This is a genomic window from Treponema denticola (genome assembly GCF_024400535.1).
In the GTDB taxonomy this organism is placed as follows: Bacteria; Spirochaetota; Spirochaetia; order Treponematales; family Treponemataceae; genus Treponema_B; species Treponema_B denticola_C.
The window spans coordinates 1,384,114-1,499,456 of sequence record NZ_CP038800.1 but is presented as its reverse complement, the minus strand read 5'-3'; the positions used below and the strand labels follow the sequence as shown (position 1 = coordinate 1,499,456).

At 37.7% G+C, this 115,343-nt stretch carries 107 protein-coding genes, 5 tRNA genes and 2 pseudogenes (2 of these 114 only partly in view); 41 read left to right on the top strand and 73 right to left on the bottom strand.

Annotated features, from left to right (window positions below):
• The 4 genes and pseudogenes from E4N78_RS07030 to E4N78_RS07020 form a co-directional block, all read right to left on the bottom strand.
• Positions 1-565: the 5' portion of a Gfo/Idh/MocA family protein gene (locus E4N78_RS07030; RefSeq protein WP_255809860.1), read on the bottom strand. 527 nt of this gene lie to the left of the window's left edge; the window shows 565 of its 1,092 coding nt (coding positions 1-565); its start codon is at positions 563-565; its stop codon lies off the left edge, out of view.
• Positions 562-852 (bottom strand): annotated as a pseudogene (locus tag E4N78_RS13825) (VanZ family protein); the annotation flags it as partial. The gene E4N78_RS07030 and the pseudogene E4N78_RS13825, both read right to left, overlap by 4 nt.
• 335 nt (positions 853-1,187) lie before the next feature.
• The gene (locus tag E4N78_RS07025; protein WP_304665928.1) at positions 1,188-1,688 is read right to left on the bottom strand and encodes an acyltransferase; all 501 of its coding nucleotides are present in this window, start codon (positions 1,686-1,688) and stop codon (positions 1,188-1,190) included.
• Between the two features lie 264 nt (positions 1,689-1,952).
• A complete protein-coding gene (locus tag E4N78_RS07020) occupies positions 1,953-3,677 on the bottom strand; it encodes a cation:proton antiporter domain-containing protein (protein WP_255809859.1) in 1,725 nt (574 codons plus the stop codon).
• A gap of 97 nt (positions 3,678-3,774) precedes the next feature.
• Between E4N78_RS07020 and E4N78_RS07015 the strand changes: the two genes are divergently transcribed.
• Both E4N78_RS07015 and E4N78_RS07010 read left to right on the top strand, forming a co-directional pair.
• Positions 3,775-4,014, top strand: coding sequence for a hypothetical protein (locus E4N78_RS07015; protein ID WP_255809858.1), 240 nt, complete (start codon positions 3,775-3,777; stop codon positions 4,012-4,014).
• Positions 4,015-4,037: 23 nt separating this feature from the next.
• Positions 4,038-4,712: a DUF8091 domain-containing protein gene (locus tag E4N78_RS07010; protein ID WP_255809857.1), complete on the top strand. Its 675-nt coding sequence runs from the start codon at positions 4,038-4,040 to the stop codon at positions 4,710-4,712.
• A gap of 75 nt (positions 4,713-4,787) precedes the next feature.
• Here the strand turns inward: E4N78_RS07010 and E4N78_RS07005 are convergent, their stop codons facing one another.
• The gene (locus E4N78_RS07005; protein WP_255809856.1) at positions 4,788-5,534 is read right to left on the bottom strand and encodes a flagellar filament outer layer protein FlaA; all 747 of its coding nucleotides are present in this window, start codon (positions 5,532-5,534) and stop codon (positions 4,788-4,790) included.
• A 15-nt stretch (positions 5,535-5,549) separates the two neighbouring features.
• Entirely contained in the window at positions 5,550-6,269 is a 720-nt protein-coding gene (locus E4N78_RS07000) for a flagellar filament outer layer protein FlaA (protein WP_255809855.1), read from the bottom strand.
• A 202-nt stretch (positions 6,270-6,471) separates the two neighbouring features.
• Here E4N78_RS07000 and E4N78_RS06995 point away from each other — a divergent pair, with 202 nt between their 5' ends.
• The 5 genes from E4N78_RS06995 (at position 6,472) to E4N78_RS06975 (ending at position 12,662) form a co-directional block, all read left to right on the top strand.
• Positions 6,472-7,710: an HD domain-containing protein gene (locus E4N78_RS06995; protein WP_255809854.1), complete on the top strand. Its 1,239-nt coding sequence runs from the start codon at positions 6,472-6,474 to the stop codon at positions 7,708-7,710.
• Between the two features lie 67 nt (positions 7,711-7,777).
• Complete coding sequence (locus E4N78_RS06990; protein WP_255809853.1) at positions 7,778-8,479, top strand: late competence development ComFB family protein; 702 nt, start codon at positions 7,778-7,780, stop codon at positions 8,477-8,479.
• The gene (purQ, locus tag E4N78_RS06985) at positions 8,479-9,294 is read left to right on the top strand and encodes a phosphoribosylformylglycinamidine synthase I (protein ID WP_255809852.1); all 816 of its coding nucleotides are present in this window, start codon (positions 8,479-8,481) and stop codon (positions 9,292-9,294) included. The genes E4N78_RS06990 and purQ overlap by 1 nt, the downstream gene beginning before the upstream one ends.
• A 34-nt stretch (positions 9,295-9,328) precedes the next feature.
• Entirely contained in the window at positions 9,329-10,648 is a 1,320-nt protein-coding gene (locus tag E4N78_RS06980; RefSeq protein WP_255809851.1) for an SH3 domain-containing protein, read from the top strand.
• 4 nt (positions 10,649-10,652) lie between these two features.
• Entirely contained in the window at positions 10,653-12,662 is a 2,010-nt protein-coding gene (locus E4N78_RS06975) for an ABC-F family ATP-binding cassette domain-containing protein (RefSeq protein ID WP_255809850.1), read from the top strand.
• 16 nt (positions 12,663-12,678) lie between these two features.
• Here E4N78_RS06975 and E4N78_RS13820 read toward each other — a convergent pair.
• From E4N78_RS13820 to E4N78_RS06910, 13 genes and pseudogenes are all read right to left on the bottom strand, one after another.
• Positions 12,679-13,299: pseudogene (locus E4N78_RS13820) on the bottom strand (DedA family protein); the annotation flags it as partial.
• Positions 13,300-13,309: 10 nt separating this feature from the next.
• Positions 13,310-15,262 (bottom strand): NAD(+) synthase, encoded by a 1,953-nt coding sequence (locus E4N78_RS06965; protein WP_255809849.1) that lies wholly within the window; start codon positions 15,260-15,262, stop codon positions 13,310-13,312.
• Entirely contained in the window at positions 15,263-16,255 is a 993-nt protein-coding gene (lgt, locus tag E4N78_RS06960) for a prolipoprotein diacylglyceryl transferase (RefSeq protein WP_255809848.1), read from the bottom strand.
• Positions 16,256-16,268: 13 nt separating this feature from the next.
• Positions 16,269-18,458 (bottom strand): FapA family protein, encoded by a 2,190-nt coding sequence (locus tag E4N78_RS06955; protein ID WP_255809847.1) that lies wholly within the window; start codon positions 18,456-18,458, stop codon positions 16,269-16,271.
• 11 nt (positions 18,459-18,469) lie between these two features.
• The gene (locus tag E4N78_RS06950; RefSeq protein WP_255812331.1) at positions 18,470-19,612 is read right to left on the bottom strand and encodes a nucleotide-binding protein; all 1,143 of its coding nucleotides are present in this window, start codon (positions 19,610-19,612) and stop codon (positions 18,470-18,472) included.
• A 436-nt stretch (positions 19,613-20,048) separates the two neighbouring features.
• Positions 20,049-21,932 (bottom strand): alpha-amylase/4-alpha-glucanotransferase domain-containing protein, encoded by a 1,884-nt coding sequence (locus E4N78_RS06945; protein ID WP_255809845.1) that lies wholly within the window; start codon positions 21,930-21,932, stop codon positions 20,049-20,051.
• A 48-nt stretch (positions 21,933-21,980) separates the two neighbouring features.
• Positions 21,981-22,544, bottom strand: a complete 564-nt coding sequence (locus tag E4N78_RS06940) for a hypothetical protein (protein ID WP_255809844.1) — start codon at positions 22,542-22,544, stop codon at positions 21,981-21,983.
• Positions 22,544-23,134 carry a hypothetical protein gene (locus tag E4N78_RS06935; protein WP_255809843.1) on the bottom strand — a complete coding sequence of 197 codons (591 nt, stop codon included), beginning with the start codon at positions 23,132-23,134 and terminating at the stop codon, positions 22,544-22,546. Before E4N78_RS06935 ends, E4N78_RS06940 begins: the two co-directional genes overlap by 1 nt.
• A gap of 4 nt (positions 23,135-23,138) precedes the next feature.
• Positions 23,139-23,642, bottom strand: coding sequence for a hypothetical protein (locus E4N78_RS06930; RefSeq protein ID WP_255809842.1), 504 nt, complete (start codon positions 23,640-23,642; stop codon positions 23,139-23,141).
• The gene (locus E4N78_RS06925; protein ID WP_255809841.1) at positions 23,635-24,669 is read right to left on the bottom strand and encodes an RnfABCDGE type electron transport complex subunit D; all 1,035 of its coding nucleotides are present in this window, start codon (positions 24,667-24,669) and stop codon (positions 23,635-23,637) included. The genes E4N78_RS06930 and E4N78_RS06925 overlap by 8 nt, the downstream gene beginning before the upstream one ends.
• Positions 24,669-25,970, bottom strand: a complete 1,302-nt coding sequence (locus E4N78_RS06920; protein WP_255809840.1) for an SLBB domain-containing protein — start codon at positions 25,968-25,970, stop codon at positions 24,669-24,671. The genes E4N78_RS06925 and E4N78_RS06920 overlap by 1 nt, the downstream gene beginning before the upstream one ends.
• Positions 25,967-27,424, bottom strand: a complete 1,458-nt coding sequence (locus E4N78_RS06915; protein WP_255809839.1) for a hypothetical protein — start codon at positions 27,422-27,424, stop codon at positions 25,967-25,969. Before E4N78_RS06915 ends, E4N78_RS06920 begins: the two co-directional genes overlap by 4 nt.
• A gap of 5 nt (positions 27,425-27,429) precedes the next feature.
• Positions 27,430-27,918 (bottom strand): divergent PAP2 family protein, encoded by a 489-nt coding sequence (locus tag E4N78_RS06910; RefSeq protein ID WP_255809837.1) that lies wholly within the window; start codon positions 27,916-27,918, stop codon positions 27,430-27,432.
• Positions 27,919-27,979: 61 nt separating this feature from the next.
• Between E4N78_RS06910 and E4N78_RS06905 the strand changes: the two genes are divergently transcribed.
• The gene (locus tag E4N78_RS06905) at positions 27,980-28,927 is read left to right on the top strand and encodes a pseudouridine synthase (RefSeq protein ID WP_255809836.1); all 948 of its coding nucleotides are present in this window, start codon (positions 27,980-27,982) and stop codon (positions 28,925-28,927) included.
• A 94-nt stretch (positions 28,928-29,021) separates the two neighbouring features.
• Here the strand turns inward: E4N78_RS06905 and E4N78_RS06900 are convergent, their stop codons facing one another.
• The gene (locus E4N78_RS06900; RefSeq protein ID WP_255809835.1) at positions 29,022-30,326 is read right to left on the bottom strand and encodes an NCS2 family permease; all 1,305 of its coding nucleotides are present in this window, start codon (positions 30,324-30,326) and stop codon (positions 29,022-29,024) included.
• Positions 30,327-30,441: 115 nt separating this feature from the next.
• On the opposite strand from E4N78_RS06900, the gene E4N78_RS06895 reads away from it, so the two are divergent.
• Positions 30,442-31,857 (top strand): hypothetical protein, encoded by a 1,416-nt coding sequence (locus E4N78_RS06895; RefSeq protein ID WP_255809834.1) that lies wholly within the window; start codon positions 30,442-30,444, stop codon positions 31,855-31,857.
• On the opposite strand, the gene E4N78_RS06890 is transcribed toward E4N78_RS06895, so the two are convergent.
• Positions 31,854-32,909 carry an aldose epimerase family protein gene (locus E4N78_RS06890; RefSeq protein ID WP_255809833.1) on the bottom strand — a complete coding sequence of 352 codons (1,056 nt, stop codon included), beginning with the start codon at positions 32,907-32,909 and terminating at the stop codon, positions 31,854-31,856. The two genes, E4N78_RS06895 and E4N78_RS06890, sit on opposite strands and share 4 nt — an antisense overlap.
• A 75-nt stretch (positions 32,910-32,984) precedes the next feature.
• On the opposite strand from E4N78_RS06890, the gene E4N78_RS06885 reads away from it, so the two are divergent.
• Positions 32,985-33,980 (top strand): phosphate/phosphite/phosphonate ABC transporter substrate-binding protein, encoded by a 996-nt coding sequence (locus E4N78_RS06885; protein ID WP_255809832.1) that lies wholly within the window; start codon positions 32,985-32,987, stop codon positions 33,978-33,980.
• Between the two features lie 65 nt (positions 33,981-34,045).
• Positions 34,046-34,118 (top strand) — tRNA-Met (locus E4N78_RS06880).
• A 118-nt stretch (positions 34,119-34,236) separates the two neighbouring features.
• On the opposite strand, the gene E4N78_RS06875 is transcribed toward E4N78_RS06880, so the two are convergent.
• Genes E4N78_RS06875 through dxs form a run of 4 tightly spaced genes read right to left on the bottom strand, consistent with a single transcriptional unit; the run spans position 34,237 to position 38,379 of the window.
• Positions 34,237-34,608, bottom strand: coding sequence for a holo-ACP synthase (locus tag E4N78_RS06875; protein WP_255809831.1), 372 nt, complete (start codon positions 34,606-34,608; stop codon positions 34,237-34,239).
• Positions 34,609-34,613: 5 nt separating this feature from the next.
• Positions 34,614-35,573, bottom strand: coding sequence for a CdaR family protein (locus E4N78_RS06870; protein ID WP_255809830.1), 960 nt, complete (start codon positions 35,571-35,573; stop codon positions 34,614-34,616).
• Positions 35,563-36,387, bottom strand: coding sequence for a diadenylate cyclase CdaA (gene cdaA / locus E4N78_RS06865; RefSeq protein ID WP_255809829.1), 825 nt, complete (start codon positions 36,385-36,387; stop codon positions 35,563-35,565). The genes E4N78_RS06870 and cdaA overlap by 11 nt, the downstream gene beginning before the upstream one ends.
• A 3-nt stretch (positions 36,388-36,390) precedes the next feature.
• Entirely contained in the window at positions 36,391-38,379 is a 1,989-nt protein-coding gene (gene dxs / locus E4N78_RS06860) for a 1-deoxy-D-xylulose-5-phosphate synthase (RefSeq protein WP_255809828.1), read from the bottom strand.
• Between the two features lie 369 nt (positions 38,380-38,748).
• On the opposite strand from dxs, the gene E4N78_RS06855 reads away from it, so the two are divergent.
• The gene (locus E4N78_RS06855) at positions 38,749-39,381 is read left to right on the top strand and encodes a redox-sensing transcriptional repressor Rex (protein ID WP_255812294.1); all 633 of its coding nucleotides are present in this window, start codon (positions 38,749-38,751) and stop codon (positions 39,379-39,381) included.
• A gap of 1 nt (position 39,382) precedes the next feature.
• Complete coding sequence (locus tag E4N78_RS06850) at positions 39,383-40,387, top strand: class I SAM-dependent methyltransferase (RefSeq protein WP_255812293.1); 1,005 nt, start codon at positions 39,383-39,385, stop codon at positions 40,385-40,387.
• Between the two features lie 70 nt (positions 40,388-40,457).
• Here the strand turns inward: E4N78_RS06850 and ruvB are convergent, their stop codons facing one another.
• From ruvB to E4N78_RS06810, 8 genes are read right to left on the bottom strand one after another with little or no spacing between them, the layout of a single operon-like run.
• Positions 40,458-41,489: a Holliday junction branch migration DNA helicase RuvB gene (gene ruvB / locus E4N78_RS06845; protein WP_255812292.1), complete on the bottom strand. Its 1,032-nt coding sequence runs from the start codon at positions 41,487-41,489 to the stop codon at positions 40,458-40,460.
• 7 nt (positions 41,490-41,496) lie between these two features.
• Positions 41,497-42,672, bottom strand: coding sequence for an iron-containing alcohol dehydrogenase (locus E4N78_RS06840; RefSeq protein ID WP_255812291.1), 1,176 nt, complete (start codon positions 42,670-42,672; stop codon positions 41,497-41,499).
• A 3-nt stretch (positions 42,673-42,675) separates the two neighbouring features.
• Positions 42,676-44,166 (bottom strand): glycerol kinase GlpK, encoded by a 1,491-nt coding sequence (gene glpK, locus E4N78_RS06835; protein ID WP_255812290.1) that lies wholly within the window; start codon positions 44,164-44,166, stop codon positions 42,676-42,678.
• The gene (locus E4N78_RS06830) at positions 44,163-46,793 is read right to left on the bottom strand and encodes a bifunctional glycosyltransferase/class I SAM-dependent methyltransferase (RefSeq protein WP_255812289.1); all 2,631 of its coding nucleotides are present in this window, start codon (positions 46,791-46,793) and stop codon (positions 44,163-44,165) included. The genes glpK and E4N78_RS06830 overlap by 4 nt, the downstream gene beginning before the upstream one ends.
• On the bottom strand, positions 46,790-47,743 hold the full coding sequence (locus E4N78_RS06825; protein ID WP_255812287.1) for a glycosyltransferase family protein: 954 nt from the start codon (positions 47,741-47,743) through the stop codon (positions 46,790-46,792). Before E4N78_RS06825 ends, E4N78_RS06830 begins: the two co-directional genes overlap by 4 nt.
• Entirely contained in the window at positions 47,718-49,289 is a 1,572-nt protein-coding gene (locus E4N78_RS06820; protein ID WP_255812286.1) for a spiro-SPASM protein, read from the bottom strand. Before E4N78_RS06820 ends, E4N78_RS06825 begins: the two co-directional genes overlap by 26 nt.
• A 27-nt stretch (positions 49,290-49,316) precedes the next feature.
• Positions 49,317-49,685 carry a hypothetical protein gene (locus tag E4N78_RS06815; RefSeq protein ID WP_255812284.1) on the bottom strand — a complete coding sequence of 123 codons (369 nt, stop codon included), beginning with the start codon at positions 49,683-49,685 and terminating at the stop codon, positions 49,317-49,319.
• 25 nt (positions 49,686-49,710) lie between these two features.
• Positions 49,711-50,124, bottom strand: a complete 414-nt coding sequence (locus E4N78_RS06810) for a hypothetical protein (RefSeq protein ID WP_255812283.1) — start codon at positions 50,122-50,124, stop codon at positions 49,711-49,713.
• A gap of 162 nt (positions 50,125-50,286) precedes the next feature.
• Here E4N78_RS06810 and E4N78_RS06805 point away from each other — a divergent pair, with 162 nt between their 5' ends.
• The 3 genes from E4N78_RS06805 (at position 50,287) to E4N78_RS06795 (ending at position 52,078) form a co-directional block, all read left to right on the top strand.
• Positions 50,287-50,826: an FKBP-type peptidyl-prolyl cis-trans isomerase gene (locus E4N78_RS06805; RefSeq protein ID WP_255812282.1), complete on the top strand. Its 540-nt coding sequence runs from the start codon at positions 50,287-50,289 to the stop codon at positions 50,824-50,826.
• 71 nt (positions 50,827-50,897) lie between these two features.
• The gene (locus E4N78_RS06800) at positions 50,898-51,884 is read left to right on the top strand and encodes a Gx transporter family protein (RefSeq protein WP_370645029.1); all 987 of its coding nucleotides are present in this window, start codon (positions 50,898-50,900) and stop codon (positions 51,882-51,884) included.
• 122 nt (positions 51,885-52,006) lie between these two features.
• A tRNA-Gly gene (locus E4N78_RS06795) sits at positions 52,007-52,078 on the top strand.
• A 26-nt stretch (positions 52,079-52,104) separates the two neighbouring features.
• On the opposite strand, the gene E4N78_RS06790 is transcribed toward E4N78_RS06795, so the two are convergent.
• Both E4N78_RS06790 and ettA read right to left on the bottom strand, forming a co-directional pair.
• A complete protein-coding gene (locus tag E4N78_RS06790; protein WP_255812279.1) occupies positions 52,105-52,833 on the bottom strand; it encodes an HAD family hydrolase in 729 nt (242 codons plus the stop codon).
• Positions 52,834-52,845: 12 nt separating this feature from the next.
• Positions 52,846-54,594 (bottom strand): energy-dependent translational throttle protein EttA, encoded by a 1,749-nt coding sequence (ettA, locus tag E4N78_RS06785; RefSeq protein ID WP_255812278.1) that lies wholly within the window; start codon positions 54,592-54,594, stop codon positions 52,846-52,848.
• 143 nt (positions 54,595-54,737) lie between these two features.
• Between ettA and E4N78_RS06780 the strand changes: the two genes are divergently transcribed.
• The 14 genes from E4N78_RS06780 (at position 54,738) to E4N78_RS06715 (ending at position 67,754) form a co-directional block, all read left to right on the top strand.
• Positions 54,738-55,181, top strand: coding sequence for a hypothetical protein (locus tag E4N78_RS06780; protein ID WP_255812277.1), 444 nt, complete (start codon positions 54,738-54,740; stop codon positions 55,179-55,181).
• A 22-nt stretch (positions 55,182-55,203) separates the two neighbouring features.
• A complete protein-coding gene (gene rsmD / locus E4N78_RS06775; protein WP_253684083.1) occupies positions 55,204-55,749 on the top strand; it encodes a 16S rRNA (guanine(966)-N(2))-methyltransferase RsmD in 546 nt (181 codons plus the stop codon).
• Positions 55,750-55,862: 113 nt separating this feature from the next.
• Positions 55,863-57,146: a glycoside hydrolase family 1 protein gene (locus E4N78_RS06770; RefSeq protein WP_255812276.1), complete on the top strand. Its 1,284-nt coding sequence runs from the start codon at positions 55,863-55,865 to the stop codon at positions 57,144-57,146.
• Between the two features lie 146 nt (positions 57,147-57,292).
• Positions 57,293-58,978 carry a DNA repair protein RecN gene (gene recN, locus E4N78_RS06765; protein WP_255812275.1) on the top strand — a complete coding sequence of 562 codons (1,686 nt, stop codon included), beginning with the start codon at positions 57,293-57,295 and terminating at the stop codon, positions 58,976-58,978.
• A gap of 14 nt (positions 58,979-58,992) precedes the next feature.
• The gene (locus E4N78_RS06760) at positions 58,993-59,802 is read left to right on the top strand and encodes a hypothetical protein (protein WP_255812274.1); all 810 of its coding nucleotides are present in this window, start codon (positions 58,993-58,995) and stop codon (positions 59,800-59,802) included.
• The gene (locus E4N78_RS06755; RefSeq protein WP_255812273.1) at positions 59,799-60,995 is read left to right on the top strand and encodes an HD domain-containing protein; all 1,197 of its coding nucleotides are present in this window, start codon (positions 59,799-59,801) and stop codon (positions 60,993-60,995) included. The genes E4N78_RS06760 and E4N78_RS06755 overlap by 4 nt, the downstream gene beginning before the upstream one ends.
• A gap of 12 nt (positions 60,996-61,007) precedes the next feature.
• Complete coding sequence (locus tag E4N78_RS06750; RefSeq protein ID WP_255812272.1) at positions 61,008-61,544, top strand: cyclic nucleotide-binding domain-containing protein; 537 nt, start codon at positions 61,008-61,010, stop codon at positions 61,542-61,544.
• Positions 61,545-61,570: 26 nt separating this feature from the next.
• On the top strand, positions 61,571-62,470 hold the full coding sequence (locus tag E4N78_RS06745; RefSeq protein ID WP_255812271.1) for a LysM peptidoglycan-binding domain-containing protein: 900 nt from the start codon (positions 61,571-61,573) through the stop codon (positions 62,468-62,470).
• Positions 62,471-62,592: 122 nt separating this feature from the next.
• Complete coding sequence (locus tag E4N78_RS06740) at positions 62,593-62,883, top strand: HPF/RaiA family ribosome-associated protein (protein ID WP_002671537.1); 291 nt, start codon at positions 62,593-62,595, stop codon at positions 62,881-62,883.
• Between the two features lie 140 nt (positions 62,884-63,023).
• Positions 63,024-64,013: an HPr(Ser) kinase/phosphatase gene (gene hprK, locus E4N78_RS06735; RefSeq protein WP_255812269.1), complete on the top strand. Its 990-nt coding sequence runs from the start codon at positions 63,024-63,026 to the stop codon at positions 64,011-64,013.
• A 60-nt stretch (positions 64,014-64,073) separates the two neighbouring features.
• Positions 64,074-64,340, top strand: coding sequence for an HPr family phosphocarrier protein (locus E4N78_RS06730; RefSeq protein WP_255812268.1), 267 nt, complete (start codon positions 64,074-64,076; stop codon positions 64,338-64,340).
• Between the two features lie 51 nt (positions 64,341-64,391).
• Complete coding sequence (locus E4N78_RS06725; protein WP_255812267.1) at positions 64,392-65,774, top strand: TldD/PmbA family protein; 1,383 nt, start codon at positions 64,392-64,394, stop codon at positions 65,772-65,774.
• Positions 65,774-67,081, top strand: coding sequence for a TldD/PmbA family protein (locus tag E4N78_RS06720; protein ID WP_255812266.1), 1,308 nt, complete (start codon positions 65,774-65,776; stop codon positions 67,079-67,081). The genes E4N78_RS06725 and E4N78_RS06720 overlap by 1 nt, the downstream gene beginning before the upstream one ends.
• A 97-nt stretch (positions 67,082-67,178) precedes the next feature.
• Positions 67,179-67,754: an HDOD domain-containing protein gene (locus E4N78_RS06715; protein WP_255812265.1), complete on the top strand. Its 576-nt coding sequence runs from the start codon at positions 67,179-67,181 to the stop codon at positions 67,752-67,754.
• Positions 67,755-67,803: 49 nt separating this feature from the next.
• Here the strand turns inward: E4N78_RS06715 and E4N78_RS06710 are convergent, their stop codons facing one another.
• From E4N78_RS06710 to E4N78_RS06675, 8 genes are all read right to left on the bottom strand, one after another.
• Positions 67,804-68,667 carry a CPBP family intramembrane glutamic endopeptidase gene (locus E4N78_RS06710; protein ID WP_255812263.1) on the bottom strand — a complete coding sequence of 288 codons (864 nt, stop codon included), beginning with the start codon at positions 68,665-68,667 and terminating at the stop codon, positions 67,804-67,806.
• A gap of 46 nt (positions 68,668-68,713) precedes the next feature.
• The gene (locus E4N78_RS06705) at positions 68,714-69,556 is read right to left on the bottom strand and encodes a CPBP family intramembrane glutamic endopeptidase (RefSeq protein WP_255812262.1); all 843 of its coding nucleotides are present in this window, start codon (positions 69,554-69,556) and stop codon (positions 68,714-68,716) included.
• Positions 69,557-69,719: 163 nt separating this feature from the next.
• A complete protein-coding gene (gene mfd, locus E4N78_RS06700; protein WP_255812261.1) occupies positions 69,720-73,187 on the bottom strand; it encodes a transcription-repair coupling factor in 3,468 nt (1,155 codons plus the stop codon).
• Positions 73,188-73,868, bottom strand: coding sequence for a tetratricopeptide repeat protein (locus E4N78_RS06695; RefSeq protein ID WP_255812260.1), 681 nt, complete (start codon positions 73,866-73,868; stop codon positions 73,188-73,190). It lies immediately after the preceding gene.
• Between the two features lie 83 nt (positions 73,869-73,951).
• The gene (locus E4N78_RS06690) at positions 73,952-74,233 is read right to left on the bottom strand and encodes a DUF4160 domain-containing protein (protein ID WP_255812259.1); all 282 of its coding nucleotides are present in this window, start codon (positions 74,231-74,233) and stop codon (positions 73,952-73,954) included.
• 1 nt (position 74,234) lies between these two features.
• Positions 74,235-74,456 (bottom strand): DUF7723 family protein, encoded by a 222-nt coding sequence (locus tag E4N78_RS06685; RefSeq protein ID WP_010699228.1) that lies wholly within the window; start codon positions 74,454-74,456, stop codon positions 74,235-74,237.
• Entirely contained in the window at positions 74,449-74,727 is a 279-nt protein-coding gene (locus E4N78_RS06680; RefSeq protein ID WP_255812258.1) for a DUF7724 family protein, read from the bottom strand. The genes E4N78_RS06685 and E4N78_RS06680 overlap by 8 nt, the downstream gene beginning before the upstream one ends.
• 54 nt (positions 74,728-74,781) lie before the next feature.
• Positions 74,782-75,849, bottom strand: coding sequence for a flagellar motor switch protein FliG (locus tag E4N78_RS06675; RefSeq protein WP_255812256.1), 1,068 nt, complete (start codon positions 75,847-75,849; stop codon positions 74,782-74,784).
• Positions 75,850-76,047: 198 nt separating this feature from the next.
• On the opposite strand from E4N78_RS06675, the gene E4N78_RS06670 reads away from it, so the two are divergent.
• The 8 genes from E4N78_RS06670 to E4N78_RS06635 all read left to right on the top strand — a co-directional run bounded on the left by E4N78_RS06670 (position 76,048) and on the right by E4N78_RS06635 (position 82,689).
• The gene (locus tag E4N78_RS06670; protein ID WP_255812255.1) at positions 76,048-76,278 is read left to right on the top strand and encodes a hypothetical protein; all 231 of its coding nucleotides are present in this window, start codon (positions 76,048-76,050) and stop codon (positions 76,276-76,278) included.
• A gap of 319 nt (positions 76,279-76,597) precedes the next feature.
• The gene (guaA, locus tag E4N78_RS06665) at positions 76,598-78,133 is read left to right on the top strand and encodes a glutamine-hydrolyzing GMP synthase (RefSeq protein WP_255812254.1); all 1,536 of its coding nucleotides are present in this window, start codon (positions 76,598-76,600) and stop codon (positions 78,131-78,133) included.
• 297 nt (positions 78,134-78,430) lie between these two features.
• Positions 78,431-78,868: a radical SAM mobile pair system MarR family transcriptional regulator gene (locus tag E4N78_RS06660; protein ID WP_255812253.1), complete on the top strand. Its 438-nt coding sequence runs from the start codon at positions 78,431-78,433 to the stop codon at positions 78,866-78,868.
• Entirely contained in the window at positions 78,865-79,554 is a 690-nt protein-coding gene (locus E4N78_RS06655) for a radical SAM mobile pair protein A (RefSeq protein ID WP_255812252.1), read from the top strand. Before E4N78_RS06660 ends, E4N78_RS06655 begins: the two co-directional genes overlap by 4 nt.
• Positions 79,542-80,450, top strand: coding sequence for a radical SAM mobile pair protein B (locus E4N78_RS06650; RefSeq protein WP_255812251.1), 909 nt, complete (start codon positions 79,542-79,544; stop codon positions 80,448-80,450). Before E4N78_RS06655 ends, E4N78_RS06650 begins: the two co-directional genes overlap by 13 nt.
• Positions 80,451-80,631: 181 nt before the next feature.
• Positions 80,632-80,838 (top strand): cyclophilin-like fold protein, encoded by a 207-nt coding sequence (locus tag E4N78_RS06645; RefSeq protein WP_255812250.1) that lies wholly within the window; start codon positions 80,632-80,634, stop codon positions 80,836-80,838.
• Positions 80,839-81,034: 196 nt separating this feature from the next.
• A complete protein-coding gene (locus E4N78_RS06640; RefSeq protein ID WP_255812249.1) occupies positions 81,035-82,099 on the top strand; it encodes a family 20 glycosylhydrolase in 1,065 nt (354 codons plus the stop codon).
• A gap of 95 nt (positions 82,100-82,194) precedes the next feature.
• Positions 82,195-82,689: a hypothetical protein gene (locus E4N78_RS06635; RefSeq protein WP_255812247.1), complete on the top strand. Its 495-nt coding sequence runs from the start codon at positions 82,195-82,197 to the stop codon at positions 82,687-82,689.
• 51 nt (positions 82,690-82,740) lie between these two features.
• Here E4N78_RS06635 and E4N78_RS06630 read toward each other — a convergent pair whose 3' ends face one another.
• Complete coding sequence (locus E4N78_RS06630; protein ID WP_255812245.1) at positions 82,741-83,772, bottom strand: hypothetical protein; 1,032 nt, start codon at positions 83,770-83,772, stop codon at positions 82,741-82,743.
• Between the two features lie 171 nt (positions 83,773-83,943).
• On the opposite strand from E4N78_RS06630, the gene pcnB reads away from it, so the two are divergent.
• Entirely contained in the window at positions 83,944-85,086 is a 1,143-nt protein-coding gene (gene pcnB / locus E4N78_RS06625; RefSeq protein WP_255812243.1) for a polynucleotide adenylyltransferase PcnB, read from the top strand.
• Between the two features lie 46 nt (positions 85,087-85,132).
• Here the strand turns inward: pcnB and E4N78_RS06620 are convergent, their stop codons facing one another.
• From E4N78_RS06620 to E4N78_RS06575, 10 genes are all read right to left on the bottom strand, one after another.
• Positions 85,133-85,549 carry an OsmC family protein gene (locus tag E4N78_RS06620; protein WP_002690193.1) on the bottom strand — a complete coding sequence of 139 codons (417 nt, stop codon included), beginning with the start codon at positions 85,547-85,549 and terminating at the stop codon, positions 85,133-85,135.
• 8 nt (positions 85,550-85,557) lie between these two features.
• Positions 85,558-85,716, bottom strand: coding sequence for a hypothetical protein (locus tag E4N78_RS06615; protein WP_255812242.1), 159 nt, complete (start codon positions 85,714-85,716; stop codon positions 85,558-85,560).
• 22 nt (positions 85,717-85,738) lie between these two features.
• On the bottom strand, positions 85,739-87,760 hold the full coding sequence (locus E4N78_RS06610) for a S1 family peptidase (protein ID WP_255812241.1): 2,022 nt from the start codon (positions 87,758-87,760) through the stop codon (positions 85,739-85,741).
• 112 nt (positions 87,761-87,872) lie between these two features.
• On the bottom strand, positions 87,873-88,799 hold the full coding sequence (locus tag E4N78_RS06605; protein ID WP_255812240.1) for a DUF5692 family protein: 927 nt from the start codon (positions 88,797-88,799) through the stop codon (positions 87,873-87,875).
• 22 nt (positions 88,800-88,821) lie between these two features.
• Complete coding sequence (locus E4N78_RS06600; RefSeq protein ID WP_010697480.1) at positions 88,822-89,985, bottom strand: iron-sulfur cluster-binding domain-containing protein; 1,164 nt, start codon at positions 89,983-89,985, stop codon at positions 88,822-88,824.
• A complete protein-coding gene (locus tag E4N78_RS06595) occupies positions 89,978-91,519 on the bottom strand; it encodes a phytoene desaturase family protein (protein ID WP_002669427.1) in 1,542 nt (513 codons plus the stop codon). The genes E4N78_RS06600 and E4N78_RS06595 overlap by 8 nt, the downstream gene beginning before the upstream one ends.
• Before the next feature lie 6 nt (positions 91,520-91,525).
• A complete protein-coding gene (locus E4N78_RS06590) occupies positions 91,526-92,359 on the bottom strand; it encodes a DUF5692 family protein (protein WP_255812239.1) in 834 nt (277 codons plus the stop codon).
• A gap of 94 nt (positions 92,360-92,453) precedes the next feature.
• Positions 92,454-92,921, bottom strand: coding sequence for a glutathione peroxidase (locus E4N78_RS06585; RefSeq protein WP_255812238.1), 468 nt, complete (start codon positions 92,919-92,921; stop codon positions 92,454-92,456).
• Positions 92,908-94,710: a glycoside hydrolase family 2 protein gene (locus tag E4N78_RS06580; RefSeq protein ID WP_255812237.1), complete on the bottom strand. Its 1,803-nt coding sequence runs from the start codon at positions 94,708-94,710 to the stop codon at positions 92,908-92,910. Before E4N78_RS06580 ends, E4N78_RS06585 begins: the two co-directional genes overlap by 14 nt.
• Positions 94,697-96,100 (bottom strand): MFS transporter, encoded by a 1,404-nt coding sequence (locus E4N78_RS06575; RefSeq protein WP_255812236.1) that lies wholly within the window; start codon positions 96,098-96,100, stop codon positions 94,697-94,699. The genes E4N78_RS06580 and E4N78_RS06575 overlap by 14 nt, the downstream gene beginning before the upstream one ends.
• A 116-nt stretch (positions 96,101-96,216) precedes the next feature.
• On the opposite strand from E4N78_RS06575, the gene E4N78_RS06570 reads away from it, so the two are divergent.
• Positions 96,217-96,290, top strand: a tRNA-Pro gene (locus E4N78_RS06570).
• A 50-nt stretch (positions 96,291-96,340) separates the two neighbouring features.
• Here E4N78_RS06570 and E4N78_RS06565 read toward each other — a convergent pair.
• The gene (locus E4N78_RS06565; RefSeq protein WP_255812235.1) at positions 96,341-97,792 is read right to left on the bottom strand and encodes a hypothetical protein; all 1,452 of its coding nucleotides are present in this window, start codon (positions 97,790-97,792) and stop codon (positions 96,341-96,343) included.
• A 5-nt stretch (positions 97,793-97,797) separates the two neighbouring features.
• The gene (locus E4N78_RS06560; RefSeq protein WP_255812234.1) at positions 97,798-100,332 is read right to left on the bottom strand and encodes a hypothetical protein; all 2,535 of its coding nucleotides are present in this window, start codon (positions 100,330-100,332) and stop codon (positions 97,798-97,800) included.
• A 149-nt stretch (positions 100,333-100,481) separates the two neighbouring features.
• Here E4N78_RS06560 and E4N78_RS06555 point away from each other — a divergent pair, with 149 nt between their 5' ends.
• Entirely contained in the window at positions 100,482-102,407 is a 1,926-nt protein-coding gene (locus E4N78_RS06555; RefSeq protein ID WP_255812233.1) for an AMP-dependent synthetase/ligase, read from the top strand.
• Positions 102,408-102,547: 140 nt separating this feature from the next.
• On the opposite strand, the gene E4N78_RS06550 is transcribed toward E4N78_RS06555, so the two are convergent.
• The 17 genes from E4N78_RS06550 to obgE form a co-directional block, all read right to left on the bottom strand.
• Positions 102,548-102,630: transfer RNA gene (locus E4N78_RS06550), tRNA-Leu, on the bottom strand.
• Positions 102,631-102,695: 65 nt separating this feature from the next.
• The gene (locus E4N78_RS06545; protein ID WP_255812232.1) at positions 102,696-105,260 is read right to left on the bottom strand and encodes a penicillin-binding protein 1A; all 2,565 of its coding nucleotides are present in this window, start codon (positions 105,258-105,260) and stop codon (positions 102,696-102,698) included.
• A gap of 214 nt (positions 105,261-105,474) precedes the next feature.
• Positions 105,475-106,539 (bottom strand): lipid II:glycine glycyltransferase FemX, encoded by a 1,065-nt coding sequence (locus tag E4N78_RS06540; RefSeq protein ID WP_255812231.1) that lies wholly within the window; start codon positions 106,537-106,539, stop codon positions 105,475-105,477.
• Between the two features lie 16 nt (positions 106,540-106,555).
• Complete coding sequence (locus E4N78_RS06535; protein WP_370645014.1) at positions 106,556-107,464, bottom strand: M23 family metallopeptidase; 909 nt, start codon at positions 107,462-107,464, stop codon at positions 106,556-106,558.
• Positions 107,451-107,867: a hypothetical protein gene (locus tag E4N78_RS06530; protein WP_255812228.1), complete on the bottom strand. Its 417-nt coding sequence runs from the start codon at positions 107,865-107,867 to the stop codon at positions 107,451-107,453. Before E4N78_RS06530 ends, E4N78_RS06535 begins: the two co-directional genes overlap by 14 nt.
• A 55-nt stretch (positions 107,868-107,922) precedes the next feature.
• Positions 107,923-108,093 (bottom strand): DUF362 domain-containing protein, encoded by a 171-nt coding sequence (locus E4N78_RS06525; RefSeq protein WP_002670897.1) that lies wholly within the window; start codon positions 108,091-108,093, stop codon positions 107,923-107,925.
• Between the two features lie 350 nt (positions 108,094-108,443).
• Positions 108,444-108,516: transfer RNA gene (locus E4N78_RS06520), tRNA-Phe, on the bottom strand.
• A gap of 117 nt (positions 108,517-108,633) precedes the next feature.
• Complete coding sequence (locus E4N78_RS06515; protein WP_255812227.1) at positions 108,634-109,404, bottom strand: exodeoxyribonuclease III; 771 nt, start codon at positions 109,402-109,404, stop codon at positions 108,634-108,636.
• 13 nt (positions 109,405-109,417) lie between these two features.
• Positions 109,418-110,164 (bottom strand): type I methionyl aminopeptidase, encoded by a 747-nt coding sequence (gene map / locus E4N78_RS06510; RefSeq protein WP_255812226.1) that lies wholly within the window; start codon positions 110,162-110,164, stop codon positions 109,418-109,420.
• The gene (locus E4N78_RS06505; RefSeq protein WP_255812225.1) at positions 110,151-110,987 is read right to left on the bottom strand and encodes a DnaJ domain-containing protein; all 837 of its coding nucleotides are present in this window, start codon (positions 110,985-110,987) and stop codon (positions 110,151-110,153) included. The genes map and E4N78_RS06505 overlap by 14 nt, the downstream gene beginning before the upstream one ends.
• Positions 110,988-111,044: 57 nt before the next feature.
• Positions 111,045-111,608 (bottom strand): chromate transporter, encoded by a 564-nt coding sequence (locus tag E4N78_RS06500; RefSeq protein WP_255812224.1) that lies wholly within the window; start codon positions 111,606-111,608, stop codon positions 111,045-111,047.
• Positions 111,608-112,195, bottom strand: a complete 588-nt coding sequence (locus E4N78_RS06495) for a chromate transporter (protein ID WP_255812223.1) — start codon at positions 112,193-112,195, stop codon at positions 111,608-111,610. The genes E4N78_RS06500 and E4N78_RS06495 overlap by 1 nt, the downstream gene beginning before the upstream one ends.
• A 23-nt stretch (positions 112,196-112,218) precedes the next feature.
• Positions 112,219-112,578: a ribosome silencing factor gene (gene rsfS, locus E4N78_RS06490; protein ID WP_255812222.1), complete on the bottom strand. Its 360-nt coding sequence runs from the start codon at positions 112,576-112,578 to the stop codon at positions 112,219-112,221.
• A complete protein-coding gene (locus E4N78_RS06485; RefSeq protein ID WP_255812221.1) occupies positions 112,578-113,819 on the bottom strand; it encodes an LCP family protein in 1,242 nt (413 codons plus the stop codon). The genes rsfS and E4N78_RS06485 overlap by 1 nt, the downstream gene beginning before the upstream one ends.
• Entirely contained in the window at positions 113,816-114,412 is a 597-nt protein-coding gene (gene yqeK / locus E4N78_RS06480; protein ID WP_255812220.1) for a bis(5'-nucleosyl)-tetraphosphatase (symmetrical) YqeK, read from the bottom strand. Before yqeK ends, E4N78_RS06485 begins: the two co-directional genes overlap by 4 nt.
• Before the next feature lie 3 nt (positions 114,413-114,415).
• The gene (gene nadD / locus E4N78_RS06475; RefSeq protein WP_255812219.1) at positions 114,416-115,024 is read right to left on the bottom strand and encodes a nicotinate (nicotinamide) nucleotide adenylyltransferase; all 609 of its coding nucleotides are present in this window, start codon (positions 115,022-115,024) and stop codon (positions 114,416-114,418) included.
• A protein-coding gene (gene obgE / locus E4N78_RS06470) for a GTPase ObgE (protein ID WP_255812218.1) crosses the window boundary here: on the bottom strand, positions 115,021-115,343 show its 3' portion. Its footprint extends 826 nt past the window's final position; only the last 323 of its 1,149 coding nucleotides appear in the window; the start codon falls outside the window, past its right edge; its stop codon occupies positions 115,021-115,023. The genes nadD and obgE overlap by 4 nt, the downstream gene beginning before the upstream one ends.

Below are 115,343 nucleotides of genomic sequence, written 5' to 3'. Positions count from 1 at the left end.
CATGAGTACACTGATTCATCAGGGTACCGCCGTCCTGCTCCCAAGTTCCGCGCCAAGGGGCTTGAGCATAATAACCTTCATTCCTGTTCCAACGTACCTGAATCATACCGTGAAGCATCTTACCGAAGCGTCCCTTCTCCAAGGCTTCCCGTGTTTTTACTACAGGAGCATTAAAGCGGTTTTGAAAGCAAACGGCTAATTTTTTATTGTTTTGCTTAGCTGTATCTATCATCGTTTGAGCATCCGAAGTAGAAAGAGCCATAGGCTTTTCGCAGATAACATGGGCTCCGTTTTTAAGACAATGTACGGCTATATCCTTATGCTTACCCGACTCGGTTGCAATTGTTACTACATCGGGTTTACATTCTTTAAGCATTTCCTTGTAGTCTGCAAAAATTTTTACATCTGCATTAGGAAGAGATTTTTTATATTCAAGCCGCTTTTCCTCAGCACGCTCTAAAATAGGATCGCAGGCAGCAACGAATTGTACCCTACCTTTCATAAAAACAAAGGCTTCAATGTGTTTAAAACTAATTCGTCCGCAGCCGATTAAGGCAATTTTCATACATTCTTCCTCTTTAAGTAAAAATTATTTATCAATAGAAGTCTTAAGCCCACAGCTAAAAAAGCTCCAAGAGCATCAGCTAACAAGTCGTAAACAGAAGAACTTCGATTAGGAACAAAATACTGGTGTATTTCATCACTTAAACCGTATAAGACGGTAATACAGATCACAAGTAAAACATATTTTTGTGCCTTACTTATCCATTTTTCAGTTTTAAACCAAAAAGTCAGTGTAAAGGCAAAGGCGCCGAAAGCTATTACTATGAAAAATCTTATCCAACCCGAAAAAGGGTTTAGGCGGAGAAGGTAGTTTTGACTGTGAAGATAAAAAAAATATTAAAAACGCGCAAATTATAAAAGACATACGCATAAAAACACCCATCTTCTTCATTTTCGTTAAAAAGAGCATAAAACCCCGCATTTTTTTTATCATTTTTATAAAAAAAGCTCACATAAAAAGCATAACCATACCCCGCCCTCATCATCGCCGAAACAGATTTACTCGAGCAAAAAGCACTTAAACTGACCCATACTATCAAAAAAAGTAAAAATAATCAATAAGTAACGAAAACTCTTATGTTAAAAGATAAACTGTAAAACAAGCCTGTCAGACTTCACAGCTTTTATTCTACTTTTTTCTCCCCTTCTTTATTTACCTTTCCATGTATACGAGCAGGATTACCATAAACTAAGGCATATGGAGGAACATCTTTTGTTACCACAGAACCGGCCCCTATAAGGGCATATTCACCAACAGTAACACCACAGACAATCGTCGCATTTGCTCCTATGGAAACACCCTTCTTTATTAAAGTTTTTTTATACTCATGTTTCCTTTCGATAAAAGCTCTGGGATTTATAACATTTGTAAAAACACAAGAAGGCCCGCAAAAAACATCATCTTCTATGATAACATCATCATAAACGGAAACATTGTTTTGTATCTTAACTCCGTCCCCTATAACAGCCCGGCTGCCTATATTTACATTTTGACCTATTGAACATTTTTTTCCAATATTAGCGCCGCTCATTATGTGTGAAAAATGCCAAACCTTAGTTCCCTCACCTATTTCTGCACCTTCATCTACATAACTTGACTCATGCACAAAGTAATTTTTTTCCATAATTATTAGACCTTATAAAAAGTATTTTACTTTCACAGTCAGCTTGAAAAGGTTTTGTACATAAAAAAAGCTCTTTTTTTTAAAAGAGCATAAAAAACCTTTGCTTTTTTATATTTTTTATAAAAAAGCTCATCTTAAAACAAATGACCAGCTGCCTGCAAAAGATCGCCGAAACAGATTCCAATGCCGGAAAACTTCAATACATCGTGATAATACAACAAAAAACAAAGACTTTCAATAGGTTACACAAAAAAATATGAAGCCTTATTCTGCATCATAAGCAGTCGTATGCAATTCTATTATTTTTCGATGTAAAAAATGATCTACAGTATCTTTTTCAACCATTCCAAGAAGTTTTCCATTTTCTCCAATTATAGGAAGTGCATATAAGTCTTTTTCGATGTACAATTCATATAAATCTTTAAGGCCGGTTTTATCCGAACAAACAATAGCGGCAGGCTGCATAATATCCATAGCAAATACACAATCATAAATAGCTGTCATCGTTAATGTTTCTTTTAAATGATCAAGACTTATGATGCCTGAAATATTTCCATCACTATCTTTAACGGCATAATTTAAATTGGGACTACGGCTAAATGAATCTATGATAGCACTCAATGGAAAATTTTCGGGAATAATTGCAGGTGAATTTGGAGAGCAAATAGGTTTCCCATTTAAGACAACATCTTCTACCGATAATGTTCCCATCAAATCTTCTTCGGTAACATCGAGCCCGCATTCTCCCGATTTTTTCACTCCGTATTTTACACAAATAGGGCCGAGCAGCTGTACTATAAAAGTTGTGGCTGTAACTATAAGAAGGATAGTCGGGCCTATGGTATCCGAAAAATCATGACCTGCCGAAATAGAAAGACCTATAGCAACCCCTGCCTGACTTAAAAGACAAAACGGTAAGTATTTCTTTACGGTTTCAGGAGCCTTTGTAAGCCATGAACCGAAAATAGAACCTATGGTTTTTCCTAATGTACGTAAAAAAACATATAAAAGAGCTAAAATAGCAACAAAGGGAGTAACATTCCAAATATTTAACTTAGCACCGACCAAAACGAAAAAAAGCACATAGATAGGAGGCGTAAAATTTTCAACTAAGGTAAATGTGGAGCGGGTTTTTGCAGGAGCAAAATTTACCATAAAAAAGCCTAAAGCCATTGCGGCTAAGATAGTATCAAGATCAAGAAGATAAGCAATACCTGTAGAAAGGAGAAGACTTCCTAAAGAAAAACCTAAAATACGGCCTGAATCCGTCATCATATTTCTGATAATCAGACTTAAAAAAAATCCTATTATACTTCCTAAACAGATAGAGCCGAAAATATTATAAATAAGCAAAAGAATCTGTTTTCCAAAACTTGCCGTCTGAGCTCCCAAAAGAGACGCTGCAATCGAAGAAGCAAGAGCATATAACACAAGGGCTACAGCATCATCCATAGCAACAATACCTAAAACCGTAGTCGTTAAGGGGCCTCGGGTTCTATTTTCGCGCAATACATCGGTAGTTGCGGCAGGAGCCGTTGCAGAGGATATTGAACCTAAAATTAAACCTAAAGAAATAGAAGCTGCAAAATCTTTTGTAACAAAATATGAAACAAGAGAAACAAAAATAGATACCGTGATAAAGGGAACTATTGACTCAAAAATCAATATGCCTACAAACTGGGTTCCGTATTTTTTTATTACCTTAGTCTTCAACTCTCCTCCAATCAAAAAACCTATAAGAGAAAGAGCTATACTGGACAAAGGATCTAAAGCAGTAATTATTTGAGCCGATAAAACCTGGAAACCGGACTGCCCTATTATAATACCGATAACAATATAACCTACAACCTGAGGAATTCTTAGTCTTTTAAACAAAGTCCCGCCAAGGGCTCCTAAAAGCAAAATTATCCCTAATAGTAAAATAAGATTTGTATTTTCAATCCGTGAAAAGTGCATAAAAGCGGGAAGGAATTCAGCCAATTTATTCATAACGTAAATAATATCTCATTCAAAAAAAAATGTAAAGACTATAAATGTCTAATTCACTAAATTGACAAGTTCTTTAAAAGAGTATAGACTTAAGACCATGACATTATATGAATACTATATTATTTATCCAGATGGAGAAAAACAGGAAATAGACGGCCCTGTATCTGCAGGAAGCTTTTTAGATATAAACGGAAGAATTCTTCCTCATCAATTACCTACAAATAAGATGATTGTTTATCAAGTTCAAGGAAAGCGTACTATCGAAGATAGGGGAATCATTCAAACCATATACATCCTCGAACAGCTTAGTGCAGAAGAACTTTTAGACTATGTTTAAACAATTAAGGCCTGCTAAAGCTGATGATAAATACCTATAACGAAAGCGACTTACACAAAAGCCTTAAAGAATACTTTTGCCCTAAAAACGGAAAAACCGAGCAGCCTCTTTTAGGAAGCATTTGTGATATTCTGTGCAATGACGGTAAAATCATAGAAATTCAAACCTCAAATCTAAGTGCTTTAAGACTAAAACTTGAAAAATTTTTATCAGAGCACAAAGTAGAGATTATTTATCCCATAGCTCAAAATTCTTATATTTCCGTTCTAAATAAAGACGGAACAATCAAATACAGGAGAAAAAGCCCAAAACATGGTATCTTTTTCCAAATTTTTAAGGAACTTTCAGGACTTTATCATTTAATCGATAATAAAAACTTAAGTTTTAAACTGGTGTACATAAGCTCTGAGATTATAAAAACCGATACAGGGCCGAAAAAAAGAAAAGCTCACCGGCCCGGAGTTATAAATAAAAAACTAATCGAAATACATAGTACTGAAGAGTATAAAAATATGAGGACTATATGCAAAAAAGTCTTAGACCTTCTTCCCGAAGAATTCACAAACCAAGATCTAAAAACATTGGGAGCAAAAAAATACGCTTCTTATACAAGCTGGTTTTTAAAAAAAGCAGGCATTATAAAGGCTGCCGGAAAAAGAGACAGGTTTACACTGTACAAAAAAATTAAAAATCTATAAAAAAAGGGTTAAAAACATCTTTAAGAAATTTTCAACCCTTTTTATAATAAAATTAAATTTTATAAGATATTTTTTTTACCAGTTATCCGACATATCATCCTTGTCGTGCATATCAACTTCGTATAAGTCGCTTACGACGCGAAGATCATCAAAATAAATGTAGTAATGACCATAAGCTTCTTCAGGATCACATTCAACTCGGAATCCTACAATCTTAAGCCCCATGCTTGTTCCATAGTGGTAATCCTTTTGGATAATACCTGTTTTTCCTGCAGAATTCTGCGGCGGAATAGCAACAGTCATAAGCTTCCAGCCTGAATGATTTAGTTTTCCTACATAAAGCTCAAATTTCTTTCCCCAAAAATCTTCTACGATGAGTTTCATTGTATGGGGATAGCTTCGGCCTACAACCCAAACACTTGCTGTTTTTGCAATTCCCTCTACAGGGAGAGCCTTTGTTGCATGAACTTCAAAGGAGTTATATCCGCGTCGATAAAAAGAAACTTTTACCCCGAGAACCTTATCATCTGTAAGCTCAAGGCCTTCTTCTGCAGGAATAGGTTTCTTATTCAAGGGATTGCCGTTAAAGAGTCTGGAGCTTACTACTCCTTCATCAGCTGACATCTTTGCGTACCATGTACCTTCGTTTTCAAATTTGTCAATAGAAACTTCTTTAATTCTCTGCTCTGCAGAATCAACGCCGATCTTAGTAGGATCTGCGGCATCTACATTAGAAAAATCATTTTCTGCTGAATTTTGCTGAGCAAAAGAAAACGTAACCAAACCTATTAAAAACAAAATTATAGCTATACTCTTTTTCATACTTTAACCTCCGTTCTATTCAGTCTGTTTTTCAAAATCGATTTCACCCAATTCATAGCCGTCAAATGAGTCCACAAATACATCAGTTAAAGCCTTAAATTGATCAAAATAAATTTTAAAGTCATCTACTCTTTCGCTGGGTGATGTCCTAATTCTAAAAGCTACAAAAGCCAATTTATTTTTATTTCCAAGATATCTGGAGGCTTGAGGAATATTGGTCGGTACTGTAACATGCATATTCTGCCAGCCTTTAAAGTTAACATAACCTAAAGGCAATGCATGTATTCTTCCTTCACAGTCACGTACGAGGATTTCTATATAGTAATAATATCCTGCCCCCCAAACCCACATATCCAATCGATGAATGCGTCCTTTAAAAGGGATTTCATAGGCTTCTACACCTTTATCTCCTTTTTTTGTCGGAATAATATCGACCCAATTATCGCCTTTACGGTTAAATTTCACTTGCATTCCAAGAAATTTAGCCTTTTCGGGATCTTCCTGCATTACTCTAACCGAATGAGGCATTCCGTCAATATACTTTAAAACAGGATATCCTTCAGTAACAAATTTACTGCCGACTGCATGATATGCCCAATCTTGACCGTCAGGATCATCAAATGTATCGACCATATAAGTTTGATAATTAATCGAACTACTCTGCGCCGTTAAAGGTGCAAATGCGAGCAAGAGTGCTAAAGCAATACCCGCAAAAACTAAACCGCCATGTTTCATGTATAACTCCTTTTGTTTCGTTTCAAACTCTGTGTTGTATTATATTGGAAAAAGCATTATTTGTCAAACCAAAAACAATATTTTCCTCAAAATAAATCCACATAGTAAGTATCGGCAAATTCAACCGGTTTCTACAGTTTTTTAAATATAAAATTCTGTTATCGACATTATATCAAATTTATGTTAGAATATCAATTGCCTTATGATTGAATTAAATAATTTTTCAAAAGCGGTACGCGATCCGATATGGAAACATATATGGATGAACGATGATCTGTATACAATAACAAAACAAGAACCTTTTATACGCCTATATAAGATAAAACAGCTAGGACCTGCAGAGCTTGTATACCCGGGAGCGAGCCATACAAGAGCTTCTCATAGTATAGGAGTCTATAATACAGCCTTAAAAATGCTTGATATTCTTTTAAAAAAAGGAGCTGATGCTTGGGTTTCAACACAGGGGGCTATGTCATTTTTAGCGGCAGCCCTCCTCCATGATTTAGGCCATTTTCCTTTTACTCATTCTTTAAAAGAATTAGACCTAAGAGAACATGAAGATCTAACCGGCGAGCTCATTTTAAAAGAGCCTTTTAGCTCAATAGTTGCAAAAACCGGAGCTGCCCCTGAGCAAGTATCTGCAATTATTACAAAAAAAGACGGACAAGATACTGAAACGCTTTTTTTTCAAAAACTTCTTTCAGGTGTCCTTGATCCTGATAAATTAGACTACCTAAACAGAGATGCTTTTTATTGCGGAGTACCTTACGGTATTCAAGATACCGATTTTATCCTTTCCCAGTTGATTCCCGATAAAAAAAACGGGATAAAAATAGAATCTAAGGCCATTATAAGCGTTGAAAGCATCCTATTTTCAAAATATTTAATGTATAAGTCAGTCTATTGGCATAAAGATGTGCGCATAGCTACAGCAATGATGAAAAAAGCAATCTTTATGGGTATGGAAAAAAAAGAAGTTTTTGCCGACGATTTATACAATTTAAACGATGATGATATTTTCCGCCTTTTGGAGAAGAAAAACTATCCTGAAAAAAAACTTTCCGAAGACTTAAGGCTTGGAAAAATTTATAAAATAGTATTTGAAGAAGCTTTTCAAGACAAAAATCCAAGACATAAAGACTTAGAAAACTTAAATAAGCGTTTAAAAGCAGAAAAAACCTTAGCAGAGCATTTTTCAAGCAAAACGGGCCTAAAAATAGGCCATGAGGATATTATTATAGATATACCGGAGAAAATTTCTTTTGAATCGGATCTATTTATTTGTGATGAAAAAAGAATCTTTAGCGGAAGCTCTACAGTCTTTTCAAACGAATTTATACAAAACCTTGTTCCGTCCCTTAGAAAAATAAGAATTGCAGTCCACGAGAAAATTTATAAAAAAGTTATAAATCTTAAGCAAACAATCTTGCCGATTTTTTAAATATAGGGTAAAATGGGTTAGCTGTTTTGACAAAGCGATGAGCTAATTGATCTTAAGGAGAGTATTTATGATCATTCATAATGTTATGGAAGACTTGGTATATGATGAAGTCAACAAATTATTTGACGAAGCCGAAGAAAAAAAAGAAGACTGGCTTACATGCAGCTGTATGCAATGCAGAGTTGACACCATGTGCTATGTACTCAACCGGCTTAAACCACGATATATAAAATCGGGAAGAGGTCTTGCTCACTTTTTAAAATTTGAAAAAACAGAAAAAATTCAGATTATGGCCGATATTACAAGTTTGGTAATTGAAGGTATGCACAAGGTTCTTTCTACAAAAAGGCCTCATGACCATGAACCTGTATTGGAAACCGAAAACACACCTGTTTTTAATTTCCCGGCAATAACCGGAAATATTTTAAACGGAAGCAATTTTAGACCTATGGAAAATGTTACAATAAGCCTGAAAATGAATGGGGAGCTTGTACCTCAGATGAGTATTCTTTGGGACAATCCTTATACAATATCGGACAAAACCCCGGGAGCTTATACATTTTGTCCAAAATCGATTCCCGCAAAAAACGCAGGAGATACGGAAAAGTTTATTTTTGTCCTAAAAGCTGAAAAAGAAGACTTTGATCCTACTAATTTTTCATTTGATATTGAATTAGAGGCAGACGATAGAACAAAATCTCCTTTGGACACTTCAAATTTTTATCAAATTAAAAATTTATTTTTATGCAAACACGGTGAGGAAGAATAATGATAAAACCTAGAGCCTTAGTATTACATGCAACAGGAACCAATAGAGACGGAGATGCGGCAAGAGCCTTAGAACTTGCAGGAGCAGAGCCTGAGATAGTCCATATAAATAAGCTTAAAGCAAAAGAAAAAAATTGGAAAGACTATGAGATTCTTGTAATTCCGGGCGGTTTTTCTTATGCGGATGCTCTTGGAGCCGGAAAACTCTTTGCCCTCGATTTAAGCAATTACTTTTTTGATGAGGTAAGCGAATTTGTATCGGCAGGAAAGCCGGTTATAGGCATTTGTAACGGTTTTCAGATTTTGGTAAAATCAGGCATCCTCCCCGGAAAAGAAAAAGAAGGAAAGGTAATTTTAGATAAAGACGGCTATAAAAACAGGCAGGCCACCCTAACCTACAATAAACAAGGCAGATTTGAGTGCCGGTTTACAACTATGATTCCCCAAAAATCAAACTGTATCTGGACAAAGAACCTAAAAGGCAATATACACTGTCCCATAGCCCACGGCGAAGGCCGCTTTTTGACTGACTCTCAAAAAACTCTCGATGACTTGTTTAAAAAAGGACAGGTTGCTCTAGTTTACGGAGGAAGGGAAGCCGATAAGGGAATCCCGGCAAATGGAGAGTACCCTTTTAATCCTAACGGATCGCTTGCAGATATAGCCGGCATATGCAATTCCCAAGGAAATGTTCTCGGTCTCATGCCTCATCCCGAAAATAATGTAGTTATAAGAGAAAGGGATTCGGAAGAAGAAAAAGAACGCACAAGGCTCTGCCTCGATATGTGGAAGGCCGGAGTCAATTACGTTCTATAAAAAAATATTTTAAGAAATATTTTGAGGTATTTGCATGAATAATTTTTCTCAAAAATGGAAACTGATTCTTTTTATAGCAGTGTTAGTTACAGCATCAGCTCTTTTTTTTAGCTCCTGTTCAAAAAAGCTGGGGTACGGTGTAGTAAACTGGTCAATTCCCGAATATAACCTCACTGCAGGAGATATAATTCCGGTTTATGTAAAATCAAATATCGAAAAGGTTTATATTGTAGGTCTAAACGAAAAAACTGCGGTAAGATTTGAAATTCCTCTTTGGCAGCTGACTTTTTTTGAATCAAAAAAAGATGCAGCTAAATTTCAAGCAAGATTGGGTGAGCATAAACACGCTTATGCAAGGGTTAAATTAGACGGTCTTCCAATGCGTTCAAATCCTGACAACACCTCAAATCAGGTTTACCGCCTAAAATTAGGACAACTTGTCAAAATTCTATGGTCAGGAGAAGGAGTTCCGGTTTTAAAGGGCGGAAAACCTATGGATGGGCAGTGGTACGAAGTTCTAACTGAGGACGGCATACAGGGCTGGTGCTTTTCATATAATCTTAATATCTATGATGAAAGAAAAAGCGAATCCTCCGAAAACACGAATTTAACCCAAGAAAAAGATGCAGAGCTTGAGGCTGTTTTAAACGAATTTTGGTATCCAGAGCATTACCGAAAAATGATAAACAACAGGCAGGTTGATCTCGATAAAATGAGCCTTACTTGGGGCTTTTTTCCGGGTTTACGGTCAGGTATTGCAAGAGTAGAGCTTCAAAATACAAGGCTTTCCTTTCCATACACGCGGATTATAAAATCAGGAAACAAATATCTCTTCGAGGGCTCTAATCTTTCAATGCAGATAAGGGGTAAGGATATCATAACTCTCGAATTTTCCGATATGAACGGAAAACTCAGGCAGGAAAATTTTATTACCCTAAATGCAGCACCTGAAAATATTATCAATAACGAAATAAAAAGAAGAGAAGCTGTCATACAAAGGATAGCTAAAACTTCATCCGAATTTACATCGGAAAATTTCGGCTCTTTAAAGATACTGCCTGACGGGCAATTTATTTGGAGCGGATATAGCCTTATATCCCCTTCAATTATACCTTCCGGAGCAGGTTCTTCCGGAAAAGTAAGCTTAAAATATTTTTTAGATAAAAAACTTTCAGCCGACTATGATGGTGTTTTAAGTTTTAAATTTGAAAAAACGGCCGAACCGGTTGTATTTATGTACAGTATTTCCTCCAAGGGACTCCGCCTTGAAGCGGTAGAATCTTCGGGAATAAAGGATAATATCGTGATGCGCCGAAGTTTGAATCCTGTAATTTTATTCTTTGCAGCAAAATAAGACTATGCCTTTTATACAGCTTTCAAAGATTTCCCTCGCCTTCGGTGACAGGGACATTTTAAAAGATATAACCCTCATTTTAACGGCCGGAACAAAGGCAGCCCTTACCGGTGCGAACGGCTGCGGCAAGTCTACCTTAATGAAGATTGTTGCAGGCCAAATAAAGGCGGATTCAGGGGAGATAGCCTCAGAAAAAGATACATCAATAGCCTACCTACCTCAATCCGGCATTGTCCACAAGGGCAAGACCTTGGCTGAAGAGGCCGAAACAGCCTTTGCCTACGGCTACGATATTATCAAGGCCATGGACGAGGTCGGCGAAAAGATGAAAACCGAAAAAGATGAGCAAAAACTCCTCGCCTTGGCAAACGATTATCATGCCTTGCAGACAAGGCTTGAAAATTCCGGCTGGAATTCAAAAAAAGGCCTTATTGACGAAACCTTAAGGGGCTTGGGCTTTTCTTCAGCGGATTTTAATAAGAACACGGAAGAATTTTCAGGGGGCTGGCAAATGCGTATAGCCCTTGCAAAGGTTCTTTTACAAAATGCCGACATAATTGTTCTTGATGAGCCCACAAACTACCTCGATATCGAAGCCCGATCTTGGCTTGAGCTTTGGCTTAAAAAATTTAAGGGAGGCTTTTTGCTTGTAAGCCATGACCGCTACTTTTTGGATCAAACTGTAACCGAAACTTACGAGCTTTTTAAGGGAACTCTAAAAAAATATAAGGGAACCTACAGCGATTATGAGCGGATAAGAACCATCGAAGTTGAAGGCCTTATAAAGGCCTATGAGCAGCAGCAGGAAGAAATAGCCAAAACCGAAGACTTTATCCGTAAATTCAGGTATACCGAAAGCCGTGCAGCCTTGGTGCAGGACAGAATAAGACGGCTCGAAAAAATGGAAAGAATAGAACTTCCCGAACACCTAAAAAAAATCCGCTTTAGCTTTCCTCCGGCGCCTCATTCGGGAAAAATAGTCCTACAGGCAGAAGGAATAAGCAAGGCGTATAGCATGGCCTCTGGCCCGGCTGTAAGCCCATCCCTTGGCCAAACCGGCGGCCTTCACAGGGTAATCGAAAATTTGGATTTAACCGTCGAAAAGGGCGAACGCCTTGTTTTGGCAGGAAAAAACGGAGCAGGAAAATCAACCCTTTTGCGCATCCTTGCAGGAGAGGATAAAAACTTTACAGGGAGCTTAAAAGAAGGTGCCGGAGTTAAAATGGGCTATTTTTCTCAAGATGAATCCGAGACCATTACAGGGAGCGAAAGCATAATAGACCTTCTCGAACGCTCGGCTCCTACCGATCTTGTTCCTAAGCTTTACGATATGCTTGCAGCCTTTTTATTCCGAGGAGATGATATTTATAAAAGCCTTTCGGTTCTATCGGGAGGTGAAAAATCGAGGCTTGCCCTCCTCCTTCTCCTTTTAAAGCCCTTGAACCTTTTAATCTTGGATGAGCCCACAAACCATTTGGATTTACATTCAAAAGATGTTCTCTTAGATGCCTTAAAACGATTTGACGGAACTATAGTTTTTGTATCTCACGATAAGGGGTTTATACAAGACCTTGCTACAAGGGTGTTGGAACTCAAGGCTGATGAAGAAGGCTTAAATCCCTCAAGGATCAGGAATTTTCCGGGAACATACGATTATTATCTTTATCGAATCGCACAAGAAGAGGCCGAAGATAAAAACGGGGCTGTAAGAAAAACCGATAACAACAATCCTTCAAAGACTTCAGCCAACCTATCCTACGAGGAACAAAAACGCCTCCGCTCGGAAAGAAGAAAATTAGAAAAAGAAGAAGAAAGGCTTTTAAACGAAATAGAAAAATGCGAAACGGAAATAGCGGAAAATGAAGCCCTCCTAGCAGAGCCCGAAGTATACTCCAACGGCGAAAAAAGCAAGGCCGTCCAGAAAAAAATAGAAGAGCTAAGGGCAAGGGCTGAAGAGCTTTCGGAAAACTGGGCAGAGGCTGCTTCCAAATTGGAAGCGGGAATTCAAATCTGAATAATTTTAATTTTTTCTCTTTCTCTTGGTCGAGTTTTTTGTCAGCAAATTGGAAGAGCTTTCCGGAAGTTACAAGATAGGCACCGGCAGCCAAAAAAAGGACAAACATTACTATTCCGAATATCTTCATAAAATCGCCTCCTCTCCTGCCGAAACAGTAAACAAGGCTGTATAATACGGTAATATTACATATTGCAGCGATTGAATCATAAATAAAAAATTTATAAAAGGGATATTTTACGAATCCGCTAGTCATCGATACCGCATTGCGGACTCCGAAGGGTATAAAGCGGCAAACGATGTAGGTAAAAATCCCATGTTTTTGCAGGGCCTTTAAAAGGCGGTAGGTATTTTCTTTTGTGATAATCTTAGAAAAAAGCCGGATAGATATAGTTCCCTTTGCAATAAGTCTTCCCCAAAAGTAAACCATACAATCACTTATTATCGCCCCTGCATAAAGGGCCGATAAAAAATGAGGGATGGAAGCTTTTTTGCCGTGAGAAAGAAAAGCAGACATCGCAACAAGTACATCTTCAGAAATAGGTAGATTAAAGCCGCCTAAGATTAGACCTATAAAAGCCACAAGTGGGAAATAAGTTATATAGTTACCTATCCAGTTCAAAAACGCCATCAACATGTTGTTTATGTTACATAATTTTAACTAAAAATTCAAGCTCTCTTTGCCATATTTTTACCGATATTTCGGAAGGCATAAGCCATTCACCCCGGGGAGAAAGCGAAAAACCGGTAACCGAAGCTCCTTCTGGACTGCAGGATCTTTTAAACTGCTGGGAGAAAAAGCGCTTATAAAAAAGATTCAGCCATTTTAAAATTTCGGCCTTGGAATAAGAGGAATCCCTAAAGGCTTCACAAGCAAGAAAATAAACCTTTTTAGGCGAAAAACCGTTTCCTATTGCATGATAAATAAAGAAATCGTGAAGTTCATAGGGACCGATTATATCTTCGGTTTTTTGAGAAATTTTTCCATTTTTAGGCGGAAGAAGTTCCGGACTTACAGGCGTATTTATTATATTTGATAGAAGCTCTAAAAATGCGGTGTTTTTCTTTTCATCTTCAAAAAAAATCTTATTTTCGGCAAAAGCAAGTATACAATCTTTTAGAAGAGTCTTTGGAATTGAAGAGTTAATCTCGTACATCGACATCTGATCCCCTCCGTAGGTCATCCATCCCAAGGCCGACTCAGAGAGGTCACCTGAGCCCACCATTATACCGCCGATTTGGTTTGCCTTATCCATCAAAATCTGAGTCCTCTCACGGGCTTGGGCATTTTCATAAGCAATATCATGATTATCGATATCCTGACCTATGTCGGAAAAGTGCTGCATCATAGCCTTTTCAATAGGGATTTCCAAAAGCGTACAGCCCAAGGTCTTTGCAAGAGCCGAGGCATTGTTCTTTGTTTTTTCGGTTGTGCCGAAACCGGGCATGGTAACGGCATAAAGATTTTTAAAATCAATATTTAAAAGTTTAAGGGCATAGGCACTTGCAAGGAGGGCCAAAGAAGAATCCAAGCCTCCGGAAATACCTACAAGGCATTTTGAACAGCCTATAAACTGAAGCCGCCTTGAAAGAGCAGAGCTTTGGAAAAAAATAAGTTCCGAAAAGAAATTCTTATAGATAAACTTTTTATGAAGTTCATCGCAATCAGGTAAAAAAGGATTTTTTTGTACATGATAGTTTAAGGTCTTCTTGGTATTGGAGCGTTCTTTTTCGATTACAATTTCCCAATCGGAATCAGTAGTTTTCGAAAATCTTGAGCCTAATTTTTGTATATTTAAAAATTCCGTATCAATGTCGGAAGCTATGTAAAAATCTTTTGCAAATGATGTAAACTCAAGTTCTTTTCCGTTTTCAAAAATACCGCATTCGCCTGCAAAAACATAATCCGAAACCGACTCCCCCATTCCGCAGTTTGCAAAAGCAATGACCGATTTTTTTGCGGCTGAAAGAGCCTTATACCCTTGCCGCATAGCAGAAGATCCAAGAGGCTTTGAAGGCTCTGCAAGAGGATTTAAAATAAGATCGGCACAAGAAGAAGAATCAAAAGAAAATGAAAAGCCTGTGTTAAAACCGCAAGAATTCTTATAGCTTACAATAAATTTAAATTCCTTTCCAAAGGGAATATTTTCTCCGCAGAATGGAATCAGACATGGATCATTTTCAAAATCGGAAAAAATAGAACATAAAAACTTTGAAGGCAGATGAGGTACAAGGGCTATGAGCTTTCCGCTGCTTATTACTACCGAGCAGATATAAAGATTTTGCCTATATAAAAAAGGAAGGCCGATAACAGACACAATAGAAAACTGCTTAGTTTTTTCGGCTAAGATCTTTACCGCATCAAGGGCTTTTTCGATTAAAAGAGACTGTTTAAAAACGGAACCTAAGGAAGCCCCCGTAATTGAAAGCCGAGGAAAAAGGATTAGATTCACACCGTCTTTTTCCGCTCTTTTTATCTCTTGAAGATGAAGACTTACATTTTCTTCTATACCTGCAAGAGAAATTTTAGGCGATGAAACGGCAATACGGTAAAAGCCCAGTTCTTCAATACAAAAATTAAATCCTTTTTTTTTATCCATCTATTTTCCTTTTTTCTCTTTTATATAAAGAATGAACATAGCGGCAAGAGAACCTAGAATCATCAAGCTGCATAGAATTTGTCCTGTAGATATATTTGTCCACGATTCATAAACATAAATATTAGCGGCCCCTTTTCCAAAGGATATAGGATAGCCCTTATTGGCATCCGGCTGGCGGAAGTATTCGATAAAAAATCTAAAAAAACCGTAGCCTAGCGTATAAACACAGACCAAAAAACCGTCAAAGGGCTTTTTTTTGCGGAGAAGCCATAAGATCAGCCAAAGCACAATTCCTTCAAAAAAGGCTTCATAAAGCTGGCTTGGATGACGGGGCAGATTTATCATTGCAGCCCCCTCTTGCACGGCAATACCTGCTTTTTCTGCAAAATCCCTTACCCAGCTTTCGGCCAGATAAAATCGATCCGAAATAGGAGTTTGAGGAAAAATCATTCCTATATTGCTAGTTGTTATTCTACCATAAAGTTCTCCGTTTGCAAAGTTACCCAGACGGCCGAAGGTGTAGCCTAGAGGAATTGAAACAGCCATAAGGTCTGCAACTGCTGCAAATTTAAATTTATATTTTTTTGCCCAAAAAACAACACCCAAAAAACCGCCTATAAAGCCTCCATGATAAGACATCCCTTGAAAACCCGTAAAGTTTAGTTTTCCGGCTCCATCTCCTGCAAATGGCCAAAAAATCAGCCAAGGGGCTTTTAAATAGGTTTCGGGATTATAGACGAGGGTTCCGAAAATTCTCGCCCCCAAAATCAAACCTAAAATTCCCCAGATAAAAAGATTTGCAATATCATCTTGTGTCATAGCCTTTTGACAGCCTGAATACTTTTCAAATTCGCCATGCTTTGCCTGATAAGAAAACAAAAAATAGGCTATGCCAAAGGCAACAAGATACATAAGACCGTACCAACGCAAAAAAGGCAATCCCGGAATAATTTCGGGATGAAGCCATGAAGGATATTGTATAGCTAAAAGCACTTTAAACCTCTTATTATTCTAATTCTACTTCGATTTCTCTTATCGGTGAACATATAATCTGTCCCGTTTTTTCATCGAACTCAAAAAACACATTATGATGGGTTTCCATAACTTCAAAATAACGGCCGTGGCTTTCAAGGACGACTCCGGGATAAACCGAACCGGTTACCTTAATTTTTGAAGGAATATGAAATTCAAAATTTTCTTTTAGATTAAATATGCGCACCGTAAGAGAACTGTTTCTTTTTAAGAGTTTAACCTTTTGCTGTCTTAAGGCATCGACATCAGGAGGATTTGCCTGTAAGTCTTTTTCGATTTTTGCAAGTTCGGCATTATTATCTTCTATTTCTTTTTCACGGACTTCAATTTCATCTTTTATTAAGTAATCCTGCCCGAACGAGATAATAGTCCTTATTGTTTTTTCGGCACCTAAATCATGAACCGATACCCCTTTCGCTGCATGGATACTTCCTCCAAGTAAGACTCCCGGGCTGCCCGTTAAATGAACGGTTCCGTTTGTTTTTACTAAGCATTTAAAACAATAAGAGGCTATATTTATATCTCCTCCGGAAAAAACCCGTGCATTTTCTGCATATTGAAGGGTTGTCTTGTCCTTAGCCCAAACTGTCCCTCTTCCCTTTCCGTTTATACCGCCGTTTAGAGTAAGAGAAGCCTCAGAATATATAAGAGACTTTTCTACGGTCCCCGTTATTGTCAATTCACCTGTTGACTTAACTTTTACATCATCCTTAATATCTCCGGTAATTATAAGATTTCCCGGAAAGTTGATATCGCCGAATTTTTCATCTATATCGCTTTGAATTGTTTTAAGAGATGAAATTGAAAGAGCATTATTAAAAAAAGAAAGCTCTCCGGATTCGGCTGCAAAAAATTTAATTACATGTTTTTCTTCGGTAACTTTTATAGTTTCGTTATTAGCAGGTATATCCGAAGGTTCTGCATTTTTCGGATCTATGGGCTCTCCGAACACATTTTTACCTTTTTCGCCCTTGGGCAAAAGGAGAGCTGTCAATATAAGCTCATCTTTTTTAACATTTGCCGTATGAAGTTCTTCATTAAAAGCTATAGCCCATTCCAATTTGTAGGAACCGGCAGCAATAGGAGGCGATCCGCGCAATATAACAAACTCACATTCATCATTAACCTTTCTAGCCGATTCTATAATTTCATTTATCTTATCTTCTGAAATTGCATCTAAAAGATTAACTTCATTTAAGGCGGTTTTTACCCCTATCACAGAAAGTCTTTCTCCGGCACCTAAACCGGATTGCAAAATTAGGGAAGCCTCCATTTTGTCACGGCTTATTACAGCCCTAACCCTTGCATCTCTATATGGGACTATGCGGATTTTTAAACCTCTTTCGGTATTTGCAATCAATAAAAGCCCCGTAACACCTGCACGAAGCTCGGAATGGTTTTGCACTATGTTTCTTAAATCTAAGAAAAAAGGATCATTACCTGGAAGGCCGGGAATTGAGTGGCCATATACATCCGTACCGGCTTCGCCTAATCCGGCATCTTCTACTTCATATATTAAATCTCCCTTTTCGACAACTGTAAGGGTTTCAGCCTCGGAAAGAGGGTAATCTTGGTCTGCCGTAGGATTTTCCACATCTGTAGTACGCAAGTCAGGCCGCTTTAATCTGTCAGCAAGACGCTGAACTTCATGATTTGGTATCTGCTCAAAATGGGTTATAAGTTTTTTATCTGGGCCCCTTTTAGGAGGAATTCCTTCAGCAATCTGAATCGATAATTCCATATCTTGAGAATTTATAAATTCATTTAAACTTTCTTTTATTTTTGCAGTGTCAATATTTGCTATATTACTTCTCTGGATAAGCCTGCTTATAGTGGACATATCGACTTCATTAGGAGAATCGGCAGCTTTTCTTATATAAAGATAAGCTGCAGTTTTATCGGTATTTGTCGTAATCCTTGCATCAAAGTTAGGATCTAACTCAAGGCTTAGAGGAGCCGGTTCTATACCTGAATTACAACATTTTTTTAAGTAAGTTTCTATAGTATTTTTACTTATAAGAATTGAATTCCTTATACCGTTTTTTTGAGCTTCATGATACACATCATCAGCTGAAGGGCAATTTGAAGATTCCAGAAGATCGGTAAAGGTTAAAAACCACTTATTGTTCTTGTTTTTCTTCAAATTCCAGATTCTGTTTTCCATATACTTTTTTCCTATACCTTAAAACCCTGCTTAAGAGCTTTTGCAATTTTAGTCTTTAAAAGCAAATTTTCATTTCTTAATACACTAATTTCAAACTGCTGAGATTTTATAATTTCAGTCATTTCACCGGAAGATAAAACCTCGCCTCCTATAAGCTCATCCAGATATTCCATTTTTGATTTAAAATCTATTTCAGCTTCCGCTTCGGCAGATATAAAAGAAGAATCCGAAAGTTCTTTAAAATCCTCATCATTATAATTTTCGGCATCGGATTGAATAAGTTTATCAGCTATTCTATATATAGCTTGTGAAATCATAGATTGAGGCTTATATTTTACTACAGGCAGCCTTGAAGCAAGGGCCTTGTCTTGAACAGAATCGGTGTATATCACGCCCAAATGTTCTATATCAATATTTAAGTATTGCTTCGCTGAGCGGCGTATCTTCATAGCTTTTTCAGCATCTTTCGGATCATCGATCATATTCATTATAATACGGGGCTTTAAATGAGAAAATTTATTTAAAAATTTCTTTGTATTTTCAGGGTCAATTGACATCAACTCCTCTGCGATGCTGGGAATATAAAGACGCTGCATACTCGGAACATCATTTTTTAATTTTTCAAAAAAAGCGGATCCTTTAGACTTTGCAGGAAATGAAGAACTCATCATCCTAAACACAATATTCTTTAAAAAAACATAGGCATCAAGCGTAGAGGTAACTGTGGGTGAAGTTACGACTATTCCTTTGGGTGATAGTAAAAAGAAATCAAGTATACCGAGGTGGGTTCCGGCTCCCAAATCCAAGATCAAAAAATCCGCTTCAAGTTTTAAGAGCTCTTTAACTAAAGAATTTCTCTGATATATTTTTAAGGCTGCAAATCCCGGAATTTCCGAATCTCCCGGTACAAATCTTAGATTTTCATAGTCGGTATCAACTATTATATCTTTAAATTCGGCAGCCTTAATTAAAAAAGAACCTATTCCGTTCTTGCGTCCTTGAATACCTAAGACCAAATGAAGATTAGATGCACCCAAATCAAGGTCGGCCAAAACAACTTTTTTTCCGGCCTGTCCCAAGGCAATTGCAAGGTTTGCTGCTATAAGACTCTTGCCTACACCGCCTTTTCCGCTGGCAATAGGAATTATTTGCATAAAGACCTCTCCCTTTTTAAGCATAAAATTAATATTACAGTATCAATATACAAAAATAACCTTGTTATCCGTGTCTGTAAAATAAACATGTCAGCCGTCCAATCCGTTAGACTTACAAAACTTGCAGTTTTTATCAAAAAGAACCATGATGCTATTATCGATAAAAATTTAATTAGAGCTATCATTCTTAAAAGTAAATGGAATTCTCTTTCCCCATGAAGCAATAAAAAGAAAAATAAAGCCGGTATACATAAAAAGACAAAACATGACCAGTCAACAATACTCAAAGGCCAAGGCTGTTCCTTTTCAACATAAACAAATAGGAGAATCCTGATTATTTCTACTACCAGCCCTAATATATAAAGAGCATAAGGCAAAACCCGTCGCATACCTACAGTTTACGTAACAAAAGCCTCACGGTCAAGAGGGGAAGAGCTTATTTTTCTTTTGAGGCCTTTTTTGCATCTACCTTAAAAAATAAAAGCTTTTCAGTTTCAAAACCGGAATTTAAATCGACTCTCCAATAAAACAGATTCCGTAAACCCATTATTGGGTTTTTAGCATCTGAAATTTTTTCATATATCGGAAGAATAATACAGCCAGCCAATTCGTTAGACTCTACAGTAAATATTGTCTTTCCTTCAGACTCCTCTATTTGAACCCAAGAAACCTTTGAGAAAATATTTTTTTCTTGAGAAGCTTCATATTTTTGATCATCGGCATAAACTGAAACAATCGGGGACTTATTTTCGATCGGACTAACCGATATATCTATTTCTACCATAAAGTATGCCGAAAGATTAAAGGGACTTTCATTTTTCAAAATATACTGAACTTGTACACCCTGGTCATTAAAATTAAACTGCTTTCTTAAAGAAACCGATTGATTAAAGCTTCGGAAACTTCCTTCCGTCTTCATTAAAAGTTCAAATTTAAGTCTATCAAATCTTATATCCTGATAGAAATTTTCGCAAAAAACAGGCTTCGCAATAGCCGACTGAAAATCACCCTCTTTGATTACCTCAAGTTCATCTTTAGATATAAGATGGTCTATAAATAAGCCTGTTTCTTCCGAGCATATATCTGCATAGTTTTTATAAGCGGAAAAGACATCCAGTTCAAATATTTTTCCTCCCAAAGAATGAATATACATATTAAGGTATTCTCTTTGAGATATAAATTCTTTAACACCGTCAAAATCAAAATCCAAGCTGCTTAAGGAATCGGCAAACATTCCCGGAACTCTGGTCTGCTTTTCGGCTAGAAGCAGATTGCGGTAACAATTATTTCTTAATTCTCTGTTATACTTTTCATATTTTAAATCCAAATTAAATAGAATACCGCTCTCCGCCCTCCACAAATCCAAGGAAGAGTTATTTTTACGAGCCTTATCGCCTCTTACCTGATTTACAAGACTATGCACATAAATCATCTTTGCATACATAGAATAAATATTCGGTTTGTTGGCTAAAAGCTGTTTAACTGAGCTGTTTATAAGCTGGTTTGAGAAGATAACATTCGAGGCGATAAAGCCTTTTTGGTATATTTTTTTATTTTTAATGATTTGACCTGAATTACTAAGAGAAATTATTGAGTCAGGCAGCAAAGTAAGGGTTTCAAATTCTTCCATCCATGATTTTTTACCTTCAGATTTATCTAAAAATCGGACAGCCGTCTCACGCGATAAAAATATTACAATACTTGTTTCCGTATTTACGCTGGCATAACTAAAAAGAACATCATAAAAAGCTGCAGGGTGCAAATCCGTATTCTCAAATTCAAAGGTTGCGGGAATACCGAATATAATTTTACCGCTGTCCTCCATACATACGGGAGCAAATGTGTTCAAACCGGATTTAAGAAAAAAACGGAAATCCAGCAGACAATACTCCATTCCGCATTTTTGTAAATTGGAAATAATATTGGGATTCCATGCAAAGTAAGGAAGATACATCCCTCGGGGCCGTTTATACGAGTGTTTACGCAATGTATCTGTCATATACTCTATCTGACCTATCAGATCTGATGAGGGAACCATCGAAATAAAGGGTTCATAAAAAGCATTCCCTAAAATTTCTATTTGTTTCCGTTTATGCATCTCATAAATAACATCAAAAAAAGAAGAGTTTTTCCGCTGTGTCCAATCTAAAAACCTTCCGCTTAAAGCAAAAGTAAACGGAATAGAGGGAGATGAATATAAATTAGAAAAAATATCCTTATAATCTTGAGTATAGTCCTCTTTTAAAAACTCATCGATTATACTGTAATCTGCATGAACAGCAAAACATATTTCCAGCTTTTTTTTATTATTTTTTTCCACAAAATCACCTTTTACAATTTTTAATTATAAATTATTACATAAGCCCTGTCAATCATTAGCAATTAAGAAAAATGGGGAAATATCCGTAAGATAAAATGCCGATAAAATTAAACCTAGACTTATCAATAATAGAGCAGCTTTTTGCCATTCGCTAAAGTTTTCATTATTTTCTACTCTTTGTTTTATTACATGTAAAATAAATAAAAAAACAAATAAGCTTAAAATGCCTGCAAAAATCATTGCAAGGCACTCTTTATAAGTTGCGGCTTGATAAAGGCAAAAAAAGGCAAGACCCCAGCTAAAAACCTTTTCTTCATGTTCCAAAACATAATATTTAGGTAATATAAGCGTAAAGATAAAATTAAAAAACTCTAAAAAAAACACGGTTAAAACCGGAAGTAAAAAATTAAGACTTAAAGGATTTAAAACATAATACGATAAAAACCAAAGAAAGGTTATAGACAAAAATATATGGGTAATATTTTTTATTAAAAATGAAAAAGTTTTTTTAGGATTTTCAATATGTATATAAATATGTTCAAGGCCTATTCCATATACAAAAAGTATAGAAGAAACAAATGTATACAATAAAATTATTAAAAAAAAGTTCATTATTTGTCTCTCCTAATAAAGTTCGACTTCTCTTTAGTAACCGAAAAATATATCCATATCATTAATCCGAGTATTATATATGAGCCTGCTGTAGAGCCCAAAAAACGGAATGCTTGATGTTCGGAAAAGTAAGGCAGGCGAAGCGATAAAAACCCCGATGAAACAGGAAAAGAAATTGAACCGAAAGCAAAAAATTCCCTTAAAGCAGATACAAGTAAAATCAATAATGAATACCATATAGGAATATCCAATGACTCGGAATCTTCATAATAGCTCTTTAGGCCTAAAAAAACAATATAAGAAAATGTTAATATATAAATATATACCTGTATTCCTCCTTGTATTATGGGTATAAGGCCTCCAAGTAGAGAATTAAACATAACTACTCCTGCAATCATAAATAAGTTTACAAAGATATATTTAAAATGAGTTATTTCTAAAAGTTTAGAGATATATGTTCCTAAAAAGCCTAAACAAAAGATAATCCATAAACAAACCGTCAAAACAAGGCCGTATGCAAAATTACTTGCAGCCGGAATTATAGGGCATAGGCCGAAAATAAACACAATCAGTTTTTTATTTGCCGTCATTTTATTAACTCTCCTTATTTATTAAGCCATGCAACAAAGCTTTTTGAAAGGCCGTATCCAGTTTTTTTTGCCAAATTTTTACCGTAAAAGAAGTTATACCGTAATAGGAATGAGGTCTATCAGAAATCTGTCCGGCTAAACCGCAAAAAGAACTTTCCATTATATTTTGTTCTTCCCAAGATAAAAACATTCCCTGATAAATTCCATACTTACCGCTCATATTTACAAAAGAAAGATAGCCTTTTTTTCCGTTTATTTTAACCTCAAAAACTGCATTACAAAAAGTCATGTTAAAATGTTCGGGGTTTACGGATTTTATAAATTCCATATCACGAAAATTTTCACAAAGAGGAGATTTTTTTATAATATACTCAGCTTCTTCTAAATATGCAGACCGTTTTAACCCTGCCGTTATATAAGAGCTGCCCCATAATATAAGTCCGGTTGCAATAAAAAAAGAAACAAGTAAGGCATATTTTTTAATTTTTTCCGTATTTGCATTATTCATATCGGCTCCTTTTTTTAGCCTGTATTTTTATCTCCAGTCTTTCAATTAAAGGGGAGATAATATTTGTAAGAATTATTGTAAAAAAAATGCCTGCCGGAGAAGCACCTTGAACACAAATAAAAAACCCGAAGAGCCCCATTAAAGTCCCGACCATAAGCTTTCCATATTTTGTTTTTGGAGAAGATGAAGGCTCTGTCATAACAAAAAAAGCAGAAAATAAAACGCCTCCAGTCAAAAGAGCCGATAGTATATCGCCCGTAAAATATGTATGTGAAACAGGGACCATGCCGAAAACCCATACCAACAAAGAATAAACGGCAATAAATGCTGCCGGAAGAATAAAATCAACAGCCTTAACCGAAAATAACACAATTGAAGAAAGCAAGGTAATTATATTATACCTAAATGCCGGTATAACCGATGTGGAATTTAAAAATAGACTTATATAACCTTCAGGAAGGGTTACACCTACACTATGCAATATAAGAGAATTAAAAAAAGAGGTAATGGTAAAATCAGCTTTAAGCCGTATAAGACCATTAGCTTCCATGACGGCAAAAAAGCTCCCGTTTTCCCTTAAAAGGGAAAAATTTGCAAGAACAGGAGGAAAGGCTTCAGGATGTGAAATATATGCAATACATACAGCAAAGGCGGTAGGATTTATCCAATTCTTGCCTATACCTCCAAAAACTGTTTTTGTAATAAATAATGAAAAAGCACTTAAAGCAAAAACAAAAATAAATCCTATTTCTGTAGGCATAAAAAAGCCTATCAAAACTCCTGAGATTATAGTTTCAAGAGATAAGCTTAGCTTTGAACCGTTTAAATACCTGATTAAATTTTCAATAAATATCACGCCTAAAACCGAAAAAATTATATTTAAGAGAGCATAAAGGTCTGCACTTAAGGCAAGGATTAAAATTTGAATTCCTAAAAGAGAAAGAATACAGATATTTATTTTAGAAGCCGGCAATCGGGTATATACAAATGGAGCAGCAGTTAAAGTTATGTCCGAATAGGTTTTCATCAAAAACCTCCTTTTTTAAGTTTGGCAGCGGCATCTACTATAAGAGCAGATAGGGGAATCCTTGCAGGACAACAAGCTGAACAGCAAGCACATCCTGTACAAATTTCTATTTGTTTTAAAATATCGGAGTCTAAATTTTCCCTTTCGATAGATCCTATAGATTCGATATATCTTACAATTTTTTTAGGCTCCAAATATAAGGGGCAAGAGTTAAAACAAAGTCCGCAATTTATACATTCCGAACTAGAATGTTTTTTTACAATCTCTTTACCCAAAATATGAATTGATTTTAATGTACTTGTTACAGGAATATCCAAACTGTCTATCGATAGCCCCCCTACAAGCCCATTTAAAATAATTTGTTCAGGTTTTGTTTTAAAACCTCCGCATTCTTCAATAAGGCTTCCTATAGGAGTGCCTATTCTAACATTTAAAACCTTAGGTTCATTTACAGCCTTTCCCGTTATAAGTACATATACGGCTGTAATGGGTTTATTTGTCTTTACAACCTCATATGTATAAATTGCCGTAGGTATATCGATTAAAAAAATATTTCCCTCATTTTTTAAATAATTATTTTGGACTAATGGATAAGAATTTGAAGCATTTATAAATTTTACATTGCAAAAAGCTTCGCAAGAAGCGGATATTTTTTCCAGCTTAGGCAATTCAGCTTTACTCAATTTATGAATACATGTAACGGAAGCAGCATTAAGTATCTTGGCTATTATGCCAAGTCCTTCGGCAACTTTTCCAAAAAAATTATCAAACAATATAGAGTCAAGCCCCGAAGACGGATCCTTATCAAAAAGATTTATATAAATATCGGCAGGTCCTTTCTTTAAGGTATTTCTTATTTGGTATGCTAAAGGAATATTGGAACTATGAGCCGTATTTATAATTCCGGCATAAGTTATTGCATTTATAATTTCAGAATAAGAGGCTTCTTTCCATGAATAATCAGCGGAAGGCCGTCCAAGTATATCAAAAGAACCTTCAAGTATTACCGCTGCAGAATATATTTTTTTTCCGTTAGGAAGACTAAAATTCACAAAGTCATATAAAATTCCAGGTATCGAAGAATATATGCCTATAGAAAAAGGCCCCTCGGTACGGGCTATAATCTGTCCCTCTTTAACGGATTCACCTCTCATTACAAGAGGTTCCGGAGCACTCTTGGTTCCTACGGCTATTGGGATAAAAGCCCTTGGAGGCAAAAAAGCATTGCCTTCAAATGAGGCTGAGAGTTTAGGATACTCTAAAACCTCTCTGCCCCGCTTAAACGTCAAAAAATCTGTCATTTTTCAAACACTCTCAGTAATATAATCATTAAAGGCATTACTGCCGAAACAAGGGCTACAAGCAAGGCCGCACTATTATACCGATTAAGGGGAAACTTTTTCGATCCATAGGAGGCTGTTATAAAATGCCCCTGCATATAAAGCAAATCTTCAATTGACGGGCTTATTCTAAAAGATATAATACTATGTATAAACTCATCATCCAAGTTAAATATAAGCCCGTCAGTTTCGGTTACAATACCTTTTTCATCAACAGAAAAATCGCTAAAACTTACCCTATCCTTATCTTCCGAAGAAGAATCTAACCTAATAAACGGAATTATCTTTTCATTCCAAGAGTCGGATATAAGATTACCCAAATCAGGAAGCTCATCTCCTTTGCGCAGAGCCTTAAGTTCATCAAATGTCTCTTTGGAAAAACCTTCAAACTTAACCGATGATGCTGGCATTGGGAGATATAGGGTATTTTGATAAGCTTTAATTGTCTTATTAAAGCTAAAGTGTAAAAATAATGCTGAAAAAACAATAGAAAACATAGTAAGAGCCGAAACAATGAATAGGTATTTTGTGTTCCAAAACTTTGCGATTGATTCAGGATTCATAACATAGGCCCTTATTGTTTTATGAATTTTTTGATTATCTATTTTCTCAGATATAAAAAAGTTCAATCTTTCAATAATATAGTTTAAAGAAGCTGCAAGTATTAAAGCAAAAATAAAAAGTATCAATGAAATATTACTATTAAATTTTGCAATTATTAAAGCTACAAAAGGGAAAAAGACTAAAAGCGGATTTTTCTTTATCCTCAATAAAAGCTGTTCCTTAGTAAATTTTAAGGATGTTCCTATAGCTTCAAGCCAAAAAACTATCGTATACATAATTAGAATTGAAGATGATAGTGCTAAAATTCCTTTTTGGAAAGCTGCATATATAATAAAAGGAATAACTGAGGTAAGGTAATTTTTTTTTCGTCCTGTATAAAAAAAGGTTATAAAAAAGAATATTAAAACAACAAAAAATTGAAATACTGAAAAAACTGAATTATCTTCTATGTAAAAATACTCTACATTCTGCTTTAAAAAAGTAAAAAAATCTTTGGTTATAGTCCTATCTGAAGGAATATACATATATCTTATATTTTCTTGATCATTAATAAACCACTGGGAATATCTTTCCTTATCCGTAAAAGGAAAGCCCGTATATCCTTGTTCTTCTAAATTTATAAACCTTTTTTCGATAGTTTCAGAAGAAATAACTCCAGTAATCCCGTTTTTTTCTGCTGCCTCCAAAATAGAAGCCTCATTTGCCTCCATAGGCAAAAATAAGATGCGGTAATTTTTCCATACGGTAGATTGCGAAAAAATAGGAATAAAAATTAAAAAAAATAAAGAGATAACCAATAAAAAACCGGCTGTAATATCAAGACCGAATATATACTTTTTAGATTGATTCATAACTTTTATCCAAAATATGCAAATAATATTGCGGTAATAATACCTAAAATTATACCTGCAACAGCTTCAACCGGTTTATGACCTTGAATTTCGCGTACAGGTCTAAAACTATACTCCTTATTTTTTTCGATAAATTTTGAGCCTAAATCGTTTAAAGCCTTAGCCTGCAATCCGCTTGATCTTCTTACACCCACAGCATCCCGTATAACTATAACAGCCATAAAAAAAGCAAAGATAAACAGGTCAGAGTCAAATCCCTGTCTTATTCCTATACTTACCGTTAAAGAAGCTACTAGAGCAGAATGGCTGGAAGGCATGCCTCCTGTCCTCCAAAGCACGAGCTCTACAAAATCAATGGGATTTTTTATTGAAGAATTAAATAATGCAAAAATAGTCTTTATAACCTGACTCATAAGCCAGCTTGTTATGGCCGACAAAAAAATCGGATTAGAAAAAAATAAGGTCCATTGCATTTTATACATTGTTTCCAACATAACACTAATTCTCTACAAAATAGCTCTTTTGTCAAGTCTGTAAATGGTATATAATATAGAAATGAGTAGAGAAAATAAGATTTTTTTTATATGTGAAGACGATTCAGGCAGAAGATTGGACAGGGTTGTCCGAAAATTTTTAGGAAATATACCTCTTTCAGGCATATATTCTGCAATCCGACAAGGGAAGATAAAAATAAACGGAAAAAAGCAAAAAGGCTCATATTTGACTAAAAAGGATGACGAAATTTTGATAGATCACAGTCTTTTCGATCCGGTACAATCAGCAGATGATAATGTTTTAAAGGCTTTGAATAAGAAAAAAGAGTCAAAACCTCTTTTAAAACCCGATATAATCCTAAAAACCGATGATTTGCTTTTTATCAATAAAAGGAGCGGAGAGGTAATACATGGAGAAAAAAGCCTTTGCGAGGCTGTATTAAAATATTTTCCTCCTAAGGAAAAAAGCCTTTCTTTTAAGACCGGAGCCCTGCATCGTCTGGATAAGGATACAAGCGGAATTTTGACCTTTTCTCAAAGCCTAAAAGGAGCCCAACTCTTTTCAAAAGCCCTCCGGCAAGGTAAAATAAGCAAAATATATCTGGGTATAACTGAAGGGAAGCCTTCTTTAAAAGAATTTAGGAATAAAATAGATGGAAAAGAATGTCTTAGCCTTGTAAATGTAATAGAATTTTCAAAACAAAAAAATTTAAGCCTTGTACTCTTTAATTTGATAACCGGAAGAAAACATCAAATAAGAATACAATGTGCCCAATTCGGAACACCCTTATTAAACGATAAAAAACACAACCCAAAGCAAAAAAAAATATCTCCGGCTTTTCCAAAAATAGTCTCTGGCACATACTTTCTCCACGCTTATAAGCTTATTTTTAAAGAAAGTTTATTAGATGGCTTGCCTCTCGAAATAACAGCTCCCCTGCCCGATCGCTTTAAAATCGTAATAAAAAGCCTTTTTGGCATAGAAGCTGAAAAAATAAATATAACATAAAGCTTGTATTCAGTAGGAGCCGGTAAGCTCGTAAAAAGGCTGCCTATAGTACGGCCTTAAAAAGACCTATTTATAGACAGCCCAGCTCATATTTTTAAAATTTAACAAAAAATCTTAAAATAAAGATAACAAATAATATCCATGTAACTACCGGAATTTCTTTAAATTTGCCTTTTATAGATTTTAAAATAACATATGATAAAACTCCGTATACAATGCCTTCCGCAACGCTATAGGCAAAGGGCATCATAATCATAGTCAAAAATGCGGGGATACCCTCTGTAGGATCCTTATAGTTTATTTCCCCTGCTTGGGTCATCATCAAAAAGCCTACTATTATTAAAGCAGGAGCGGTGGCCGCAGCAGGAATCAATAAGAAAATCGGAGAAAACAACAAGGCAATGATGAACATACCGGCTGTAACCACAGATGTTAAACCGGTTCTTCCTCCGGCTGCAACACCGGCTGTACTTTCTACATAGCTTGTTACCGTTGAGGTTCCGAGAGCTGCACCTACTACCGTTCCGATAGCATCCGATAAAAAGGCCTGCTTAATCTTTGGAATATTGCCATCTTTATCTACAAGGTCTGCCTGAGTTGCAACGCCTACGAGGGTTCCGACCGTGTCAAAAATATCTACAAAGAGGAATGAAACAAATACAATAAAAAACTTAAAAGAAAGAACATTTGAAAAGTCAAAATTTAGTACGGCAGGAGCCGAGGGGAGACTTATGGGAGACCAGCCATCCCAGCCTCCAAACGGAACCGTAATCTTTAAGGGAATGCCTATGATGGTTGTAATTAAAATACCTATTAAGATTGCTCCCGGTACCCTTAAAATAAAAAGAGCACAGGTTATAACCAAACCGATAAGGGCTAAAACGGCAGGAGAGCCCCAAGTGAATTCTCCTAGTCCTACGAGGGTCGCAGGATTATCGACAATTATGCCCGAATTTTGAAAAGCAATAAATGTTATAAAGATACCTATACCTGCGGCTACAGCTTTTTTAAGATTAAGAGGTATGGATTTTACTATAGCTTCACGGATGTTTACGGCTGAAAGTAAAATAAAAAGAACGCCTTCTAAAAATACGGCCGTTAATGCCGTAGACGGGGAATAACCTAAGCCGATAACAACGCTATATGTAAAAAAGGCATTTAATCCCATTCCTGAAGCAAGGGCAACAGGCAGATTAGCCAAAAGGCCCATAGCAAGGGTTGCAATAGCGGCGGACAGAGCGGTTGCGGTAAAAACAGCCCCCCTCTCCATTCCGGCTTCACTCAAAATCCCGGGATTTACAGCCAAAATATAAGCCATTGCCAAAAAAGTTGTAATACCGGCAATAACTTCCTTCCGCACAGTAGTCTTGTGCTCCTTCAGTTTAAATAACTTTTCCATAAAATAGAAAATCTCCTTGTGCCGTATTGTAGCATAATTTATATTTTACAGCAATATAAACATATTTAATTATAAAAAAATTAGCCTTAAATACAAAAAAACAATATATATAGGTATGAAAACAAAAAATTTTTTTATAGAATTTATCGGGATTTGCTCAATTTTAATTTTTGTATGCAATATCCGTTTACAGTCTGAAATACCTGTAGAAAAAGCAAATTTTTCTCTTACACAGAGTATTGATCTTAACCTTAATTATAACCTGAAAGCGGAAGCAAAAAATCCTTTTTTTGAGCTTTATGCGGAAGCAAAAACAGATGATTCTCCTAAATTTGCTCTTATGCCGCAAGGTTTTAGCTTAAAATTCAGTCCCCTTTTATACAAGGAAAAGAAACAGCTTTATCCTGCCCTGTCGTTTTTTTATGGGGGCATCACAAAATCAAGCTTTTTAAATCTTCTGCTTTTTAAGGATAATTTTGAAAAAAAGCCCTTTTATAAAGGAATAGGCTTTGCACCTAAATATTTAATAGGTATCTCAAAATCCAAATTCGATGCAAGTCTAGGTGCCGAATTTGCAATAAAAAATTTTAATTTGGTGTTTTTTTCAGAACAAAAGCCGAAAGAACTATGGCCGGACATTTCTTTTTGTACGGCTTATAAAAAAGAAAATGAGGACATGTTGCTCAATATGAGCCTTTTTTCTTCTTTAACGAATTCAGCCTACTCTCAATTTAATCTAAAGGCACCTGCTTATGATCAATTTTATTCGGGAGAATTTATATTAGCCGAAATAGGGGGAATAGTATCTTCCGTATTTTTACTTGCAGGCGGAATAAAAATTCCTTATGAAAAAACATCGGAAACCGGTAAATTCGATTTAAACTTTTTAGGTAAGGCCGAGTACAATTTTCAAAGCGAGTATTTTGAGGCTAATACTGGGACCATATTTGAAAATGATGGAACTTTAAAAGCCTTTTTTCAACCTAAAATTTCGGTTGATGCTTTGGATTTGGGCTTATCTTATAATTTTTTACGAAAGTATTTTGAAAAGAAAAAGCTGTTCAAAAATTTTCATTCGGGAGGAATGGGTTTAGGTCTTAGCTTTACAAAATGTAAATTTACCGGAGAAGTTTATTATGATGACGCTTTATGGGATATTAAAGGACAAATAAAAATTCCTATAAACCTTTTTTTCAACACTCTCTTTTCAATAGAAGGGAGTACAAAACTGGAAGAAAAATCAAAAAATCCCTTTATAGCAAAAAACTATTCTTTTTTATCGGATATTAAAATAAAATTTAACAAGAGTTTCAATATAGATCTTTCAGCTTCTTTTATGCAAAAAAATAAAATAGTAAAGATAAATAATAGCCCATATATAGTTTGGGAAAAAGGAGTTTTTAGCTTTTCCGCTCAGGCAGAATTTATAAAAAAGACGAAGCTGACATCAAATTCTTTTAAGGGAGAAATAGTATTGGAAACCGCCGAACCTTTTATAAAAGGAAGCCTTACATATAAAATAAGCTTTTAAAATGCAAAGTGCCAAAGAGTCTCGTGTTCATAAATTTCGCCCGGCTTAATTACGGTATTGGGGAAATGAGGCTGATGTAACGAATCCGGGAAGGATTGACTTTCAAGGCAAAGGCCTGCAAATTTATTGTAGACGTCTCCGTTTTTACCTAGTTCATTGTTAAGAAAACCGCCCGTATACATTATAAGAGCAGGTTGGGTTGAGTAGACGGTTAATATCCTCTTGGTAACGGGCTCTTTTACTATTGCGGCCAAGGTTTTATGGTCGCTGACTTCTTTTTTTATAACCCAGCTGTTATCAAAACTTCCGCCTATTTCTTGTACGCCCTCGCTCAAAAGCCGCGGTTTTCTAAAATCATAGCCCGTATTTTCTATCTTTAAAAATTTACCCGTCGGAATAAGCTCTTGATTAGTTTCAAGATATTGCTCGGAAAATATTTGAACTTCATGATTTAAGACCGAAACATAGGAACCGTTAGACTGCATTCCGGCAGGATTTAAGTTAAAATAGCTGTGATTTGTAAAATTAACCGGTGTCGTTTTATCGGACACGGCCTTATATCTTATAATAATCTCATTATCCGGCGTAAGAGAATAGCTTACTTCAATTTTTAAATTTCCGGGGAAGCCCTGCTCTCCATCGGGAGAGGTACGCGAAAAAACAACTCCCGCTTCTTGTCTGTTTTTAAATGTTTTTGCCTCATATAAGACTTTATCGTAAAAAGGATAACCTCCATGAAGACAGTGTTTACCGCCGTCATTGGGCGTTAAAAGATATTGCTGATTCCCTAAAGTAAATTCCGCATTTGAAATTCTGCCTGCATATCTGCCTATAAAAGAGCCGAAATGCGGAAAATTATTTATATAGCCGATAAAGCTCGAATATCCTAAAACAACATCGTCAAAGCCGCCGTTTTTTGAAGGTAAAAGAATTCCCGTAATACAGCATCCGTAATTAGTACAACAGAGTATCATCTTACCGTTAAAAATCGTAAATAGTAAGGCCTTATTTCCGTTTGAAAAAGTTCCGAATTCGGTCGTTGTTATCTTCATATTGTCCTCCCAATATTTATAATTAAGTATAGCATATTATTGTATTATATGATAGAATGCGGCCCGGAGAATTTTATGAAACACAAAATTATATTATTTTTGGCAGCTATCTGCCTCCTTTTCGGTTGCACCAAAAACGAAACACAAAAACCGGTTACCATGGTATTTTTGCCGAATGAATCAAGCGATGCCATGAAAGATGCTCGGCAAGCTTTTATGGAAATAATAAGCGAAGCTGTAGGCCGTCCCGTCGAAATCAAAACGACAACGGATTATAACATAGCCTTAGAAGCAATTATATCCGGAAATGCAGACATGGCTTATATCGGAGCCGAGGGTTATATAAATGCCCATAAAAGAAATCCGGCCATTGTACCGGTAGTAACCAATTCAGGGCCCAGCGGTACATTGGAAGATGCACTATACTACAGCTTTATAGCGGTAAGAACGGAAGACGCAGCTCAATATAAAGATGGAGCCGGCTATGACTTAAACCGCTTAAAAGGAAAAAGCATTTCATTTGTTTCTACAAGCTCTACATCTGGCTTTGTAATTCCTGCGACCCTGCTCGTAAAAAAATTCGGCATAAACAGTACCGATGAGCTTATTCAAGGAAATTCCGTTTTTTCTAAGGTGCTATTTGCTGGTTCCCATCAAGGCTCTCAAGTTAATCTATTTAGAAAGGATGCAGATGCCGCAGCCTTTGCAATTCCTCAAACAATAGGGGTCTATGATTTAATTGAAGGAGAAGCCTATCAAACAGGAGCCGCTTATAAGGTTGTAGAAGGAGCTATAGAACCCTTTGACAAGTTTCCCGGAAGCGAAATTACCATAATCCAATCAATTCCGGTTTTAAATGCCCCAATAGTCATGAATACAAAGACCCTGTCCCCCGAAGAACAGAAAAAAATACAGGAGGCTCTTACCTCCGAAAAAACGGCAAATAATCCCGGTATTTTTAAAATAAAAGACTCCGACAAAAAAGGAATGTATCCCAAATACACGGAAAAAACAAAACTAGTTAAAACCACAGATGCTTGGTACGATAAAATCAGAAATTTAACAAAATAAGTTTGAGAAAGTTTGTAGAAAGGCCTTGACATAATGCTGCTTATATGCTATACTCTCCCCCACATCGCAGGGTAGAGCAGTTGGCAGCTCGTCGGGCTCATAACCCGGAGGTCGGAGGTTCGAGTCCTCTCCCTGCTAATCTTTTTTAAAGGCACTCATCTGAGTGCCTTTTTTATTATACCCGATAATCTTTTAGGCCTTCAAATAATCCTTTAATATTAAAATATACGAAAAAAAAGGAGTTTTTAATAAAAGCTCAAGCTTCGATTATAACAACGGCGGCGGCGGTCGTTTTTTCATGGCTTAGTGAAAGATGAAGAGCTGCCCCGCCCTTTTTCTTTAAAGCTTCAAGGGCAGTTCCGGAAACTTTTAAAAAAGGCCGTCCTGTTCTATCATTTACAACAACTATATCTTTTAGCTTTATGCCTGCGAGACCCGTTCCAAGAGCCTTCCCAAAAGCTTCTTTTGCAGCAAAGCGGACAGCCAAAGAACGGGCTGCTCCATTCTCTTTAGAAAGCACGTATTCAATTTCTTCTTCACTAAAAAACCTTTGAAGCAGCTTATTATCCTTCAGCCATTTTTCAAGGCGGGAAACCTCAACTATATCTATTCCAAGCCCGAGTATCATAAGTTTTAGTCGGAAGATTTAGCTTCGCGCAGTTTAACTTCAAACTGTATATTTTTAGGGGCAGCATCTATAAGAGAAAGTTTTCCGGGAACTACGGCCTGAACCGGCAGGCTGTACACGCCGGGCTTTGTTATATTCGCACAGCTGACGCGTAAAACCGTAGAAGGAGGTATCCAAGAATCAATGATGGATTTAGCGCCTCTTACACTGAGATTTCCTAAAGGAATTTCGCTTATTATTTCAAGGGTTTCATTTAGGTTATCAAAATACAAAACAATATCTTCATATTTTTGAATAGTAACAATTTCTCTAATCTTCAATGAATAGGCAATTTTTGAAGTCCCAACTATTGAAATAAGGGGATTAGGAGTAAAGATATCGGCATATCCTGAAAAACCTGTTTTTCTATTATCAATTTGTACGCTATTGGTAGATAAATCTTCAATTTTGCTGACTACTGAAACCGGCCCCCTAATCTCAACAGTAGAAGGGTCCACATCTCTTTCATATACTTCATAATTTTCAGCAGGAGTTCCGCCTAAGCTTAGATAAACATTTACTCTTTTTGATAAACTTTGCTCAAGAACAAGTTTTATCTCTGAAGGCTCCACCTGTACCTCAAAATCGCTTACATCTGAAGCCAGCCCTTTTAATTTTGCCTGAATTGGAATACGGTATTCTCCCGGGCTTGTAATTGAAGATAAGTCCATATAAGCAGTAATGTGCTCTTCCATAATCGGAGCTATAACCGTCGAATCCCCCCAAACCGAAATCTTGACCAGTCTAGGAATATTAACAGCCGGAACAAGGTCTCCCGAATTTTCTATTACGAGGGGAATATAAAAATACTTCTTTTCCAAAAGGCTGCCCTTATAAAGCTGTACCAGCACTATAGCAAGGGCAAAACTTATAACCTTTGCAAGCCAATTCTCTGTTAAGCGGTCAAATATTTTTTTAATTTTCATCCTGCAAGGCCTCCGCTAAATCTAAGGATTCTTCTTGAACAAAATATTTTTTTATTTCTAAAAGCTGCTCAAGCTGAGCTACAACTTCATCGGCACTCAAATCGTAATAAAGGTGGGAATCATAGGCAAGGCTTAAAGCTCCTGTTTCTTCGGATACGACAAGAACAACGGCATCCGTTTCTTCGGAAACTCCGATTGCCGCTCTGTGACGGGTTCCAAAGCTTTTCCTTATATCCTGCTGCTCCGAAAGCGGAAGAAAACAACCGGCCGAAACTACCATTCCGTTCTGTACAACAGCAGCTCCGTCATGGAGCGGTGTATCATGTCCGAAAATAGTAACAAGTAAACTCGATGAAAGATCCGCATTTAGTTTTGTGCCCGTATCTATAATATCCTTTAAACTATTTCGGCGTACAAAAACTACCAACATTCCCCGCCTTTTATCGGATAAGATTTCGGCAGCCGTAACAATAGAGTCTATATGACTATGGTTGGAGTGTTTTCCTGTTCTAAGCCAGTTGCTCTGCCCTATCTTTAAAAATATTTTACGAAGTTCGGGTTGAAATACGATGGCTACACCTATAACAAGTCCGGGACTCAAGGTATTTAAAATCCATAAAAGAGTTTTAAGATTAAAAATCATGGCAATTGCATAAATCACCAATATAGACATTGCACCCTTTATAAGCTGAATTGCCTGAGTTTTTAATAAAATTTGATAGGCCTTGTACATCAAAAATGCAAGTAAGAGCACATCAAAAACAGGCCTTAAGTAGGAAGAATAAAAAGCTGTAATGTTTCTAATAAATTCCATATTTTAAATATTCTCCTCATATCCGCGAAGCGGTAAATCATTTATATGCAAAGCGGCAGAACCCGAAACGGTATTAGTCTCGGTAAAAAGCAATTCTGCTGCTTGTGCTATGTGTTCTGCCGATACGCCTGCACCCTTAAAAATTTCAGAGCGGGTACCATGCGGAAAAAACATATCTTCAAAGGCAAGCACCTCGGTTTTTTTATTTTGATATCCGGTTTTGTTATTTTGGAATCCTGTCTTGTTGCTTTCATACCTTAAAACAAGGGATTCCAAATATGAGCTTAAACTGCCTATCTTCATACCGTCTTCTACAAAAAGAATGTATGAATAGTTTTTTGTAATGTTTAAAAAATAGTTTTCGTCTATCGGTTTTGCAAATCTAACATTATAGATATCCGTAAAAATGCCCTTATGAGCAAGGATTGCAGAAGCCTCTTTAACTTCCCTGTACATTCCTCCGGTACAGGCTATTAAAATACAGCTCTTATCGGAATTCTTTATAAGTACGCCGCGGCCTTTTTCTATATTTTGAGAAAACTCGGGGATTTCTTTGGGACAATCGGCCTTGGGGTACCTTATTGCTACAGGATTATCCTGCATAAGAGCCCAAGAAAGCATTAAATTCAACTCTTTTTCTGAGGCAGGGCAAAGGATTGTCATGTTTGGAACAGGGCGCAGCAGGGCAATGTCAAAAAGGCCCTGATGGGTTTCTCCGTCTGCCGGAACGGGACCTGCACGATCTATAGCAAAAATTACGGGTAAATTTTGTATTGAAGTGTCATGTATAACCTGATCTATTGCACGCTGTAAAAAAGTGCTGTAAATTGCCGCAACGGGCTTCATACCGGCCACTGCAAGCCCGGCTGCAAAGGTAACGGCATGCCCCTCGGCGATTCCTACATCGAAAAATCTTTCAGGAAATTTATTATGAAATAGAGAAAGGCCGGTACCCGATTCCATGGCAGCTGTTATTGCAACAATTCCGGAATCTTTTTCGGCTTCTTTTACCAAAGCTTTTCCAAAGGCTTGAGTAAATGTAATCGCATCATTTTTTTCTACCTTGCCATCGGCAATATTAAAGGGCCCTACCCCATGAAAGGCAGCAGGATTTATTTCCGCCAAAGGATAGCCCTTGCCCTTGATAGTTTCTACAAGCATTACAACGGGACTGTTTAATTTTTTTACATTTTTTAAAACCTTTTCAAGTTCTTTTATATTATGTCCGTTTATCGGACCTACATATTCAAAACCGAAATCTACAAAAATGTTGTTTTTGTAGAAGATACCCTTCATACCTCTTTTTAAACGCCAAATTATAGAATTAAGTTTGTTTCCTACAAGGGGAATTGAACCCACAGCCTTGTCAAAGAGGTACTTAAAACGCTGGTAGCCTTCATGTACCGTGAGGCGGCTCAAATACTCGGAAAAAGCTCCCGTATTTTTGCTTATGGACATTTTATTATCGTTTATTATAACGATTAAATCTTTTTTTAACTCTCCGGCATTCGAAAGAGCTTCAAAAGCCATTCCGCCGGTCATAGCACCGTCGCCTATAACGGCTATAACCTTTCCGGTATCGTTTTTTAGTCTTTTTCCTTCAAGAATACCTAGGGCTGCAGAAATGGAGGTTGAAGCATGACCGGTATTAAAGGCATCATGGACACTTTCTTCTCTTTTAGGAAAACCGGAAAGACCTTCCCAAAGGCGCAATGTAGAAAAGCGGGATTGTCTGCCTGTTATCATCTTATGTGTATATGCCTGATGACCTACATCCCAGACTACCGCATCATGGGGACTGGAAAAAACCCTGTGAATTGCAAGCGTAAGTTCAATTACACCAAGATTACTTGCAAGATGGCCGCCGTTATGCCCTACTACAGTGAGAATTTCTTTTCGTATTTCTAAAGCGAGGGCTTTAAGTTCATCATAGGAAAGGAGCTTTATGTCCTCAGGGCCTTTTATTCTACTTAATAAGGTGTTATTTGTCATTACATTCCACAAAAATCTAAAAAAAGGGGCTTCAAAACCGAGCCCCCTTTCCGTTTAACTGAAAGTTAAAGATATTTGAACAATTAGGGGAAAACCCGCCTAATTTATTTCTTGTTCTTATGTCGATTCTTTCTAAGCTTCTTCTTTCGTTTATGCGTCGACATCTTCTTTCGTTTTCGTTTTTTTCCGCAAGGCATTCCGGCTCTCCTTAAATAAAATAGTATGGATTTAATAATATTACAAAATGGAGAGCTTGTCAATACTAAAGCCTCATTTTTTTAAGGATAATTAAAATTCTCGGCTTCCTTGACATTACAGGTATTTGAATGTAGAATTATAGAGTAAATACTTTTATTTTATGAGGATTTTATGACAAAACAAAAAGTATCGGCGGCTCCATCTGTGCGGAGACTGCCGTCCTATCTTCATCTTATAAAAAAAGCGGATGATGAAGGTTTGGAGTATATTTCGGGAACTGTTATAGCCGAAGAATTAGAACTCGAACCTATTCAGGTTAGGAAAGATCTTACAATTACAGGAATTGTAGGTAAACCCAAAAAAGGTTATCCCGTAAAAGACCTAATAAAAGCCATCGAAAAATTTTTAGGCTGGAATAGGGAAAGAAAAGCCTTTGTAATAGGGGCCGGAAGTTTGGGCACGGCTCTTTCAGGCTATCAGGGATTTAGAGAACACAGTCTAAATATTTGTGCAGCCTTTGATTCCGATAAAAGGAAAATCGGAAAAAAAATCCATGGACTTTCCATTTTTGGAATGGATGAGTTAGAAGAAAAATTCAAAGAATATATGCCTGAAATTGCGATATTAACCGTACCTTCAAAATATGCTCAAGAAGCGGCAAATGCCATTGTAAAAGCCGGAATCAAGGCAATTTGGAATTTTACAAATATCAAAATCACCGTGCCTGATAAGGTTATAGTTCAAAAAGATGATTTAAGCTCTGGTTATGCAATGCTCGGCGTTATGATAAATATCAAAAAATAAGATGCAAAAAAATCAATATCAGGCGGAGCTTTTTAAAAACCGCCTTCAAAAAAGATTTAAACATTTGTCAAAGTGGGCAAAACGGGAGGGCATTTTTGCTTACAGGCTCTATGACAAGGATATACCTGAAATTCCTCTTGCAGTAGACATCTATTTTGCCGAAACAGACAGACCGGAAAATACAGCCTTTTTGCTTATCTATCTTTACAAGAGGCCTTACGAAAAATCCCAAGAAGAAGAAAGGGAATGGCTTTTAGAAATTGAAGAAGCTGCATCTTCAAGCCTTTTAATACCTAAAGAAAGAATCTTTATAAAATTGAGGGAAAAGCAAAAAGGAAAAAGCCAATACGAAAAGGCAGGTTCAAGTAAAAATCTTATAAGGGTAAAAGAAGGAGAATGCTTTTTCTATATAAATGTAGAAGACTACCTTGACTCCGGTCTTTTTTTGGATCACCGCCCTGCCCGTTCCATGGTTTTTCAAGAAGCAAAAATTAAAAAAGTTTTAAACTTGTTTTCATACACGGGAAGTTTTTCGGTTCATGCGGCAAAGGGCGGAGCCGCTTCCGTAGATTCGGTAGACCTTTCAAATACCTATCTAAATTGGGCAAAAGAGAATTTAAAATTAAACAAGCTTTTCGATGAAGAAAAAACCCGGCTTATAAAAAGCGATGTAATCGTTTTTTTAAAAAAAGCAATCGAAAAACAAAAAAAATGGGATTTAATTATCTGCGATCCTCCTACATTTTCAAATTCAAAAAGTGCGGATATTTTTGATGTAAATAGAGATTGGCTAAACCTCTGCCTCCTCTGCCTAAAAGTGCTGGCAAAAAATGGAAAACTTTATTTTTCTACCAATTCCCAAAAGATAAAATTCGATGAAGCAGAGCTTATCAATTCTTCCAAACAAAAGATAAGGATAAAAGACATAACAAAGGCCTCAATCCCCGAAGACTTTAGAAATCAAAAAATACATAAGATGTGGATGATTGAAGAGTATCTCCCCTAATCGAAGAGGCAGGCCTCTCCCTTAATCGAAGAGGTAGGCCTCTCCCTTAATCAAATAGCCCGGCCTTACACTAATCAAAGAGGCTGTCTTGCCCATCCCCTAGTTTAGGCGGATTTAGGCCGAGGTGTTCGTATGCTTTAAGCGTAACCATGCGGCCGCGGGGAGTGCGCTGAAGGAGGCCGGACTGGATAAGGTAGGGTTCGTAATAGTCCTCTAATGTGTCCTGAGACTCTCCTATAGAAATTGCCAGGGTTTCGGCACCGACGGGGCCGCCAGAATAATTTTCGATAATGGAGCGGAGTATCTGCCTGTCATAGGTTTCAAGGCCGAGGCCGTCGATATTTAGCTGCTTTAGGCCTGCGGCAACCGTCATCTCGTCAATCGAGCTTTTGCCTGCAACTTGGGCAAAGTCCCTCATACGCCGCAATAAGCGGTTTGCAACCCATGGGGTTCCGCGGGAACAGCGGGCTAAGGCAATAGCGGCCTTTTTTTCTATTTTGATTTCGAGGATTGAAGCGGAGCGGCTTATAATTGAGGCAAGCTCCTCGTGGCTGTAAAATTCAAAACGCTGCACAATACCGAAGCGGCTTATAAGGGGGCTTGAAACCATGCCTGCTCTCGTGGTCGCTCCGACAAGAGTAAATGGCGGAATCGGAATACGCACGGTTCTGGCTCCTGGCCCCTGCCCTATTATCCAGTCAAGTTCATAGTCTTCCATTGCGATATAAAGCATCTCTTCGATGGCCGGCTTTAAACGGTGAATCTCGTCTATAAAGAATACGGAGCGTTCCGTCAAGGTAGTAAGAATACCGGCCAGATCCTTGGGCTTATCGAGTGCGGGAGCTCCCGTAACTTTAAAATCGACACCGAGCTCGTTGGCCGTAATTTGGGCAAGGGTTGTTTTTCCCAAGCCCGGCGGGCCTATCAAAAAAAGATGATCTAAGCTTTCTCCCCTTTCGCGGGCAGCCTTTATAAAAACGGAAAGATTTTCTTTTGCCTTTGTCTGCCCCTGAAAGTCGACAAGAGAGCGGGGACGAAGAGCTCTGTCCTTTTCGTCCCCTGCCTGCTCTTCGGGACGCACTACCTCAAAATCATCGCTCATAGCTTACTTAAAGAGCTGCCTTAAAGATTGCATAAACATCATCGGCTCGAAGTTCTTGAAAGCCGTAGATAACTCCGTTTTTACCTCTGTGAGCAACAGCGGCTTCAGCCATTTCTTTTAAATGCTCCTCGCCTATTCCCGCTTCCTTCAGAGTCATCGTAATACCGAGAGATTTAAAAAAGTCCGACGTACACTCGATTGCCTTTTCGGCAGTTTTGTAAACTTCTGCTCCTTTTGGAAGACCCCAAACATTTATACCGTAATCTGCAATCTTTTTAACGGTTTTACCGTTTAAACAATGCCTCAGCCAATGGGGAGTTAAAATAGCAAGCCCCACTCCGTGAGTGATGTCATAAAAAGCGCTCAGCTCGTGCTCCATAGGATGAACGGACCAAGCCGTTTTTTTACCGTCGCTTAAAAGGCCGTTTATAGCCCATGTACCTGCCCACATAAGGTTGGAGCGGGCTTCATAGCTTTCGGGATTTTTAATAGCCATGGGTCCGTATTCGATACAGGTTTTTAAGATGCTTTCTGCAAACCCGTCTTGAAGATAGGCCCCGTCATTTAGGCTAAAATAACATTCGAATGTGTGGCTCATAATATCGGCCGTACCTGCGGCTGTCTGATTTTTAGGAACGGAATAGGTGTATTCGGGATCAAGAACCGAAAATTTCGGAAGAAGGGGCGGAGCTCCGAAGCCCAGCTTTTCCTTCGTTTTAAGGTTTGAAATAACGGCTCCGCAGTTCATCTCGGAACCGGTAGCAGAAAGAGTCAGTACCGTTCCTATCGGGAGTACGTCTTTAATTTCGGCCTTGCCCGTAATCAAATCCCATGCACTTCCTGCATAGTTTACACCGGCAGAAACAGCCTTAGAGCAGTCGATGGTGCTCCCACCTCCGACAGGTAGAATAAAATCCAGCTTGTGTTCACGGACTATCTTTATTCCCTCTTCAACTTCTTCAATGCGGGGATTTGGTGAAATACCGGAAAGCTCCTTATAAAAGATTCCGGCCTGATCCAGTTTTTTAATGATTGTATCATAAAGCCCCATTCTTTTAATACTTCCGCCGCCGTAACATAGGAGAACTCTTTTTCCGTATTTAAGAATCTCAGGTACGAGGTTCTCAATACTACCCTTACCGAATAAAATTTTAACCGGCACTTCAAATTCAAAATTATACATAACCTACCCCCATTTCATTGAGCGTTCTACAGCTTTTTTCCATCCGGCATAGAGAGTCTTTCTTTTTTCTTCTTCCATGTCCGGCCTAAATTCCCTTTCGATATCCTGTATCCGTTTTATTTCGCCCTGCTCTTTCCAAAAGCCAACGGCAAGACCTGCAAGATAGGCAGCCCCCAAGGCCGTCGTTTCTTTTTCGTAGGGGCGTAAAACGGGCACATTTAAAATATCCGACTGAAACTGCATTAAAAAATTATTAGCACAAGCTCCGCCGTCTACTTTAAGCGATCTTAAGTTTATCTTGGAATCCTTTTCCATAGCATAAAGGACATCCTTTGTTTGATAGGCGATGGCTTCCAAGACAGCTCTTACAATATGCTCTCTTTTTGCACCCCTTGTCAAGCCCAAAAGGGCACCGCGGGCATACATATCCCAGTAGGGTGCACCCAGACCTGAAAAGGCGGGAACAAAATAAACACCGTTTGTGTCGTTTACAAGCCCTGCATAGTATTCCGTTTCGTGGGCAGTATAGATAAGTTTTAACTCATCTCTCAGCCATTGAACTGCAGCACCGGCTATAAAACTACTTCCCTCCAAGGCATATTTTACACTATTATCTATACCGAAGGCAATAGTCGTAAGAAGCCCGTTTTCGGATTCTATTATCTTTTCTCCGGTATTCATTAACATAAAGCAGCCGGTTCCATAAGTGTTTTTTGCAGAGCCTTCTTCAAAACAGGCTTGGCCGAAGAGGGCTGCCTGCTGATCGCCTGCAGCTCCCGCAATCGGAATCTTAGATCCTCCGAATGTATGCTCTTCGGTATAACCGTAAACATAACTTGAAGGCTTGACTTCGGGCAGCATAGATTCGGGGATATCCATAGCCTTTAAAAGCTCCTTATCCCATTGCAGGGTGTGAATATTAAAAAGCAAGGTGCGGGATGCGTTTGTATAATCGGTTACATGCACCTTACCTCTGGTCAAATTCCAGATAAGCCAAGTGTCGATGTTTCCGAAAAGAAGCTCGCCTTTTTCGGTCAGAGTTCTTGCTTCGGGAACATTATCCAAAATCCACTTTATCTTGGTTCCCGAAAAATAAGCGTCTATTATCAAACCGGTTTTTTTTCTGATAGAATCAGAGAGACCTTTTTCTTTAAGAGCATCGCAGATATCGGCGGTTCTGCGGCACTGCCAAACTATGGCATTATAAACGGGACGGCCTGTCTTTTTGTTCCAGACAACGGTTGTTTCCCGCTGGTTGGTAATTCCGATTGCAGCAATCTCTTGGGTGGAAACTCCGCTTCTTTCCAAAACTTCGCGGGCTACCCCGCTTTGCTTTCCCCATATTTCCATAGCATCATGCTCGACCCAGCCCTGCTTAGGAAAAATTTGAGAAAACTCCTGCTGGGCAGTTGCAATTTTTTTTCCGTCTTTATCGAACAAGATTGCCCTGCAGCTCGTAGTTCCCTGATCAAAGGCTAAAACATATTTTTTCATTTTATATCCTCCAGTCTTCCCTGCTTCATTGCATAAACTTCCATACTATCTCCGAGTTTAAAAAGTTTACTTATAGCCATGCCTATGGCCATAACTATGTTCCAAAGTATTCCGTTCTTTTTAATATTTTTAAACCACTTAAATCTTTCAGGATGATGGCCTATCGAAACAACCTTTAAAACTTTAAAGCCGTACAGATTGAGTTGATCCTTTACGGTTTTTGCATCCCATATTGAATAATGATCGGTAGGACTTTCTGCAAAAAATTTATAAGGCGAAAAAGTTCCCGTAACACCGGAAAAGTTTGGAGTTGAAAAAGCAAAAATACCGCCCGGCATTAAAAGATCGTTTACTTTTTTTAAAACGGAATCCAAGTCCCTAAAATGCTCGATAACAAACCACATAGAGAGGGCCGCAAAACCTCCGTCTTCAATAGGCCTTGAAACCGATTCAAATCCGTTTCCCGTCATTCGTTTTTGGTAAATATACTCATAGGTTTTCGGGAGAACCGGAAAAGCCGAAACAAAGGCCGGCAGCTTTAACTCGTCCGTTACATATTTTACGGCGGCTTCCGAAATATCGGTTCCGACGGCATACCAACCCGAATATTTTGCAGCAAGAACAAAGGGGCCGTAGGCACAGCCTACATCCAATATTTTCTTTTCACCGTCAAAAATACTGTATTCCCTTTTTCGATAAAAAATATCTATATAAAGTTTATCGATAATTTCCATTCTGCGCATACCCTGCTTTCTTATAGACTCAAAATCCTCTAAGTAGGTTTTACCGTATTGGGCCTTATACTCATCAAAAAAATAAGTTTTGGTATATTGTTTTGGAGGACTTATTATAAAAGAAATATGGTACATTCCGCACTTTAAACAATGTGCCATAGTCCTATCGGGAGTTCTGGCTGCAATTTCAAAGGCCGCATCTTCCCCGCAAATCGGGCAGAGATGTTGTGAACCGAAAGATAAATTTTTTATCAGAGAAGGTAAATCTTTACTCTCGGAATGAGGTGTAATAAGGGCCGGTATTTTTATCCCTTTAGAAAACATATCGGAAAAATCCATAACTGACGGTATCCCCTGAGGGAAAGATGTAAAACCTGCAGATATTCCCAGCTTATAATGATAATCGGTTGGAGAAACCAAAAGCACATAGCAGCCTGCAGCTAAGGCCTCAAAGGCCGTAAACCCGTAATGGGTTACAACCAAATCCCATTCATAAAGCCTTTCTTTTAAATTATCAATACGCGAAAAAGCTTTAACCTTTCCTTCAAGCTGTTTTATATCTTCAAAGCTTAAATTCATATCTATTGCCGAAACATCAAATTTTAAGGAGGCGAGAATTTGGGCAATAGGAAGGGTCATCCTATAAGAATTTTCTCCGCCGCAAACTACAAGGACCTTTGTTTTAAGCGGATCTAAATGGATACGCTTACCTTTTCTCAAAGTTTTTAATGGAAAATGTTTTTTTCGATTAACGGGAAGAGAAATAAATTCCGGTGAAAAAAGATTATAAATCCATTCGGAGCCGGAATTATCGTCAGGCGAGCTTACATTTTTGAGTGAAGGTAGTATATCCAAAATAAAATCGGCAAATCTTCGTCCGGTGCCGCCATCGTCAATTGCGATAACAGGCCCCTTATTCTTAAAAAAAGACATCTCATCTTCAGATGTTCTAAACCTATCCAATACAATTAGAGCCGCTTTTTTGGGAAACTCGTTTACGATTATTTCGGAAGGAATGGAATTTAAAAGAGATTTTGAAAAATTAGGATAATCGGATTCGGGTATATAAATTAAACATCTTAGCTTTCCTAAAAGAGCTTTCGTTAAATCGCAAACCCTGTGCAAGTGTCCGCTTCCCCGCCCCGGAGTAACCGAGGGACAAAATACAACTAACCTATCGGCATAGCTTACAGCCTCGACTATATCGGCAGGCATAAAGGGCATGTTTTTTTTATGGGAACTTAAATACCTATATACCTCTTTTGCTTTTTCATAGTCTTCGGTGGTATCAACGGTAGTCCGCAGTTCAGGATAATACCACACAGCCGGTGCCGTTTCTCTTATACATCTATATTTATCGGGGCGGCCGTAAATTGCAGGAGACACATGCTCATGAGCATAAGAATCCTCTGTTTCGGAAGCGGCTTTTAAAAGAGAAGCGGCCTTTATAATTTCTATTCCCGATCCATGCGGAAGGCCCGTATAAGTAAAATAGTCAGGCTCTCCCAATTCAAAATAACGGCGCATGGAAGCTTCTGCGGCTTGCACAAAGAGAAATGGATTATCGGCTGTAACCCGAACAATAGCTTTTAAATGTTTATGCGGAAAATTAGACTTGATAAACGCAAGTACATCACAAAAGCGCTTTAAAACATCTTCTTCAGAACCGTCAATACAAAGATAACCTAAAGATTCGGCTATGGGTTGAAATTCTTTTCTTGAATTGGTATCGCAGGCCAAAATAAAATGTTCGGCAGGCAACTGTCGAACCGAATCCAAAACTCTGTATAAAATAGGCATACCGCCCAAATTCAATAAGGCCTTTCTAGCCAAGCGCTTAGAACTCAATCGGGCTTGAACAATTACGGCAGTACCTTCATATAAACCGATCATATGCTGGGCTCCCATTTATAAATTAAGGCTTGAGGAGATTTTACAAAACGGTATTTGTTTATGTGTACCCAATCTTGCACAGCCTTAAAATGTTTATAAGAATTAAAAAGATTTAATCCCGACCTTCTCACATACGGGAAAAATAAATACCAAGGTAAGGCAGCCCCTTTCTTTCCCACAGTAGGTGCTAAATTTTTTAGATAAAAACTTATATAAGAATCATCCGCCGAAACATCCTCAAGAGGGGAAACTCCGGCATATTTCATTTTATATAAATTTGAAATTACGATCTCCATTCCCCATAAGTATGTTCTAAAGCCGAAATCCAGATTTTGCCAATAGGGATTTTTTATCGTATAATCAAAACCGCCTATTTCAATAAATTTTTCTCTATTATAAATTCCTGTAAAATCATACATATACAGAGTTTTTGTCAAATCTTTTCTGCATAAAAATCTATCCGTAGAAAAATCCATCTTTGTAAGACTGGGAACGACTTGTACAGGGATGCTATTATTTTTTTCGTCTATTAAAATAGGCGCAGCACATATTATCCCCGACTGCTTGATTTTATCGATTAAGCTTTGAGGAAAAGCTGAAGAAGATAAACACATATCATTCCATAAAACCATCACATAATCGGAGGATGTTTCGGACATACCCAAATTAATCATTTCACCTTCAGTCACATTTTCAAAGGGAATTAAAAATTTTACTTCAGGGAATTGTGCGGATAAAGATTCAAGTTCAAAACCCCGCTGTGAACTGTCTACAAAAACAATAGAGTTAAGCCCCAGATCTATTAAACCTTGAAAAAGAGAAGATAGATAATATCTGGCTCCCCTGTTTAAAACTAAAACAGAAACTTCAGCTTTAAAACTGCCTCGGCTCTTTACCAAAACAGTATAAGGAATTTTCCTTTCATTAAAAATTGTAGGTATAGTATTCATCGCAGGCTCCGCATAAGTCTCCGTATTTACATTCCAAATGCTTCTCATATACCTCGAATGCTTTTTTACGGATTGACTCCAGACTATCCGAAAAAGCATTTCCTAAAATATTATTCCTTTTAACATCTTCTTTACAAAGGGGCACAGAGCCGTCGGTTAAAACATACATATCCCTTTTTAAATGCCAGCATGGATGTCTATTAAAAGGCGATAAGTCTGCAACTCGTCTATCTTCAAGCAATTTACAAAAGGTATCGTATTTTTGAATAATTACATTAACACCCAGGTTTTTCCAAAAACGGTAAAAGGGCTCAACCTCTATCTCGTTTTCTTTTATACGCATAATTTGAGCCCATACGGCATCGGGAAAACCTTTTTTTAAACTGTCGGTAAAAGTAAGGGCTTGTTTTAATTTAATGTTTGCCTCATCTTCGGAAAGGCCGTGCACCTTAGCATACATTCCTGAACTGACCGCATCAATACAGATAATCCAATAAACCGGAAGCATCTTGTTTTTTCTTTCGGGAGAGACGTCAATAATTTTTTCAAGCCGCTCTATAAATGATGAAGGCCAATATAAACCGCAAGTTTCAATCAAAACGGATAACTTAGGAAACGATAAAATTTTTTCGATTACCGAAAGGCAATCCTGATACATTGAAGGCTCACCAAAAACCGAAAGAGAAATTACGGCATCATCGGAATATTCTGCAATTTTTTCGATAAGAGAAAAAATAGCCGCCTTATCCATTTCTTTTTTTTCTTCAAGTCCTAGAACCTCATTCGGCTTATATATCGACTTTAAAGGATAGGAAGAATTTATCTCGATACCGTAATATGCAGGAAGAGTAAATAGCTCCGCCTTTTTTTCTTCAATCAGTTTTGCATAGTTTTCCGCATTTATGCCTGTAAAGCGGCTGCATAAAAGAGCATTCCGTTTTGAGTCGGCTGCAAAGCGGAGCCTTAGATGTCTTAAATCGAAGGGGGCTATCATTGTTTCAATATCATAGCTGTTTATTTCTTTTTTTATCGTATCAAAAATAAAAGAGCGCTCAAAGGAAGTTTCATTTTCGGAAAGCTTTGCAAGAATAGGACAAAGGCCGGATGTAAGAATTTCAGGGATAAGGCCCTCGGGATATCCGTCGGCAAAGCTGTATTCTGCCCTGTATTCCAAATGCTGCTTAAAAAGTTTTTCCGTTGCATTTAAATCGATAAAAGGCTCATCACCATGCAAAAAGAAAACATTTTCAAAACCTGAAGATTCCGCTTCGGTTTCTTTTGCAGCCTCGGAAAATATGGCTTGAGGACTTATTTTTTCCAAAACCTTAACCTTCCACTCTATTTTTAGCTCGTCCGATTTTATATTTTTTAATATGGAAACTATAGGCGCTTCGCATAAAGAAGATGTTAAAATAATAACTTTTTTACAATCGGGAAAGGCCGCAGCCGCACGGAAAGAGGCTTCAAATGGGATGATGCCGCTTTCGAGTTTTTTAAACGAATATTCCGAAATATCATAGGCGGATAAAACAGCAAAAGACTTCATAGCTCCTATATCGGCAAAAAATAGACTTTATTTTAATTTTTTAGCCGCAGTCAAAACTTTTTCTTTAGATGAATAAAGTTGAACACCCGTTCTTTGCACCCAGCCTTTTCCAAGATTAACCCATAGGGTCTGATCTCCGTCTTCTTTTATTATTTCAATACCTTCAACCTGAAAAATATCCAGTCTTCGGGCATGAGCTATAGTAATTCCATCTTCTCCGGGTTTATCTCGTAGAGAAACATAAGTTTCAATCACTAAAGCGAACCGGTTTGCATCATTCATTGCAGAATCGGAAGGAAGAACCAAGGTTTGTAAAGGACTTTCTCCGGAACAAGATACAACAACTATAAGCAAAGCCAGCAAAACAATAGATTTAACAAATTTATTTTTTTTCAATCTAAAAATCACAATTTTTATAAAATTAAAGGAAAATAGCTTTTGAAAACAATAAATGAAGAGCTGCAGAAGCAAGACAAACATAACCTATAAGCTCATCATAGTTCTTTAAAAAGCCGAAGAATTCAGGTACTGAGGAAACATTAGCATTTGATTCCAAGAACCTTCCTAAAAATACTATAGAACCTGCAAGACCCGCAGCTACAGGCAAAAAATCGCCCAGAATGATTATGTTTGTACCTACAGGGCTCAGCATCTTTGAAATTGCAGTAAAACCTGAGAATATGGTTATTAAAAGTAAAAATGTTGAATCACGCAATATGGGATATTTATTTTCATGGTCGGCAGGCTCTCCTCCCTTTACCGTTTTATCAAAAAACGCTAAAATAAGCCCCATAATCAAATTTGTTGTAATTGAAAGAAAATAAAAAGGTAACATCTTGTCCTCCGGTACATTAACTTATATTTAAAACCTGCAACAATGCATTAACTTTAGTTTAAGTCATTTTATATAAAAAATCAAGAGGTTATAAAAAATTGAAAGATTTCTTGTAGTATTTTCTCTTGATTTTTATTTCTAAAATATGTATTATCTTTAGCAATGAAAATAGAAAAAGATACAACAGTCAGTATGGAATACACACTGAAAGATGCTAACGGCGAAATCCTTGATTCGTCAGATGTAATGGGTCCATTGGAGTACATCCACGGATATAATATGATCATTTCAGGCTTGGAAAGGGCTCTTGAAGGCAAAGAAGAAGGTGCCGAGTTTAAACAAGTTGTTCCTCCTGAAGAAGCCTATGGTGAAGTTTTTGATGACTTGATTGTCGAAACAACCAGAGCTCAATTTCCTGAAGGAGCTGAACTTGAAGTCGGTATGGACTTTGAAGCAGGAGAAGGCCATCACGCCCGAATTGTAAGAATTACAAAAATTGACGGAGATAAAATTACAATAGATGCGAACCATCCTCTTGCAGGAGAAACTCTGTACTTTGATGTAAAGGTTTTGTCTGTAAAAAAGACCAGCGAAGAAGAGCTTCAGGCTTTGATTCAGCAAATGTCCGGAGGCTGCGGATGCGGGTGCGGTCATGAATATGACGAAGACTCTTGCGGCTGCGGATGCTCGGGTTGTCATTAAAAGCTAAAAAGGCAGACTACCTCATCCCATTGTTTGGAGGATTTTGTTTTTTTCTTTCGGCAATTGAGATAATGATACCCAAGCCGGTTCCTTTTTTTAGAATCGGCTTGGCCAATCTGCCTCTTCTTTTAGGCATAGATATCTTCTCCTTTCCAGCCTTCATCCTTCTTTTGGTTATAAAGGTTTTAGGCCAAGCCCTTATTTCGGGCACACTTTTTTCTTATATTTTGCTTTTTTCTGCAATCGGGACATTTTCATCCGGACTTTTGATGTATTCTATGAGAAAAATTCCTCGAAAAACAATTTCATTTATAGGCATAAGTTTGACAGGAGCCTTTGTTTCAAATACCTTGCAATTTCTTTTAGCCTTATTTATAATATTCGGAAAATCTGCCGTATACATCATTCCGCCTGTATTTGCACTTGGAACCGTAACTTCAATTTTTTTAGGCTGGTTTGCATCAGAGTTTGCTAAGACCTCAGTTTGGTATGAAAAAATAAAAGACGGAAGCTTTGATTTTTCTCCTAATGCCGATAAGGATTTTAAACATCAAAAAGCCGAAAACCCGGAAAAGAAAAATCGTCAGCCGGTTTTGATAGAACAATACCTGAGGATAGGCTCGGGGATAATCCTTTTTTTATTATTACTCTTTACCCCTTTTTTGCCGGTACAAACCCTTGTCTTTGGAACCGCATTGATCCTATGTACTGCCGATAAACAAAAAATAAATTTTATAAATATAATTATTATGTTTTTAGTCATAATATTGTTTAACCTTTTTCCTCCAATGGGCAAAATAATTTTTAATATAGGGAACATAAATATAACCAATGAAGCCTTATTACGAGGTATCGAAAAGGCTGTCATTTTAGAAGGAATGATATATATTTCAAAGTGGATGCTGAAAACAAAGGTAAACTTTAAAAGTTTAGTAGGGAAATCCGTACAAGAATCCTTTAAAATATTTCATAAACTATTATCAGTAAAAGCCGAAATAAAGCCGAAAATGATAATTCCAACTATAGATTCTGTACTTTTAAGTATAAACAGACTTTAAAATCTACAAGCTCAATAGATTTTTTCTCTGACAGCCGCCTGTGTGCAGCCTGCAATTTTTATGTTTTTTGTGAAAAATAGTATTGACATAAATTTTAAAAATATATATAATGCATGAGTCTTGCGGATGTCGTATAACGGCTATTACCCCAGCCTTCCAAGCTGGAGACGTGGGTTCGACTCCCATCATCCGCTTATTTTCTACAACTAATTTTAATCCTTTAAAAATCTTCAATCAGTTCTATCAGCTCGTTCCAATCGCTTATTTTGGTAAATTCAAAATCGGGAGAAATATGGTTTTCGTTGTCATAGGGACAGGCAAAACGGCTTGTATATAAGACAGGTTTTATTCCGAGAGAGGCGGAGCCTATGACATCGGCCCGCGGGTTGTCTCCGCAATACCAAACCTCATCGGCCGAAAGGCGGGCTTTTTTTAAGGCAGCCTCAAAAAGAAGGCAATCGGGCTTTCTAAACCCGTACTCGCTTGAAGCTATTATAAATTCGAATTTGTTTTGCGGAAGATATTTATTTATTCTTGCAGTCAGGGCTTTTTCCGAAAAAGAAATATTGCTTATGACGGCAGTTCTGATATTTTTGCCTTCCAAAAAGAGCAGAAGTTTTTCGATATTCGGCATCGCCCTGCACGGTGCCAGAGCTTCCCAAAAAAGAAGTTCCAGCTCCGTGTAGGATAGGTTAAATTCTACATTAAGGATTTGAAAAAGACAATTATAAAAATTATGAGTGTGTATTTCCAGATCATTTTGTAAAGCCCGCGATTTTACCTTCTCAAAAATAGCCATTCCTTTTTTATAAAAGGTAATAAAATCTATTTTATCGGGATTTTTATAAATTTGAGCATAAAGGGCCTTATAGGCTCTTTCCAAATCAAGCTCTTTTTCATAAATAAGGGTATTCCCGTAATCGAAAATAATCATCGCAGGGCTTTTCATAGTATAAGCCGGTTACCTTTCAAGTTTTCTGTAAACGCCTCTGTGGGGAGTATCGGCATCATTACCGTATTTTTCGCGTCTCCATTCGGCGTATTCCGTCCAGTTGCCGTCAAACCATACAACTTCTCCGTCAGCCTCAAAGGCAAGAATATGGGAGCAAACTCTGTCTAAAAACCAGCGGTCATGGCTTATGACGAGGACTGAACCTGCAAAACTTTCAAGGGCTTCTTCCAGAGCACGAAGAGTGGTAACATCCAAATCGTTTGTAGGCTCGTCGAGCATTAAAACGTTTCCGCCTTCTTTTAGCATCATAGCCAAATTAAGTCTGTTCCTCTCTCCGCCTGAAAGTACGCCTACCTTGCGGGACTGGTCTTGTCCCGAAAAGTTAAACCAAGAACAATAAGCCCTTGAGTTTACCTCACACACACCGGAAGAACCGTCCGAGGCTCCCAGCTTTATAATATCAAGCCCGTCTGAAAGCTGCTCCCAAACGGTCTTGTTAGGATCTAGTTTTTCTCTTGTCTGATCTACATAGCAAAGTTTTACCGAATCCCCTATTTTGATTTCACCCTCATCGGGTTTTACGATCTGCCTTTTTTGATCGGCTCCTTCAGGAGTTTCAAAACCTGCAGCCCCGACTATCATCTTAAAGAGGGTTGTCTTACCGGCACCGTTCGGACCTATGATACCTACTATGGCTCCCGCAGGAACCGAAAAATTAAGCTTATCAAAGAGAATTCTGTCGCCGTAATGCTTTGCGGCATTTTTAACATCTATAACCAAGTTCCCCAGCCTCGGTCCCGGCGGAATGGTAATCTGAGAATCCTTTATTTTTTCCTTTGAGCCTTGGGCTAAAGGTTTTTCGTACTCGTTGATACGGGCCTTGCTTTTGGCATGTCTTCCCTTGGGGCTCATACCAATCCATTCAAGCTCCCGTTTTAAAGCCTTTTGGCGTTCCGTCTCTCCCTTTTCTTCAAGGGCAAGTCGTTTTGGTTTTTGATCGAGCCAGCTTGAATAATTGCCCTTCCACGGAATGCCCTCTCCGCGGTCAAGCTCCAAGATCCAGCCTGCAACATTATCCAAAAAATAGCGGTCGTGGGTTACGCAGATAATTGTTCCTGCATATTGATGAAGATGCCTTTCAAGCCATGCTACCGTTTCTGCATCCAAGTGGTTGGTAGGTTCGTCCAATAAAAGAATGTCGGGCTTTTGAAGGAGGAGTCTGCAAAGGGCAACCCGTCTTTTTTCTCCCCCTGAAAGCACATCGATTACCTGATCGGCGGGCGGACATCGCAAGGCTTCCATAGCAAGGTCGAGGCGGCTGTCCAAATTCCAAGCATCTGTTGCATCCAGCTTTTCCTGCACCTTGGCCTGTTTTTCCATCAGCTTATCCATATCGGCATCGGGGTCGCCGAATGCCTCGTTTATTTTGTCGAATTCCGCAAGAAGGTCTACCAATTCCTGAACCCCCTCCGAAACAACCTCGCGAACGGTCTTGCCGCTTTGAAGCTGGGGCTCCTGTTCAAGATAGCCTATAGTATAGCCGGGTGCCGAAGAAACTTCGCCCGTATAATCCCCGTCAATCCCTGCCATAATACGCAAGAGGCTTGACTTACCGGATCCGTTAGAACCTATAACGCCTATTTTTGCACCGTAAAAATAAGAAAGGCTTATATCCTTTAAAACCTGTTTTGTCCCATGGGTTCTTGAAACCCTATCCATTGTGTAAATAATCTTTTTATCGTCTACTGTCTTTGCCATGGTGTCAGTCTATCAAAGAACCGCTAAAAAAGCAAGGGGAAGAGAGGAAGGGAAGTAAGAATTAAATTAAAGTCGATAAATTTATCTTCCGAAAATAAAGTAGAGCTGTAGTTTTTTTAGTCTATTTTAAGAGGGGAAATAAGATGCTTCATAAGATTGTTTTTCAGGATAATTTGTTTCAAATAACCAGAATGTTGGACGTAATAAAGGACGGTCTTAATTTAGACCTTTCCGAAAGTATTTTTGCAGATAAGATGATGAGGGATATTTTATTTTTTGATGCGGCTCTGCAAAAACTCTTTAATCAGATAGAGCCTCAATCCCACTTGCCTGATTATATAGATACAATGAACTGTCTTTATTTTTGTATCAAAAAATATATGAGCGTTTTGAAGCTTATCCTAACGGAAAAGCTTGGAAGCGAATCTATTTTTAACACGGAAAAAACCCGTATTGAAGGTATCTACAAAAAGCATCAGGATTTTCTCGGCAAAATAAATATAGATATTTCCGATACGAATGTTGAAAATGAAACATACAACATGGTTTCTCAAAATGAACTTTCAGAGTTATTGAATTTAGGATAGGTCTTGTGCTATAATTATTCTCATGAGAATAACCGGCGGCAGTTTAAAAAACAGACAGGTAGAATGTCCCAAGGGGATAATACGGCCTGCAATGGACAGGATGAGGGAGTCTGTTTTTTCCATACTTGGAGACCTTTCAGGTCTTTCTTTTTTAGACCTTTTTACGGGCTCAGGGGTCTGCGGTTTGGAAGCCTATTCTCGTGGAGCCTACCCTGTCTACCTTGTAGAAAAAGATGCCGATAAATTTCCCGTTTTATTAAAAAATGTTTCAATGGCAGATAAAAAGCTTGAATGTAAAAGGATGCCTGCAGAAACATTTATAAAAAGAGCTAAGGAATCATTTGATATTATCTACCTCGACCCTCCCTTTCCCTATAAATTTCACATAGAACTTCTCGAAAAAATAGAAGAATCAAAAATATTAAAAGAAGGGGGCCTTGTAATGATGCACAGGCCATCCGAAAAGGCTATGCCTCAAACAATAGGCTCTTTGACAAAAAGCGATGAGAGGGTATATGGAAGATCCATCGTGGACTTTTATCGTAAAAAATCTATGGAGGTTCGATAAACATTTCGGCTTGAAATACAAGCCGAAATGTTTATCTTCGAGTTTTGTGCTTCGCACAAAACATCGTATTATTGTATGCGGTTTGTAAAAAAATCGCGTGATATGGAGGAAAGATGTTTAAGTTAAAAGAAAATTTTTTACTTGGGGTTGCTACGGCTTCTACCCAAATTGAGGGAGGAAGGGTAAACTCCAACTGGAACGATTTTTGTGACCGCAAAATGACAAATGACGGCTCCGATGTAGCCCGGGCAAATATGCACTACGAAAAGGTTGAAGAAGATACCGAACTTCTAAAAAAGATGGGGATTCAAACTTACCGCATGTCCTTAGAATGGGCACGCATTGAACCTGAAAAAGGAAAATTCGACACTAAAGCCCTTGACCACTACAAGGAAGAATTAAGCCTTTTAAAAAAAGCAGGCATAAGGCCCTTAATAAGCCTTTACCACTTTAGCCATCCCATGTGGTTTGAAAATTCTGGCGGCTTTACAAAAAAAGAAAATGTCGAAGTTTTTTTAAATTATGTAAAGACCTGCATAAGCGAGCTTGGAAGCCTTTGCAGCGACTATGTTACAATAAATGAGCCGAATGTCTATGCAGTTCAGTCCTTCTTTTTAGGCCTTTGGCCGCCCGAAAAAAAATCGATTGCAAAAACTATAAAGGTAATGAATATCCTCATAGCCGCACACTGCAAGGCCTACGATTTAATCCATGAAATACGAAAAGAAAAAGGCCTTACGGACACAAGGGTGAGCTTTGCCCACCACATGCAGGCCTTCCATCCAAAGGATAAAAATAGAAAAGCCGATCAAAGGGCGGCAAAAAGAATAAGCAAAATTTTTCAAGACGGAATTATGGAAGCCTGTTTTAAGGGAGAGTTTTCATTCCCCTTTAAAAATATCCTAAACATAAAAAAGAAAAACTATGTAGATTTTATAGCTATCAACTATTATTCAAGGCAGGCAGTAAGAGGATTCTCTTACACGGCCTTTGAAAATACGCCTAAAAACGATTTAGGCTGGGATATTTATCCCTTGGGCCTAATCGAGTGCGCTCAAACTTGCTATAATTGCCTTCACCTTCCGATAGTCATAAGCGAAAACGGAACCTGTGACAATAAGGATGAGTTTAGATGCCGCTATATTTATGACCACTTAAAACTTATAAGCGAATCTCCCCTCCCCTTTGAAGCCTATTATCATTGGTGCTTTATCGACAATTTCGAGTGGAAAGAAGGAGAATCCGCCCGTTTCGGCCTCGTGCACTGTAATTACGAAACTCAAGAAAGGACTATCAAAAAAAGCGGGGAATTCTACAGCGAAATGATCAAAAAACGAGGAGTCGATAAATCGATGATGGAAAAATATGTTGAACCTTGTAAGTATAATATTAAATAAAATTCATAAGCTAAGATTAGCTTTAATAAAGCAAACTACCTATAAAAATAACCAAATATGCTACTTGAAATTTAGCACATTTTAGATTATACTCTATAGCGATAGAATCTAAGGATAGTTTTGTCTCCCCAATTAAAGGAAAGTAAATGCTTGAAAATATATCGGTAAAAAACATAGCTTTAATCGACAGCCTCTTTGTAGAATTTGAGAAGGGTTTAAATGTTTTAAGCGGAGAAACAGGTGCAGGAAAGTCAATTTTGATAGGAGCTTTAACCCTTTTATTGGGCGGTAAAACTTCGACAGATTTTATCCGAACCGGTACCGATGAGGCAGCTGTCTCTGGAAGTTTTTTTATAGGAAACAAACATATTGAGGCTTTAAAATGGCTGGGCGAACATGGGATTGAACCTGAAGACAACCGAGTCCTTATCCGCCGCAATTTAAAACAAAACGGCCGATCCAATGCTTGGATACAGAGTACGCCGGTAACAAGGAATGAACTTGAAGACTTTACCTCTCTTTTGGTGGATATCCACGGCCAACACGACCATCAATCGCTTTTTAGAATTGCAGAACACCGCCGTTTTTTGGACAGCTTTGCAGGCATAAACAACGAAGTGAAAATGTTCACCTCTCTTTATGCCGAACTTGCCGAAAAAAGAACAGAGCTTGAAAACTTAAACCTTTCCGAAAAAGAACTTGCTGAAAAACAAGAGCTTTTGCAGTTTGCCATTGATGAAATAACAAAGGCAAAATTAAAAGAAGACGAAAAAGAAGAACTTGAAGCTGAAGAAAAAAGATTAAACCAATTTGAAAAACTCTTTGAAGCCTTAAACACGGCTTCTCAGCTCTTTTCCGATGAATCGGGAATAATCAGTCTTACAAAAAAGGCCATGCATAATCTTGAAACTGCAAAAAATTGCGATGAGGGGCTTGAGGACCTTTTAAAAAGGCTGGAAACCGGATATTACGAATTGGACGATATAAGCTCATCGATAGATTCATACCTTTCAAAGCTGACATTTAATCCTGAAAGGGTGGAACAAGTACAGGAAAGGCTTTCTTTAATATATAAGTTGACAAAAAAATACGGGGCAACAATACACGATGTCTTAAACTATGCCCAAAATGCCGAAGAACAGCTTGAAGGTCTTTCCAAACGGGAGGCAGGAAAATCGGAGCTTGAACAGAAAATAGGAATTTTGCAGTCAAAGCTCTTAAAACTGGGAAGAATCCTATCCGAAAAACGCAAAGAGGCATCTTCAAAACTCCAAAAAGAGGTTGAAGAAGTTCTTTCCAATTTAGGAATGCCGAAAACTAAATTTCAAGTTAGAGTGGACACTCGGCTCCCTGAAGGGAACAGGCTATCGGCAAATCCTTACGGCTTTGACGATATCGAATTTATGATAAGCCCCAATGCCGGGGAACCATTGCGGCCTCTTTCTAAGATTGCATCGGGAGGAGAGCTCTCCCGTGTTATGCTGGCCTTAAAAACGGTACTTGCAGAAGGAGATGAAGCGGATACCCTGATATTCGATGAAATTGATACCGGAATCGGCGGAGAAGTTGCGATAAGTGTTGCATCCCATATGAAAAAACTATCTCAAAAAAAACAGATTCTTTGTATTACGCACCTTGCGGTAATCGCTTCTCATGCCGATAATCATATTAAGATAGAAAAAAATACGATGGGGCAGACAACTAAAACCTCCGCAGCAGCTGTTTCCGGTAAAACAAGACTTGAAGAAATAGCCAGAATGCTTGCCGGAGACGAGTTAAGTGAAGCTTCGCTAAAACATGCCGAAGAACTTCTTGTAAAATATGCCCGGTAAAATAGGAGCTCATTGTGGAAGGAGAAAAAAGCGGAAACAGGGAACTTTATACAAAACGGGTTTATGAATACGATCAGGCAATAAACCAAGTATTAAAGCATGAAGAAAATATTCTCTCTCTTATAAAAAAAGATACATTCGGTGCTGCCTATAAAAGGCTTGTTCTTGCCGATGAGATGATTTATTTAGCGACCCTATATTTAGCTAAATTCAGACTATCGGTAGCCCTTCTCGGTGGAAAAAACGAAAACATTCTCAATGAAGCACGAAAGACCCTTTATAAGCCCATAATCTATCTTGAAGAAATTGTAACCGACCTCATAGATGCTCCTTTTTCCGAGTATGAACAGGGCGTTGCACAAATTTCCAAAATAACTGAAAAACAAAGGTATTATCTTATACGGAAACTTGGACTTGTAATAAACTTGGTAATAGATGCCTATGGGGAAAACACCAAGTGGAGATGGTCATTTATAGACATAGAAGCAAGATTTGCAGTAGTTGCAAAAAACATAATGGACCTAAAAGAAATAAGCCAAACAGGCTTAAACCCTCATGCGGAGGATTATGATACCGTAATATATCATCTTAGGCTTGTAAAAACACTTTTTACAAAGGCAGCCGACAAATACCGAGAAAAATATGAAATAGTTACAAACAATATAAGCGATTTCCGCACTGCGATTCTTTTTTTAGAAGGCCTAAGAAGGGTGCACATGGTTTTAAATGAGCACAGAGAGGTTGAAGAAATCAAACGCAAAATCGAAATATGGAAAGATAAGATGGAAAAGGATCTAAAGCAAAAGGATAAGCAAAAAAAATGATTTTTACAACAAAAGCCGTTCTAAAATTATTTGAAGCTTTCTCTATTCAGCGTTGGAATGATCTAATCCGTCCTTTTGAAATAGTTGAAATGGATAAAACGGCCGAGAAAACATTTTTAGCCTATATAATTGGAAAATACGAAGAAAAAAAAGGAAAAAAAATCGATTGGGATAGGATAATTGACGGTTCCGTTTTTGATATTTTAAGAAAAATAGCTCTATGCGATATCAAAGCCCCCGTACAAAGAAGAATCCGAAAAGAATACCCTGAAGAATATAAAAAAATTAACGAGTGGATATTCGAAAAATATAATGACCTTTTCCCTGATGGAGAATTTAAAGCTAAATTTCATTCATATCTATTTAAAGAACCCGATAAAGATGATATAACATGGAAGGTTTCACGGGCAGCTCATAAGTATTCCACTATAAGAGAATTTGAAATGCTTAAACCTGTAAATGAAGCTTTCCGCTTAACTGAAATTGACGGCTTTTTAAAGGAAGAAATCTGCGAGTTTATGGATTTAACCGGCATTCAGCTTCTGCTTGCAAACCAAAATCCTCATAAACTTATAACCGAAATAGAAAAGCTTAGATTCCAAGTCAGATGGAATCAAACACCGAGGGTTCCTCAGACAACAGTCTTGGGTCATTCCTTTTATGTAGCTGCCCTAACCCTCTTAATGTGCTATGACTTAAATATAACAAATGAACGAAGATATAATAACTTTTTTTCGGCCCTTTTTCATGATTTACCTGAAGCTGTTACAAGAGATATAATCTCTCCGGTAAAACAGGCTACCGATCATCTGCCGGCTGTCGTAAAAGAAATTGAAGAGCGCATAGTAAAGGACGAGCTTTTGCCATTAATGGACGAATCTTTTATAGATGAAGTCATGTATTATATATCCGATGAATTTGAAAACAGGATTATTGTAGATAAACAGGTTAAAATTGTAAATTTTGAAGAGTTATCTCAAAAATATGCCGATAAGAAATTTAAGGCAACGGATGGGCGCTTAGTAAGGGTTGCAGATCAAATTGCAGCCTTTGTCGAAGCCGACAGCTCAATCCGCTATGGGATTACATCCACGCATTTAGAAGAAGGCCGTAAAAACATACTGGGAGCTTATCCTGTAGGAACAAAAATAAATAATTTAAGTACGGATGTTTTTTTTAATGCATACCGTTAATGGGGAGTAGACATGAACAAGGTAGAAATGGACAGGGATATTTTTTTCCAAGAACTAAAACAAACAGCTATTTTTTCGTGCATTGAAGATGAGGATTTAATGAAGATAATAGATTTTTCCGAAATTATTTCCTATGAACGTGGAGAAAATATCATCACAGAAGATACCGAAAATAATGGTTTTTTTGTTTTATTAAGCGGAAAATTAGAAATTGTAAAGAACGGAAAATGGGGAGATGTTAAAATAGGTGTTTTACAAAACAAAGCAAGTTTCGGTGAAACCTCCCTCTTTAAAGATCAGCCGGCCACAGCCAGCGTAAACGCCTTAGACCCTTCGACAATCTTGCTTATATCTAAGGAGCAGTTTACAGCTTATATAAATGCTCATCCCAAGGCCGGAAATGTTATTTTAACATATATAGTTTTTAGCTTACTGCAAAAACTCAATACTACAAATGAAGAGAGGGTTCAGGAAAAGAACCTTGAATTTTCTCCTGAAGATTTAGCCTTTATGGTAGATATGTTTAACCCTCAAAATACGGAATCATGACAACGGTAGTTTAATAAAGAGGCTTAATGTATAAAAAAAACATCTTAGGGATTTTATTTTTTATCTTTTTCTCATTTTCAGGCTTTGCAGAAGATATTGTGCATATAATTGAAAAAGGAGACACTCTGTATGCTCTAAGTAAAAAATATAATACGCCTATAGATTCTATTCTTAAAAAAAACAACTTGAGCGATCCTTCAAAAATAAAGATAGGACAAAAAATCATAATTCCGGTAGAAAGTTCTGCAAAAAACGATAAAAAAACTAATGCCAAGACCGGTTCGGAGGAGATCACCCATGTGATACAAAAAGGAGATACTCTTTATGCCTTGGCAAAAAAATTCGGCATCAAATTCTCCGATCTCCTTAAACTAAACGGAATTAACGAAAAAACGCCCTTAAAAATAGGCCAAATTTTAAAAATACCTCAAGGTACTACTCAAGAACCAGCCAAAAACAATGGGCAAGAAACGGACAAAACTTCAATTACAAAAGCTTCATCAGAAAAGACATCAGAGAAAAGTTTACAAAGCATTAAACCTAGCACTTCGGCAAAACAGGCAGATTCTAAACTTCTTTGGCCGGTTCCGGCCTCAAAAGTTTCCTACCTTTCAGGAAAAATTACAGGCGTAGTTATAGACTCCGTAAAAGGGCAGACTGTAAAAGCCGTAAGCTCAGGGAAGGTTGTATCTACGGGCCCGCATCGGGGCTTCGGGCAAGTAGTCTTTGTTCAATCCAAGACAAAACACATCTATGTTTACGGCGGAATGGAAAAAATCGTCGTAAAAAAAGGCGATACAATCGCCGTAGGCCAAAAGTTGGGGGAATTGGGGGTAGAATTACTTACAGGTAAGGCAAGGCTCTACTTTATGGTTTACGATAAAAATAAGCCCATCGATCCTGCAAGGGCCCCGAGAGGCCTCTAGTTTTTAGTAAAGCTTGTTTTCCGCTCAATTTCATTTTTTTACCATTTATTTGTATTTTAAGCTCGACTTTTCGGCAAAAGTGTAGTATCCTATAAGTACAATGAAATTGTGTGGAGGAAATTATGAACATTAACATTCAAGCAGTAAAATTTACGATGGACGAGGATCAGAAAAAATATCTTGATCAAAAGTTTAAAAGAATTGAATATGCGGATAATCTTATTACCGATATTCAGTGCTTTATCAAACTGGATAAAAAGTTTATCTACGACACAACAATTAACTTTAGGTGGGGGGGCACGGCTCATGTTTCAACCGAAAACTATGAGTTTGAGGCCGGCGTCAATAAAATGATGGATATAGCCGACCAAAAAGTAAAAAAGGAAAAGGATAAGGTTCAAGAAAAAAAATAAACTTGACTTAAACACTTTATAATAAATTGTAAGGGGAATATCACAATATTCCCCTTATTTTTTCTTAAAATACACTTCTATAATAAAAATTTAAAGCCGATGAGGTTTACAAACTGCCCTTAAATGTGTATATTACAAACATGGCTAATATAAGCTTTTCGGTTCTTAATCTTTTGGAATTAGATCTTAAAAAACATGACTCCCTTGAATTAACCTGTGTATCGGGTAGAATGGGGCTTTCCAATAAGATTATGGAACCTAACATAAACCGTCCGGGACTTGCCCTTTCAGGCTTTTTCGACTCATTTGCAAATGAAAGAGTTCAGCTTTTCGGAAGAGGAGAATACGCCTATCTTGCCACCCTCATAGAAAAAAAAGACTTATCCACAATCGAAAAAATGTTTTCTTTTAAAATTCCATGCTGCATATTTTCATATAATCTGGAGCCGCCTGAAGAATTTTTACAAATAACAGAAAAATACAACTGTCCAATATTAAAGTCAAATCTTTCTTCAAATGAACTGGCCTTACGCCTCTTACGAATCCTATCGAATACATTTGCCCCTAAAATTTCTTTACATGGGGTCTTGGTTGAGGTTTTCGGCCTAGGCATTCTCATAATGGGCAGCTCAGGAGTCGGAAAAAGTGAAACAGCCCTTGAGCTCATCGAAAGGGGCCACCGCCTCGTAGCCGATGATGTGGTCGAAATCTCCTGTATAAACGGAAACACCCTTGTAGGACGGGGAGCCAATAAGATTATAGGACACCACATGGAAATCAGAGGTTTGGGTATAATAAACATACGACAGCTTTACGGTATAGGAGCTATACGGGAAGTAAAGCAGATTCAGCTGGTTGCAAAGCTTGAAGAATGGGATGCCGAAAAAGTGTATGACAGATTGGGAACTGAGGAACTTACAACGGAAATTCTTGATGTTAGAATTCCAATGTTGGAAATACCGGTTAAACCGGGAAGGAATGTGCCGATTATTTTGGAAACGGCAGCTAAAAATGAAAGACTAAAGAGTATGGGGTATTTTTCTGCAAGAGAATTCAGCAGAAATGTGCTTAGATGGATCGAAACCGATTCTGCAAGGACACCCTACTACACTGATGACGATACATATTAAATTTAGGGAAAACCGCTAAAAACTGATGTTTTTAGCGGCTCCTATTAGAAGGATTAAATTATGATTTCAAAAACTATTAAGGTTCAAAATCGGGCAGGAATACATGCCCGCCCGGCAGCTCTTATTGCACAAAAATCGAATAATTTTTCTTCGGAGATTTTTTTATGCAAGGAAGACACAAAAATTAATGCCAAGTCCGTAATAGGAATTATAACTATGGCTGCCGCCTACGGCACAGAGCTCACTCTTACCTGTGATGGGCCTGATGAAAAGGAAGCATGCGAAGCAATCGAAACTATTTTTAACAATAAATTTGAAGAAGAATAAAATTTTTCGGAAATTAATATTTCCTACAAAACCTTTTTATGGAGGTATGTCATGAGATTTGATGATTTAAAGAGCCATGCGAGGCTTTTTTCGGAGTACACCGAACTTAGGGTTCAAGAAAACACGGCTATGTCGGTAGCAGCCCTAAACGGTGATCTTATAAACAATGTTCAATCCCGAAAAGCCGGAGTTTGTGCCCGCTCTTTTAAGGATGGGGTATGGGGCTTTGCCTCATCACCCGAACAAACGGACGAGGCCATAGCCTCATCTATAAAATCGGCAAGCGAAAACGTTAAGTTTTTAGCTAAAAAAACGGGAAGCGGTCAAGCTGAACTTCCTGCCTTTACGGGGCAAGGCACCTACGGAAAATACGATCCTTCCAAGGATGCCGATCAAAAGGAAGCTATAGACTTTATAAAAGACCTTGAAAACTACACGGCAAAAAAATATCCCGAACTTCAATCAAGAATTTTTAGCATCTCGGCCAACGGAACCGAAAGGCATCTTATTACCTCGGACAAGGCCGATGCCCATACCTATATTTCAAGGGCAAATTTAATGATGAGCTTTAAGCTCCTTTCGGAAGGCCAGCCCATAGGCCTCTACGATGTATTCGGAGGCTACGGTCAATTTAAAAACCTCTTCGATAAGCCTAATCTTTACTATTCTAAAATAGACGAAATGGTTGAAAACCTAAAACAAAAGGCGGCCGGAGTCTATGCCAAGCCCGGTATTCACGATGTTGTCCTCGGCCCCGACCTTGCAGGTATTCTTGCCCATGAAGCGATAGGACATACCACAGAATCGGACTTTGTAATGTCCGGTTCCATTGCAGCAGACTTTATGAATAAGGAAGTTGCTACTCCATTGGTAACACTCGTAGACTTTGCCTACGAGTGTAACGGCAAAATCTGTCCCGTTCCGATTTGGATAGACGATGAGGGAGTTGCTGCAAAAGATGCCGTTATAATCAAGGACGGAATCTTACGATCCTATATGCATAACAAACAGTCGGCAGCCATCTTCAAGGTAGATCCTACAGGAAACGCCCGTGCAAACGAGTTTTCGGATGAGCCTTTGGTGCGTATGCGGAACACCGCAATCCTCCCCGGAAAGGATAAGCTCAAGGACATGATAGCGAGCATCGATGACGGCTACTATTTTGTACGCTCATCGAACGGGCAGGCCGATTCTACAAGCGAATTTATGTTCGGTGTAGTGCTCGGTTATGAAATTAAAAACGGAAAAATCGGCAGGGCCGTAAAGGACTGCACTATAGCGGGAGTAGCCTTCGACATGCTTAAAACCGTAACAATGGTAAGCGACGATATGAGTTGGAGCAATGCCGGCATGTGCGGAAAAAAGCAGCTCATCAATGTAGGAATGGGCGGACCTGCAATCAAGTGTAAAATCGGAGTAGGAGGACGGGAATAATGAGCGGATTTGACGGAATAAAACATGCGGAATTTATCTTGGATGCCCTTAAAAAAGAGGGAGCCGATAAGGCAACAACAAGGGTTTCAAAAAGCGTAAAAAGCGAAATGAATATTGATGCAGGCCGTTTAAGCCTTTATAGGAGTACCACTGATATCTCAGTTGCAATGACCTCCCTTGTAGAAACTAAAAAGGGCTATATTGCAGGAAACGATTTAAGCGAAAAGGCCTTAAAAGAAAATGCAGCAAAGGCTGTTTCCCTTTCTCGTTCTTCCGAAAAAGATGATGGGAACGATATTTCACCTATGCAAAAGGGAGAAACTCTTTCCTACGGCGATACGGAACCCAATAACGAAAAAATGTATGAGAGGCTAAAAGAATTTTTAGATTATACAAAATCGGCCTACCCTACCTTACAATTAAACCAATGTGTTTTGGACTTTACACGAAGCGAACAAAACTTTGCAAACTCAAACGGAGTGCGCTTTACGCAAAGCTCAGGCATATACAATTTTACGGCAATGTTCTTCGCAAAAGACGGCAATGGTACGAGCAGCTTTAACTATAGCGGAGCCGCTCACCTTAACTTGGATAAGCCCTTAAAGGACTGGGGAAACCTCGATGAGATTATGAGGGAAAACTGCGGGCAAACGGTTACAGCCCCTCTTTCAGGTTCCTTTACAGGGGACATAGTTATAACTCCTATGAGTATGATAGATTTTGCAGGTACTATGCTGGGGCTTTTTATGGGAGATATGCCCCTCATTACAGGCACCTCTATTTGGAAGGATAAATTAAACCAAAAAGTATTATCGGATTTATTTACCCTCCATTCGTTTCCCCGAAAGCCGGCGGGCACTGAACTTGAAAGCCTTTACACCGGAGACGGCTTTAAGGCCGAAAACAAAACACTTATCGAAAAGGGCGTTTTAAAAGACTTTGTTTTAGGGTTTTACGGTTCCAAAAAAACAGGCCTTCCGCGCTGTGTTTCGGGAGGAGAAGGCTTAATAATAGAAAGCGGAAATACGGCAAAGGCCGATATGATTAAGAATATCAAAAAAGGAATTTTACTCGGCCGTTTTTCAGGCGGAAACCCTGCCACAAACGGAGACTTTTCGGGCGTTGCAAAAAACTCCTATCTCATCGAAAACGGCGAAATTACAAAACCTCTTTCCGAAACGATGATAGCAGGAAACATCGTAAAGATGTTCAGCGATATAATTTCCGTTTCAAAAGAAAAAGTAGACTACGGAAACGCAATAGTTCCGTGGATGCATTCTACAGGCATTACAATTTCCGGAAAGTAAACTCTTAAATTTTTAATAAAACCGCCTTAATGTGCCGAGCTTACAAGTTCTATAAAAAGCTAGGGCTTGAGCACAAGGCGGTTTTTTTGAGGAAAAAATGTTACCTTCTAAAGAAGAAGCAGAAAGATTACTTGAAGAAGCCTATTTAAAAAATCCCGGCCCTTGGAGAGAACACTCCATCGTTGCAGCCAAGTGTGCGCAAAAAATCGCTTCCGCATGCAAGGACTTAAACCCCGACAAGGCTTATATTTTGGGGCTCCTCCACGATATAGGACGGAGGGAAGGCGTAACAGCCCTTGCCCATGTGATAGACGGTTATGAGTATCTTATGAAATTAGGCTATGATGAGGCTGCCCGAGTATGTATAACTCATTCTTTTTCTATAAAAAAAATAGAAACCTACATCGGCAAAAACGATGTCAGTCCTGAAGCGTATAAAAAAATAAAAAAGCTTATCGAGGAATACGAATATGACGATTACGACAGGCTCATTCAGCTATGCGACAGCATCGCTCTCCCTCAAGGTTCTGCAAAAATCGAAGAGAGAATGAGCGATGTAAAAAAACGCCACGGTTATTATCCCCAAGACAAATGGAATAAACATATCGAACTAAAAAAATACTTTGAACAAAAATCCGGCTTGGATATAGATGAGCTAGGGATTAAGGTGTAGAGATTGTTTTGAGAATATCCGGTTAAATTTTATCAATAAAGCATTAGTATTAAGCTAAAGTATCGGTTTGTACTTCATTAAAAGTTTTCCGCACTTTTACATATTTGATAATATCAATTGTCAGGATTATAAGAACAGAAACGAACATAATAAGATAAAGTAATATAGCAAAATCTTGTTTTAAACATGCAATAAGGGTATTAAAAGCATTATACATAATATGTAAGCATATAGGCGCAAGAATTTTTTTGGTTTTTTCGTATAGATATGTAAGAAAAATACCGAGAAACATAAGATAAATAATATTCATACTAAATGTAAAACTTCGAATATGAGAAAATGCATATAGGGCAGCAGTTATACCGATGGAAAGTTTAATCGAAATTATTTTTTTTAATTTATTATAAATAATTTCTCGATAAAATAACTCTTCGACTATAGGACCCAGTATTATTGTGTATAAAATAAAAAAAACTCCAAAATCAATATTAATTTGCGGTTTAAATATAGTTTGATATATCACAATTCTTTTACCCTGCAATGCTTCAAACCAAAATTTAACGGCATTAAAAATAGATACAAGATTATTCCATGAAATAAAAGTTGTTACAAACATAAATGCATATTGAAAAATCCATAATTTTATTATAAACATCACATTAAATTTAGAAAATTTTATAACATCTTTTAGTTTTAATTTACAAAGATACAAAATAAGAAGTAAAATAAAACATAAAGATATACTCATAATAAGGTATGCATAAGATTTATATGTTTCACTACGGTTTGATGGATCCGTAAAACCATAGTAAGCAATATAAGGAGCATATTTACCCATAAAATATGCAAAAAAAACAAATAAAACATACAGACCTGTAATCGCAAAAATAGCTTTTATCTTCTTTTTGTCCATAAATAATCTCCTTTTCAAGAATATACCACCTGAGGAATTTTTTATCTTATTGTACTTCATTAAAAGTTTTCCGCACTTTTACATATTTGATAACATCAATTGTAATGATTACGAGAGCAGTAACAAAAAAAGTTAAATAAATTAATATACGTAAATCTAGTTTAGTTATAGGTATAAATGTAACATAAGCATTATATGCAGAATGAATAATTATTGATGTCCAGACCGTATTTGTTTTTTCATAGCAATAGGTAGTTAAAAGACCAAGAAAAAGTAAACTTAATATATTTATTTTTAGTTCATAATAAGGCATATGTCCGCAAAAAAACAATAAGCCGGTTATCATGGCAGCAATTCTGACAGATGTAACAGTTTTTAGTTTATCATAAATAACATGCTTATAGAATATTTCTTCGACTATAGGTCCAACAATAATAATATACATAAGCATAAAAGAATTTAAGTCAATTTGCGATTTAAATAGCGTTTGATATATTACAAGTCTTTTACCCTGTAATGCTTCAAACCAAAATTTAATACTGTTAAAAATTAAACTTATATCTTTTGAAGAATTAATATTCAATATAAAAGGCATTGACAGTTGAATAAAAACTAATCTTATAACAAAACCAAAATTAAATTTAGAAAATTTTATAACATCTTTTAGTTTTAATTTACAAAGGTACAAAATAAGAAGTAAAATAAAACACAAAGATACACTCATAATAAGGTATGCATAAGATTTATATGTTTCACTACGGTTTGATGGATCCGCAAAAACATAATAAGCAATATAAGAAGCATATTTGCCCATAAAATATATAAAAAACATAACTACAGTGTACAAACATGCAATCTCAAAAATAGCTTTTATTTTCTTTTTGTCCATAAACAAGCTCCTTTTCAAGAATATACCACCTGAGGAATTTTTTATCTTAATATTTATATTCTATTTCTCATAGTAGAATATATTCTATAATATATGTAAATAATTTGTCAAGTAAGATTCATAAAACTCTTTGCGCTCTTAGCGGCCCTTGCGGTTAAGTTTCCTACATCAAGTTGCCGAGTTTTTCGCGGATGAATTCGCTTTTTTCTTTTAAGCCGATTTTGCCGGTTTGGAGGATGAGGACATTCGGGGCTTTTGGGTCAAGGCTTACACGGCCTGCGGATTCTTTTATCATACGCAAAAGTTTATCTACAGAGATTTTTGATACACGGGCAAACTCGATGCGGACAGCAGCCTTTCTTTCTTTTAGACTTGCAATAGAAAGATGATTGCAGATAATTTTTATTTCTGAAAGAGCCAAAAGACTTTCCACTTCGGAGGGGGCAGGGCCGAAGCGGTCAAGAATTTCGGAGTAAACCCTGTCGAGGTCTCCCTGCACCTTAACGGCTGCAATTTTTTTATAAACTTCCATCTTGGTTTCGGGACTTGAAATATATGAATCGGGAATAAAACCCGAATACTCAAGCTCGATAACGGATTCTTGAACAGGTTCATAATCTTGGTTTTGAAGTTTTTGAACAGCCTCGTCCAAAAGACGCAAATATAAATCAAAGCCTACGGAATAAATATCTCCCGATTGTTCCCTGCCCAAAAGATTTCCGGCTCCTCTTATTTCCATATCCTTCATCGCAATCTTAAAACCGGAACCGAGCTCGGTAAAGTCTGAAATAACTTGAAGCCTCTTCATAGCAATTTCGGAAAGAGCCTTATCGTCAGGATATAAAAGATAGGCATAGGCCTTTTTGTCGGAGCGGCCTACCCTTCCCCTCAACTGATAAAGCTGGGAAACGCCGTACATGTCGGCTCGGTCTATGATGATGGTATTGGCATTCGGAATGTCGATGCCGTTTTCGATAATGGTGGTAGCAATTAAAACTTGAAAACCGCCCAAACTAAAGCGCTCAAAAATTTCTTCCAGTTGGTTTGGAGACATTTGGCCGTGTGCCGTTTCAATCATAATCTCGGGTAAAAGAGATTGAAGCATAAAAAGAGTTTCATCCAAACTTTCAACCCTGTTATGAAGATAAAAAACCTGCCCGCCTCTCTCCGATTCCCGTCTTATAACTTCGGCAACTTTTTCCGCATTGAACTCGGCGATAACCGTCTCGACAGGTTTTCTGTTTTGAGGAGGAGTTGCAATTACGCTCATGTCCCTTATTTTTAAAAGCGACATGTGAAGGGTTCGCGGAATGGGAGTTGCAGAAAGGGAAAGACAGTCCACATTGTGCTTCATCTGTTTTAATCTTTCCTTATCCTTAACACCGAAGCGTTGTTCTTCATCGACAATCATCAAACCCAAATCCTTAAAGACAACATCTTTTTGAATTATGCGGTGAGTTCCGATTAAAATATCCACTTCGCCTTTTTTTAATTTTTCCAAAACTTTTTTTTGTTCGCCCTTTGGAACAAAGCGGGAAAGGCGGGCTAACTTTACGGGGAAGTTTTTAAACCTCTTGTCTAAGGTTTCAAAATGCTGTTCGGTCAAAATAGTTGTAGGCGACAAAAAGGCAACCTGCTTACCGCTCATAACGGCCTTAAAGGCAGCCCGCATTGCAACTTCGGTTTTACCGTAACCTACATCTCCGCAGATAAGCCTATCCATGGGAACAGGTTTTTCCATGTCCTCTTTTACCTCGGCGATACAGGTAAGCTGGTCATCGGTTTCTTCATAAGGAAAAGCCGCTTCAAAAGCTGTCTGCCATTCATCATCTTTTTGAAAAGCAAAGCCCATACTCGCCTTTCTTTTAGAATAAAGGTCGATGAGTTTTGCGGCTATATCTTCAACCGATTTTTTTACCTTGTTCTTTCTGTTCTCCCAAGACTTTGAGCCGAGGATATCGAGATGAGGAGCCTCTCCTTCGTTTCCTATATAACGCTGAACAAGGTCGGCCTGCTCAATCGGAATAAAAACGGTTTCATCATTTGCATATAAAAGATTTATATAATCCCTTTCCGTATCTAAAATTTTAACGCGTTCGATACCGCGGAATTTTCCTATGCCGTAATTTACATGAACAACATAGTCTCCCGGATTTAATTCGATAAATGTATCGATAACCGAACTCTTTGCAGTCTTTACAGATTTTGGAATTCTTCGGCGGCGGCCGAAAATCTCGTTTTCGTGGATTACCAAAATTTTTAGATCAGGAATACCGAAGCCGCCTGAAAGGTTATAAGGTAAAATTTTTATTCTGTCTTCGTGCAGAATTTCTTCGATACGGAGGGCTTGATTATTGCTTTCAGCAAATACGAAGATAGACCAATCATCATTTAAAAGATTATTTAATTCTTCGCGTAAATAAACTATGTTCCCGAAAAAACTGCGGGGAGGATCGGTTTTAAATTTAAGAGTTTTATTTTTATCTTCTTGTTCGGCTAAAGTTCTAAAATAAATAGACTTATTATATTTTTGTACATTGCTTTCAAATTGAAGTAAGATGCGTTGAGGTTCGGGATATTCAGAAATAAGGGCTTTTCGTTTTTCGTTTTCATCAAATTGAGTTTTGGTTTTTTTATAAAGCCCCATATATTCTCTAAGTAAAATTTCCGAAGAATTTTTTTGTCTGTCATAGTCCGAATAAAAAACAGGAATCTTATTTAATTTCGCATATTCTAAAACGGAAGAAGATTTTTGAAACGCAAGAGGATAAAAAATTTCTTCTCCTTCAAATGTTTTATATTCTTTTAAGGCATCAATAATTTTTAAAATACTTTCAGAAAATTCCGAATAGGTTTTTAAATTTTTTTCCAAGCAGTCAATACGCTCATCATTCCAAATTACTTCCTTTACGGGATAGAAGTTAATTTTTTTATATTCCTCTAAAGAACCTTGGCTTGCTATATCAAAGCTCTTTATTTTTTCTACCTTATCAAAATCAAATTGGATTCGGTAAGCCGTTTTTTCCGAACCCGAATTGGAAGCAAGGCAGATATCCAAGACCTCTCCCCGCAAGGCAAACTCACCTCTCACGCTTACACGCGGAACTCTTATGTAACCCCAAAGGCTTAAAAGCTCCGCAAGGCTTAAAATATCAAGGCTTGAACCTGCCGTAATTTCTACATTATTTTGTTTTAAATAATCGGCCGGAGGAACCGGAGTTAAAAAGGAACGCTGGCAGGTAATAAAAACCGGAGGTTTGTTTTTTGTATAGGATTCATTCCCGGATTCAAGCAGGCGGATCAGCACTTCGGCTCGTTCGGAAAAGACGGGAGCTGTAGGCGAAATAGGTCTATAGGCAAGAGAGCCCCACCAAGGCAACACAAAATTTTCTATTCCGGAAAAATCCAAGTCGGCTCTTACGGCCTCCGCTTCCTTTTCTGTCGGAACTACCACGAGGACAGGTTTACGGGTCGTATACAAATATTCCGTTAAAAAAAATCCAAAAAGGCCTCCGGAAATTCCTGTAATGTTGTAGGGATAAGAATTTTCATCTATCTCATCGAAGGCATCTTTCATGTCCTTCCATGAGCGGATAGAATTTTGTAAGGAATCTATTAGAGGCTGAGGCATTTAAATCTTTACCCGTTTGAGGGCTTCGGCTGCTTCCTTAAACTCGGGGCGGAGTTTTACTGCCGTTTGATAGGCTGCAATCGCACCTTCTTTTTCTCCGGCCGCTTCACGGACAATTCCAAGCCTATACCACCAAAGAGAATTGGAAGGCTCCAAGTGCACTGAAATGGAATAAGCAATATCGGCTTTGTGATATTTTTTTGTATTTCGGTAAATCTCTCCGACAAAAAAGTGAGCAACGCTTATACGCTCGCCGTTGGGAGCCATCTCGATATACATTTCCATATTCCGCAACGCGTCTTTATAATTCCCTAGGAAAAACTGAGCCTCTGCCAAGGTTTCGATAATTCTTGCATCCTTCCCGATCTTTAAGGCATCACTACATACCAGTTCGGTGTCCTTGTATCGGCCCAATCGAAAAAGGCACCATGTATATACGGCATAAGAATCCATATTCTTAGAATTTACCTTTAATTCGTTACGGCAAATTTCTATAGCGGATAGATAAGCGGTTCCGGCATCTTCACGCCTTCCTATGGAATCAAGGCTGCGGCCCTGCCTGTAAAGCTTTAGAGCATCAGGTTTATCTTGTGCAAAAAGAACACCGGCCTGCGTAAAAAAAAGACCTGCAGCAAAAATAAAAGTTAATAGAATAAATTTAAAACGTTTTCCGGTTATCATAATTTTCTCCATCCATTATTTTACATAAATTTTTATTTTATTCAATCGGGGGAAAAATCATAGAAGTATAATTTTATTAAAACCTATTTTCCCGTGTAAAAACTCTCATGGCTATACTCACACCATTTTTCATACATTTCAATATACCGCTCTTTGATAAAACCCTGTATTTTTCTTAGGTCTTTATCATTGAGGACTCCTCGATTCTGAATTATTGTCTCGCCGTCACTTTTAACAAAAAATTTAGCCGAACTTTTTTCCGTCAATTTTGAATCACTTGCATGAACATGAAAGGCCTCAATAATACATTTAGAAGTAAAATATAAATAATATCCTGCAACTTTAAAAGAAAAATATTTAGGCATCTTAATCTTCCATATATTTTAAACAACTTTTTAAATATTTTTTTGAAACAATTATTTCAATATCGTCCATATTAGTTTCAATTAATGTTCCGTCTTGTTTAAAGACTGCTGCACCATACCCGTTATTTAAATTAAAAACTCGTATTCCTTCAGGAATCTTTTTAAAAGCAAAACCATTAGCAATTACATCGGCTTCATCGGCAATCTTATATAAATCAGGCATATCTTACCTCCACCTTTTGAATTGATGATAAAAATTTTTCGGTATCAATATACAGATTTTCTAATATAGGAATTAAATCAATATATTCTTCTTCAAACTCAGAATTATGAGCATATTTAGCAGAAACGACAAGATAGCCCTTATCCCAACTAACAACATCTCCATATCTCTCCAATGAATAAGGTGCTATAAACTTTAATCGTTTATCACCAAAAGAGAATATTGTATAAGAGTCTTCATTACTTAAATAAGCCGTATTTTCTGTTTGCATAAACTAATTATAGCATAAAAATACAGAACCGGCAAGTCCGGAATTTTTAGATACCTAATACACAAACTTATCGTCTTCATCTTTTACTATAATAACTCTTCCCCGCTCTGCTTCATTTTTCACTCGGGCTAAAAAGTGCTCAACGGTATTATTTAGATCACGCTTTAGAACAGGTCCCATATACTGTTCTTCATCGAGAACCAAGGCAGCACGGCTTTTAGACATATTCGCCAAGATTACCTTTCTAAATTCTTCGCTTTGATTATGTATCAAAAGAGCCAATTCTTTATCGGTCATAGGAGAGATTAGATATTGAATGTGCTTTGGATTCATATTTATAATATCATCAAGGGTAACAAGTTTTCGTTTTATAGTTTCGGTTAAATTTTCATCTTCAAGATCAAGAGAATCCAAAATACTTGAGCCGGTCTCATAATCCAGTTTACGCAAGATATTGGCCAATACGGAAACACCGTCAACCGAGCTTGTGCGGTTTAAATTTACATCGGCAAGTTTCTTTTTTAAGGCCTCACTTACCTGAGTAAGAACTTCAGCATCTATCTTTTTAAGTTTTGCAAGGCGTAAGATGATGTCTTTTTTTTCGTCTTCATCTTCAATGGAACTTATATAGGACGCAGCCTGCTTAGGCTCCAATTGAGAAAGGACTATGGCCTTTGTAGCCGGAAGCTCGCCTTGTAAAATTCGGCTCAGGCGCTCCTTATCCATACCTTCAAGATACTCAAAAGGTTTGGGCATTTTAGGAGGCACGGCAGTTTCAAGAATTTTTTCTGCCCTGGCCTCGCCGAAGGCTTCGGTTAAGATTGTCTTAGCCGTATCGACACCGCCTAAAAGATTTTGGTTTTTATTATAGATATCGTTAAATTCATTTAGAATATCATAGGCTTCTTTTTTATCTATCGATTGAACCGTAACAAGCTCTGCTACAACCTTGTCTATCTGTTCCTTGGTAAGCTGCCTTAAAACATCGGCAGCCTGCTCCGCTCCGATTATAAAAAGAAATTTGGCAACTCTCTTATAAGGACTTTCTTTTCCGGCACTTTTTTCATCGATAGGAACCTTTATAAGCCCCTTCTTTAACATTTGACTTTCAATATCGCTCATAAAAACCTCAAGGGTTATTATAGCACGGATTAGCCTAAAAAGGCAAGGCCGCATTTTTCTCCCGCACGACAAGAGCACGAAGATTATATAAATAAGCGCACATAGTTTTTGGAAAAAATTGGTAATAGCACTATGCGCTGTTTGCAGCGGGGTTCAAACTGTGTTTGAAATAGGAGAATTTGCCGAAGTAAAACAAGATTGGCTAAAAATGAGGTGGGAACAAAGAAAAACTGTGATTACGTATTAGCTCTAAAAGAAAATCAACCGGCAACATATAATGATGTAAGAGACTATTTTTCCATAGAAGATAAAGACTTTCAAGACACACTTTTAAGATTTGAAACCTTCGATATCGGGCATAGTAGAGAAGAAAAAGATGTAATATTTAGGGATGATGAATGTCAAAGCCTGAGAAAAAAATACTGCTGAAAACATAGCAATTTTAAGAAGGATTTGCTTTAATCGAATGAAAATATATCAAAGCGGACATTGTCGCATTCGATAAACAATTCAATATCCTTGCCTCGATTATAGGCGGCACTTTTAAAAAGAATTTATTGTAATTAGGAATTAAATAAAAAAACTTATTTTCAGGCTAAATTTTACTGTCGGAGGCGCTAAATTATATTATAAGTCAGCCTTCAGCGTAAGGATATGAAAAAAGCCCTAAAAATGGAGTTTTTTATGCATTCGTAAAAAAAAACTTGGTTTACTTGAAAAAAAAGCTCTTATCGGCTAAAATACTTTTATGAAGATTACGGAAAAAATTTTAATTGTAGATTTCGGCGGTCAGTATAATCAGCTCATAGCAAGGCGTGTGCGTGACCTAAATGTTTATTCGGATATTGTTCCGGCCTCAAAGGCCATTGATTACATAAGGGAAAATAAGCCCATAGGTATAATTTTTACGGGAGGGCCTAACAGCGTTTATGAAGAAAAAGCTCCCCTGCCCCCAAAAGAAATTTTTGACTTAAATATTCCGATTTTAGGCATTTGCTACGGTATGCAGGCCATGGCCCATTGCCTAGGCGGCAAGGTCGAAAAAAGCTTAAAAAGAGAATTCGGCAAAACCCTAACAAAATTCGACACTAATCTTCCGCTCTTTAAAAACATAAAAGATAAATCTTCTGTTTGGATGAGTCATGTAGACTGCGTTTCCCGCCTGCCTGAGGGCTTTATTTCGGCAGCTCAAACGGCAAATACAAAAAATGCGGCCATGGCAAATAAAGAAAAAAAACTTTACGGCATTCAATTCCATGCCGAAGTTGAACATTCCGAAGAAGGGCAAAATATAATCAAAAACTTTTTATACAATGTTTGCGGTGCTAAAGGCGATTGGAATATGAAAAGCTTTTTAGCCGAGGCAATAAAAGATGTGCAAAATACCGTAAAAGACGGCAAGGTGCTTTTAGCCCTATCGGGAGGAGTAGATTCTTCCGTGCTTGCGGCTCTTTTAAATAGGGCTGTCGGTAAAAATTTAACCTGCATTTTTGTGGATCACGGCCTTATGCGTAAAAATGAGGGAGATGAGGTAGAGGCAGCCTTTAGAGATGCTCCAATGAATTTTATCCGCGTAAATGCGGAAAGCCGTTTTTTGGGGAAATTAAAAGGCGTTTCCGACCCTGAAAAAAAACGGAAAATAATCGGCGAAGAGTTTATCCGCGTTTTTGAAGAAGAAGCAAAAAAAATCGGAACTGTGGACTTCCTTGCCCAAGGCACAATTTACGCCGATGTAGTTGAAAGCGGTACCAAGGGTTCTGCCGTAATCAAAAGCCATCACAATGTCGGAGGCCTTCCCGATCACATAAGTTTTAAGTCCCTCATCGAGCCATTAAAAACGCTTTTTAAGGATGAAATAAGAAAATTAGGCACGGAGCTCGGCCTCCCCGATTATTTGGTACACCGTCAGCCCTTCCCCGGTCCCGGTCTTGCCATAAGAATCATGGGCGAGATAACCGAAGAAAAGCTCGATATTTTAAGGGAAGCCGATGCTATCTGGCGGAGTGAACTTGAACGGGCTGACATAAAAAAGGATTTAAGCCAGTATTTTGCCGTTCTTACCTCAACAAAAACGGTGGGTGTTATGGGCGACTTTAGAACCTATGACTACACCCTCGCCCTGCGTGCAGTAAAAACCTCGGACTTTATGTCAGCCGACTGGGTACGTATTCCCTACGAGGTTTTGGACAAGGTTTCTTCCCGTATCATAAACGAAGTAAAGGGTATCAACAGAATAGTCTACGACATAACCTCAAAACCGCCTGCGACTATTGAGTGGGAGTAGAGTAACAAAAATGTTTCTTCCGTAAAATCGTTGAAAATACAATATTACAACGGTTTACGGAAGCAAAAAGCTCCTTAGTGATACTGTTTTGATACTAAAAATGAGAAAAAGTAGGTTTAAAAAGAAGTTGTTGAATTTAGATAAATTGTTTAGAAAGCCTTCCATCATTTTGGTGGGAGGCTTTTGTGGAAATAGTGGTTGATAAATTTGAATTTACCTCTATTTAGACATACAAACTGTTGACAATAAAGCTCCTATATAGTATGTTTTAATAAACTACTATATAGGGGTTTTTGTATGGAAATGAATGGAGGATTTCTTGTCACCAAAATAAAACAGCTTGGAGATCGGATATTTGAGAAGATTCTTAGTGAAAAGAATATTGATGCATTCAATGGAGCCCAGGGGCGTATTCTTTATGTGCTGTGGCAGGAGGATGGAATCCCGATTGGGTCACTCTCGATCAAATGTGGATTAGCGATAACTTCTCTTACGACGATGCTGGAAAGAATGGAAAATCAAGGGCTGATAAGCCGCATTCAGTCTGAAACGGACAAAAGGAAAACACTCCTGTTTCTGACTGAGAAAGCACATGCCTTAAAGGGCGAGTACGATTCTGTATCTGATGAGATGGGCAGCATTTACTACAAAGGTTTTTCAGAAGAAGAAATTACCCGGTTTGAGGAATGCCTCGACCGCATTAGAAAGAATCTTGAGGATTGGCAGGAGTCATGAGTATTTGTATCAAAAATCAGATTCAGAACATTAATATCGTCATCGGCTGCACAGTGGGGTGTGCATATTGCTATGCCCGCAACAATGTGAAACGCTGGCATATGATTGATGATTTCGCTGTTCCTGAGTTCTTCCCGGATAAGCTCAAGATGATGGAAAAGAAACGTCCGCAGAACTTTCTTCTTACCGGCATGAGCGATCTCTCTGGATGGAAGCTGAAATGGAGAGACGAGGTATTTGCAAAGATCCGTGAAAATCCACAGCATCAGTTCCTGTTTCTCACCAAGCGCCCCGATCTGCTGGAGTTTGATACCGATCTGGAAAACGCATGGTTTGGCGTTACAGTAACGAGGAAAGCAGAACTGTGGCGTATTGACGCCCTTCGGAAAAACGTCAGAGCAAAACACTACCATGTTACCTTTGAGCCGTTATTCGACGATTCTGGTACAGTCGACTTTTCCAAAATCAACTGGATCGTTGTCGGCACCATGACCGGAGCTCAGAGCAGGAAGATTCATACGGAGCCGGAATGGGCATGGTCTCTGACGGATCAGGCACATGCGCTCGGCATCCCGGTGTTTATGAAGGAAGACCTTATCTCTATCATAGGGGATAAAAATATGATTCAGGAAATGCCGGAAGAATTCAATAAAGTGTTGGAGGCACAGAGATCATGGCAGAAGTAATTGATGGAATCCTCATTAGTGAGGTGAAAACAAAGAACATCATGACCAAGTCCAGTCTGCCGGTAGGCGGTTACTCGGTCAATCCCTATGTAGGCTGTACACATGCCTGCAAGTATTGCTACGCTTCTTTTATGAAGCGCTTTACCGGACACAGGGAGGAATGGGGTACTTTCCTTGATGTGAAGCAGTGGCCGGAAATTAAAAATCCGAAGAAATATGCCGGACAGCGGGTGGTCATCGGTTCTGTGACGGATGGTTACAATCCACAGGAGGAGCAATTCGGGAATACCAGAAAACTTCTGGAGCAGCTGATCGGCAGTGACGCAGATATTCTAATCTGCACAAAGTCTGATCTTGTGGTACGGGATATTGATCTGTTGAAGAAGCTTGGACGAGTAACCGTTTCATGGTCGATCAACACCCTGGATGAAAATTTTAAGAACGATATGGACTCTGCTTCGAGCATTGAGCGTCGTATCGCTTCTATGAAGCAGGTATATGATGCAGGTATCCGTACAGTCTGTTTCGTATCCCCGATATTCCCCGGTATCACGGATTTTGAAGCGATCTTTGAGCTGGTAAAGGGTCAGTGCGATCTGTTCTGGCTCGAAAATCTCAATCTTCGGGGCGGTTTCAAGAAGACGATTATGGATTATATCGCTGGAAAATATCCTGATCTTGTACCGCTTTATGATGAGATCTATAACAAGCATAACCGCAGCTACTTTGAAGCACTTGAAGTAAAAGCTGAGGAAATGGCTAAAAAGTATGATTGTCCCTTTGTGGATAATGAAATGCCTTATGGCAGAGTCCCTCAGGGACATCCGGTGATCGTGGATTATTTCTATCATGAGGAAATTCGAGGGACAGAAAATACCGGAAAAAGAAATCGTTAAACAGACTATTACTTTGGAAAAGATGCGAAAATATGATAAAAGACATGCAAATAGATGGCACTGTACTTGATGTTGAATGGGAAAACAATAATACTGTAAAGGAACTAAAGGAAGAATTAAAACAAGGAGAGGTAACCATCCCGGTTATCTAAATATAGCGATTTCGAGTAGGTAGGAGAAATTGGGTAAAACTTACTCCTCATCTGATAAAAGAATTACAGCAGAAGCCGGAGATATAATGCTGTACTCCGGAAACAAAATAGTTGTATTTTATGGAGCAAACACATGGGAATATACTCGAATTGGGAAGATTAAAAATTTAAGCAAGGAAGAAATAAAGCGATTATTAAGCAATAGTGATGTGGTATTAAAGATAAAAATGGAATGATTATGATAGTAATATTTTTAGTATCATTATTGATACTGTTTTGATACTAAAAACCTCTAAAACCACAAAAAATAGGTATAAAATGTTTGGTTTTAGAAACTTAATAGATACTGACAATACATAAAAGAAACAAATATGCTATGATAATTATTGAGTGGGAGTGATGAAGGCGGTATACTAAATGAGGAGGTTCACTATGATAGCAAAAACTCTCAAAGAAAAAGCAATGGTACTCGTACCCTTCTTGCTGCTTTTGCTTTTACAGCCGGCTGTTTACGCTCAAACAAACGGCACCATGCCTAAACGCAAATTCGTCATTGCATTTCACGCAAGCGTAAATACCGACAAAACGGGCAAAAATCTGATAAAAGAACTGCCCGATTTACAAAAACGGGGAATCAATACGCTTTTTCTTCAAATAGGCTATAACTATCAATGGAAAAGCGATCCGAAACTCTATAACAAATATGTGCTTTCCGAAACCGTTGCACGCGAAATTGCTGCAGAATGCCGCAGGCTTTCCATCGACCTCATCCCCGAAATAAACTGCCTCGGCCATCAATCATGGAAAAACAAAACCTTTGCCCTGCTCAAAGCCTATCCCGAACTGGACGAAACGCCCGGCCTCTACCCCGGCAATAAGGGTATTTATTGCCGAAGCCTCTGCTCTTCCAATGAAAAAGTCTACACGATTTTATTCGGTTTAATCGACGAGATTACCGAAGTTTTTTCGGTAAAAAAAATACACGTCGGCTTGGACGAAGTATTTTTGATAGGCGAAGATGCCTGCCCCCTTTGCCGAGGAAAAGACAAGGCCGAGCTGTTCGCCGGTGCCGTGAACAGACTCTACGATCACTGTGTCAAAAAACGCGGGTTTACAATGTATATGTGGGGCGACCGCCTCATCGACAGCGAGGATGAAGATAGCGGTTATAAGGGCGAATACGAAAGCTCATGTAACGGCACCTACCCCGCCGTCGACCTCATTCCTAAGGACATCATCATCTGCGACTGGCACTATGACGAGCTGGAACACTACGGCTCCATTCCGTTTTTTTTAAACAAGAGCTTCCGTGTCCTGCCTACAAGTTTCAAGAGCATTAAAGCGGTAAGCACTCTCATAGACTATTCGCTTTTGTACAAGGACAACCCTGCTATGCTCGGGCACATGTACACGGCATGGGACAATGTTACAAACAAAAATCTCTCACGGTATAAACCTATGGTCAAAACGATAGACAAACTGAAGGCCGGGAATTAGTAAAATCTAAAAACATACTATAGAAGTTAGGTCAGACATATTTTTAGCAAAAAAACAACTTGTATAAATGGCTCAAATTTGTTAAATTAGACGCTATGGCAGAAGCTACACGAGAAATACTAAATCGAATTTATTCTCCTATAATCCATAAATCACATGAACTGCATAGAACATTGATAAAACAGTATACAGGCAGCAAAATAAACAGAGGTTTCTTTAATGGTCATTATCATAAAAATTCCGAAGGAGAATATCAGCCGGATATTTACCCTATCCCTGTAATCAGCTTTATCGGATTATGTGATATTGAGTTCGACTTTGATACTGTTTCAATTACAACAAAGATATCAAGGAATCAAATACAACTTTTTGACTGGAATATAATTAGTTCTGTTCACTTCGAAATATATGGCGTTGAAAACTATCTTAAAGATTATGGCAGTGAACAAAATTACGATAAAATTGGAGATAATATCGCATCATCTACCGAAAAAGAATTCTTTGTTTCTATATATTTTCCTTTTATTACAAGTATTGAGGACTTAGCCAAATTTTTGACAATTTTACAAAAAAACAATTTCTATTATTAATCCGGCAAATGAAACAATATTCTTCCCAAAAATACTTGACGAGAATAAGGCTTACTTTTTTGTCTCCGCCTTCCCGTCTTTTAGCTCCAAGCCTTTTTCGAATAAAAAGCTGATGTAGTAGTCTTCAATCGTGTTTTTAGGGCCGGCGGCATTGAGTCGCTTACGGGCATCGGCATTGTTTCGGCGCTGCACATAGGAAGAGTAAAAATGACGAGGATCGGAATTATCAAAATCCAGTTTTTTATTTAAGAGCTTGGCAACATCTTCTCTACCCATTGCAAGGATCTTACAGCTTACCAGCTGATTGCGTACATAAAGGATATCTTCATATGAGATGCCGAATAAAAACTCTTCCAAAGACTGCCCTATAATCTTATTGGATAGTTTTGCAAGCATAAAACTTTGCCAAGAATCATCCAATTTGGAAGAAAGCAAAAAAAGCTCGCTGGTGCCCATCATCGTACCGAATACGGGAGCTATTGTGTCACGGGCAGTCCAAACGCGGGTTAGAACGGGAGCAAATGAAGTGGTGTTTTGATCCAAACGGTGCTCCCAAAGATAGGTTAAGGCATTTGCAACTTTTTCTTGTTTTTGTTTATCCAAAATATTGCTGTCCAAAATAGAAATATAAACATCTTCGGACATAATCGTAAACATGATATTCATAGTAGCAGCTCTAAGTTCTTCAATTTTTTCTTCCGAAAATGATGAATTTGAAGCGACCTTGGTAAGAGCAGAAAAGATATGGAATTTTGCTACAAGAAAGCCGCGTCCCAATACGGCCTTCGTAGGCATTGAAAGAGTACGGGCATCGGAAGGAGTTTTACATAAAGTTTCTATAAGGGTTTCTTGGCTGCGTTTTTCACCTGCAAGAACGCTTGTTTCATGGATTGAAGGAAAGCGGGAAATCGCAGCCGACATTCTTTCCAAATCCATGAGCTTTTTTCCTATTTCCAAAACAGTGGTCTTGTATTCTTCATTTAATCGTTCAAAAGCATACTTAACCAAGGTTCTTTCTTGATCATTTAAAACAACGATGTCTGTAGAGATTATAGTTCCGAGTCCTGCATTATCTATTGTCATATTTTTTCGCAACTTCTCCAATATGCAATTATCTAATGTATAGAAAAGATAGTATACCATATTTCAACGAATTTTTAAAGGGCTTTTTTAGCTAAAACCATAGAATTTTGATAAAAATAGGCAATACTCATTGACATAAAGCCTTTTTACATGCAATATATTCATTCAAAAATGTTAGTTCGATACGGTCAAAATGCCGAAGGAAAGCAGGTTCGGCAGGCTTTAGTCTATACTCAGGAGGAGCACCATATTGCCCTCGAAAAAATAGATATTGAAGCCGTAAAAATTATACAGCGTTTAAATTCTCAAGGTTTTGAAGCCTACATAGTAGGAGGAGCAGTAAGAGATCTATTGATAGGTCATGTTCCAAAGGATTTCGATATTGCAACCTCTGCAGAACCTTCAAAAATACGGAAAATATTCAGGAATTCAAGAATAATAGGCAGGCGTTTTAGGTTGGTGCATATATTTTTCGGAGAAAAAATATATGAGGTGAGCACATTTAGATCAACCGAAGACGGAAGCATAGGAAATAAGTTCGGAACTATAGATGAGGATGTACACCGAAGGGATTTTACTTTAAATGCTCTTTATTATGACCCGATCCATGAGCTCGTAATCGATTATATAGGCGGAGTTAACGATATAAGAGAAAAAAAAATAAGACCTATTATTCCGCTTAAACTTATATTTTCAGAAGATCCCGTAAGAATGATTAGGGCTATAAAGTATGCAGCAATGACGGATTCAGGTATTCCGTTTTTTCTACAGCTTCAAATACGGAAAAATGCCCATCTTTTGGAATTTGTATCCCCTTCAAGAATAACCGAAGAAATAAATAAGATTATTTTTAGCGGGCATGCAAGCGATATTATAAAAAAGCTTTTGGATTTTAAGCTCTATGTTTACCTACAGCCTGGGGCATGCGCCTTTATAGATTCGTCTTCAAAATTTAAAAAGATATATATAGAAAATCTTGCTCTTTTGGATAAGGAAGTTGACGCTAAACCTCAAATAAAACAGGGAGAATGTTTAAAATCATTACTTAAAGATTACATCAGACTGATTGCAAATCCCGAAGGGCCGCCGCAAGAAGTTTATACCTATGTTTACAAGGAATGCAGGCACTTTATTCTCCCCATGAACCCTCAAAGAAAGGAATTGGAATTTGCAGTAAAAAGCGTTTTAAATGATTTGGGAATTAAGGTATCAATGGAGAGAAGCCAAGTACGCCCTGCAAAACTCGGCAAACAGGTTAAGCATAGACGCAAGAAAAAGGCTAAAAAACAAGAAGCTCTTAAAGATACGGATTAAATCAACAACCCCGACGCAGAGCATCGGGGTACAGTGCTCAATGTTTCTAGACTCTAACCAGTTTATGAGCTATCGGGGCAGGATTTTTGATTGTGGCGTGTACCGGACAGCTGTCGTCAACCAAAGCCATAAATTTTTCAAGCTCCTCATCGGAAGCATCGGACTTAATATGATATATTGTTTCAATATCGGAAAGTCCCAGTGTACCCGGTCTAAAAAAGCCTATACATTCAACAGCCAAATAATCCAGTTTAAGACCTTTTTTCTTTGCAATTACCTTTGAAGTAACACACTTACAGGCTCCCAAACCGCTTAAAAGAAGTTCTATCGGGTTCATTCCTAAATCGGTTCCCCCGAAACTCAAGGGCTCATCCGCAATAATTTTCTTGCCTGATGCCTCACATTCAACTTTAAAACCTTCGCCTAAATCTATTTCGGCTTTTGTTCTAAATTCTTTTGCCATAATTTCTCCTATAAAACCTTTTTGCAGCAAATATCAATTTGCGAAAAGAGTTTTTTCAAGTGTGTGCCGAAAAGCACACACATATAATAATGCGAAGTTTTGTACCCGTAAGTACAAAACTCGGTAGATAAACAGTGAAGCTGAATTTCAGCTGAACTGTTTATCATACCTCCTATAAATATTCCCTAGTTATTTTTTTAAGGGAGATTTTAAACCTTTTTTTATTTCAGCAGCCAATTTTTGAATTTCTTCAAACCTATCCTGTTGTTTTAACTCTAAACTTATATAATACAATTGATTGATTTTTTCCGTATCGGATTTTTTTATATCATCCATAAAAAGAATTTCATCATAAAATGTATACTGATCTTGATTATATGGTTTCGCATTATAAGGAGCTGCTTGATTTATTTTTTGCTGCCACTGTTCTATATTTTTTTCGGGAGCTTCCTTAGGCGGTTTTAAATTTTTTGAGAGCCCGATATATATATAATCATCGCTTCTGGCCTTTGTAAACATTTGCAAGTTACGCACTTCAATACCGGGCGTACTGCCTTTTAAATTAAATCCTAAAGAAAGCACTAAGGTAGTTTCTTTATCACTTGAAAAGTCTTTTTTGGATATTGAAAAATCATAATCTCCGGCTTTTATAATCGTATTCTTTGAATTAAAATCAAATTTAATTGCTGCAAGCATAGGGTCAATAGGATAATCTTTGGGCGATAAAGATAAAAATTCTTTCCAATCTCCGAAATTTGCATTATACGAAGGTAGAATATAGTCTGTCATAAAACTATAATCAAGATTATGTCCGTTCCTTGTAGAAGAAATGGCATCAATTTTACTCATAACATAGATTCCTCCCGGAACAGGAAGAGAATACGATATAACTTCCCCGTCTGCAAAGGGAAGCTCCCAATAATTTACAAGCCATTTTCTACCGTAAACATCTATATGGCTTTCAGACCTTGATGCCTGTCCATAAGATAAAACAGGAACTTTTTCTCCTGCGACGGTCCTATAAATACGATCAGCACTTAAAATATAGTCCATATATAATTTAGGGGATTGTATAAGTTCTTTTTCGCTTACATTATCAGGCTTTTTTATCAAAGCCATGGTTGAATTAAGCATTTTACCGTAAACTACTTTGCCGTTTTGAGGAAGCTTATATTCTTTTAGATCATTGGGAATAAATAATCCCCACTTTTTATTTCCCTGACGGGCCAAATGAAGAGGAAAAGAAGGAGCCCAAGCTCCATACATAATCTCTTCCGAACCCAAGGCTTTGGTAAAGGATTCGGCTCCGGAAAAACTATATTTTTTCTTCAAGTCATCTATAATGCTGAGTGTAAATTTTTTATAATCGGACAGGACCGATTTTCGAACCTCCGTCAGCTTTTTGGGTAATTTTTCTTCATACTTAAATTCATAAAAACTGCTTTCTTCAAGAATATGCGGCAGCCTATAAAAAATAGGAAGATAGACCGTACCTAGATTTTTTGCAATATTCTTTGTTTCGGCAAAGGGAAGTGCATAGTTTAAATTTTCATTTTCACTTTTCATGGTAATAATTCCCAAAACCATTCCATCAGGTGAAATAAGCGGTCCTCCTGAATTGCCGGGGCTGGCTGCAGCCGAAAACCTAAGCCACTTCCATTTTCCGTTTCTTTCTTCAAAGGTTTGGCTTGTAAGAAGACCGTTACGGATTATAATGCCTTCGCCCAAAGCATTGCCGACGGAAAAGGTGGGGGTATTTAAGTTAAATTCATTTAAGGCTGAAAGGCCTTCGCCTTTTACATGCTTATAATTTTCTGCCTCAAAAATTATAAAATCCTTTTCAACAGAGTAACTTAAAACCGATCCTACCTTATAAATATCCCCCGATACCGAACGGAGGTTGTAGTCGTTATAAAAACTTTCTTCATAAAGGTTAAAAACATGGGCGGCAGAATAGAATTTGCCGTCATCCATTAAAAAAGCGGTTCCTATGGGAATATATTTGTCGTTTCGTATTGCAAATGGAATTCTATCCATGGGAAGTTTTTTTTCATATTCCAGCTTCCCTTCTTCCGGTTTTAAAACAACAACTTCAAATACGGCTCCGTTTATTTTTTTCAGAACTTCGGGACTTAGAACAGCCTGAGCTCCCAAAATCTGAAAAACTACCGCAAAAAATAAAATCATAAAAATGTGCTTAAATTTCATCATAACAAACATACCTCATTATAATCTACGTGTTAAACAATATCATATTATCTTTTAATTAACAAGAGTGTAAGAATTATAAAAAACGGCCGTACTTGGACGGCCGTCAGTAATATTAGTTCAATTTATTTTCTGCAAGGATTGCCTTATATGATTTTAAATCGGTAAAGACTTCTTCTTTAAGCGGATTACGCTTTGTTTTGCTTATGATGTATAGTTCGTAAGCAAATACGGCAAGGTTTACAATCAAAGCAGCAACAGCCAATACTGTTTTCGGAGCGTCAGCCTGAGTTGATGTAATGCCGAACCAATCCGTATATGAGGCATAATTAGCAGTAAGCGAGAACATTGCAAAGATCGCAAGAGTCTGAGCTCTATGCTGAAGCCATGCGCCTTTTCGGAAGAAGAATTCCGCCACCGTGCATGAAACTATCAATGTAAATCCTGCATAAAAAGATCGGTTTGAGATACAGTTATAGCAATAAGAAATATTCCATAAATCGTATGCAATAATCCAAAACCATAATTGATCAGCCCAAATCATATCCCGTGATTTCGTATTGCTTATCTTTATTTTTAACCAGCCCGAAAGAGAAAGGCAAAGAAATATACCTGCAATTGCATTTATAATATTCCAAGGGCCTCCTTCCATCAAAAGACCGCCGCGTACTACCCCATGCATAGAATAACACTCAATATCCGCATAAACAGCTTCCAAAATATTGATAACCAAAATCAGCATGGGAAAGGTAAGCATAAATTTGTTTGTCTCAAGTTTTTTTACATAGCGTAAAAGCATAAAACCTATTACACCTGCCAAAGCCGAATAAGTTTTTACCCATGCAAACCATGTTGCACCTGAGCTTCCGTTCGCAGTCGTGATAGGCCAAACAAAGATAGAAAAAACAATCGGTAAAGCAACATAAAAGATAATAGAAATCCATTTGCTCCTTCTTGTCAATTCATTAAGTCCTATGAGCATGACCAGTAAAAAGACAAATCCAATTACAGTTTTTAATGTATAACCTGTAAAGAAAAACATTTTAATACCTCCATAAATAAAATTACAAAATAACTTCCAAGTCGCTTATAGGATAAACTTTACACGAATGGATATAATTAAAAAGTTCATCCGCATATCGGCTTAAAACTCCGCGAGCCGTAAAAACGGTTCCGGAAACCAAACGGATTCTGCATAAACTGCATTCACCGCTTCGGCAGCATACATTCATTCTTATACCGGATCTTTCCAGAGCAGTCAGAACGCTTTCACCGGATAATGCAGGAATTTTCTTATCGCCGACTTTTATCGTAAAAGTTTCTTTTCCGCTTAAGTTTTCGGGCCAGCCCGGTTCGTTTTGAATATCCTGCCGTGCACCGAACATTTCACGCCTTATGTGTTTAGGCAAAATACCTATTTCGGTTAAAGTCTTGCTGCAAAACTGGTTCATAATTTCAGGGCCGCAAATATAGTAGGTAGCATTTTTATAATCGGGAACAAGGGCCTTTATACATTCGGCATCGATAAAACCCGTACGGTATTTTTTACATTCGGGATCATTCGACACAACCAAAGAATAATGGAAATTCTTAAATTCGGCAGAAAGACGAGTTAACTCTTCATGGTTTATAGCAAGCTCTTCATTCCGCGTTCCGTAGATAAGATAAACTTCCCTATCCAAACCGGCATGAAGTATTTCCCTGCTCATCGAAAGAAAGGGGGTTATACCGCTTCCACCTGCCAAAAATACCTGTCTTTTATGATGAAAAACCGGATTAAAATGAAATACACCAGCTGGGCCGTTAGCTTCAAACCTATCCCCGGCTTTTACGTTATCAATCAGATAATCGGAGACAAAACCTTTTTCCTGTCTTGCAACAATAATTTCAAAATAGCTTCGCTCTTTAGGAGAAGAAGAAAGGCTGTAAGGCCTTGAAGTTCTTACCCCTTCAATTTGAACAAAGAGGTTGATATACTGCCCTGCTTCAAAAATCGGTAAAAAACCTGTTTCGCTTACAAAGCGGATTTTTTTTGCATAATTGCCGATATTTTCCGTTTCAGAAACTATGAGTTTCATAATATTGGGATGATATTGATTTATTTTTTTCTCGACAGCCGATGCGTCAACCGTAATATCCTTCCCTATTCTTTTTGAAACAGCCAATTCATTTAATATATTTGCTCCGTTTTCCATACGGCTTATAATAAGAGTTTTAAGATCACTCATTGTCCATCTCCTTTAATAATGACGAGGCAAGTTTATCGGCAAACATATAATTAGGTCCGAAACCGCAGGTATTTACCCATCCGCTTGCAAAAACCAAGTTAGGAATAACATTATCCGTTGCAGGAAAGAAAAATACCGAAGAGCGTAAATCCTGCTCATATCCGTAAATAGCTCCGGAAGGATGTCCCAGATATCGCATATGAGTTAAGGGAGTTGCAACTTCTATTTCTTCAATATGACTGCGTAAACCGGGGAAACGTTTTTCGAGCCTGTCAATTATTGTTGAAGCAAGCTCATATTTTTTTTGGTGGTATTCTTCAGGCGAAAGTTTTTCCCACGCTTCCGAATATTTAAGAGTTCCGGCCGTAATTATACTTGTACCCGGAGGCGAAACTTTGGGATCGTCTACTGTATAGCAGGTAGAAATAATCGGATCGATTGAGGTATCCAGTTTATAGGCATTTTTAAAATCTTCATTTGCATCCAAACTTGAATAGGTCAAATTAAAAGAATCGGTAAAGCCGATTGTTTCAGGCGGACAGTCCAGCCCGATAAAACAAGTTAAAGCGGAAATACCGGGTTTATAGCTTTTAAAATACGATCGGATTGAATCCGGAATTTCTTCTTTTTGTAAAAGTTTTGCATAGGTTTGAGTAGGCGAAATATTGGATATTATCTTCTTTGCCCTAAACTCTTCTCCTTCATCATCGATAACACCGCAGGCTTTTCCGTTTTCGATAATAATGCGTTCAACCTTTTTATTAAATAAAATAGTTCCGCCGTTTTCCCGAATCATCTCGGTAAGGGCTTGACTTATAACTTGAGAACCTCCCCGCACATAAAAGGGCTTATCTTCGGTATAAATATAAGTACACATAGCAAGAATCGTAAAAGGAAAGTTTTCCGGAGCGACACCCATAAAACACCAATAGGCAGAAAGGCATAATTGCAGAGCCTTGTCCTTAAAAAACTCATCAAGAACATCCTGTGTACTTCGTACGGCATACTTTGTCAAAGTAGGATATACGGAAGGGAATAATGTTTTGGTAAGCCATTTTTTTAATCCCGAAGGTTCTCCTGTAGAGCCTGCACTTTTTGCCCTAAAAGAATTTATCTCTTCATTAAACTTATAAACTGTTTGATAATATCTTTTGATGTTTTCCGCTTCTGCAGGAAATTCTTTAATCAGTTTTTTTTGAACTTCTTCTTTATCTGCAGGAAGAGTAATTCCCCGTCCATCAGGCAAATTGATTTTATACAAAGACTCGATAGGAATCCATTCGATTTTATCTTCAATTCCGTATCGTCTAAATTGCTTACGAAGAGGGCCGGGGTTTTCCTTTGTTCCCATGGAGCTTAGCTGATGTAAAGCAACTTCAAATTCAAAACGGCCTCGGCAAAAACTTGTACCGCAGCCGCCGGGGATATTGTGTTTTTCCAACACACATACCTTTTTTCCGGCCTGCGAAAGACTTGCAGCAGATGCAAGTCCTCCGTTTCCGGCTCCTATAATAACGACATCATAATTTTTCATAAAGCATTAAAATCCCTTACCGGTAAAAAACATAATAATCGGAACAGCCATTAATATTAAGTTCACAATCATTAAGATACACTGAACCTTTGAAGTTTTAATTTTTTCGCAAAGTTTTATCATTGATTCATGTTTAAATTCATTTTCAATAAACTTTTTGCACGAAATTTGAAAAACTCCTCCGGTTGTAAGAGAGTTTGCACGGAATACCAGCCAAAAGCCGGGAGTGCCTGTAATACATATTCCCAAAAGAGGCATTAGAAGGATGCCCACATGTTCAAGAGCAATAGAGGGACTAAACTCTCCTATTACAAAGAGCCAGTTCCAAATCGTATAAGCCAAAATCCAGCAAACTGTTCCCAGCATAAAAACATTTTTAGAAGCAAAAAGACCTTCTCCGAAAACACCTGCCTCGGCCTTATAAATACCTGTAAGAGGTCCCATATACTCCGGCAGCCAAGAACCGGCAAGACAAAAAACGGAAGCAGCAAGAACCAAACCGGTAACAAAATTATACGGCTGTTTATTTTTTAATAAATCGGTAAAAGTTGCTTCCAAAATATTGATAACCAAAAAAATAAGAACAATTTTAACAAAGAGGTCTCCGTTCATAAGGTTAAACAAAACAAGAACGATAAGAGTTCTCATTATTATGAGGGTCGAAAGTTTGAGTCTCTCAAACATTACCATTTTGCATACAAATAACACTACTATGGGAGCAATAATGTTGATAGGAACATTTGCCCAAAGCGGAAAAAACGATGTTAAAAATGTAGCACAAGTTAAAAGTACGGTAAAAATAAACCAATTAAGATAGGCTTTATTTTTTTTTGCGTTCATATAAATCTCCTTGAAAAAGGATTATATACCAAAGAAAAAAAAAACGCAATAAATTAATTAAAAAATTATCTATAATGATTTATATATTAAAAACCTAATTCAATAGTTTTTCAATATCTTTTTTTAAGTCTTCAGGTGCAACAGTCGGTGCATAGGCGGTAACCCCTTCTCCCGTTTTGTCAACTAAAAATTTGGCAAAATTCCATTTTATGTCTTCACCGTTTGAAGTTTTTTTTAGAAAGGAAAAAAGAGGCTCGGTGTTTTCACCGTTGACTTCAATTTTTGCCATTATGGGGAAAGAAACCTCATACTTACTTTGAGCAAAATTTCTGATTTCTTCGTTTGTGCCCGGATCCTGACCGCCGAACTGATTACATGGAAAAGCTGCAACAAGAAACTTTTTATCCTTGTATTCTTTGTATAATGCTTCCAAACCTTGGAAGTGAGGAGTAAGCCCTCACTCACAAGCCGTGTTCACGATTAAAATAACATAATCTTTGTAATCATTAAAAGAAAAGTCATTTCCTAAGCTGTCCTTAACTGTGTAATTATAAATTCCCATTAAATTTCTCCTTAAAAATTTCGTTTAATGTTTTTGTAATTTTTAATCCCAATGATTCATCAAATTTTATTTCCTTCCTGTCATAGGTAAAAATTCCGTTTATTTCGTCTTCTACATCGCTTACCTGCGTATAGATTGAAGCACTCAAGCCCTTTTCAATAGCAGGAAAAACATCCTTTACATAAAGCTTCCAAACAGCATCATTCAACTCTTCTTTGGTTCTAAACATTTTGTAACCGAATAGAATATCAGAGCTCATGTGTTCTTGAACCGGCAAACTGAAGCCTCCGAATTCAGTAAGGGCCAGTACCCTGCCCCGCTTGTCTTTTTTAGGTTTAAAGGCCTTATAGTAAATGTGGTAACTGTGAAAGTCCCCTTCTCCCTGATCGAAGTAACCGCTTGCATGGTCGATTAGGCGGGCAGCATCTTTTTTGCGTACAAAGGCGGCTGCTGAGGCGGCATCAAACTGGCCCCAACCTTCGTTAAAAGGAACCCAGACTGCAAGAGATGTTATGCCATACAATAAATCGATAGTACGCTCGGCATCGCGCATAAAATTTTTCCGGCCGGTTTCACTTTTTCTTCCGTGAAGAGCATAACGGCTTTTTCCGTCTTTAAAATTAAAACCAAGCCAAGGAGCATACTTTACAACAAAGTCCTTATATGGCCCGCCTCCGCTTACAAAATCCTGCCAAACAAGCATACCGATTTTATCGCAGTGATAATACCAGCGAAGCGGTTCTATTTTTATGTGTTTTCTGAGCATATTAAAGCCCATGCTTTTAAGAGTTTTAATTTCCCATATCATAGCCTCGTCGGAAGGAGGAGTGTACATGCCGTCACTCCAATAGCCCTGATCCAACAGGCCGTGATGAAAAATAGGCTTTCCATTTAAACTTAAAACGGGGCCTGCTTTCCCATCAAGAATGCCGAATTCCCTCATACCGAAATAGGAACGCACGGTATCTTTTCCCGCTTTGATTTCGACATCATATAAAAAAGGATTGTCGGGGCTCCAGCTTTTAAAATCATCGGGCATTTTTACAAGGGCGCGGTTGTTTTGAAAAAGGCCTTCTGCAACCGCTTTTTCTCCGTCAAAGATCTTAACCGAAGCATTGTTTGTCAGATGAGGCAAATCAGCTCCGCACATACAAAGCTCAAGCTCAACCTTAGCTTCTTTAAAGTGAGGGGTTATTTTTACACTTTGAATATAGGTTTCGGGAACTCTTTCAGCCCATACCGTTTGCCAAATACCGCTTTGTCCCGTATACCAAATCTCTCCGCGGTTGAGGGTCTGCTTTCCGTAAGCTTCATCGCCCGTATCCGTATTATCCGTAACGGAGACTACAATTTCGTTTTTGCCGTCCTTTAAAAAAACGCTTATATCGAAATAAAAGGGCCAATAGCCTCCGGAATGGAAACCTGCTTTTTTTCCGTTTATATAGACCGAACAATACTGATCAACCGCCCCGAAATGCAATAAAAGCCTTTCCCCCTCCTTACACTTTTCAAAGGCAAATTCTCTGCGGTACCATAATCTTTTTCCGGGAAGAAGCTGTTTTCCGACGCCCGACAAAAGACTCTCGGGTGAAAAAGGAACTATGATAGTTCCGTCCCATGTTTCGGGAACCTCTTCTGTCTCCGTTATTGCATAGTCCCACTGTCCGTTTAAACACTGCCAGTTTTCTCTTACAAGTTGAGGCCGCGGATATTCGTTTAAGGGACAGTCTATGTTTAGGCTTTCTCCCCAAGGTGTTAAAAGCGGTTTTATAGGTTTATTTTTTCTCATAGGATTCAGTGTCCTTAGGCTCATTGTTTTTTCGCTTATTGTAAAGCTTAGATGCAAAGTAAAGTGGAATAAAGGCGCAGAGCGCTAAAACGGCACCACATACATAGATAGACTCTACGGGAATATTTTCGGTTATGCCGAATTCGTTTACCACGGAACCTGCCCCATTTTTTACCAAAAAATTTCCTATTATTGTTCCGATAATCATCGGAGTCAACACAAAAAAGAGAATACGCATACCTTCAAACTGTCCTCGCGAGGTTTCGGGGTACAGCTCTTTTACCCACATCGTCATCGATTGGGTTACAAGAATCTGTCCCGTACCGGCTAAAAATACGGACAAAAAAAGAGGAATATTTTGCAGGCTGAACACTGCATCCGGCTTGACCGAGGCCGGCTTTATAAAAAGCGATAAAATACAAAGGCCCATACTATTAAGAATAATTGCAAATGCGGCAAGGCGCGGCGTTCGGCTTTTATTTATAAGACCGATTGCAGGAATAACCGATAAGGAAGCAGCAAGCAAACTTAAACCTTGAATTATTCCCATGCGGGCAGCATCAAAGCCCATGCGGTAAATCATCCAGTTTCCCATGTGAACAAAATAAACATTAAACGAAATAAAAAAGACGGCTGTCGTTATACAGGCGAGCATCAGTTCTTTGTGCGAAAAAAAGCCTTCAGCCTTAAAAATCGCAGCAAACTGTTTGCCAAAAGAACCCTCCCTATGCGGTTTTAAATCGGGAGCATCCTTTAACAAAAAAAGTGAAATAAGACCGGTACCTATGACAAACAAACCCATAGACCAAAAAAGACGCTGGTAATTGTTTTCGGCTCCGATTAAAAGACCGCCCAGCACAGTGCCGACTATCGTACCTATAACGGGCTGAATTGCAAGCACAGCCCCAACCTGTCCGCGGTTTTTATCCGTCGTCATATCGTTACTCCATGCGTTGTAGCCCGAATCGTTTCCCATCGAACCGAAAAAACTCATAAAATCATCGGCAAGGATAACAAGAACGGCAGCCCATACAGATACCTTAGCCCCTGTTCCGACATGTCCTCTTCCTACAAATTCGGTCAAGCCGAAAAGGATGGTGGTAAGTCCCCAGACGATGTAACCTATCGAAACAAATCGGCGCCTTGAGCCTATCCTATCGGATAAGGTACCGAATAAAAAAGTTGAAAAGGTTGTTACTAATGCACTCGTAATAACCATTAGGGTTACTATTGAAGAATCTTTTGCTATTTTAGCATATACGAAGGTATTAAACCACTGATTTTCGATGTTCCAGCATAACTGCCCTGCAAGGCCCAAGCCCCACATTAAAAACCAAAAGCGCTTTGTACCGATAAGAGCATCTTTTTTTAAATCCGTGTTTTTAAGCATTTTACCTCCGTTCTTAATCCAATTAAATTTTATCGGGCAATAGGTCAAACGCCGCTATCGAACTTTGCAAAACCTATTGACATTTTTTTAGTTTTGCTATATTATACCCCCCGTTACGGGCAATAGCGCAGTTGGTTAGCGTACAAGTCTGGGGGACTTGGGGTCCCCGGTTCAAATCCGGGTTGCCCGATAAAGAACTTCGTTTTAAAAAAACGAAGTTCTTTTTTTTTATACTAATTTTCAATATCCTAAAACAAGTTTTATTGTTGCTTCTGCCCCTGTTCCTCTAAAACTACCTATAAATGAAGGAGATGCTGATGAAACAGCCGTCTCAAGCCTAAAAATTCTTGTTTCCAAAAAAAGGCCGGCAGTGTTTTTCCAAACCCTGTCTTCACGGCTCATTCCGATATAAGCTCCCAGAACTTTTAAAAAACGGCTTTCCAATCTTAGCCCGCCATCTATATAAAAAGGCTGATAGCAATGGAAACCTAGACTGGGCGTAATAATCAAATAGTCGTTAAAAAAAGGTCTTATATCCGAGCTTATGTTAAGCTTTAGAGATCTAAATATATTTTTTTGAGGTAAATCATAGGCAATATCCTTTTCATCAAAGGAACTTCTTGGAGGCTTTATCTCTCCCGGCTTATTAGGAAGAATAAATTTGTCAATATACTGGAGAATTGATTCCATTTCAAATTTGCCTTCAAATGTTTTTGAAAGGCCCTTATTTAAACGTGAAGGATAAATCGGAATATTTATAATATGCAAATTAAGATTTGCTAGTTCATTAAATTTATAAGAACCGTAAAAACTAAAATCGACTCCGCCTGTCGACAAAATATCTTTTATATCTATACCGCTTTGATTAATAGGCCGTCCAAAAACAGGAATATGGGAATATAAGGTTAACTTTAAGTCTCCATTTGCAACAACTTTACCGGTAACAGGATCATTGACCAGTTTATAGTTTCCCATAGCTGATTCCGTGTATAATAGCGGTATAAAGTAAGAAGCACTTACACGAAATTTAAACCCTCCGAATTGCATCCCGTAAAAAATCCCTGTATCTGTAAACCATCGGCCATAGCCCGTCAGACTGCCGTCCAGCCCTGTGCCGCCGGTATTACCTTTGGCTGCAAAGTCTATGATATCTTTAGGAATATTTACAAAAGCGTTACCATCCAAAGCTCTGGTAAAAAAACCGAATTCAGCCTTTGACTTTATATATATATCCAAATAGAGGTTTATATTAGTAGCTGCGGATACGGAATAACCTGCATTAGGCAAAGTTTTAGACATATTATTTAAATCTATCTCAAGGGTCTCTTTAAAAAAATCGGTAAAAGAAAAATAAGAATTTGAAGCCCCTACATTGATATCAATTCCTAAGGCAAAGCCTTGTCTTCCGTCTTTAAAAAAGGATTTTTTCGGCGGTAGATCAACTATTGAATCATCAATGATTGAATCATCTGCCTTTTCAATCGATTTTTCTTCATTTTCTAAAACAACAGCTTCAACATTTTCATAGCTCTCTTCTCCGCTAGACGAATTCTCAATTCCGTTGCGGGATCTAACCTCATTGAGCATAGTTTCAGCCTGTCCGGTTATAATATCAGTTTCTTGCAAATCTTCGGCAAAAGCATTTACAATAAAACTAAAGACTATTATAAAAAAAAGATATTTTCTTGTCATATTACTCACCTATTAAATTCTTTATCCACATTCATTTTTAGAAGGGTATAAGCTTGAAAATTTAACTTACCGTCTTTTTTAAGGCTATAATCACCCTTAGGTAATATAAAGTTAATATCCAGTTTAAAGGGCTGGTGTTCTTTTATATAGTTTAACTCTTCAGCCGTTAAAGCTATATGTATATTGCCGCTGCCTTCTTCCAAATTTACCTCTTTTTTAAATTTAAAAGTTCCTCCTCCATCAGTCCAATCCTTATTTACAAGTTCAGCTTTTAGTCCCGCTCCTATTTGGTTATTATAGTCAATTACAAGCTCCATCTTTTGTACCATGTCAAGAATTTCCTTTGAATTATTTTGATCGGTATTTGTCTGAGCTTCCTGACGGAATAAAATATCGGGTATTTCGATTTTGTATTCTATATTATTTTCAGCTTTAATAAGCATAGGAATATCAAAAAGAATATCGGCCCTCAGCTTTGTATTTTCTTGACCTTCGATCTTAGACCTTTCTACTTTTAGCTCGTTAAGCTTAAATTTATACTTAAACTTAAGCTGATTAGCCCCATATTCAATTAAATTATTAATCTTCAAGTCGTCTATGTTCATGCTGGCAGGGGGAATTTGATAATTTTCCGGCGAAGTTCCCGTAAAATCAGGAAGCTTATCTACAAACTTTATATTATTTGAAGAAGCAAGAGGCTCTTCAATACCCGTATTATCCTTACCGTATAACATGGAAAGATTCATCTCAGCATTTAAGCCCGGATTTGAGCTCTTTATGATATCGGAGTTTAAATAAAAATACCCCTTAATAGGTTTAAAGCGAAGGTTTTTCAAACCGGGATGATCGTTCAAAAGCTTAAATCCTATTGGTTTAGTTCCATTGGGGTAGGAGTCTTCCAAGGCTCCGGCATCGCCGGGTTTTATAATTGCTTCTTTCCAATCGGTATTTAATTCTAACTTTCCTCCAAATTTATAAACAGCTCCGCCTTCAATATTATTAAGAGTTAAGATATTTGCAACCTGATCGTAATTGGGAAATTGTATTTCTGCCTTAAAATCAAACTTATTGATACCTGATAGATCTAATGAAAAATTTTCGCGTTTAAACATTTCCTTCTCTATTGTACCTGCCGGGAATGTTTGAAAGCCTGAATCTACTCCAAAAGAATTTGATGAAAGTTTAATTTTTATATCGTTTCCAGGCGGTAGACTGTTTTCCAATTTAATCTTTGAAGATAACTCATTAAACTTTATTTTTTTTACCAATTTTTTTATCTCGGTGATATCTTGATCATAATCATACTCCGGCTTAAAATCTTCGGCCATTTTGAGTTTTACCCATTCAAATTTATTTATATTTACATCGAATTTTACTTCCGCATTCATATTATCGGTATACTCATAATCAGCTCCGTTCGCCGAAATATTAATCTTACCCGAAATATCTATATTTTTATTATTTATTGTCTCCCCGGCTAAATTTTTAGTTTGTTCAGAAGCTAAAGCCGTCATATCACAATTTAAGCCTCCAACACCTTGACTTATCTGTATGAAAGGCGAAATAGTAAAGCCGGTCAAACCGGAAGGAAGACTTATCGAGTATTTGATATTACCTTCTCTTATTTCTGCAGAATCAAAGTTATTTGCACCGAGCTCGATACTTGTAGTGCTTATGGTATGCTCTATAGCATGAAGCTTAATACCCTCAACCCGTTTTATTTTTCCTGTTATTTCTTTTTTAAGTTTAGGTGTAAAATAATGGCCCGGTTCTCCTCCCTGCGTTTTAAAGCTAAGATACATTTTACATTTATTAGGGATTATTTTATTGGAAAGATCCACTTCAGCTGTTTCTGCAGCTCCGGTATAAGATGAAATAAGAGTTCCATCCATTTTTTTCAGCTCTGCATTTGTTATCAATATTTTAAAACTAGGAGAGGCGCCTTCTGCAGCAATAGAAAATTTTAAAGAAGCCGGTGTGCCGAAAGTTAAAGAAGAAAAAGAATCTTCAAAACTTATTTCAATAGGATCCGGAATATCCGTCTCCATTTCATATTCAAGAGAGGGAAAAGACAAAGGGATATTACCGCTTTTATTAAAAGATTTCAAAATAGTATCATTTATGTCGAGAGGTATGTTTAATGATTTACTTTGGTTTATCTTAGGTACTTTAAATTCCGTTTCTTTTAAGCCTGAACTCAATCCGTCATTTATTTTTTTTATGGCTTCAAAATTTTCGTTCATATTTAGATCTATATCGAAAACAGGAAAGTGCATAAGATAGTGAAGATCCTGAGGGTGTTCTTTAGGTGAATACTCATATACTTTGAGCTTATTCAAACCGTCACCCATCTTTTTTATCTCTTCATTTATTTTTTTTTCAGAAATAAAATCGCTTAGTTTAATTTCTCTTGTTCCCAAATTAAGCCTTAACTCAGGAGAGGCCTTTATCCTAACTTTTAAAAAAAAACCTTGCTTGCATGATGTTAAAATTAACAATATCAAAGCACCAAACAAGATAATCTTTTTATTTTTTATCATTAGTCCACCTCAATAATTAAGATTTATTGTATTTTATTATATCACATCTAGATCAATAAATCAATTAGTGCATAGCCCTTAGGTTTTACCAATGATAAATTTATTTAGATATTGATATATTCTTACATTTATGATAGCATATTTACAGTATGAAAACTTTAGATAAATCATTACCGTTATTATTAAAACGGATCTCGGCACAATACCCCAACATAAGAGCTCAAATGTTTAAGGGCGAAGATAAGGACTTTAAAAGTCTTTCTTATAAACAGCTGTATGAGATTTCTCTTGATTTTGCAGCAGGCTTGCTTTCGATAGGAGCAAGGCCGAAAGATCATATCGGTTTGATTGCAGATAACCGCAAAGAATGGCTGCATGCAAGCTTCGGTATTATGAATATCGGGGCTGCAGATGTTCCGCGAGGCTGTGATGCTACCGAACAGGAAATTACTCACATCCTTTCTTTTTCGGAATGTAAATTTGCCGTTTTAGAAAATGAAGCTCAAATCAAAAAAGTTTTGAGCAATATAGCAGAAATTCCCCTTCTGGAATCGATTATAAGTATAGATAATGCCGATTTTAAAAAATTTGAAGAAGAATTCGACATTAAAGAAAGAAATATTAAATTTTATACCTATGCTGAAATTATAGAATTAGGCAAAACTGCAAGGATTGAAGGCAAATTCAAGCCGGAAGAATATGCAGAAAATGTCGATACCGATGATTTGGCTTCGATAATCTTTACATCAGGTACTACGGGCAATCCTAAGGGGGTTACTATGACCCATAGAAACTTTATGACTCAGCTTATGGAGCTTCCTGATAGGATTATCCTTAAACCCGGCCAAAAAGCAATTTCGGTTCTTCCGGTTTGGCATTCATTCGAGAGAGCTTGCGAATATGTTATCATAATTTCTGGCGGAACTATCGCTTATTCAAAGCCGATAGGAAGCGTTCTTTTAGCAGATATGTTAAAGATAAATCCGACTCTTTTCCCCTCCGTTCCGCGAATTTGGGAGGCTGTTTATGACGGTATCTTCAAAGCTATGAAAAAAAGAGGCCGCCCTCTTTATTACCTCTTCTTATTCTTTATTGAAGTCGGAATAAAAACAATGCGCCTAAAGCGCAGGGTAATGGGTCAATGTCCTCACTTTCAACGAAGGACTAAGGTTATCTACCCAATCTTGGCTATTCTTCCTCTTTTGTGTATTGCCCCTATGTATTATATTGGAGATTTACTTATTTACCGTACAATCCGTAAAAAGTTCGGTAAATGCTTTAAGGCAGGGGTTTCAGGCGGAGGAGCCTTACCGCCCAATGTTGATGAATTTTTTTGGGCTATCCGAATAAGCGTTGTCGAAGGCTACGGTATTACCGAAACAGCCCCTGTTATTAGTGTACGGCCCATGCCTAAACCCGTTTTCGGAACTTTGGGTAAACCTTTAGCCTGTTTTGAATCCAAAATTATAGATAAAAACGGAAACGAATTGCCTCATAACAGGAAAGGGCTGCTCCTTGTCAAAGGTGATGCCGTAACAAAGGGATATTATAAGGATCCGGAAAGGACAGCTGAGGTTATCGATAAAGAAGGCTGGTTTGATACGGGCGATCTTGCAATAAAGACAATCGACGGCGAGCTAATTCTTAAGGGCCGCAGGAAAAATACAATAGTTTTACGCGGAGGTGAAAACATCGAGCCTGTCCCGATAGAGGTAAAACTGCAGGAATCCCCCTTAATTTCTATTGCCGTTGTTTTAGGTCAAGATCAAAGAGCCTTGGGTGCCTTAATTGTAGTTCATAAAGAGAACCTTCAATCATGGGCTGCAAATAACGGTTTACGGAATGTGCCTGTTACCGAGCTTGTACATGACTCTAATGTACAGAAAATGTATGAGGCGGAAGTTGCAGAGCTTGTCAATTCAAAGACCGGTTTTAAACTCTTTGAAAGGATAAACAAGATTGTTCTGCTTCCTGAAGAGTTTCAAGCAGGAAGGGAACTGTCTGCAAAGGGCGAGATGATGCGTCATAAGATAAATCAGCTTTACCGAAAAGAAATATACGAGCTCTTTAAATAAGCCGTTAAAAAACTGTATAAAGTTTTAGTAAAAAGCCCTTATAAGGTGATTTTCTTATAAGGGCTTTTTTTATAAACAGCTATGAAAAAAAAGAAGGTTTATCTTAAGAGTTATTATACCGCTTAAAATAAACCTTTTTTTGCGGCGAACTGGACTTGAACCAGCACACCCGTTAAGGCATCAGCACCTCAAGCTGACGTGTCTACCATTCCACCACCGCCGCAACTGAAACGGATTTTATCAGATAATCAAAAAAAAGTCAATAGAAATAAAGACTAATTTATATATTTATGACATCCATGGATTTTCAGTGCTATCTTCTTCATTCCCTGATTCTGAGTTGTTATTTTCAGTATTTTCAGTTTCAGGTAAAACATCTCCATTCGGCTGAGGATCCATAAAAATTGACGGGTCAATTTCAAGAGGGTCTATGTCTATCTTTATTTCTTCTTCTCCTTTTGCCATACCCGCCCCTTTTATTCTGTCTATACCTATATCTTTAAGCTTTATACCTGCCGTATGCTCGGTACAAATTTCGGTAGGTTCCGTTCCATATAGGAATGGAAGGGTGATTGTTTCATCGGTACAGTTCTCTGAAGGGAGCATTCCGGATTTTTTACATACATCCACCATTAGCACCCCTTTTTCAGGTCTTACAAAATCTTTAAAGGGCTTATTTTTATGAACTTCACGCATAAAGTTTGCCGCTACATATCCTGAAAGAGCAGCACCGGCATTATCCGTTCCTAGAGAATAACTGCCTCTATCAAAACCGTACCAGGCAATTGCCGAATAATATGGGGAATATATAGCAGCCCATGAGTCCGACCAGTTTTGGGTAGTTCCGGTTTTTGCAGCCATCGGCATCCTAAAAGTTTTTCCTGTCTTTTCATCCTTATAATCGAATTTTTTACCGCCTGAAGACGCACCGAATAAGGTTCCAAGAGTGATGGTCTTTTTTAGAATTTCCGTCATAATAAAGGCATTGCTCGGACTTATTACCTGCATAGCGGCGCCTCTTTTGCGCTGCTCAATTCTTAGATCAAGCTCAGGATCCATTATTGTTACACCATCTCTATTTTCTATAGCCCGTACAGCAATCGGGTCAACAGCCCTTCCTTGATTTCCAAAGATAGCAAAGGCTCTTAAAAGCTGAACAGGGGTTACCGCACTGATTCCAAGAGCTAAAGGATATACCTTCTCAAATGTTCTGTCAATTTCGGCAGGATCCGTAATACCCATAAGATTTGCAATACGGTCTATAGCCCTATCAAAGCCTACCATTTCCAGAGTTTTAATTGCAGGAATATTTAACGAAAGGGGCAATGCCTTATATACCAAAACAGTGCCATTCCATTTTCCGCTATAGTTATTCGGAATATACTGTACTCCGTCGGCAGACTCAAAAACCTGAGGAGTATCATCCATTCTTGTAGCTGCAGTTATTACTTTTTCATCTATTGCAGCAGAATATATCAAAGGCTTTATTGTACTTCCGACTTGGAGTTTAGATTGAGTAGCTCTTATAAGCTGATTGGACTCATTAAATTGACTTCCGCCTATCAGGGCTGTAATGTATCCTGTTTCATTTTCTATCGAAATAAATGTGCCTTCTACAACCCTTTCCATCAAAACTTCCTGCATCTTGGCTGTTGACTGTTTGGTAAGAGTTTTTAGGTTGTCTATACCGCACATTAGAGCCAGTACATCTATCGTATTATTTAGATTATTTCGATAATAAGAGTTTGTTTTTACCGTAAGCTGCTTTTCACCTACACTGAGAGAGTCTATACCGAAACAAAGACTTAAAAGGGCCGTTAAATTACTGTATCTTTCGGCCTGACTAAAAGAAGCGGATGTTGAGGCTAAAACTCTTTCATTTGCTGTAGTAATATATTTTTGAAATTCTCTATCAGCAATTTCTTGATGCCGAAGGTCACAAGTAGTATGTACCGTATATCCGTCCTTATAGAGGTTCATTGTGCCGTATAGCATATTATCTACAACATCCCGCCTTACATATTCCGAAAACCATCTTGCCTTATCTTCGCGGGTAAGCCAGGCCGATAAAGCTATTCTTGTATAGTCAAAATTAGCCCAGTAGTCTTCAAAGGAATCTGAAGCCTCCTCTTTAGAAACAAAACCTAGGTTTATCATGTTTTCAAGAACGCTTTCCTGCCTTTCCTTTGCTCGGTTAGGATAAGTAAAGGGATTATACTTTGTAGGATTTGAAAGCTGAATAATTAAGATAGCGGCTTCAGCGGGTGTCAACTCTGCTGCAGAGTGTCCGAAGTAGAAACGGGAAGCGGCGCTTGCCCCATTTGTTCCCCCTCCGAAATAAGCTTCATTTAGGTATAGCATCATTATCTCGTCTTTTGAGTACCGCCTTTCCACCTGGATAGCCCACCACAGCTCTTTTACTTTTCTTTTTATGCTTCTATCGGTCCTATCACAATACAAAAGCCCTGCGATTTGCTGAGTAATTGTACTTCCGCCTCCTAATGATTTTCCCGTAAGTTGTCCTATAACAGCCCTGATAATCGATTTTATTCTAAAACCCTTGTGCTCATAAAAAAGGCGGTCTTCACGGGCTAAAAGAGCTGCAATTAGATATGGAGAAATATCTCCGTAATTTATGAGTTCCCGTTTTTCATCCAATGAGAATTCAGTTATAAGGTCTCCTCTTATATCCAATATTCTTGACGGCAAAGCCGGATTAAAGTCAACAAATAATTCGCTTTGTTTTATATTTTTTGTCATTGCCATCATCTTTCCGAGGGCAAAGGCTCCGCCTGCTAAAATGAGAAAAATCAAAATAAGATATAAATATATTACCTTGCTCAGCCTATTCATACAGTTAAATAAAACACAATTTTAAGTTTTTTACAAGTAGGTAGGTTGTAAGGCTGTCTGAAAAGTAGAGATAGCCAGCCTCATCATAAAAGGCCGGATAAAAAAAGAGCCGGTTTAAAAACCGGCCCGCCCATCAGGCTATCGGCAGACGGTGGGTGGGAGGGGAACCGTCCGCCGATATTTATTTATCGGCTAAGGATGAAAAAACTTAAAGTTATCTTTTCTTATTTTTTAAAATAATCCATCTGATTTTATCTGCAAGATTAAAAAGTTTATACATAAAGGGTTTATATACAAAATCAAAGGTGCCGATATATTCTACTAATTCAGGATTATAACCTGCTTTAAATTTATGAAAACCGTACCATGAATCCGTCGTATCGGGATTAGGGCCTAAACAGCCCCAAAGGTCAAAAACTGAACAATTTGACTCTTTCCCGTATTGAATAGCCTTCCACATTATGAGGTTATTGGGCATCAATTCGCGATGATTATTGCCGGATGCCCCATAAGGATAGTAAAGTTTTCCGTTAAATTTAAAAAGAATCCATGCAGTTAAGACCTCTTCTTTATAAACGGCTTCAAATATTCTAAGGGTATCTTTTGGAAATATCTTGAACATCCGTCTAAAGTATTCCCCGTTATGATTAAAAAAGCCCTGTCTTTTTGTAGTTTCTTCCATAAGCCTTATATAATCTTCCATGCCTTCTTCGGTGCTCTTATCGATTATGCTTACTCCTTTTTTTTCGGCAAGGCGGATATTATACCTAGTTTTGGAATGAAAAGAAGATAAAAGTTCTTCCTCAGTCCTATCAATGTCTAAGATAAAGTTATATTTTTCAAAAAAAGGCTTTCCGTTTTTTGCTCCGTTTTTCAGCAAGAATTTTTTCTTATCTTCAATAGGTTCATCTAAAAAGCCGGCTTCCGAAGAAGCCGCTTCTAAAGACTTATCTTTTTGTGCAGGACTAAAGACATCCGGTTCTACCTTTATAAATACAGCCCTATGTTTTTTTGCTGCCTCTTTTAAGGCTTCAATATGTTCGAATTCGGGCATTAGGGTTTTTGAGGCTATACCAACCGTATAATTGGTCTTAGGTATTTTAGAAAATATAATCTGAATGCCGCTTTTTAATTTTCCGTCTTCAAAAAAGCCTATCCTTTCAGGAACGGCCCCCATGTTTTCTTTAAAATCTCCCCAAATCCATGATTGAATAGGATGGGAAACCAAACTGTCGAATTCTTCTCTATATTCGGCAGTCAAGAATTTTGTTTCTTTCATAATGATTATATAATTCCTATTTATTTTTATCTACAAAATTCGCCGGATTTTTTGGTATACCATGTTCATGTATTTCAAAATGAAGATGAGGTCCTGTAGACATTCCGGTAGACCCTACGGCGCCGATAATTGTACCCGATTTTACGGTTTCATTCAAGCTCGCATAGACCTTGCTCAAATGGCCGTATAGGCTGGCTCTGCCGTCCGTGTGAGCTAAAATTATATAGTTGCCGTAGACCTTGCTATAAGATATTTCTTTTATACGCCCTGCAGCGCATGCCATAACAGGGCTGCCGGCAGGGGCTGCCAGATCTATCCCCGGATGATAAGTTTTTTTACCTGTAAAGGGGTCAGGTCTTTGTCCGAAATCCGAAGTCAAAACAGCTTCTTTTAGAGGAAAAAGATAAAAGGGCTTGAAGAAAAAGGCCCTAATTGTTCCGTCAAAAAGTTCTCCCGGAAAACAAAAGACCTCCCTTGTACCGGAAGCTTCATATATTTTTATTTTTAAGGGCTCTGCATTATATTTTCCAAAAAGAGCTTCTGTTAATTTTTCTATACTTGAAGCAGCTTTTTGAGGAAGGTATACCGCAGGCAGTGTAGGAAGAATAAATATTTTACCTGCAATCTCGGTTTGAATTGATTCTATACGGTTGAGAGTAACAATTGCATCATATGGAATACAACAACGGGATGCAATTTTTTGAATTGTATCCTCATTTGTTGCTTTATAAGTATAAAACCTTATAGGAAGTTCATCTCCGGTTTTTAAAGCCGCCAAAGCTTTTCGTGCTTCTGCAACATCATCACTGTATTGAACAAAAGTATCATTATCCATACCCAGTTTTTCTATATTAGGATATACAGTCTGTGCTATAATAGGTAAAGGCAAAAAAAAGAAAAAAAAGAAAAGTTTAAAGGCCTTCATTACTCTTATTTTTAGTTTGATTTAGATCGAAAGCTAAAAAACCATAAATAAAAAATACAAGAATCAGCACTATCAGTGCTGATATCTTATGAAATGTTAAAACCAGCCTAAAGGAAATCAAAAGACCTCCTATTATGGTCAACTTTCTTAAAAATGAAATAATGAGTCTGCGAGGGCTTTTTTTATATGCCTTTATTATTTTTTTTACCATAAGGTAGATAAGAGCACATGAAAATAAGCTTATGGAAATTATTGTGTATAAACCTACATTTACGGAAGCTAATTTCCACAAAGGGAAAGCTACTGCAAAACCTGCAAGCACACACATTCCGGCTATAGCCAGAAAGGTCAAAAAACCGAAAAAAATCGATCCATAACCCTTTATAATTTTTCTAAGACTCATAAAATTCCCCCACAGACTCGAACTTGAGGTTTAACCGGCTTAAAATTTAAGCAGATTATTCCTCGGAGATTGCTTCTACAGGACAAACACCTGCACAAGCACCGCAGCTGATACATGTATCAGCGTCAATTACGTGTTTGCCGCCGGCCTCGCTGATAGCGTTTACGGGGCATTCACTTTCGCACGCGGCACAGTTCGTGCATTCATTAGAAATTTTATAAGCCATTTGCATACTCCTTATCATAAATTTCCATGAATATATTATAACATTTACACATAAAAAAAACAAGACATGCCTTTATTTATAGGGTAAAAAAAAGAGATTGGCACCTTATGCCAATCTCTAAATTAAGCGTTCTTGAAATATGATTCAAAACGCATCATGTATTATCCGGTTATAAAAAACGGCATCCGGATGTCAAAAAAATGCCGTTTGTATACCCGACAGCTGATATTATTATCGGGTTTATATAAAAAAAACTTAAATTTTTTTGGTAAAATTAGAACATAATTGGTATAAATTTATAAATAAATATAAAAAAAAGGGATATAAGAATGTCTTATATCCCTTCAAAGTGCCGTCGGACAGAATCGAACTGTCGACACAAGGATTTTCAGTCCTTTGCTCTACCGACTGAGCTACAACGGCGTAACAGAGGCGATATTATCAGTTTTTCCAAATTATGTCAATAGGAAACTTTGAAAAACTTCAGTTTTTTGAGATAAGCTTTGCTCACCGGTTGTCCTTGATTTTAAATTGCCTTAACTAATAGATTAACTTGACGGGGCAGTGATCCGATCCCATTACTCCGTCTAAAATAAGCGATTCTTTTATCTTAGGTAAAAAGGAATCGTTTACACAGTGATAATCCAGTCTCCAACCGATATTTTTTTCTCTGGCCCTAAATCTGTAGCTCCACCATGTGTATTTTGCAGGTTCTTGGCAAAAATGCCTAAATGTGTCGGTATAACCCGATGAGGTGAACTCGTCCATCCATGCTCTTTCTTCAGGGAGATAGCCGGGATTTTTTTCGTTGGCTTTCGGGTTTGCAAGGTCTATAGGCTTATGAGCTATGTTGTAGTCCCCGCAAAGAATTACATTGTTTCCTTCCTCTTGTATAGAATCGCAAAATTCGAGGATTGCTGCACAAAAGTCAAGCTTGTAATCCAGGCGGGCTCCACCGTCTTGCGAGTTGGGAAAATAAGCAGAAATAATCGAAACCTTGTCAAAGTCTGCAACCAAAACCCTTCCTTCATCATCAAATTCCTTTAAGCCCATTGTTCTTATTTGAAGGGGTTCTTTTTTTGTAAAGATAGCCGTTCCCGAATAACCTGCTTTTTTTGCAGAAGCCCAATAGGCAAAATATTTTCCATTAGGCAGATCGGGTTCGGTAAGCTCCTTGCTGAGTTGAGCTTTTGCTGCCTTTGTTTCCTGCACGCAAAGCACATCGGGATTTTCGGTATTAAGCCAATCCAAAAAGCCTTTTTTTTCTACGGCCCTGATGCCGTTTACATTCCATGAAATAATCGAATTCATCAAAGCGGCCTTCCTATAACTGCGATAAGATTTCGGTGTGGTCTTCAAAGATGGCTACCGTGTGTTCCATATGACATGAAACCGACCTGTCGGCCGTTACGACAGTCCAGCCGTCTTTCTTTACCTCGACATCGGCTGTTCCCATGTTAATCATAGGCTCTATTGCGACTACCATTCCGGCTCTTAGACGGGGATTCGGCCTCATTCTTTCAGGCACATTAGGAATACTCGGGTCTTCATGTACACCGAGGCCTACACCGTGTCCGCAATAGTCATAAACGACCCCGTAATTGTGGGCACTGGCCAAATTAAAGACCGCCTTTGAAATATCGGAAACTCTTTTACCTGCCTTACATGCTTCAATCCCTGCATAAAGGCACTTAGTGGTAACCTCTAAAAGTTTGAGGTTTTCTTTTGAAACATTGCCGACAGGGTAGGTTACACAAGAATCGCTGATGTATCCTCCTAGGTCTATTCCTATATCCATCGAAACAAGGTCTCCATCTTTTACCATTCTTTTACCTGGAATGCCGTGAATAACCTCTTCGTTTATCGAAATACAGGCTGCCCCCGGAAATCCTTCGGAATACCATGCGGGAACGCCGCCGATTTTTTTTATGTAGCTGACACAAAAATCATCCAGCTCTTTTGTACTAATTCCGGGCTTGATTACGGGTTTTAATTCTTCAAAGAGTTGAGCAAGAGCCTTACAGGATTTTCTGATGCCGTTAATTTGTTCTTCCGTTTTAATTATAATCATAATGATTCTCCAGTTGATTTTGAATAATTTTAATTCCTCTTAATTTTGGACTAAGCTTCATTGCCTCATTGACGTATTGTGAAGCTTTATATGTGTCGCCAAACCTATAATATATTTCGGACATACGCTTAAAAATGTTAGCCCTATCTATCTTTTTAAAATCCAATTCCAAAGCGGCTTCATAGCAGTCTAGGGCAACTTCGTCTTCAACATACCTATGCAGTTTATCGATTATTATGGATTTTATCAAGTCGGTAACTTCGGGAAAAAAATGTTTAAAGTACGGCTTTTGTTTTTCCAAATAGAAGATCTCTTCTAAAAGTAAAAAAGACTCATAATACTCTCCTCGGAAATAAAGCTCTTCTGCAAGTACAAATCCGCAGTCCATAAAATCTTCTCTATTAAAATACTTTGAAAGGTAGAAGCCTCCCGCCTCGCTTCTTCTTTTATTGTATTCTTCTACGGCGGATTGTTCCAATCCATGAAAAAGATCGAAGAAGATGAGCTTAGCACGGCTTTCGTAGTCCGTTTTTTTTAAAAGCCATAGCCGATAATCAAAACTTTCGGCTGCATTTTTCTTTGAAAAAAAATCGAAATAATCAAATGGGTTTTCACTGTCCGTTTTTTCTTTTAAGATGTTTTGGTAAGCATTTAAAAGAAGCCTCATAGCCGACTCGGATTTTTCTTTTTCTTCTCCCGTTTTGTGCTGAGTTAAATCCGGATGGTGCAGCTTAGCTTTTTTTCTAAAAGCCGTCTTTATCTCGGCAACCGAGGCCTCAGAGGATATACCTAAAAGAGCATAGTTATCGTCTTTTTTCATCATAGAACCAGTGATGATAGCACTTATCTAGGCGCCTTGTCTAGTGTAAAAAGAAATATCTTATAAAAACAAAATACCGAATAGAGCACCGGCTGCAACCAAAACTATCGGATGAAGCTTTTTAAAAAAGATACTTACAAAAAATAGGAGCCAAAAAAATGCAAACTGTTTTATATGCACAATGTCCGTTATTTTACCGCTTACTCTAAAGACAGGTAAATTTAAAACGGAAATATTTATGACCTGCCAGCAGGCAACTGCAATCATACCTACGGACCCTGCCCTTAAACCGTAAAACCTTTTTTTTACCAAGGGCTTTTCTTGGAAGGCTGAGGCAAAGCGGGCTATCAAAACTATAACTACCAGTGAAGGAAGAACAATACCTGTAGTTAAAACAACACTTCCTAACACGCCGTAAAGCTCATAGCCGATATAGGTTGCCATATTAATCCCCATAGGTCCAGGCGTAGATTCCGAAATGGCTACCATTGCAAAAAAATCTTCGGAACTTATGAGCCCGCGGGGAATCAGTTCTTGCTGCATGAGGGTTATAGCAACAAGACCTCCCCCTATAGTGCAAAGTCCTATGTACATAAACAAAAAAAACAAACCAATCAAGCTCATCAGAATTCTTCTCTCCTATTTTCTTTTAAACCCCGCCTCGATTTGATGGTTTGAAAAATCCAGCCTAAAAGGGCTGAACCTATGACGATCCACACTCCTTGCACATTAAAAGCAAACATTAGAATAAATGAAAGAGCTGCTATAAAAAATGTACAAAGATCAAAAACCGTTTTCTTTCCAAACGAAAAAACAGCTTTTACCAATAATACGGAAACTGCAACATTTATTCCCTTTAAAGCTTTTTGTACCCAAACCAGCTCATTAAAATTTGAAACAAAGGCGGCTATGAGGGTAATGATTATTAGGGATGGAAAAACGATTCCCGATGTAGAAAAAATAGAACCTATCACCCCTGCCCTTTTGTATCCGACAAATGTGGCGACATTTACAGCTATAATTCCGGGTGTACTCTGCCCTATAGCAAAATAATCTAAAATCTCATCCTCGGTAAGCCAACCCTTAGAATCAACCAAGTCTCTTTTTAAGATAGGCAGCATGGCAAGGCCTCCGCCGAATGTTACAAGCCCTATCTTAAAAAAACTTGCAAAAAGAGAGACATAGGTTTTAAAACGATTTGCTTTGTCCATTTTTAATCTTCTTATCGGAAAGATTAGTCTTCAAGAATATTTTTTGAATCAAACCAAATTTTTTCAAGGCTGTAAAAATTACGGGCTGTTTCACTCATAAGATGCACAACAATACCGCCCAAATCTATAAGCCTCCACTCATCCCCGTCAGGAGATTTACGCTTGGTATGATATTCTTCCAAATTGTGTTCAGGTAAAAATTCGTACACTCTTTTTTCCAAACCGCCTGAATGAGCAGCACTTGTTACGGTACAAATTACAAAAAAATCCGTCCAAATATTTTTATCCCGTAAGTCCAGAACAACAACATCTTCGCCCTTAAAATCGCGCAATAATTTTCCAAGCTCCAAGGCTGGAGTATAAAAGTCAAAATTTTCTATCATTAGTTTTTATCCTTATCATTATCAGTATTATCTTTTTTGTTGTCTTTCTTTTCTACAACAAAAAAACCGTTAAAATCCGAGCCCAAAATCAAAGTAAAGTCTACATTTGTTTCACTTCCGAAATCTCCGCCGGAAGGAAGTTGGGTTGTTTGAATATTTTTACATCTTATAACCTTTGCTACAATCTGAGCTACGGCAGGGTTTCCGATTCGGTCAATAAGAACTGTTTCACTTACAAGGCTTTCCGAATTTCCTATACTCACAACATCGTAGGCAAAGCTTTGGTAAAGCTCAGAGGTGCTTTTTGCAAGCCCCTGAATATCGGTCCCGTTTAAAATTTCCAAGGCATAAACCCGCTCAAGGGCTGAAGAATCATCGGAAGCCAATACCGCAATTGTTTGGCGGATAATTTCTTTTATCTGTTGCCCCTCCCTAAACGGAATTAAAAGACGCTTATCTTCGATAATTCTTACAGCTCCTGTAAGCCTCTGCGGCACTAAACGCTCAGAGTCCATTTTACTTATAGATTCAAGTAATTTTTTTAAATCGGAACCGGCAACATTCGATTTAAAATTATTGCTTAAAACCGAAAATCTATCTTTGGAAAAAATCTCAGGTGAATTATCGCTTATAGCCCTAAAAAGAGCCAGAACGGCTTTTTGCTTTCTTGAGGCCGCTTCACCATCGGCATCCAACTCATCTTCATAAACAAGGAAGTCTCTTATTTTATCTCCGTCAAGAGAAACCGAACCTGAGGGTAACAATATTTTTCCGTGCTCGGTATTGATATCAACTGGAGCCGGAATAAAAACCGACAGCCCCCCAAGCATATCGGTAAGCATAGAAAAGTTCTCAAGATTGCATGTCAGATAAAAAGGTACGGAAATACCTGCAAGTTTTTCAACTTCACTTTTAAAGCTTGATATACCTTTTTCGGTATACACAGCCCCTATTCCGTCGGTACGGTTTAAAGATTGAATAATCAAACCTATATTTGAAGGAATGTCGAACATCGCAGCCCTCTTTGTTTCAGGGTAATAGGCTAATATACTCGTAGAAATCGGAACCCCATTATCCTCAATAACTAAAAGAACTTTTAAGATTTTATCGGATGAAATATAATCTTGTACGGTATCTCTTTGCATTTTTAAAAGGACTAAAACAAAGGAAGTAATTAAAACAATGAGAATTACTAAGAGGAATAAAATATTTTTTCCGGTATCCATGAGTTTTATTTTCATTTTTTAAGCTCCTTTTGTATTTGTTCATACATTTTTTTTGTTTCCGGATGAATACTTGCTCCCTTTTTTTTGATATAGGCAAGGTTCCAATCCAAGACTGCAAGCATCAACTCATTAAGAGAAGAAGATTTTACCATATCCCTAAAGTTTTCGGTATCGGGACGGCCCGGTTCTATCTTATCGGCTATATAAATTATTTTCCCCAAGGCATCTATTCCTTCATAACCGAATGTGTGAAATGCAACAGCTTTTAAAACAGACTCATCATTGATGCCGAATTTTTTTCGTAAGACCGCAGCAGCAGCCCTCCCATGTAATAGATTTAAGCGGGTTTTTTCAACCTCATCTATTCCAAGCCCGTCAGCTTCTACAAGTTTTACCAACTCTTCATCGGAACATTTTTTACAGATATCATGGGCAAGACCTGTAAAATAGGCAAGTTCAGGTAAAACGGCTTCGCTATTATATTCTTTTGCAAGAATGTTGGCATAATCTGCAACACGAAGAGAATGAGAATATCTTGAACCATTTAGAACAGTTTTTGCGTAAGAGTCTATTTCCTTTATTTTTGATGCAATATCTGTAATACTCATAGTTTAATGAAACTCATCCTTAATCTTTTTATATAGTCCATTTTCTTTAATATAAGCATAAACTTCTTTTGAAACAAGAGAAGAAAAATCTTCTCCCTTTAAGATCGATTCCCTTATCATGCTGGAAGAAATATTTAAAATATCATTGTTTAACTCTTTAAATGGGAAGTCTTTTTTTTGTAAACAGCTATTTAAATCTTCTTTTTCATTTCTTCTGCCGATTATAATATCGGTTTTCTCTATAAGCTCATCCGAATTCTTCCATAAGGAAAATTTTTCTTTTAAATCATCCCCTATAATTAGGCCTATTTTTCCTTCGATATCTGGAAATTTTTTATAAAGATAATTTATCGTATCTATCGTGTAAGAAATACCCTGCCTTTCAATCTCGTAGAGTTCGCAGTACATGTAAGGCTTATCTGCAATTGCAAGAGAGATCATCTTAAGCCTATCTGAAGTTTGAGTCTCCTTGCAAAAAGTTTTAAAAGGAGATATATAGGCCGGAACTATAGCAATCCTATCATAGGAAAATTCTTTATAAGCGGAAATAGCTAAATGCAAGTGTCCCAAATGGATAGGATTAAAAGAACCACCTAAAATTGCCAGCCTCATTTTTTCGGTTTCCTTTTACGGCTTAGGCTGACCGTTGCTCCAAAGTGCTCCTCGTCATATGTTTCTCCATAAGAAACATCATCCAGCTCCGCCGTCATAAAATTTTTATTTTGTTCATAAGGGTCAAGACTCTCTTTTTGAGGTTTTGTACTTTGCATTTCATCGGCCAAGCGGATAAAGGCTTTTTTTACCTCTTCCAAGCCCCATTCATTGTAAAGCGAAATACCTAAAATTTCCTGATCGGGGATTGCATTTTTAAGCTCCGTAAATCTTTCTTTTGTATCGGGTAAATCCAATTTTGTGGCAATTATTATTCTTT

Excerpts from the sequence above, each read along its gene's own strand:
- E4N78_RS07025 (WP_304665928.1), bottom strand. The coding sequence starts at position 1,688 with ATGGAAAAAAATTACTTTGTGCATGAGTCAAGTTATGTAGATGAAGGT.
- E4N78_RS07020 (WP_255809859.1), bottom strand. The coding sequence starts at position 3,677 with ATGAATAAATTGGCTGAATTCCTTCCCGCTTTTATGCACTTTTCACGG.
- E4N78_RS07015 (WP_255809858.1), top strand. The coding sequence starts at position 3,775 with ATGACATTATATGAATACTATATTATTTATCCAGATGGAGAAAAACAG.
- E4N78_RS07010 (WP_255809857.1), top strand. The coding sequence starts at position 4,038 with ATGATAAATACCTATAACGAAAGCGACTTACACAAAAGCCTTAAAGAA.
- E4N78_RS07005 (WP_255809856.1), bottom strand. The coding sequence starts at position 5,534 with ATGAAAAAGAGTATAGCTATAATTTTGTTTTTAATAGGTTTGGTTACG.
- E4N78_RS07000 (WP_255809855.1), bottom strand. The coding sequence starts at position 6,269 with ATGAAACATGGCGGTTTAGTTTTTGCGGGTATTGCTTTAGCACTCTTG.
- E4N78_RS06995 (WP_255809854.1), top strand. The coding sequence starts at position 6,472 with ATGATTGAATTAAATAATTTTTCAAAAGCGGTACGCGATCCGATATGG.
- E4N78_RS06990 (WP_255809853.1), top strand. The coding sequence starts at position 7,778 with ATGATCATTCATAATGTTATGGAAGACTTGGTATATGATGAAGTCAAC.
- purQ (WP_255809852.1), top strand. The coding sequence starts at position 8,479 with ATGATAAAACCTAGAGCCTTAGTATTACATGCAACAGGAACCAATAGA.
- E4N78_RS06980 (WP_255809851.1), top strand. The coding sequence starts at position 9,329 with ATGAATAATTTTTCTCAAAAATGGAAACTGATTCTTTTTATAGCAGTG.
- E4N78_RS06975 (WP_255809850.1), top strand. The coding sequence starts at position 10,653 with ATGCCTTTTATACAGCTTTCAAAGATTTCCCTCGCCTTCGGTGACAGG.
- E4N78_RS06965 (WP_255809849.1), bottom strand. The coding sequence starts at position 15,262 with ATGGATAAAAAAAAAGGATTTAATTTTTGTATTGAAGAACTGGGCTTT.
- E4N78_RS06955 (WP_255809847.1), bottom strand. The coding sequence starts at position 18,458 with ATGGAAAACAGAATCTGGAATTTGAAGAAAAACAAGAACAATAAGTGG.
- E4N78_RS06950 (WP_255812331.1), bottom strand. The coding sequence starts at position 19,612 with ATGCAAATAATTCCTATTGCCAGCGGAAAAGGCGGTGTAGGCAAGAGT.
- E4N78_RS06940 (WP_255809844.1), bottom strand. The coding sequence starts at position 22,544 with ATGAACTTTTTTTTAATAATTTTATTGTATACATTTGTTTCTTCTATA.
- E4N78_RS06935 (WP_255809843.1), bottom strand. The coding sequence starts at position 23,134 with ATGACGGCAAATAAAAAACTGATTGTGTTTATTTTCGGCCTATGCCCT.
- E4N78_RS06930 (WP_255809842.1), bottom strand. The coding sequence starts at position 23,642 with ATGAATAATGCAAATACGGAAAAAATTAAAAAATATGCCTTACTTGTT.
- E4N78_RS06925 (WP_255809841.1), bottom strand. The coding sequence starts at position 24,669 with ATGAAAACCTATTCGGACATAACTTTAACTGCTGCTCCATTTGTATAT.
- E4N78_RS06920 (WP_255809840.1), bottom strand. The coding sequence starts at position 25,970 with ATGACAGATTTTTTGACGTTTAAGCGGGGCAGAGAGGTTTTAGAGTAT.
- E4N78_RS06915 (WP_255809839.1), bottom strand. The coding sequence starts at position 27,424 with ATGAATCAATCTAAAAAGTATATATTCGGTCTTGATATTACAGCCGGT.
- E4N78_RS06910 (WP_255809837.1), bottom strand. The coding sequence starts at position 27,918 with ATGTTGGAAACAATGTATAAAATGCAATGGACCTTATTTTTTTCTAAT.
- E4N78_RS06905 (WP_255809836.1), top strand. The coding sequence starts at position 27,980 with ATGAGTAGAGAAAATAAGATTTTTTTTATATGTGAAGACGATTCAGGC.
- E4N78_RS06900 (WP_255809835.1), bottom strand. The coding sequence starts at position 30,326 with ATGGAAAAGTTATTTAAACTGAAGGAGCACAAGACTACTGTGCGGAAG.
- E4N78_RS06895 (WP_255809834.1), top strand. The coding sequence starts at position 30,442 with ATGAAAACAAAAAATTTTTTTATAGAATTTATCGGGATTTGCTCAATT.
- E4N78_RS06890 (WP_255809833.1), bottom strand. The coding sequence starts at position 32,909 with ATGAAGATAACAACGACCGAATTCGGAACTTTTTCAAACGGAAATAAG.
- E4N78_RS06885 (WP_255809832.1), top strand. The coding sequence starts at position 32,985 with ATGAAACACAAAATTATATTATTTTTGGCAGCTATCTGCCTCCTTTTC.
- E4N78_RS06875 (WP_255809831.1), bottom strand. The coding sequence starts at position 34,608 with ATGATACTCGGGCTTGGAATAGATATAGTTGAGGTTTCCCGCCTTGAA.
- E4N78_RS06870 (WP_255809830.1), bottom strand. The coding sequence starts at position 35,573 with ATGAAAATTAAAAAAATATTTGACCGCTTAACAGAGAATTGGCTTGCA.
- cdaA (WP_255809829.1), bottom strand. The coding sequence starts at position 36,387 with ATGGAATTTATTAGAAACATTACAGCTTTTTATTCTTCCTACTTAAGG.
- dxs (WP_255809828.1), bottom strand. The coding sequence starts at position 38,379 with ATGACAAATAACACCTTATTAAGTAGAATAAAAGGCCCTGAGGACATA.
- E4N78_RS06855 (WP_255812294.1), top strand. The coding sequence starts at position 38,749 with ATGACAAAACAAAAAGTATCGGCGGCTCCATCTGTGCGGAGACTGCCG.
- E4N78_RS06850 (WP_255812293.1), top strand. The coding sequence starts at position 39,383 with ATGCAAAAAAATCAATATCAGGCGGAGCTTTTTAAAAACCGCCTTCAA.
- ruvB (WP_255812292.1), bottom strand. The coding sequence starts at position 41,489 with ATGAGCGATGATTTTGAGGTAGTGCGTCCCGAAGAGCAGGCAGGGGAC.
- E4N78_RS06840 (WP_255812291.1), bottom strand. The coding sequence starts at position 42,672 with ATGTATAATTTTGAATTTGAAGTGCCGGTTAAAATTTTATTCGGTAAG.
- glpK (WP_255812290.1), bottom strand. The coding sequence starts at position 44,166 with ATGAAAAAATATGTTTTAGCCTTTGATCAGGGAACTACGAGCTGCAGG.
- E4N78_RS06830 (WP_255812289.1), bottom strand. The coding sequence starts at position 46,793 with ATGATCGGTTTATATGAAGGTACTGCCGTAATTGTTCAAGCCCGATTG.
- E4N78_RS06825 (WP_255812287.1), bottom strand. The coding sequence starts at position 47,743 with ATGAATACTATACCTACAATTTTTAATGAAAGGAAAATTCCTTATACT.
- E4N78_RS06820 (WP_255812286.1), bottom strand. The coding sequence starts at position 49,289 with ATGAAGTCTTTTGCTGTTTTATCCGCCTATGATATTTCGGAATATTCG.
- E4N78_RS06810 (WP_255812283.1), bottom strand. The coding sequence starts at position 50,124 with ATGTTACCTTTTTATTTTCTTTCAATTACAACAAATTTGATTATGGGG.
- E4N78_RS06805 (WP_255812282.1), top strand. The coding sequence starts at position 50,287 with ATGAAAATAGAAAAAGATACAACAGTCAGTATGGAATACACACTGAAA.
- E4N78_RS06800 (WP_370645029.1), top strand. The coding sequence starts at position 50,898 with ATGATACCCAAGCCGGTTCCTTTTTTTAGAATCGGCTTGGCCAATCTG.
- E4N78_RS06790 (WP_255812279.1), bottom strand. The coding sequence starts at position 52,833 with ATGAAAAGCCCTGCGATGATTATTTTCGATTACGGGAATACCCTTATT.
- ettA (WP_255812278.1), bottom strand. The coding sequence starts at position 54,594 with ATGGCAAAGACAGTAGACGATAAAAAGATTATTTACACAATGGATAGG.
- E4N78_RS06780 (WP_255812277.1), top strand. The coding sequence starts at position 54,738 with ATGCTTCATAAGATTGTTTTTCAGGATAATTTGTTTCAAATAACCAGA.
- rsmD (WP_253684083.1), top strand. The coding sequence starts at position 55,204 with ATGAGAATAACCGGCGGCAGTTTAAAAAACAGACAGGTAGAATGTCCC.
- E4N78_RS06770 (WP_255812276.1), top strand. The coding sequence starts at position 55,863 with ATGTTTAAGTTAAAAGAAAATTTTTTACTTGGGGTTGCTACGGCTTCT.
- recN (WP_255812275.1), top strand. The coding sequence starts at position 57,293 with ATGCTTGAAAATATATCGGTAAAAAACATAGCTTTAATCGACAGCCTC.
- E4N78_RS06755 (WP_255812273.1), top strand. The coding sequence starts at position 59,799 with ATGATTTTTACAACAAAAGCCGTTCTAAAATTATTTGAAGCTTTCTCT.
- E4N78_RS06750 (WP_255812272.1), top strand. The coding sequence starts at position 61,008 with ATGAACAAGGTAGAAATGGACAGGGATATTTTTTTCCAAGAACTAAAA.
- E4N78_RS06745 (WP_255812271.1), top strand. The coding sequence starts at position 61,571 with ATGTATAAAAAAAACATCTTAGGGATTTTATTTTTTATCTTTTTCTCA.
- E4N78_RS06740 (WP_002671537.1), top strand. The coding sequence starts at position 62,593 with ATGAACATTAACATTCAAGCAGTAAAATTTACGATGGACGAGGATCAG.
- hprK (WP_255812269.1), top strand. The coding sequence starts at position 63,024 with ATGGCTAATATAAGCTTTTCGGTTCTTAATCTTTTGGAATTAGATCTT.
- E4N78_RS06730 (WP_255812268.1), top strand. The coding sequence starts at position 64,074 with ATGATTTCAAAAACTATTAAGGTTCAAAATCGGGCAGGAATACATGCC.
- E4N78_RS06725 (WP_255812267.1), top strand. The coding sequence starts at position 64,392 with ATGAGATTTGATGATTTAAAGAGCCATGCGAGGCTTTTTTCGGAGTAC.
- E4N78_RS06720 (WP_255812266.1), top strand. The coding sequence starts at position 65,774 with ATGAGCGGATTTGACGGAATAAAACATGCGGAATTTATCTTGGATGCC.
- E4N78_RS06715 (WP_255812265.1), top strand. The coding sequence starts at position 67,179 with ATGTTACCTTCTAAAGAAGAAGCAGAAAGATTACTTGAAGAAGCCTAT.
- E4N78_RS06710 (WP_255812263.1), bottom strand. The coding sequence starts at position 68,667 with ATGGACAAAAAGAAGATAAAAGCTATTTTTGCGATTACAGGTCTGTAT.
- E4N78_RS06705 (WP_255812262.1), bottom strand. The coding sequence starts at position 69,556 with ATGGACAAAAAGAAAATAAAAGCTATTTTTGAGATTGCATGTTTGTAC.
- mfd (WP_255812261.1), bottom strand. The coding sequence starts at position 73,187 with ATGCCTCAGCCTCTAATAGATTCCTTACAAAATTCTATCCGCTCATGG.
- E4N78_RS06695 (WP_255812260.1), bottom strand. The coding sequence starts at position 73,868 with ATGATAACCGGAAAACGTTTTAAATTTATTCTATTAACTTTTATTTTT.
- E4N78_RS06690 (WP_255812259.1), bottom strand. The coding sequence starts at position 74,233 with ATGCCTAAATATTTTTCTTTTAAAGTTGCAGGATATTATTTATATTTT.
- E4N78_RS06685 (WP_010699228.1), bottom strand. The coding sequence starts at position 74,456 with ATGCCTGATTTATATAAGATTGCCGATGAAGCCGATGTAATTGCTAAT.
- E4N78_RS06680 (WP_255812258.1), bottom strand. The coding sequence starts at position 74,727 with ATGCAAACAGAAAATACGGCTTATTTAAGTAATGAAGACTCTTATACA.
- E4N78_RS06675 (WP_255812256.1), bottom strand. The coding sequence starts at position 75,849 with ATGAGCGATATTGAAAGTCAAATGTTAAAGAAGGGGCTTATAAAGGTT.
- guaA (WP_255812254.1), top strand. The coding sequence starts at position 76,598 with ATGAAGATTACGGAAAAAATTTTAATTGTAGATTTCGGCGGTCAGTAT.
- E4N78_RS06660 (WP_255812253.1), top strand. The coding sequence starts at position 78,431 with ATGGAAATGAATGGAGGATTTCTTGTCACCAAAATAAAACAGCTTGGA.
- E4N78_RS06655 (WP_255812252.1), top strand. The coding sequence starts at position 78,865 with ATGAGTATTTGTATCAAAAATCAGATTCAGAACATTAATATCGTCATC.
- E4N78_RS06650 (WP_255812251.1), top strand. The coding sequence starts at position 79,542 with ATGGCAGAAGTAATTGATGGAATCCTCATTAGTGAGGTGAAAACAAAG.
- E4N78_RS06640 (WP_255812249.1), top strand. The coding sequence starts at position 81,035 with ATGATAGCAAAAACTCTCAAAGAAAAAGCAATGGTACTCGTACCCTTC.
- E4N78_RS06635 (WP_255812247.1), top strand. The coding sequence starts at position 82,195 with ATGGCAGAAGCTACACGAGAAATACTAAATCGAATTTATTCTCCTATA.
- E4N78_RS06630 (WP_255812245.1), bottom strand. The coding sequence starts at position 83,772 with ATGACAATAGATAATGCAGGACTCGGAACTATAATCTCTACAGACATC.
- pcnB (WP_255812243.1), top strand. The coding sequence starts at position 83,944 with ATGTTAGTTCGATACGGTCAAAATGCCGAAGGAAAGCAGGTTCGGCAG.
- E4N78_RS06620 (WP_002690193.1), bottom strand. The coding sequence starts at position 85,549 with ATGGCAAAAGAATTTAGAACAAAAGCCGAAATAGATTTAGGCGAAGGT.
- E4N78_RS06615 (WP_255812242.1), bottom strand. The coding sequence starts at position 85,716 with ATGATAAACAGTTCAGCTGAAATTCAGCTTCACTGTTTATCTACCGAG.
- E4N78_RS06610 (WP_255812241.1), bottom strand. The coding sequence starts at position 87,760 with ATGATGAAATTTAAGCACATTTTTATGATTTTATTTTTTGCGGTAGTT.
- E4N78_RS06605 (WP_255812240.1), bottom strand. The coding sequence starts at position 88,799 with ATGTTTTTCTTTACAGGTTATACATTAAAAACTGTAATTGGATTTGTC.
- E4N78_RS06600 (WP_010697480.1), bottom strand. The coding sequence starts at position 89,985 with ATGAGTGATCTTAAAACTCTTATTATAAGCCGTATGGAAAACGGAGCA.
- E4N78_RS06595 (WP_002669427.1), bottom strand. The coding sequence starts at position 91,519 with ATGAAAAATTATGATGTCGTTATTATAGGAGCCGGAAACGGAGGACTT.
- E4N78_RS06590 (WP_255812239.1), bottom strand. The coding sequence starts at position 92,359 with ATGAACGCAAAAAAAAATAAAGCCTATCTTAATTGGTTTATTTTTACC.
- E4N78_RS06580 (WP_255812237.1), bottom strand. The coding sequence starts at position 94,710 with ATGAGAAAAAATAAACCTATAAAACCGCTTTTAACACCTTGGGGAGAA.
- E4N78_RS06575 (WP_255812236.1), bottom strand. The coding sequence starts at position 96,100 with ATGCTTAAAAACACGGATTTAAAAAAAGATGCTCTTATCGGTACAAAG.
- E4N78_RS06565 (WP_255812235.1), bottom strand. The coding sequence starts at position 97,792 with ATGACAAGAAAATATCTTTTTTTTATAATAGTCTTTAGTTTTATTGTA.
- E4N78_RS06560 (WP_255812234.1), bottom strand. The coding sequence starts at position 100,332 with ATGATAAAAAATAAAAAGATTATCTTGTTTGGTGCTTTGATATTGTTA.
- E4N78_RS06555 (WP_255812233.1), top strand. The coding sequence starts at position 100,482 with ATGAAAACTTTAGATAAATCATTACCGTTATTATTAAAACGGATCTCG.
- E4N78_RS06545 (WP_255812232.1), bottom strand. The coding sequence starts at position 105,260 with ATGAATAGGCTGAGCAAGGTAATATATTTATATCTTATTTTGATTTTT.
- E4N78_RS06540 (WP_255812231.1), bottom strand. The coding sequence starts at position 106,539 with ATGAAAGAAACAAAATTCTTGACTGCCGAATATAGAGAAGAATTCGAC.
- E4N78_RS06535 (WP_370645014.1), bottom strand. The coding sequence starts at position 107,464 with ATGAAGGCCTTTAAACTTTTCTTTTTTTTCTTTTTTTTGCCTTTACCT.
- E4N78_RS06530 (WP_255812228.1), bottom strand. The coding sequence starts at position 107,867 with ATGAGTCTTAGAAAAATTATAAAGGGTTATGGATCGATTTTTTTCGGT.
- E4N78_RS06525 (WP_002670897.1), bottom strand. The coding sequence starts at position 108,093 with ATGGCTTATAAAATTTCTAATGAATGCACGAACTGTGCCGCGTGCGAA.
- E4N78_RS06515 (WP_255812227.1), bottom strand. The coding sequence starts at position 109,404 with ATGAATTCGATTATTTCATGGAATGTAAACGGCATCAGGGCCGTAGAA.
- map (WP_255812226.1), bottom strand. The coding sequence starts at position 110,164 with ATGATTATAATTAAAACGGAAGAACAAATTAACGGCATCAGAAAATCC.
- E4N78_RS06505 (WP_255812225.1), bottom strand. The coding sequence starts at position 110,987 with ATGATGAAAAAAGACGATAACTATGCTCTTTTAGGTATATCCTCTGAG.
- E4N78_RS06500 (WP_255812224.1), bottom strand. The coding sequence starts at position 111,608 with ATGAGCTTGATTGGTTTGTTTTTTTTGTTTATGTACATAGGACTTTGC.
- E4N78_RS06495 (WP_255812223.1), bottom strand. The coding sequence starts at position 112,195 with ATGGACAAAGCAAATCGTTTTAAAACCTATGTCTCTCTTTTTGCAAGT.
- rsfS (WP_255812222.1), bottom strand. The coding sequence starts at position 112,578 with ATGATAGAAAATTTTGACTTTTATACTCCAGCCTTGGAGCTTGGAAAA.
- E4N78_RS06485 (WP_255812221.1), bottom strand. The coding sequence starts at position 113,819 with ATGAAAATAAAACTCATGGATACCGGAAAAAATATTTTATTCCTCTTA.
- yqeK (WP_255812220.1), bottom strand. The coding sequence starts at position 114,412 with ATGAGTATTACAGATATTGCATCAAAAATAAAGGAAATAGACTCTTAC.
- nadD (WP_255812219.1), bottom strand. The coding sequence starts at position 115,024 with ATGAGGCTGGCAATTTTAGGTGGTTCTTTTAATCCTATCCATTTGGGA.